74 protein-coding genes and 1 pseudogene are annotated in these 83,913 nt (G+C 69.2%); 31 read left to right on the top strand and 44 right to left on the bottom strand.

Features of this window, described 5'->3' with window-relative positions; all coding sequences use genetic code 11:
• Together VB080_RS11060 and VB080_RS11055 are read left to right on the top strand one after the other, a co-directional pair.
• On the top strand, positions 1–2,705 hold a 2,705-nt coding region (locus VB080_RS11060), incomplete at its 5' end, for a DHA2 family efflux MFS transporter permease subunit (protein ID WP_323418499.1).
• Positions 2,702–3,286 carry a TetR/AcrR family transcriptional regulator gene (locus VB080_RS11055; protein WP_323418498.1) on the top strand — a complete coding sequence of 195 codons (585 nt, stop codon included), beginning with the start codon at positions 2,702–2,704 and terminating at the stop codon, positions 3,284–3,286. The genes VB080_RS11060 and VB080_RS11055, both read left to right, overlap by 4 nt.
• Positions 3,287–3,347: 61 nt before the next feature.
• Here VB080_RS11055 and VB080_RS11050 read toward each other — a convergent pair whose 3' ends face one another.
• A complete protein-coding gene (locus VB080_RS11050) occupies positions 3,348–4,322 on the bottom strand; it encodes a TerC/Alx family metal homeostasis membrane protein (protein WP_323418497.1) in 975 nt (324 codons plus the stop codon).
• Positions 4,323–4,702: 380 nt separating this feature from the next.
• Between VB080_RS11050 and VB080_RS11045 the strand changes: the two genes are divergently transcribed.
• Positions 4,703–5,905, top strand: coding sequence for a DUF480 domain-containing protein (locus tag VB080_RS11045; protein WP_323418496.1), 1,203 nt, complete (start codon positions 4,703–4,705; stop codon positions 5,903–5,905).
• Positions 5,906–6,176: 271 nt separating this feature from the next.
• Here VB080_RS11045 and VB080_RS11040 read toward each other — a convergent pair whose 3' ends face one another.
• From VB080_RS11040 to VB080_RS11025, 4 genes are all read right to left on the bottom strand, one after another.
• A complete protein-coding gene (locus tag VB080_RS11040) occupies positions 6,177–6,653 on the bottom strand; it encodes a YbjN domain-containing protein (protein ID WP_323418495.1) in 477 nt (158 codons plus the stop codon).
• A gap of 219 nt (positions 6,654–6,872) precedes the next feature.
• On the bottom strand, positions 6,873–7,805 hold the full coding sequence (locus VB080_RS11035; RefSeq protein WP_323418494.1) for a folate-binding protein: 933 nt from the start codon (positions 7,803–7,805) through the stop codon (positions 6,873–6,875).
• On the bottom strand, positions 7,802–8,296 hold the full coding sequence (locus VB080_RS11030) for an FABP family protein (protein ID WP_323418493.1): 495 nt from the start codon (positions 8,294–8,296) through the stop codon (positions 7,802–7,804). The genes VB080_RS11035 and VB080_RS11030 overlap by 4 nt, the downstream gene beginning before the upstream one ends.
• A 226-nt stretch (positions 8,297–8,522) precedes the next feature.
• Entirely contained in the window at positions 8,523–9,176 is a 654-nt protein-coding gene (locus tag VB080_RS11025; RefSeq protein WP_323418492.1) for a phosphotransferase, read from the bottom strand.
• 61 nt (positions 9,177–9,237) lie between these two features.
• On the opposite strand from VB080_RS11025, the gene VB080_RS11020 reads away from it, so the two are divergent.
• Entirely contained in the window at positions 9,238–9,516 is a 279-nt protein-coding gene (locus VB080_RS11020) for a type II toxin-antitoxin system prevent-host-death family antitoxin (protein ID WP_323418491.1), read from the top strand.
• A 2-nt stretch (positions 9,517–9,518) separates the two neighbouring features.
• Positions 9,519–9,956, top strand: coding sequence for a type II toxin-antitoxin system VapC family toxin (locus tag VB080_RS11015; protein ID WP_323418503.1), 438 nt, complete (start codon positions 9,519–9,521; stop codon positions 9,954–9,956).
• Positions 9,957–9,963: 7 nt separating this feature from the next.
• Here the strand turns inward: VB080_RS11015 and VB080_RS11010 are convergent, their stop codons facing one another.
• Positions 9,964–12,177, bottom strand: a complete 2,214-nt coding sequence (locus tag VB080_RS11010; RefSeq protein WP_323418490.1) for an ABC transporter ATP-binding protein — start codon at positions 12,175–12,177, stop codon at positions 9,964–9,966.
• An 86-nt stretch (positions 12,178–12,263) separates the two neighbouring features.
• Between VB080_RS11010 and dtd the strand changes: the two genes are divergently transcribed.
• From dtd to VB080_RS10960, 10 genes are all read left to right on the top strand, one after another.
• On the top strand, positions 12,264–12,689 hold the full coding sequence (dtd, locus tag VB080_RS11005; RefSeq protein ID WP_323418489.1) for a D-aminoacyl-tRNA deacylase: 426 nt from the start codon (positions 12,264–12,266) through the stop codon (positions 12,687–12,689).
• Between the two features lie 116 nt (positions 12,690–12,805).
• Positions 12,806–13,480: a response regulator transcription factor gene (locus tag VB080_RS11000; RefSeq protein WP_323418488.1), complete on the top strand. Its 675-nt coding sequence runs from the start codon at positions 12,806–12,808 to the stop codon at positions 13,478–13,480.
• A gap of 73 nt (positions 13,481–13,553) precedes the next feature.
• On the top strand, positions 13,554–14,462 hold the full coding sequence (mshD, locus tag VB080_RS10995; protein ID WP_323418487.1) for a mycothiol synthase: 909 nt from the start codon (positions 13,554–13,556) through the stop codon (positions 14,460–14,462).
• Positions 14,459–16,582, top strand: coding sequence for an RNA degradosome polyphosphate kinase (locus VB080_RS10990; protein WP_323418486.1), 2,124 nt, complete (start codon positions 14,459–14,461; stop codon positions 16,580–16,582). Before mshD ends, VB080_RS10990 begins: the two co-directional genes overlap by 4 nt.
• A 1-nt stretch (position 16,583) precedes the next feature.
• Positions 16,584–17,489, top strand: a complete 906-nt coding sequence (locus tag VB080_RS10985) for an NUDIX hydrolase (protein ID WP_323418485.1) — start codon at positions 16,584–16,586, stop codon at positions 17,487–17,489.
• 285 nt (positions 17,490–17,774) lie between these two features.
• A complete protein-coding gene (locus tag VB080_RS10980; RefSeq protein WP_323418484.1) occupies positions 17,775–18,899 on the top strand; it encodes a phosphate ABC transporter substrate-binding protein PstS in 1,125 nt (374 codons plus the stop codon).
• 86 nt (positions 18,900–18,985) lie between these two features.
• Complete coding sequence (pstC, locus tag VB080_RS10975) at positions 18,986–19,972, top strand: phosphate ABC transporter permease subunit PstC (protein WP_323418483.1); 987 nt, start codon at positions 18,986–18,988, stop codon at positions 19,970–19,972.
• The gene (gene pstA, locus VB080_RS10970; protein ID WP_323418482.1) at positions 19,972–21,036 is read left to right on the top strand and encodes a phosphate ABC transporter permease PstA; all 1,065 of its coding nucleotides are present in this window, start codon (positions 19,972–19,974) and stop codon (positions 21,034–21,036) included. The genes pstC and pstA overlap by 1 nt, the downstream gene beginning before the upstream one ends.
• A 16-nt stretch (positions 21,037–21,052) precedes the next feature.
• A complete protein-coding gene (gene pstB, locus VB080_RS10965; RefSeq protein WP_323418481.1) occupies positions 21,053–21,832 on the top strand; it encodes a phosphate ABC transporter ATP-binding protein PstB in 780 nt (259 codons plus the stop codon).
• A gap of 198 nt (positions 21,833–22,030) precedes the next feature.
• Positions 22,031–22,900, top strand: a complete 870-nt coding sequence (locus VB080_RS10960; RefSeq protein ID WP_323418480.1) for a DUF2510 domain-containing protein — start codon at positions 22,031–22,033, stop codon at positions 22,898–22,900.
• 3 nt (positions 22,901–22,903) lie between these two features.
• Here the strand turns inward: VB080_RS10960 and VB080_RS10955 are convergent, their stop codons facing one another.
• The 5 genes from VB080_RS10955 to VB080_RS10935 form a co-directional block, all read right to left on the bottom strand.
• Positions 22,904–24,784 carry a CASTOR/POLLUX-related putative ion channel gene (locus VB080_RS10955; protein WP_323418479.1) on the bottom strand — a complete coding sequence of 627 codons (1,881 nt, stop codon included), beginning with the start codon at positions 24,782–24,784 and terminating at the stop codon, positions 22,904–22,906.
• Between the two features lie 179 nt (positions 24,785–24,963).
• Complete coding sequence (locus VB080_RS10950; RefSeq protein ID WP_323418478.1) at positions 24,964–26,079, bottom strand: ABC transporter permease; 1,116 nt, start codon at positions 26,077–26,079, stop codon at positions 24,964–24,966.
• On the bottom strand, positions 26,079–27,575 hold the full coding sequence (locus VB080_RS10945) for a sugar ABC transporter ATP-binding protein (RefSeq protein ID WP_323418477.1): 1,497 nt from the start codon (positions 27,573–27,575) through the stop codon (positions 26,079–26,081). Before VB080_RS10945 ends, VB080_RS10950 begins: the two co-directional genes overlap by 1 nt.
• Before the next feature lie 85 nt (positions 27,576–27,660).
• Positions 27,661–28,797: a sugar ABC transporter substrate-binding protein gene (locus VB080_RS10940; RefSeq protein ID WP_323418476.1), complete on the bottom strand. Its 1,137-nt coding sequence runs from the start codon at positions 28,795–28,797 to the stop codon at positions 27,661–27,663.
• Between the two features lie 117 nt (positions 28,798–28,914).
• Positions 28,915–29,970, bottom strand: coding sequence for a Gfo/Idh/MocA family oxidoreductase (locus tag VB080_RS10935; RefSeq protein WP_323418475.1), 1,056 nt, complete (start codon positions 29,968–29,970; stop codon positions 28,915–28,917).
• Positions 29,971–30,177: 207 nt separating this feature from the next.
• On the opposite strand from VB080_RS10935, the gene VB080_RS10930 reads away from it, so the two are divergent.
• On the top strand, positions 30,178–31,350 hold the full coding sequence (locus VB080_RS10930; protein WP_323418474.1) for an ROK family protein: 1,173 nt from the start codon (positions 30,178–30,180) through the stop codon (positions 31,348–31,350).
• Here the strand turns inward: VB080_RS10930 and VB080_RS10925 are convergent.
• The gene (locus tag VB080_RS10925; RefSeq protein WP_323418473.1) at positions 31,326–32,585 is read right to left on the bottom strand and encodes a glycoside hydrolase family 3 N-terminal domain-containing protein; all 1,260 of its coding nucleotides are present in this window, start codon (positions 32,583–32,585) and stop codon (positions 31,326–31,328) included. The genes VB080_RS10930 and VB080_RS10925 overlap by 25 nt on opposite strands.
• A complete protein-coding gene (locus VB080_RS10920; protein WP_323418472.1) occupies positions 32,582–33,973 on the bottom strand; it encodes a mycothione reductase in 1,392 nt (463 codons plus the stop codon). The genes VB080_RS10925 and VB080_RS10920 overlap by 4 nt, the downstream gene beginning before the upstream one ends.
• Before the next feature lie 344 nt (positions 33,974–34,317).
• Between VB080_RS10920 and VB080_RS10915 the strand changes: the two genes are divergently transcribed.
• On the top strand, positions 34,318–35,217 hold the full coding sequence (locus VB080_RS10915) for a Fic family protein (protein WP_323418471.1): 900 nt from the start codon (positions 34,318–34,320) through the stop codon (positions 35,215–35,217).
• 36 nt (positions 35,218–35,253) lie between these two features.
• On the opposite strand, the gene VB080_RS10910 is transcribed toward VB080_RS10915, so the two are convergent.
• The 15 genes from VB080_RS10910 to VB080_RS10840 all read right to left on the bottom strand — a co-directional run bounded on the left by VB080_RS10910 (position 35,254) and on the right by VB080_RS10840 (position 49,259).
• Positions 35,254–36,222 (bottom strand): DUF2332 domain-containing protein, encoded by a 969-nt coding sequence (locus VB080_RS10910; protein ID WP_323418470.1) that lies wholly within the window; start codon positions 36,220–36,222, stop codon positions 35,254–35,256.
• Positions 36,223–36,232: 10 nt separating this feature from the next.
• The gene (ccsB, locus tag VB080_RS10905; protein ID WP_323418469.1) at positions 36,233–37,237 is read right to left on the bottom strand and encodes a c-type cytochrome biogenesis protein CcsB; all 1,005 of its coding nucleotides are present in this window, start codon (positions 37,235–37,237) and stop codon (positions 36,233–36,235) included.
• Positions 37,237–39,138, bottom strand: coding sequence for a cytochrome c biogenesis protein ResB (resB, locus tag VB080_RS10900; RefSeq protein WP_323418468.1), 1,902 nt, complete (start codon positions 39,136–39,138; stop codon positions 37,237–37,239). Before resB ends, ccsB begins: the two co-directional genes overlap by 1 nt.
• A complete protein-coding gene (locus VB080_RS10895) occupies positions 39,138–39,902 on the bottom strand; it encodes a cytochrome c biogenesis CcdA family protein (RefSeq protein ID WP_416339634.1) in 765 nt (254 codons plus the stop codon). Before VB080_RS10895 ends, resB begins: the two co-directional genes overlap by 1 nt.
• A complete protein-coding gene (locus VB080_RS10890; protein WP_323418501.1) occupies positions 39,902–40,471 on the bottom strand; it encodes a TlpA disulfide reductase family protein in 570 nt (189 codons plus the stop codon). Before VB080_RS10890 ends, VB080_RS10895 begins: the two co-directional genes overlap by 1 nt.
• Positions 40,471–41,121 (bottom strand): histidine phosphatase family protein, encoded by a 651-nt coding sequence (locus VB080_RS10885; RefSeq protein ID WP_323418467.1) that lies wholly within the window; start codon positions 41,119–41,121, stop codon positions 40,471–40,473. Before VB080_RS10885 ends, VB080_RS10890 begins: the two co-directional genes overlap by 1 nt.
• Positions 41,122–41,557: 436 nt before the next feature.
• Entirely contained in the window at positions 41,558–41,815 is a 258-nt protein-coding gene (locus VB080_RS10880) for a glutaredoxin family protein (RefSeq protein ID WP_323418466.1), read from the bottom strand.
• A 21-nt stretch (positions 41,816–41,836) separates the two neighbouring features.
• The gene (locus VB080_RS10875; protein WP_084669282.1) at positions 41,837–41,938 is read right to left on the bottom strand and encodes a 30S ribosomal protein bS22; all 102 of its coding nucleotides are present in this window, start codon (positions 41,936–41,938) and stop codon (positions 41,837–41,839) included.
• Positions 41,939–42,244: 306 nt separating this feature from the next.
• A complete protein-coding gene (locus VB080_RS10870) occupies positions 42,245–42,445 on the bottom strand; it encodes a helix-turn-helix domain-containing protein (protein WP_323418465.1) in 201 nt (66 codons plus the stop codon).
• Between the two features lie 310 nt (positions 42,446–42,755).
• Entirely contained in the window at positions 42,756–44,042 is a 1,287-nt protein-coding gene (locus tag VB080_RS10865) for an MFS transporter (RefSeq protein ID WP_323418464.1), read from the bottom strand.
• 516 nt (positions 44,043–44,558) lie between these two features.
• Positions 44,559–45,410, bottom strand: coding sequence for a PfkB family carbohydrate kinase (locus VB080_RS10860; RefSeq protein ID WP_323418463.1), 852 nt, complete (start codon positions 45,408–45,410; stop codon positions 44,559–44,561).
• A gap of 25 nt (positions 45,411–45,435) precedes the next feature.
• On the bottom strand, positions 45,436–46,236 hold the full coding sequence (gene proC, locus VB080_RS10855) for a pyrroline-5-carboxylate reductase (protein ID WP_323418462.1): 801 nt from the start codon (positions 46,234–46,236) through the stop codon (positions 45,436–45,438).
• Positions 46,233–47,255, bottom strand: coding sequence for an aspartate-semialdehyde dehydrogenase (locus tag VB080_RS10850; protein ID WP_323418461.1), 1,023 nt, complete (start codon positions 47,253–47,255; stop codon positions 46,233–46,235). Before VB080_RS10850 ends, proC begins: the two co-directional genes overlap by 4 nt.
• A 235-nt stretch (positions 47,256–47,490) precedes the next feature.
• A complete protein-coding gene (locus VB080_RS10845; protein ID WP_323418460.1) occupies positions 47,491–48,381 on the bottom strand; it encodes a CPBP family intramembrane glutamic endopeptidase in 891 nt (296 codons plus the stop codon).
• A complete protein-coding gene (locus VB080_RS10840; protein ID WP_323418459.1) occupies positions 48,378–49,259 on the bottom strand; it encodes a sugar phosphate isomerase/epimerase in 882 nt (293 codons plus the stop codon). Before VB080_RS10840 ends, VB080_RS10845 begins: the two co-directional genes overlap by 4 nt.
• A 94-nt stretch (positions 49,260–49,353) precedes the next feature.
• Here VB080_RS10840 and VB080_RS10835 point away from each other — a divergent pair, with 94 nt between their 5' ends.
• The 3 genes from VB080_RS10835 (at position 49,354) to disA (ending at position 52,839) form a co-directional block, all read left to right on the top strand.
• Positions 49,354–49,989, top strand: coding sequence for a VOC family protein (locus VB080_RS10835; RefSeq protein WP_323418458.1), 636 nt, complete (start codon positions 49,354–49,356; stop codon positions 49,987–49,989).
• Between the two features lie 245 nt (positions 49,990–50,234).
• Positions 50,235–51,647 (top strand): DNA repair protein RadA, encoded by a 1,413-nt coding sequence (gene radA / locus VB080_RS10830; protein ID WP_323418457.1) that lies wholly within the window; start codon positions 50,235–50,237, stop codon positions 51,645–51,647.
• Between the two features lie 127 nt (positions 51,648–51,774).
• Positions 51,775–52,839, top strand: coding sequence for a DNA integrity scanning diadenylate cyclase DisA (gene disA, locus VB080_RS10825; RefSeq protein ID WP_323418456.1), 1,065 nt, complete (start codon positions 51,775–51,777; stop codon positions 52,837–52,839).
• A gap of 148 nt (positions 52,840–52,987) precedes the next feature.
• Here the strand turns inward: disA and VB080_RS10820 are convergent, their stop codons facing one another.
• Positions 52,988–53,653, bottom strand: coding sequence for a hypothetical protein (locus tag VB080_RS10820; RefSeq protein ID WP_323418455.1), 666 nt, complete (start codon positions 53,651–53,653; stop codon positions 52,988–52,990).
• 70 nt (positions 53,654–53,723) lie between these two features.
• Between VB080_RS10820 and VB080_RS10815 the strand changes: the two genes are divergently transcribed.
• Together VB080_RS10815 and VB080_RS10810 are read left to right on the top strand one after the other, a co-directional pair.
• Positions 53,724–54,593, top strand: a complete 870-nt coding sequence (locus tag VB080_RS10815; protein WP_323418454.1) for an A/G-specific adenine glycosylase — start codon at positions 53,724–53,726, stop codon at positions 54,591–54,593.
• A 111-nt stretch (positions 54,594–54,704) separates the two neighbouring features.
• Positions 54,705–55,322, top strand: a complete 618-nt coding sequence (locus tag VB080_RS10810; RefSeq protein WP_323418453.1) for a DUF4190 domain-containing protein — start codon at positions 54,705–54,707, stop codon at positions 55,320–55,322.
• An 87-nt stretch (positions 55,323–55,409) separates the two neighbouring features.
• Here VB080_RS10810 and VB080_RS10805 read toward each other — a convergent pair whose 3' ends face one another.
• From VB080_RS10805 to VB080_RS10795, 3 genes are all read right to left on the bottom strand, one after another.
• On the bottom strand, positions 55,410–57,908 hold the full coding sequence (locus VB080_RS10805) for an ATP-dependent Clp protease ATP-binding subunit (protein ID WP_323418452.1): 2,499 nt from the start codon (positions 57,906–57,908) through the stop codon (positions 55,410–55,412).
• Positions 57,909–58,112: 204 nt separating this feature from the next.
• Positions 58,113–58,439, bottom strand: a complete 327-nt coding sequence (locus tag VB080_RS10800; protein WP_323418451.1) for an Lsr2 family protein — start codon at positions 58,437–58,439, stop codon at positions 58,113–58,115.
• Positions 58,440–58,639: 200 nt separating this feature from the next.
• A complete protein-coding gene (locus VB080_RS10795) occupies positions 58,640–58,972 on the bottom strand; it encodes a hypothetical protein (RefSeq protein ID WP_323418450.1) in 333 nt (110 codons plus the stop codon).
• A gap of 39 nt (positions 58,973–59,011) precedes the next feature.
• On the opposite strand from VB080_RS10795, the gene VB080_RS10790 reads away from it, so the two are divergent.
• Entirely contained in the window at positions 59,012–59,233 is a 222-nt protein-coding gene (locus tag VB080_RS10790) for a hypothetical protein (RefSeq protein ID WP_323418449.1), read from the top strand.
• Positions 59,234–59,296: 63 nt separating this feature from the next.
• On the opposite strand, the gene VB080_RS10785 is transcribed toward VB080_RS10790, so the two are convergent.
• From VB080_RS10785 to folP, 4 genes are read right to left on the bottom strand one after another with little or no spacing between them, the layout of a single operon-like run.
• Positions 59,297–59,827 carry a DUF3180 domain-containing protein gene (locus tag VB080_RS10785; protein ID WP_323418448.1) on the bottom strand — a complete coding sequence of 177 codons (531 nt, stop codon included), beginning with the start codon at positions 59,825–59,827 and terminating at the stop codon, positions 59,297–59,299.
• A complete protein-coding gene (gene folK / locus VB080_RS10780) occupies positions 59,827–60,378 on the bottom strand; it encodes a 2-amino-4-hydroxy-6-hydroxymethyldihydropteridine diphosphokinase (protein ID WP_323418447.1) in 552 nt (183 codons plus the stop codon). Before folK ends, VB080_RS10785 begins: the two co-directional genes overlap by 1 nt.
• Positions 60,375–60,731 carry a dihydroneopterin aldolase gene (gene folB, locus VB080_RS10775; protein WP_323418446.1) on the bottom strand — a complete coding sequence of 119 codons (357 nt, stop codon included), beginning with the start codon at positions 60,729–60,731 and terminating at the stop codon, positions 60,375–60,377. The genes folK and folB overlap by 4 nt, the downstream gene beginning before the upstream one ends.
• 54 nt (positions 60,732–60,785) lie before the next feature.
• Positions 60,786–61,622 (bottom strand): dihydropteroate synthase, encoded by an 837-nt coding sequence (gene folP / locus VB080_RS10770; protein WP_416339633.1) that lies wholly within the window; start codon positions 61,620–61,622, stop codon positions 60,786–60,788.
• Positions 61,623–61,767: 145 nt separating this feature from the next.
• On the opposite strand from folP, the gene VB080_RS10765 reads away from it, so the two are divergent.
• The gene (locus VB080_RS10765) at positions 61,768–62,205 is read left to right on the top strand and encodes a hypothetical protein (RefSeq protein WP_323418445.1); all 438 of its coding nucleotides are present in this window, start codon (positions 61,768–61,770) and stop codon (positions 62,203–62,205) included.
• A gap of 198 nt (positions 62,206–62,403) precedes the next feature.
• Here VB080_RS10765 and folE read toward each other — a convergent pair whose 3' ends face one another.
• The 8 genes and pseudogenes from folE to dacB all read right to left on the bottom strand — a co-directional run bounded on the left by folE (position 62,404) and on the right by dacB (position 75,577).
• On the bottom strand, positions 62,404–62,964 hold the full coding sequence (gene folE, locus VB080_RS10760) for a GTP cyclohydrolase I FolE (protein ID WP_323418444.1): 561 nt from the start codon (positions 62,962–62,964) through the stop codon (positions 62,404–62,406).
• A gap of 183 nt (positions 62,965–63,147) precedes the next feature.
• Positions 63,148–65,283 (bottom strand): annotated as a pseudogene (gene ftsH / locus VB080_RS10755) (ATP-dependent zinc metalloprotease FtsH); the annotation flags it as partial.
• Between the two features lie 79 nt (positions 65,284–65,362).
• Positions 65,363–65,914: a hypoxanthine phosphoribosyltransferase gene (gene hpt / locus VB080_RS10750; RefSeq protein WP_323418443.1), complete on the bottom strand. Its 552-nt coding sequence runs from the start codon at positions 65,912–65,914 to the stop codon at positions 65,363–65,365.
• A gap of 97 nt (positions 65,915–66,011) precedes the next feature.
• Positions 66,012–69,173: an SdrD B-like domain-containing protein gene (locus VB080_RS10745; RefSeq protein ID WP_323418442.1), complete on the bottom strand. Its 3,162-nt coding sequence runs from the start codon at positions 69,171–69,173 to the stop codon at positions 66,012–66,014.
• 286 nt (positions 69,174–69,459) lie between these two features.
• On the bottom strand, positions 69,460–72,081 hold the full coding sequence (locus VB080_RS10740; protein WP_323418441.1) for a LuxR C-terminal-related transcriptional regulator: 2,622 nt from the start codon (positions 72,079–72,081) through the stop codon (positions 69,460–69,462).
• Positions 72,082–72,139: 58 nt separating this feature from the next.
• Positions 72,140–73,087: a tRNA lysidine(34) synthetase TilS gene (tilS, locus tag VB080_RS10735; RefSeq protein ID WP_323418440.1), complete on the bottom strand. Its 948-nt coding sequence runs from the start codon at positions 73,085–73,087 to the stop codon at positions 72,140–72,142.
• Positions 73,087–74,127: a zinc-dependent metalloprotease gene (locus VB080_RS10730; RefSeq protein ID WP_323418439.1), complete on the bottom strand. Its 1,041-nt coding sequence runs from the start codon at positions 74,125–74,127 to the stop codon at positions 73,087–73,089. The genes tilS and VB080_RS10730 overlap by 1 nt, the downstream gene beginning before the upstream one ends.
• A 109-nt stretch (positions 74,128–74,236) precedes the next feature.
• The gene (gene dacB, locus VB080_RS10725; protein ID WP_323418438.1) at positions 74,237–75,577 is read right to left on the bottom strand and encodes a D-alanyl-D-alanine carboxypeptidase/D-alanyl-D-alanine-endopeptidase; all 1,341 of its coding nucleotides are present in this window, start codon (positions 75,575–75,577) and stop codon (positions 74,237–74,239) included.
• Between the two features lie 325 nt (positions 75,578–75,902).
• On the opposite strand from dacB, the gene VB080_RS10720 reads away from it, so the two are divergent.
• From VB080_RS10720 to VB080_RS10690, 7 genes are all read left to right on the top strand, one after another.
• Positions 75,903–76,469 (top strand): inorganic diphosphatase, encoded by a 567-nt coding sequence (locus VB080_RS10720; RefSeq protein WP_323418437.1) that lies wholly within the window; start codon positions 75,903–75,905, stop codon positions 76,467–76,469.
• A 22-nt stretch (positions 76,470–76,491) separates the two neighbouring features.
• Entirely contained in the window at positions 76,492–76,989 is a 498-nt protein-coding gene (locus VB080_RS10715; protein WP_323418436.1) for a SixA phosphatase family protein, read from the top strand.
• 66 nt (positions 76,990–77,055) lie between these two features.
• Positions 77,056–77,931, top strand: coding sequence for a metallophosphoesterase (locus tag VB080_RS10710; protein WP_323418435.1), 876 nt, complete (start codon positions 77,056–77,058; stop codon positions 77,929–77,931).
• Between the two features lie 113 nt (positions 77,932–78,044).
• A complete protein-coding gene (locus VB080_RS10705) occupies positions 78,045–79,811 on the top strand; it encodes an FAD-binding oxidoreductase (protein ID WP_323418434.1) in 1,767 nt (588 codons plus the stop codon).
• 271 nt (positions 79,812–80,082) lie between these two features.
• Positions 80,083–80,928 (top strand): hypothetical protein, encoded by an 846-nt coding sequence (locus VB080_RS10700; protein ID WP_323418433.1) that lies wholly within the window; start codon positions 80,083–80,085, stop codon positions 80,926–80,928.
• Positions 80,925–83,171: an SDR family oxidoreductase gene (locus VB080_RS10695; RefSeq protein WP_323418432.1), complete on the top strand. Its 2,247-nt coding sequence runs from the start codon at positions 80,925–80,927 to the stop codon at positions 83,169–83,171. Before VB080_RS10700 ends, VB080_RS10695 begins: the two co-directional genes overlap by 4 nt.
• A partial coding sequence (locus tag VB080_RS10690; protein ID WP_323418431.1) for a ferritin-like domain-containing protein occupies positions 83,171–83,913 on the top strand: 743 nt, incomplete at its 3' end. The genes VB080_RS10695 and VB080_RS10690, both read left to right, overlap by 1 nt.

Raw genomic sequence — 83,913 nt, 5'->3', positions numbered from 1 at the left:
CCCTGATGGCGACAGCTATCGCAGAGCGTCCGGCAACCGACGCCGCCTCGTCCAACCCGCTGATGACCCACCGGCAGATCCTGTTCGTGATCTACGGGCTGATGGCCGGCATGTTCCTCTCCTCGCTCGGCCAGACCGTGTTCGGCACCGCGATCAAGACGATCGGTGACGACCTGCACGGCCTCGACCAGCAGGCCTGGGTGACCACCGCCTACCTGATCACCTCCACGATCACCACGCCGCTGTACGGCAAGCTCTCCGACATCTTCGGACGGCGGCCGCTGTTCATCATCGGTATCGGCATCTTCATCTCCGGCTCGTTCCTGTCGGCGTTCTCCACCTCGATGCTGATGCTGGCCGGCTTCCGCGCCTTCCAGGGCCTGGGCGCCGGCGCGCTGATGGCGCTGCCGCTGGCGATCATGGGCGACATGCTGGCCCCGCGCGAGCGGGCCAAGTACCAGGCATATTTCATGGCCACATTCGGCATCGCGTCGGTGATCGGACCGTTGATCGGCGGCATGTTCGCCGGCGCGGACACCATCCTCGGCGTCACCGGCTGGCGCTGGGTGTTCCTGATGAACGTCCCGCTCGGCCTGATCGCGCTGGCCGTGGTGGTGGTCTTCCTGCACCTGCCGCACATTCCGCACGGCCACGCCCGCATCGACTGGTGGGGAGCCGCCCTGGTGGTGGTCGCCCTGGTCCCGCTGCTGCTGGTCGCCGAACAGGGCCGGGAGTGGGGCTGGACGTCGGCCGCGGCGATCGCCTGCTACGCCACCGGTGCGCTCGGCACCGTCGGCTTCATCCTGGTCGAGCAGCGGATGGGGGACGCCGCAATCATCCCGCTGCGGTTGTTCAACGCGAAGTTCTCGGTCACCATCGTGCTCAGCGTCCTGATGGGCTTTGGCATGTTCGGCGCGATGATGACCATCCCGCTCTACCTGCAGATCGTCGAGGGCCTCAACCCGACCCAGTCGGGTCTGGCCACGCTGCCGATGGTGCTCGGCCTGATGATCGCCTCGATCACCAGCGGCCAGCTGATCGCCCGCACCGGCCGCTACGGGGTCTTCCTGGTCACCGGCGCCGCCACCACCCTGGCCGGTTTCGTCCTGCTCTCCACGGTGAACCTCGATCGTCCGTTCTGGTACCTGGAAGCCGTGATGTTCGTGGTCGGCCTGGGTCTGGGCCAGCTGATGCAGCCGCTGACGCTGTCCGCGCAGGCCTCCGTCCCGGCCACGGACATGGGCGTCGCGTCCAGTTCGGCCACCTTCTTCCGGCAGATCGGCGGAACCATGGGAACCGCCATCCTGCTGAGCGTGATGTTCACGGTGTTGCCGACCAACATCACCCACGCGATGTCGGACGAGGAGGTCACCAGGCAGGCCCTGGACGCCGCGCTCGACCCGGCTGTCGCGGGCGATCCGGCGAACGCTGCGATCATGGACACGATGTGGACGCCGATCGTCACCAAGGTCTCCGACCAGGTGGACGAGAACCTGGCCACCGCCACCGACCAGCTGAAGGAGAAGGTCGAGGCTGGCCTGCGGGAGAAGGTCTCCGAGGCCGCGCACAGCAAGGCCGCCGATGGCGCCGCGGCGCTGGCCAAGGGCCTGGACGGGCTCGGCACCGGGCTGGGCAAGCTCACCGACGGCACGTCCAGTTTCGTCAGCGGTGTTGGCAAGCTCGGGGACGGAGCGAGCGCCCTGGCCACCGGGACCAGCAAGGTCGCCGGCGGTGCCCACAAGCTGGCCGGCGGCGCGTCCCAGCTCTCCGGCGGACTGAGCAAGGTCAGCGCGGCCACCTCAGCCGCCGCCCACCAGTCGAAGCAGGCCACCGCCAACTTCGCCCGGGTGCAGGCGGCGCTCACCGTCCTGGGTGAGGACCAGGCCGCCTGTGCGGCCGGCGACAACGATGCCTGCGACGCGGCAACTGCCGACACCGCGCAGGTGACCACAACGATGAAGACCCTGGGCACCAGCGTCTACACCACCAGTGGCTACCTCAACGGCAGCGGCGGCAAGCCCGGCATCGCCGACGGCCTGACCGGCCTGGCCAAAGGCGCCAAAGGGCTCGCCACTGGCACCGACACCCTGGCCACCGGGTTGGACAAACTCGCCAGCGGCACCGGCAAGCTGGCCGACGGCGCGCACGTCGCGGCCAGCAAGGGCACAGCGATCCCGACCGGGATGACCAAGCTCGCCGACGGGAATGCGAAGATCGAGGACGGGGTGACCGGCCTGTCGACGATCGAGAAGACGATCGACGACAAGGTGCAGGAACTACTTCCCGACGCCATCGCCAAGGCGCTCGCCACCGCCGCGCAGGAGAAGAACCTCTCGGTGAAGGACGGCCGGCTGGTCGTCGACTGGGCAGACCCGACCCAGCGGTCGGCCATGGTCGACCAAATCGCGCCCACCCTGGTCCAGGCGATCAAGGACGGCAAGGCGTCCGACAGCAACGTCAATGCCGGTGGCGGCACCAGCGACACGTCCTTCCTGGCCGGAGCCGACCCGCGACTCACCAGGCCCTTCCTGACCGGCTTCAACGACTCGGTCGTCGTGGTCTACTGGGTGGCGATGGCGGTGATGGTGGCGGCCTTCGTGATCGCCTGCTTCTTCCGGGTGCCCGCCCTGCACACCCGTTCGGCGCTGCAGGAGCGCGCCGAACGGCAGGAGGCGGCCGCGCCGGGCGAGGTGGCGGCGGCATGACCACGAGCGCGGCCGGTTCGCTGCGAGAGCGGAAGAAGCTCGCCACTCGGCAGGCGATCCACGAGGTCGCCCTGCGGTTGATCAGCGAGCGCGGGCTGGAGCAGGTCACTGTGGAGGAGATCTGCGCCGAGGTGGGGGTGTCCCCACGCACCTTCTTCAACTACTACCCGACCAAGCTCGCCGCCGCCTTCGACCTGTTCATGGTGGAGATCGCTGAGGAGGCCGCCGAGCAGTTCCTGGCCGGCTCGGGTCCGCTGATGGCCGACCTCTGCGAGCTGGTCGCCGTGAGCGTCAACATCCCGTCCGACTACGCCCAGGTCAGGCAACTGGCGCGCTCCGACCCGGAACTGGGTCTGGCCTTCTGGCAGCAGCAGAACCTGCGCAAGCAGCCGATCATCGACCTGGTCGAGCGGCGCACCGGCGACCGGCAGACGGCAGTCCGGGCGTTCGCGATGCTTGCTGTCGGAATCATCGGCGGGATGCGAAATCCCGGCCTCAGCACCACCCCGGACGCGATCGCAGCCACCCTGCGTGAGCAGTTGCGGCAGCTCCGCTCGCTGCTGGACGGCATCCCCGACTGACGGGTCTGTCTCCAGCTCCTTCGCCCCGAGACCGACGAGTTCAGCGCGTCCACCCGGCGGCTCAGCCAACCGGTGCGCGTCTGCGTCGCCGGGTGGCGATCAGGCTGGTGGTGATCACCGTCGCCAGAATCGCGCCGATCACGATCAGGGACGTCTCGGTGGCCACCACCGGCACCCAGTGCCAGATCCCGTGCGCCCAGTGCAGCACCAGCTTGGCGCCGATGAACGCCAGGATCGCCGCCAGGCCGTAGCCCAGGTGCACCAACGAGCCGAGCGCCCCCGCCAGGACGAAGTAGAGCGCCCGCAGCCCCAGCAGCGCGAAGGCATTGGTGACGAACACCAGGTAGGGGTCGCCGGTGATCCCGTAGACCGCCGGCACCGAGTCGACAGCGAACACCACATCGGTGCCGAGGATGGCCAGCGTCGCCAGGGCGAGCGGGGTGACCGCACGCCGTCCGTCCTCGACGACGGTCATCCGCGGGCCCCGGTAGCCATCGGTGACCGGCCAGAACCGGCGGGCGAGCCGGACGATCCCGATCGAGCTGACGTCCACCTCGTGCTCGGCAGGATCCAGCGCATCCCGCAGTACCTTCACCGCAGTGACCATCAGGACGCCGCCGAACAGCAGGAAGGCCCAGGAGAAGGACGAGATCAGCACCGCGCCGAGCGCGATGAACACGCCCCGCAGGACAAGCGCCCCGGCGACCCCGATCAGCAGCACCCGCTGCTGGAGTTCCTTCGGCACCGCGAACGAACTCAGCAGCAGCATGAAGACGAACAGGTTGTCGACGCTCAGCGACTTCTCCACCAGGTAGCCGGCGTAGAACTCCAGGCCCCGGTCAGCACCGAACCCCTGCCAGACCCACACTCCGAAGAGCACCGGCAGCGCGATGTAGAACACCGACCAGCCGATGGCCTCCTTCAGTTTCACCTCGTGCGGTTTGTGGGTGATCGCGAAGTCGAGGCAGAACAGCGCCAGCACGGCGACGATGGTGATGACCCACAGGGTCGGCGAACCGAGGGTGATCTCGGGCAAGGCAACTCCTCACAGTGAACTGTGAGGTCTCCTTCGCCTGGCTCAGGCGCATCCGCGAGAGCACCTGACGTGCTCGTACTGACCGCGGATGACTTGGGAAGTACTCCCCTCGGCCAGACAGTGTACGGGTACCACGCCAGCAGAGGAAAACCCGACCGGTACGCACAGGTGCGCCGGGCTGGACCGGCCCGCGGCGGGAAGACCGCGGTCAGGGCATGAGGAGAAGCAGACGCTGCACGTGGCGGTTTCTGGCCGGGATGCAGGACGGAGGACTAGCCGGGTAGCAGCACGACACGGGCATAGCCGACGACACCGTCAGATGCCCGATCCAGAAAGCGACACGCAGTGGTCGTGTGCTGGCGGGCCTTTAGGCTTCGATCATGTCGTTGCCGGTGCTGACCACCGAGGAGCAACGGGTGCTGGGCTGCCTGCTGGAGAAGCAGCGGACGGTGCCCGCCAGCTACCCACTCACCCTGAACTCGCTGCGGTTGGCCTGCAACCAGACCTCGAGCCGCGACCCGGTGGTCGACTACTCCGAACGCACGATTCAGGATGTCGGCCGTGCCCTGAAGGACAAGAGCCTCGTCCGGCTGGTCTGGGCGGGCGCCGGATCACGGGTGATCAAGTACCACCAACTGCTGGACGAGGTGCTCGCTGTGGCCGAGGACGAGCGAGCGCTCATCACCGTCCTGCTGCTGCGCGGGCCACAGGCGCCCGGCGAACTGCGGACCCGCACCGAGCGGCTGCACCCGTTCGCCGATCGGGCTGCCGTCGAGACCTGTCTGGCGCGCCTGGCGGCCCGGGATGAGCCCCTGGTGCGCGAACTGCCGCTGCAGCGCGGGCAGCAGGACCGCCGCTGGATCCACCTGCTCGGCCCGGTGGACGGCGCCGACGCCCCAGCCACGGCCGAGCCCGCCGACCTCGAAGCGGTACTGGCCGAGGGTGCCCAGGCCCGCGATGCCCGGGTGCTGGCAGCGTACGAGGCCGCGGCCGGCGCCTACTCCGAGGCAGTGCTGGACGAGCTCACCGAGAAACCCTTCGACATCTGGCTGCTGGAGCGGATCGCGGCGGCGGCCGACGGCCCGGTGCTCGACCTCGGCTGCGGGCCCGGCCAAATCGCCGCCTTCCTGGCCGACCAGGGGGTCGAGACCCATGGGGTGGACGCATCACCGGCCATGGTCGAGCAGGCGCGGGCGAATTTTCCCGACCTGGACTTCGAGGTTGGCCGGTTCCACCAGGTACTGCGGCCGCGGACCGCTGCCGCGTGGGGGGCAATCGTGGCCTGGTACGCGTTCTCGCATCTTGCCCCCTCCGAACTGGTCCCTGTGCTGCGGACGGTGGGCGCCACCCTGCGCCCGGACGGGTTGCTGGCCGTGGCGCTGCAGGTGGGGGGACGGGTGGCGCACCTGGACGCGCTCTTCGGCATCCCCGTCGACCTCGACGTCGTGCAGCACGACCGCGACCGGGTGCTGGCGGCATTCAGCGCGGCAGGCCTGGTGGTCGATGAGTGGTACGTCCGCTCCCCCGTCCCGTCGGAGGAACAGACCGAACGGCTCTACGTCCTCGCCCGCCACCCCGGCTGAGCTCGCCGCCGAGTCCGCTCCGCTGCCCCAGCACCGCCGCCGGGGCCTCTCGCCGGCTCTGGCCGAGCTGTCGAGGGCCGGAGGCGTCGAGCAGGTGTCTGCCTTGCCCGCCGAAACCGGGGCGCTGGGGCCATCGGCGTGCATAGTGCACGCGTCTGACCTGGTTCGCCCGGATTCTGCCCGGGTTGACCCCACCCCGGCCCGTCACCACGGGTCGAGTGGCCGAGACTGCAGTGCCGGTACGGTCGCTGCTGGTTCGGTCGCGGCCGGCTCAGTCGCGCTCGAACTCGGCCCGGGCGATCGCCGCTTCGACGGCGAAGGTTTCGTTGAGTTGGTCGAAGAAGTTGCCGGTGGTGCCCAGAGCGCAGTTCAGGTGTTGCCCGAGCTGGGCATCGGTCAGGTCGTGCTCGTAGTCAACCGAGACCTCCGCGACGATCCGGACCTCTCCGTCGTCGACGCGGGCGTAGGCCTTCGGCCAGATCTTCTGCAGATTCCAGTCGTTGGTCGCCCGCAGCGCGGCGTCGTACTGGTCGTCGGAGAGCCGTCCCCACCAGGTTCCGCGCACCTGCAGGATCTCGTTGTACCGCCCCATCACGAAGAAGTAGAACAGGCAGCCGTCCCAGAAGCCGTACAGGTCGCCGTCCTCGTCCTCCAGGTAGTGGCTGCCCCGCGCGTCCAGCGCCGCAGCGACCCGCTCCTTGCTGAGTGGCTCCAGTCCGCCGCGCCTGCCCGGTTCACTCTCCGCCATGAATGACTCCTCATCTCGGTGCGACCACCGTACCCTGCCGGTGAACCGTGGAGCCGACACCACGACCCCGCCCGCAGCCTCGCCCTGCCGGACGTGCCGCCCCAACGCGTCCTGATCCTGCGTGACGCAATTCGTCTGCTCGATGCACGACGCCGGCCGATTCTGCCGGCTCGACGCAATCGACCTGCAGAATCACGTCAGGTCAAGCCTGGCCCCGGATCAGCGCCGGCCCAGGCCGGCGGCGGGCCGCCAGTGCAGTCCGGCCTCCGGGTCGACCAGCACCTGCTGCCCGGCGGCGATGCCGTCGACCACCAGGTCCGCGTCAGTGGGCAGCTGCCGCTTCACCAGAGCCAGTCCGATCGGGCCCAGTTCGTGGTGCCGTTCGGAGCTGCCCATCCGTCCGACCACCCGGTCGCCAGCCATCACGTCGGCACCGACAGCAGGCAGCCGTTCGGCGCTGCCGTCCAGGTGCAGCAGGGTGAGCCGACGGGGCGGACGGCCGAGGTTGTAGATCCGGGCAACGGTCTCCTGGCCGGGATAGCAGCCCTTCGCCAGGTGGGTGGCCGGGCCCAGCAGATTGTTCTCGGGGTTGGCCAGTTCGTTCGGGATCGTCTTCTCGTCGGTGTCGAGGAAGACGCGCGGCTGTCCGGCGGCGATCCGCAGTGCCTCCATCGCCCAGGTGCCTGCCCGGACCTCACCGAGGACCTCCTCGACAGCGGCGGCATCGACCACGACTGGGGCTGGCGCTCCGGCCGGCAGGACCAGCCGCTTGTCCGGCTGCTCGGCGATCTCGACCCGGGCGGCGAAGACCATCCGTTGCAGCCAGGCCAGCAGCGGCTCGGCGTGGCCGGGCTCGGTGTGCGCCCAGAGGGTCTCGCCGTCGTCCATCGCGCCGAACACGTGGGTGAGGTGGCCCTGCGCGTCCAGGATGTAAGCAGCGGTGGGCTGTCCGGGTGCCAGTGAGGCGAAATCCTGGGAGGAGATGTCGTTCAGCCAGCGGAGCCGATCGCGTCCGGTGATCGAGAAGACCGGACGGTGGGACAGGTCGACGCTCGCCTGGCCAGCGCCCAGCCGGCGCTGCTCGCGCAGCGGGTCGCCGTAGTGCCAGACAGCGCCGGCGTCCGGGCCCTCGGTGTGCCGCACCGCGGTCATCGGCGCTCCAGGGTTGCCCAGAGGTACGACTGCAGGTCGTGCTCGGTGGTGGCCCGGTCGAAGGAGAACATCAGCTTGCCGTCGACCAGCCCGTAGAGCCGGCGGCCAGCGGTGTAGGCCACGGCGGCCTGGTTGGTGCGGGCGACGGCGTCGGTGATCAGGTCGATCCGGCCCGGGGCGAGCTTGCCGAACCAGATCTCGGCGTACCCTTCCGGGCTGCACATCATGACGTCCACGCTGCCGTCGGCCAGCGGACGCCAGAACCCGGTCTCCATCGCCAGCGCCTTCACCGGCCGGCCCTCGTCGTCGGTCTCGAAGCTCTGCGAGAGGTAGTGCAGGTAGTCGCCGCCGTTGTCGGCGAAATCGATCTGAATCGCGTAGGAGGTCTTCGCCTCACCGGGCCACTGCCGGTAGCCAGTACCCTCCCAACGTCCCCGCAACCAGGCCAGCCCTACCAGCGCGGGGTTGAGGTCGGACGGGATCTCGAACATCTCACTCCTTCTTGCCGCGGACCAGCCGGACGATCCCGATCACCGCGGCCACCAGCACCAGCGCGCAGCCGATCACGACCACGATGACCGTCACTGAACTCCCCAACAGCACCCGGGCAGGATACCTTCCCCAACGATCCCTGAGCCTGTCGAAGGGCCAGCGCCCAGCCTTCGAGGCTGGACCCGGAAGCTCGTCGGCTGCTTCCCTGGATGTCTTGCCGGGGTATCAGCCGAACAGCCGTAGCACGTGTCTCCTGGGGGCCTCGCCCCAGTCGGCGGCCTCATCATCAGTCGCCTCGGCGAGCGCGCCCAACCAGGTTTCGGCCCGGTTGATCGGGTGCGTCAGTGCGGCCGCCCGCAGAAGTGCACGAGTCCCCGCCGGATCGACGAGATCGCCCCACCGATCGGCGTAGGCCTCGAACACCGGCTGCCACGCGAGGCCGTCCGATTCGAGAACTGCCTGGGGGATGCACAACACCTCGGCAGCCGGCGCCCACTGGGCGTCCCCGAAGTCGAACCGGCCCCGGTCGCAAGCGAAGACGTTGCCCGGATGCAGATCACCGTGCTGAAGCGTGTCGGGCAGGGCGGCGTCCACGAGCAGGTCGCCCGCCGCCGCCACGCTCCCCCGACGATCGGCCAGCAACGCGGCCTCCTCATCGGTCAGCCGGCTGGGGTGACCCACCGGCATGGTGCGCAGTCGCTCGTACACCGCGTCGAAGCGCTCAAGCACCGTGCCAGGTGCGCAGTCGGGGAGTCCGGTCGCCAGCATCGCGTCCCGGTGCCCGGCCACCGCTCGCTGCAGGTCGGCCGCCCGTTCCACGACGAGCCGCCAGTCGTCGAGGGTCGGCTCGTGGTCGGCGCCCAGCGTCCGCCCCCGCACCCGGCACGGTCACCGCAGCATGGCCATCGCCGACCGTGCCACCTGGTGCTACCCTGTGCTCATGGGTGCCCCGCAGGAGATCAGTCAACGTGATCTGCGGATGCGCTCGCGGGAGATCATGGACGCGGTGGAGCGTGGCGAGTCGTTCACGGTGACCCGCGACGGACGCCAGATCGGCGAGCTGATCCCGTTGCGCCGGCCGAAGCGCTTCGTCGGGCGAGCGGACTTCGTCCACGCCTCGCGGCAGCTACCCGTGATCGATGCCGACCGGTTCCGGGCGGACATTGACGCAGCCATCGACTCCGCCATCGACGATCCGTTCGAGCGAGCCGTCAGGTGAGCATGCGGCAGGGCATGCTGGACACCAACATCCTGATCCTGCGTGCCCTGATCGACGAATCCCTGCTACCGCAGGAGTGCGCCATCAGCGCGGTGGTCCTGGGTGAACTCGCCGCTGGTGTCCACCAAGTGCGACCGGATCTCCCGGACGCAGACCTGCTGCGTTCGGAGCGGCTGGTGCTGCTGCAGCAGGCGGAGGCTGAGTTCGATCCGATCCCCTACACTGCCGCAGCGGCACGGATGTACGGACGGATGGCGGCCGCCATCCTGGCGCTGGGCCGGGTGCCCCGCAGCCGGACATCGGACCTGATGATCGCGGCCACCGCCGCCACCGAACAGTTGCCGCTCTGTACCACCAACCCGGACGACTACCGCGGCCTCGAAAAGCTGGTCACCATCGTGGCCATCCCCCGGCCGCACCGGCCGGCGGCTCACACCTGACTACCGTTCACACCGGCATATCGGCCTTGGGTGGGCCCAGCCGGTGCTGCAGCCTCGTCCCATCGCAGAACAGCACCGCGTCGTCACAGCGGGCCTCGACAGTGCCGCCGCCGAACTGCTCCTCATACAGCCGGGCGTACAGGCCGCCCCTGGCGAGCAGTTCAGCGTGGGTGCCCTGCTCGATCAGTTCTCCGTCGGCGATGCCGAAGATCACGTCGGCGTTCATGATCGTCGAGAGCCGGTGCGCGATCGCGAAGGTGGTGCGGTCAGCCATCGCATTCTCCAGCGCCTCCTGCACCAGCCGCTCGGTGGCGGTGTCGAGAGCGGAGGTGGCCTCGTCCAGGATCAGGATGCGCGGATCCTTGATCAGCACCCGGGCGATCGCCAGCCGCTGTTTCTCGCCGCCGGAGAGCCTGAAACCACGTTCGCCGGTGATGGTCTCGTAGCCATCGGCGAAACTCATGATCCGGTCATGGATGTTGGCCGCCCGGCAGGCCTCGACAATCTCGGCGTCGGTGGCGTCCGGACGGGCGTAGCGCAGGTTCTCGGTGATGGTGCCGTGGAACAGGTAGGGCTCCTGGGTGACCATCCCGACTGCGTCCGCCAGCGAGTCGAGGGTGACATCGCGGACGTCGCGGCCGTCGATCAGCACCGCCCCCCTGGTCACCTCGTGCAGCCGCGGGATCAGGTAGGTCAGCGTGGTTTTGCCCGACCCGGACGGCCCGACGATCGCCGCCAGCTGCCCCGGTTCAACGGTGAGCGAGATCCCCGACAGCGCCCAGCGCTCGTCGTCGCTGATCCGGCCGTCACCGTCCAGATCCTCGCCGGGCCGGTTGTCCGGCGGCTCGTCCGCCGAGACCGGGGAATCGGGGATCGCCACCGCGGGCGCCAGCCCGAGGACGGACGCGCTGCGCACCACCAGCCCACCGGCTCCGTCGGCCAGACTGGTCATGGTCGGCACCTCGAGGGCGCGGTAGTCACGGCCGTAGCGGCTTGACCGGCGCTGCTTGCGGGCCTCCCGCCGGGCGGCCTCCTCGATCGCCTCGGGGCTCGCACCGGCCGGGGTGGCGAGCGTCCGGGGCTCCGGGTAGCGGAACCAGACGTCGCGCAGTTCAACCCGGCCGCGCACTTCGGCGAGTGGCCGGGCGTCCGGTGCGTCGGTGATCGACGGCTCCATGTCGAGGTACTCGAACAGCCGCCCGAACAGGGCGAACGAGGTCTGGACGTCCATCGTCACCCGCATCAGCCCGACCAGCGGCTGCTGCAGCCGGGCCTGCAGGGTGGTGTAGGCGATGATCGTGCCGGCCGTGAGCGCCTGGCCGCCGATCAGGGTCCCGCCATTGATCAGCAGGCCGGCGACCAGGTAGACGATCGCCGGGGTGAGCCCGAAGAAGGTCGAGACGATGGAGAAGAAGGCCTGCCCTGTCATCGCCTGCTTCAGCTGCAGCCGGGTTTGCCGACGATTGGCCCGGCGATACCGCGCCACTTCAAGTTCGGAGCGGCGGAACACCTTCGCCAGCAGCACTCCGGAGACACCCAGCGACTCCTCGGTGATCGCGGTCATCTCCGAGAGGTTCTCCTGGGTGCGCTTCTGCAGTTGCTTGCGCCGGGCCCCGACCCGGAGCTGGATCACCATGAAGACCGGCATCAGGATCAGGCTGATGATGGTCAACTGCCAACTCAGCAGGATCATCGAGACGAACGCGGCGATCACCGTCACCACGTTCTGCAGGATGGTGGAGGCTGTCGTGGTCAGGACGTTGCGCACCCCCGAGACGTCATTGGCCAGCCGCGACTGGATGTCGCCGGTCTTGGTGGAGGTGAAGAAGGCCAGCTCCATCTTCTCCAGGTGCTCGAACAGCGACACCCGCAGTTCGGCCATCGCCGCATTGCCCACCCGGTTGGTGAGGTAGGTCTGTCCGACCCCGATCAGGGCGCTGACCAGTGGGATCGCGATCAGTCCACCGACCAGCCAGGAGAGCAGGGTGAGATCGGGCTGGCCGGTACTGCCGTCAGGTTGAACCGGGAACAGCGCGTTGTCGAATACCGCGCGGGTGAGGAAGGGCGCCACCGAGCTCAGCGCCGCGGAGACGACCACCGTCACAGCCACCAGCAGCAGCCACCACCGGTAGGGGGCGAGCAGGCTGGCGATCCGCCGGAGCATCGACTGGTCCGGCGTCCCGGCGATCGGCCCGGTGCGCGGGGCCACCAGATCGGACATGGGAATCACTCTCCCACCGCCTCCGGCAGCGGCCAACCAACCGTCGCTGATGGTGAGATGACGTCCGGCGCCACTACGATCGCGGCGTGCGAGCGGTGGTGCAGCGGGTGTCGGAAGCGTCGGTCTCCGTCGACGGCGAGGTGGTCGGGCGGATCGACTCTCCCGGGCTGCTGGTGCTGCTCGGGATAACCCACGACGACACCGCCGAGGTGGCCGACAAGCTGGCCGGCAAGATCTGGACGCTGCGCATCCTGCCCGACGAGCAGAGCTGCGCCGATGCGAACGCACCACTGCTGGTGGTGAGCCAGTTCACCCTCTACGCCGACACCCGCAAGGGCCGCCGTCCTTCCTGGTCGGCGGCCGCGCCGCGTCCGGTCAGCGAACCGCTGGTCGATGCCTTCGTCGCCGCCCTCCGCTCCCGCGGCGCCCAGGTGGCGACCGGCCGGTTCGGCGCCCACATGGCAGTCGAACTGGTCAACGACGGCCCGGTCACCCTGGTCCTCGACGGCTGAGGGGACCAGAACACCGTCGCCTCAGCCCCCTTGCGCCATCCATCCCGGGCTTCCCGCACCCCGGCCCGGCCCGCGACCACTATTCTGACTGCCGAGGCGACACCGGGGAGGTGAGGATGGCGCAACTGCTGGTGGTCAGCAACGCCCTGGCCCAGGAGGGCTCCGCCGAACGATCTCTGCCGGTGCTCACGCTGCTCCCCCACGAGATCCACCTGATCGCCGCCGACACCCAGGCGCTCACCGAGTCAGCCAGGGTCGACCTGGTTGTGCTGGACGGCCGGGCCGATCTGGCCGGTGCCCGGATGATGGCCCGGCTGTTCGGCTCCAGCGGCAGCACCGTCCCGCTGCTGCTGCTGCTCGCCGAGAGCGGGCTGGCCGCGGTGAGTGCCGACTGGGGGCTGTCGGACGTGATCGTCGAGACCGCCGGGCTGTCGGAGTGGGAAGCCCGGATCCGGCTGCTGATGACCGCCGGCGGCAACGACGGCCTGATCTCCTCCGGCGGCATCGTGATCGACGACGCGGCCTACTCCGCGGTCAAGGACGGCGAGCCGCTCGACCTCACCTACACCGAGTTCGAGCTGCTGAAGTACCTGGTGCAGCATCCCGGCCGGGTGTTCAGCCGAGAGCACCTGCTGGCCGATGTCTGGGGCTACGACTACTACGGCGGCACCCGGACGGTGGACGTCCACATCCGGCGGCTGCGCGCCAAGCTCGGCCCCGAGCACGAGGCGCTGATCGGCACGGTTCGCAATGTCGGCTACCGGTTCTCCCCCGAGGGGACTCGGCGCTGAGCGCCGGCCGGTCCCGAGGGCGAGCGTGATCGGCCACCTCCCTCGGGCGAGCCGCGGGCGTTACCCTGCTCGCATGTGGAAGTCATCCCTCACCACTGACGAGGCTGCCGCCGTTGACGCGCTGGTCGACCGGGCGGCGGGCGTCGACGGCACTTCCGCCCTCAACGAGGACGCCCACCTCGCCCGCAACACTGGCTCCTACCGCCACCTGCTCCACCACGAGGACGGAGAGCTCGCCGGCTACCTCGCCTACAGCGCCGACCACGGCACCACCCAGCTCGTGGTCGACCCTGCCCAGCGGCGTCGCGGTATCGGACGCCGGCTGGTCGACCAGCTGGCCGAACTGGCCGCGCCGCGGCTGTGGGCCTTCGGTGATGCCCCGGCCGCGCGAGGGCTCGCGCACCACTTCGGCCTGGTCGAAGGACGTGCCCTGCTGGTGATGGAGAAGGTCTTCGAACACAAACCGGGCGATTTCGGGGACTCGCGTGGATTATCCACGCCAACCACCTCTACTGCCCGGTTTGTGCGCGCGGCCACCGGGATCGAACTGCGCGGGTACCTCCCTGGCGACGCCAAGGCGCTGCTGGCAGTGAACGCGGCCGCCTTCGCCCACCACCCCGAGCAGGGCGGGTTGGACGCCGCCGGTCTGGCATCCCGGATGGCCGAGGACTGGTTCGACCCCGAAGGCCTGATCGTCGCGGTGGAGGACGGCCGGCTGCTGGGCTTCCACTGGACCAAACGGGTCGGTGACGTCGGCGAGGTCTATGTGCTCGGCGTGGACCCGTCGGCACAGGGTCGGGGCCTGGGGCGGCGCCTGCTGGCCGCAGGTCTCGACCACCTGGCGAGCGCGGGTTGCCGGAGCGTGATCCTGTACGTCGACAAGGCCGATACAGTCGCGGTAGGACTGTACGAGTCAGCCGGATTCGCCGTCATCCACCGGGACGTGCTCTACGTCCCCCAAGGGGAGCAGGAGGGAGTATGAGCGACGCCGCGAACGCCCCGGGCGCCGAGGCTGCCGAGAGACTTCCCGACCTGCCCGGCGACCGGTTCAGCGACCGCGAGCTGTCCTGGCTGGCATTCAACGAGCGGGTGCTCGACCTCGCGCGCGACGCGGTGCGGGTGCCACTGCTGGAGCGCGCCCGTTTCCTGGCGATCTTCTCCTCCAACCTCGACGAGTTCTTCATGGTGCGGGTCGCCGGTCTGAAGCGCCGGATCGCCGCCGGGGTCGCCGTCCCCAGCGCCTCCGGCCTGCTGCCCCGCGAACTGCAGGACGTGATCCTGGCCCGGATCCGCGAACTGGTGGACGCCCAGTGCCGGGTGTTCACCGAGGAGATCCGGCCCGCCCTGGCCGAGCACGGCATCGAGATCCTGCGCTGGGACCAGCTCACCGCCGACGAGCGCGGCCAGATGACCGACCTGTTCGAGGCACGGATCTTCCCGGTCCTCACCCCGCTGGCGGTCGACCCGTCCCACCCCTTCCCGTACATCTCCGGGCTGAGCGTCAACCTGGCCGTGCTGCTGAAGAACCCGGTCACCGGCGCCCGGCAGTTCGCGCGGATCAAGGTGCCCACCATCCTGAGCCGGTTCATCCCGCTCGGCGGCGGCCGGTTCGTCCCGCTGGAGGACGTGATCGCCAGTCACCTCGGCGAGGTCTTCTCCGGCATGCAGGTGATCGGCCACAGCACCTTCCGGGTGACCCGCAACGAGGATCTCGAGGTCGAGGAGGACGACGCCGAGAACCTGCTCTACGCGCTGGAGAAGGAATTGCTGCGCCGCAAGGTCGGCCGTCCACCGGTCCGGCTCGAGGTCGAGGACGACATCGACGAGAAGATGCTGGCGCTGCTGAGCAGCGAACTCGACATCAGCGAGAAGGAGGTCTTCCGGCTGCCCGGCCCGCTCGACCTCACCGGGCTGTTCGCTCTGGCCGACCTCGACCGGGAGGCGCTCACCTACCCGGCCTTCCTGCCCAAGACCCATCCCGAGCTCGCCGAGGTCGAGACCGCCCGCCCGGCCGACCTGTTCGCCGCGCTCAAACGGCACGACGTGCTGCTGCACCACCCCTACGACTCGTTCGCGACCTCCGTCCAGCGGTTCATCGAGCAGGCGGCCGCCGACCCGTCCGTCCTGGCAATCAAGCAGACCCTCTACCGCACCTCCGGCGATTCACCGATCATCGATGCCCTGATCGAGGCCGCGCAGGCCGGCAAACAGGTGCTGGCGCTGGTGGAGATCAAGGCCCGGTTCGACGAGCAGGCCAACATCGAGTGGGCCCGCAAACTGGAGAAGGCCGGCTGCCATGTGGTCTACGGGATGCTCGGGCTGAAGACCCACTGCAAGCTCTCGCTGGTGGTCCGCGAGGAACCGCGCGGGCTGCGGCGGTACTGCCACATCGGTACCGGCAACTACAACCCCAAGACCGCCCGGCTGTACGAGGACATGGGGCTGCTGACCTCCAATCCGGTGATCACCGAGGACGTGGCCAGGCTGTTCAACCACCTCTCGGGGATGTCCCAGGAGACCGGCTACCGGCGGCTGCTGGTGGCACCGCACAGCACCCGCAAGGGGATCATCGCCGCCATCGACTCCGAGATCGCCAACCACCGCGACGGGATCCCGGCACGGGTGCGGATCAAGGTGAACTCGATCGTGGACGAGGCGATCACCGATGCGCTGTACCGGGCATCGCAGGCCGGCGTCCCGGTCGATCTGTGGGTACGGGGCATCTGCAGCGTCAAGGCCGGCATCCCCGGGCTGAGCGAGAACATCCGGGTCCGGTCCATCCTGGGCCGCTTCCTGGAACACAGCCGGTTGTTCTGGTTCGCCAACGGCGGCCATCCGCTGGTGGCGATCGGCTCGTCCGACCTGATGCACCGCAACCTGGACCGCCGCGTCGAAGTGCTGGTCGGGCTGACCAACCCCCGGCACATCGCCCAGATCGAGTCGCTGTTCGACCTGGCCTTCGACGACCGGACCGCGTCCTGGTGGCTCGAGGGTGACACCTGGACGCCGCGCACCCTGGACGCCGACGGCGCCCCGCTGCTCGACATCCAGGAGCACCTGATCAACGTCATGGGTCAGCGTCGCGCCGAAGTGGCCCGGTGAGATGAGCGACAGGCAGAACGCCACGAAACGGGGCGGCAAGCGGATCGCTGCCGCCGGGACGGTCGTCTTCCGTACCAAGAAGGGCGTGCAGCAGGTGCTGCTGGTGCACCGTCCGAAGTACGACGACTGGAGCCTGCCGAAGGGCAAGGTCAACCCCGACGAGTACCTCGCCGCCTGCGCGGTGCGGGAGACCCGGGAGGAGACCGGCGTCCGGGTGCGGCTGGGGGCGCCGGTGGGCCGGGTTCGCTACCCGGTCTCGTCCGGGCAGAAGTCGGTGGATTACTGGCACGGCCACGCGGTGCGCAATGGCAGGCACAAGCCGACCGCCGAGGTGGACGAGACCAGCTGGATACCGGTCGACCGGGCGCTGTCCATGCTCACCTACGGCGACGAGGTACCGGTGCTGGAACGGGCGCTCGCCCAGCCGGACACCGTCGCGGTGCTGGTGGTCCGGCACGCCAAGGCGATGCTGCGCAAGTACTGGACCGGACGCGACCAGGCCCGTCCACTGGACTCGCGCGGCCGCCGGCAGGCCGAGGCGCTGGTGCCGCTGCTACGGGCGTACGGGGTGTCACGGGTGGTGTCGTCCAGTTCGACACGCTGCGTGCAGACCCTGAAGCCCTACGGTAAGGCTGCCAAGATCGACGTCGAAGCCTGGACCACCTTCAGCGAGGAGCAGGCCACCCAGAACCTCAAAGCGGTGCCGTCGCTGATGAAACGCCTGGTCAGCGAGACGCTGGAGCGTGGCGAGCCACTGGCGATCTGCGGCCACCGCCCGGTGCTGCCGACCATGCTGGACGCCCTCGGCGTCCCGGTCCGCCCGCTGCAGCCGGGGGCGGTCCTGATCGCCCATCTCACCCCCGACGGCGCCACCGCGTCCATCGAGTTCCACAAACCCCGCGTCTGAGCCAGCTCCGGGTTCGTCCTTGAGTCAGGCTCCGGAAGGTCAGCTGACTCGAGTTGGAGCGGTCCCCAACCTGGGTCAGCAGCCGTCGGGATGGTGCGGCGGAACCGTCCCGTCGAACCGGGCGGTAGCGGGTGGTCTCGGACGGGTAACGATGCCGCGCAGAGCTTCCGCGGCAATTCACCGGTTGTTCACCATCGGGTTCCCCACCGGTCAACCGGCACTGGCAGTTTCAACGGTGAGCAATCCGCTCGACAGACAGGAACGTACCCATCCGAAGGGACGCGCGTGAAGATCACCCGCATTGCCGCCGCCGTCGTGGCGGTCACCACAGCCTTGAGCCTCGCAGCGTGCGCTGCCAACGAAGCGCCGGCCAGCTCGGCCGCGCCGGGCGGCGAGAACTCGGCTCCGACCACCTCCACCTCCGGCACCGCGCTGTCCGGCACCCTGCAGGGCATCGGCGCCAGCTCGACCAAAGCCGCGCAGGAGAAGTGGATCGCCGACTTCCAGACCGCCAACACCGGGGTCACCATCAACTACAAGCCGGACGGCTCCGGCGCAGGCCGGGAAGCCTTCATCGGTGGCGGCGCCGACTTCGCGGGCTCCGACCGGGCTTTCAAGGACGAGGAGCTGGGGGCGGGCAAGTTCGCCGGCTGCGCAGCCGACTCCAGCGCGCTCAACCTGCCGATCTACATCTCGCCGATCGCGATCGTGTTCAACGTCGAGGGGGTTACCGACCTCACTCTGGACGCCGCCACCACCGCCGGCATCTTCACCGGCCAGATCACCACGTGGAACGATCCCAAGATCGCCGCCACCAACTCCGGGGTGACACTGCCCGACGCCACGATCACCGCGGTGCACCGTGCGGACGGCTCCGGCACCACCAACAACTTCACCGACACCCTGAGCAAGCTGGCCGGTGAGGTCTGGACCTACGGTGCGGCCGACGACTGGCCCGAGGCGCTCAGCGGCGGCGAGAAGGCTACCGGCACCTCAGGCGTCATCGACGCGGTGAAGAACGGCAAGAACACCATCGGCTACGCCGACGCCTCCGCCGCCGGCGAGCTGGGCAAGGCCTCGCTCCTGGTGGCCGGCACCCCGCAGCAGCCGACTGCCGAGGCCGCTGCTGCGATCGTCGACCATTCCCCGCGGGTCGAGGGCCGTCCCGAGCACGATCTGGCGCTCAACCTCGATCGCGCCGCCGAAGGCGTCTACCCGGCCGTGCTGGTCTCCTACGCCCTGGTCTGCGAAACCTACCAGGACTCGGCCAAGGCCGAACTGGTGAAGGCCTACCTCGGCTACGTCGCCTCTGCCGAGGGTCAGGCGGCAGCCGCCTCCGCCGCAGGTTCCGCTCCGCTGTCGGCCGATCTGCAGGCCCAGGTCAAGGCGTCGCTCGACTCCGTCAAGTGACCGGACGCACTGTGGCGATGGTGGCCGCACGGCCTACCATCGCCACAGTGCGCGCCCGGTGACCAGGGTCAGACAAAGGGAAGGCCATGTCGACAACCAAACCAGTGACTCCGCCGGCGACCAGCCCGCCGGTCGCGACAGCGGACGCCCCGGCTGCTGATCGCCGCCCCATCGGAGACCCGGTCTTCCGCGGCTTGGCGGTCGGCTCCGGCATCACCATCCTGGTGATTCTCGCCCTGGTGGCAGCCTTTCTGCTGGCCCAGGGCGCGCCCGCACTGTTCGCTTCCTCGGAGGAACTGGAGTCGAGAGGTTACGGCGCCTTCTTCTCCTGGGTGGCGCCGTACGCCTTCGGCACCATCTGGGCGGCCGTACTCGCCCTGCTGATGGCGGTCCCGGTCTCGCTGGGCATCGCGCTGTTCATCTCGCACTACGCCAGCCGGCGGATCGCCCAGCCACTCGGCTACGTGATCGACCTGCTGGCGGCCGTCCCCTCGGTGGTCTTCGGCCTGTGGGGCGCCCGCACCCTGGCGGGAGCGGTCCAGGACCTCTATGTCTGGCTGGGCGCCAATCTGGGCTGGATCCCGCTGTTCTCCGGCCAGATCTCCGGCACCGGCCGCACCATCCTGACCGCCGCCATCGTGCTGGCGGTGATGGTGCTGCCGATCATCACCGGCCTGTGCCGGGAGATCTTCCTGCAGACCCCCACGCTGCACGAGGAGGCCGCGCTGGCACTGGGCGCCACCCGCTGGGAGATGATCAAGATGGCGGTGCTGCCGTTCGCCCGCCCCGGGATCGTCGCGGCTGTCATGCTCGGCCTGGGCCGTGCCCTCGGCGAGACCATGGCCGTGGCGATGGTGCTCTCCGGCGGTCGTACCATCACCTTCGAGTTGCTCACCTCCGACAACCCCAACACCATCGCGGCGACCATCGCCCAGAACTTCGGCGAGGCCTATGACCTCAAGCGCGCGCAGTTGATCGCCGCCGGCCTGGTGCTCTTCCTGATCACCCTGATCGTGAACATGATCGGCCGCTGGATCGTCGCCCGCCGCGCGGCCTACTCGGGAGCGAACTGATGACCACCACCGTCCGTCCGGTCTCCACCCGCCTCACCAGCGGACGGCTGCCCCGCTGGTTCCCCACCGTCGCGGCGCTGGTCGCGGTGGCGCTCGGGTTCGTCCTCAGCCAGATCGCCGCCGGCCAGGTGAACCTGGCAGCCGTCGCGGTGAGCGCCTTCGTCCTCTACCTGGTCATCGTCGAGGTGGCCGCCCGGGTCGTGGAGGGCGCCCGGCAGGCGTCCGACCGCCGCGCCCGGACGTTGATCTCGGCTGCCTTCGTGCTGGCGCTGGTGCCGCTGGTCTCGCTGCTGTGGGATGTCGTCACCCAGGGCATCCATCGTTTCGACCTGCAGTTCTTCACCTACTCGATGCGCAATGTGGTCGGGGAGGGGGGCGGTGCCGCCCACGCGATCGCCGGCACCCTGTGGGTGACCGGTTTCGCCGCGCTGATCTCCATCCCGATCGGCCTGATGACCGCCATCTACCTCTCCGAGTACGGCAACCGCGGCCGGCTGGCCAGCTCGATCACCTTCTTCGTGGACGTGATGACCGGCATCCCGTCCATCGTTGCCGGTCTGTTCGCCTATGCGCTGATGGCGATCGTGGTCGGCCCCGGGGCCTCCTTCGGATTCTCCGGCTCGGTCGCCCTGTCGGTGCTGATGATCCCGGTGGTGGTGCGGTCCTGCGAGGAGTTGCTGCGACTGGTGCCCAACGAGTTGCGCGAGGCCTCCTACGCGCTCGGGGTGCCGAAGTGGAAGACCATCCTGCGGATCGTGATCCCGACCTCCATCTCGGGACTGATCTCCGGCATCATCCTGGCGATCGCCCGGGTGATCGGCGAGACCGCGCCGCTGATGATCGCCGCCGGCTTCACCGCCAGCCTGAACAACAACCCCTTCGCCAACCCGATGATGACCCTGTCGGTGTTCGTCTACGACTCCTACAAGAACCCCGGGGTGGTCACCGAGCCGTACACCGATCGTGCCTGGACGGGCGCGCTCACCCTGATCCTGATCGTCATGCTGCTGAACCTGATCGGCCGCCTGATCGCCCGCCGCTTCGCGCCGAAGACCGGCCGCTGAACCCGAGGAGTATGCATTGTCCAAGCGCATCGACGTCACCGACCTGAACGTCTACTACGGCAAGTTCCGCGCCGTGGAGGGCGTCTCGATGACCATCGAGCCACGGTCCGTCACCGCTTTCATCGGCCCCTCCGGCTGCGGCAAGTCGACCTTTCTGCGGACGCTCAACCGGATGCACGAGGTGATCAACGGCGCCTACGTCGAGGGCGAGGTGCTGCTCGACGGCGAGAACCTGTACGGGCCCGGCGTCGACCCGGTGCGGGTGCGCCGGCAGATCGGCATGGTGTTCCAGCGTCCCAACCCGTTCCCGACGATGTCGATCAAGGAGAACGTGCTGGCCGGGATCACGCTCAACTCACGGCGGATGCCCGCCAGTGAGAAGGATGACCTGGTCGAGCGGGCGCTGCGCGGCGCCAACCTGTGGGAGGAGGTCAAGAACCGCCTCGGCCTGCCCGGCTCGGGGCTCTCCGGCGGTCAGCAGCAGCGGTTGTGCATCGCCCGGGCGATCGCCATGGCGCCCGAGGTGATCCTGATGGACGAGCCGTGTTCGGCCCTCGACCCGATCTCCACCCTCGCGATCGAGGATCTGATCCAGGAGCTGAAGAAGACCTACACGGTGGTCATCGTCACCCACAACATGCAGCAGGCGGCACGGGTGTCGGACACCACAGCCTTCTTCAACATCGCCGGCACCGGCTCCCCGGGGAAGCTGATCGAGGTCGGTGCGACCGAGAAGATCTTCTCCACCCCGGACGTCCAGGCCACCGAGGACTACATCTCCGGCCGCTTCGGCTGACCTGTGGGCCAGGGGACGGTTCCTGGGCCAGTCTGGGCCGGGGGACGGTTCCTCTGTCCGGTTGGGTGAGTCCCGGGAGGCGATTCCTGCGTCCCAGTCGGGGCCGGGCCGTAGAACCGTCCCCCGGTCCGCCGCTGATCCCACCGGCAGCCCGCGCCGGTTGCCGGACGACTTTTCCCCAGCCCCTACACTGCACTCGTGAGCGGCGCAGGATGGTATCCGGATCCGGGTGGCCAGCCCGGCATGTACCGGTACTGGACGGGGACCGAGTGGACCTCGGCGCTGACCGCGAATCCCGCGGTCACCCCGCCACCGACCAGTCCGCTGGCCCCACCCGACCTCGGCCCGCAGCGCCGCAACACCGTGTGGTGGATCAGCGGCGTCGCGGCGATCGTCGCGATCGGGGTGATCATCTGGTTCGTCACCCAGAGCATCAGCCGGGGCGGCATTCTGGGCACCGACCCGGTGGACCCGCAGGTGCCCAGCGGGGTGCCGTCGCAGAACGTCTGCCCCGCGCTCGATCCGACCCTGACCACCGAGCCGCCACCCCAGCACGGCGATGGCCGGGTGTACGGCGGCATGCTCTCCTACCCGATGCTGGGCAGCCCGTGGAGCGCCGTCCAGGGGGAGAACCGGGTACCGTTCGGCCGCGACGTGGCCGAACAGTCAGTCCTGGTCGAGGACAACTACGACGGCAACGGACACTCCTGGGTGGCCTCCGTCCTGGTCGCCGAGTTGGTCGCCGGCGACGGCTTCTTCAGCCCCGAACAGGGTGCCGAGATCGTCATGAAATGTGTGGTGGGCGTGTTCTACGGCGACGCTGTCGTGCAACGTGCCGACCAGGTCAACAAGGCCACCACCGTGGACGGCCACGACGCCTGGGTGATCGAGTCCCACCTGGGCTTCGACATCCCCGGCCTGCAGACCAAGGGTGAACTCGCAATCGTCGTGATCGTCGACACCGGCGTGGAGTCGGCCTCGCTGTACTACGCCTCGATCCCCGATACCGTCTCCGACCTGGTGCCCGACGCCCGCACCGCGATGGCAGGGCTGAAGGTCGACGCCTGACCGCTACCGTTCGTCGTCAGCCAGGACGATGAGGGAGTCGGCAGGCGCCAGCGTCAACCGATCCCGCTTGTCCGGGTTCACCGTCACCCCGTAGTTGTGGGCAGCGGAACGGGCATGGGCGCCCGTCCGGTAGCCGATCGCCGTCTCGCCGCGGGCCGCCGCAGCGCCGACGACGGTGTAGAAGTCGGTCTCCGCCCCCGGCCGCAGGTACAGCTCCACCGGACGCAGGTAGATCTCGCTGCCCTCGGCGCTGAACAGCTGGGCGAACACCTCCGCCAGCCGCTCGTTCTCGCTCACCTGGGCCAGCAGCAGGCCGACCAGCCGGTCGCTGACGATGAAGTCGTCGGCCCGGGTCACCTCGGCGAGCTCCCGGTTGCGGTCGTCCAGCATCTCGCTGACCACGTTCAGCCGGACGTCCGCGCGCTCGGCGATGTCGCGCAGGTGCAGCAGGGTCACCAGGGTGCGGGCGTCAGTGGCCTGGGCGCCGGGCTGGCCGCGGTCGGCCAGCACCAGGATGTGGTCGTAGCCTGCCACGTCCAGTTCCTCCAGCACCCCACGGCTGGTGACGTCGGCCTCCCGGAGTTCGACCGCGAGGCCCGGCACCACAGGAGCACCAGACGGCGGGGTGGCGGTCACCACGCACGCCGAGGAACCGGCCGGGACATACCCGGCCAACTCGCTGAGGATCTCCGGGACGCCGACGTTGTAGCCCAGGATCAGGGTACGTTCCGGCGCGGTGGACGGCGCCGAGCCGGGGACGATCACCGAGTTGTCGACCTCGCCCGGTGCCGCGGTCGCGATCGTGCTGTCGTCGTCGGCGATGACGATCAGCCGGTCCTCCGGCTGCACGGTGGTGTCTGCGGGCGGGTTGAGCAGGATCTCCTCGCCCCGGATCAGGCCGACCACCGTCGAGTCGGCGAAGGCGAACTGCGCATCGAGGTAGCTGCCGCCCGCCAGCTCGGGCTGCCCGGTGAAGTACAGCTCGCTGCCGGCGAAGTCCAGCAGCTCGGTGTAGACGGTGCTCAGCCCGCGCTGTCGGCAGGTCTGGGCGGTCAACCGGTGGATCAGGCTCCCGGTGAGCAGCCAGCGGACGTTCCCGTGGGAGACCAGCTGGGCGGCGTCCAGGTTGGCCGGATCCTGCAACTCGGCGACCACCTGCGGGCCGGCATCGTCCTCGGGAAGGGCGTGGGAGAGTGCCAGGACGGTCTTGATCGCGGCGGCGTCGGGGTCGGCGGCGTCCTCGCCGGTCAGCACGATCACGCTGCGGGCGGCCAGCGGGTTGCCGATCCGGATGTCGGCCGGCGACATCGGGTTACCGGTGCGGCAGATGATCTGGGTCCGTCCCGGATCCGCGACGTGCTCGCGGATCTCGTCCTCCATCTCGACCTTGTCGCGCTCGGCCAGCACCACGATCGCGGCCCGGCGGCGGGACGCGTTGGCCTCGACCAGTTCCTGCAGGATCAGCAGCAACTGCGGCGACCAGCCGAGGATCAGGGTGTGGTCGCGTTCGAGCACCAGACTGCGTCCCTTGCGCAACTGCTGCATCTTGTCGTCGAAACCGCCGGAGACGATGCCGATCAGGCCGGCGACGATGATCAGCCCACCGATGGTGACCACCAGCATCAGCAGCCGGAAGCCCCAGCCGAGGTCGGCGCCCATCGTCCCGGGGTCGAGGGTGCGCATCAGGTTGCCCCAGGCAATGTCCCAGAAGTCGCCGAAGTCGTTGTCGCCCGGATAGGCGCCAAGAACCACGACGACCATGGCCATCACCAGGACGAAGGCCACCGTCGCCAGCCCGAGCATGGCCATGATCGCGACGGTTCCGCGCGCCATCCAGTTGTCGAAGGCGTAGCGCACCCGCGCACGCCAGCCCGGCTGTGTCATCGTCCCTCCAGTTCGCCCGCGAGACGCCGCTGTCCCCGGCGTCCCTGCGCCTGCCAGCACCCTAGCGTCCAGGCTGCCGCTGCGGGCCGGGAGCGGGCGCACGCCAGACCGCCCCCGGCCCGCAGCACCTCGAACTCCAGGCACCTGTGATCAGGGCAGCAGACCTCCAGTGGGCGCCACTAGCCGGACGCCGGTTCAGTCGCCCTGGCCGTCGCTGCCGGGCGCCGGTGGCGTTGCCATTGCTGGAGTCTCTCGCGGATGGCAGGTCCGGCAGTCTGGACGAGGATGACCAGGATGAGGACGAGGCCCTGGAAGGTGTCCTGGATATCCGCGCTGAGCGCCGGGATGGAGACGATGATGAAGTCGATGGTGGCGTAGGACAGGACGCCGAACAGGACGCCGAGCATGTTGCCGCGACCGCCGGCCATCGCGATCCCGCCGAGGACGACGGCGGCGATGGCATACATCTCGTAGGCACGGCCCGACGAGGCCGGGGTGATGTTGCCGACCTTGCAGGCCTGGATGATGCTGGCAACCCCGACCAGCAGTCCGGTCACCATGAACACCGATGCCTGGATGCGCTGGGTGTTGACCCCGGACAGCCGGGCGGCCTTGGCGTTCGAGCCCACCGCGAAAACCGCCTTGCCGTACTTGGTGTTGTGGGCGATGAACACGAACAGCACCACGCAGCAGGCGAACAGCAGCGACACGAACGGGATCGAGAAGCCGGCAATCTGCAGCGATCCGGTGCCGAACTGCATCCGGAGGAAGTCGTAGGCGCCCGACCCGGGCTTCATGGCGAACTGACTGGACGAGGAACCACTCACCTCCGGCGGGATCTCCCGTACCGCCCACAGTGCCAGCGACCGGTAGATCAGCATGGTGCCGAGGGTGACGATGAACGGTGGGATCCGGGCATAGGCGACCAGGACTCCGTTCACCGTCCCCAGCAGCAGGCCCGTGCCCAGCGCAGCCAGCGCGGTCAGCAGGACGTTCTCGGTCGCATTGAACGCGATGACGGTGACGCCGGTGGTGAGCACCAGCGCCGAGCCGATCGACAGGTCAATCTGACCGGTGATGATCACCAGCGCCATGCCGATCGCCATCGTGCCCACGACCACCGTGTTCTGGCTGGACAGGATCGAGGAGACGTGCCCGGGGGTGAAGGCCCTGCCGTTCAGCTGGATCGTGATCGCGTAGACCACCAGGATCAGCAGGAACACGAAGATGTAGCTGTGGTTGTGCCACAGCGACGCCACCGCGCCCCCTGCGCTCCGGTTCTTCTTCTCTGCCATCATTCACCCTTTGTTACGTTGATCGCGTTGGTCGAATAGAGCATGACGTCGTGTTCGTTGATCTGGTCGTGCTCCAGGATGGCCACCACCGCGCCGGCATAGAGCACAACGCAACGATCCGAGACCTTCTGGATCTCGGGGATCTCCAAGGTGTTGATCACGATCGTCTTGCCCGCGGTGGCCAACTGCAGGATCAAGCCGTAGATCTCCTCTTTCGCGCCGACGTCGACACCTTGGGTGGGGTTGTCCAGCAGCAGGATCTCGGCATCGGTGTTGAGCCAGCGCGCCAGGAACAGTTTCTGCTGGTTGCCGCCGGACAGGCTCGTGATCGATCCGTGGGGGCTGTGGGCCTTGATACTGAGCGCCTGTCTCAGCGCCTCGTACTTCTCGATCTCCTGCTTGTTGTTGATCCACTGCCGGCGGGCGGACAGGCTGTGCTCGGCCAGATAGCCGTTCTCCAGCACGGTGGCGTCGGGGACTACCGAGTTCTCCTTCCGGTTCCCCGGCAGCATCCCGACCGAGCGGCGCATGAACCGCTGGATCGCGCCGGTGACCGATCTGCCCTCGACCTTGATCTCGCCGCTCTGGACGGGAAAGGCGCCGAACATCGCCTGCATCAACTCACTCGCACCCGAGCCGGCCAGGCCGGTCAACGCGACGATCTCTCCCCGCCGCAGGGTCAGGCTGACATCGGTGAAAGCCGTCGAGGTCAGATTGTCCAGTTCCAGCACGGGCTCGCCCAACCGACGCGGCTGGTACACGTCCTGATCGGCATACTTCTCGCCGACCATGTCCCGGGTGATGGCGAACGGCGTCGCATCGGCGATCGGCCCGGAGCTGATCAGCGCCCCGTTGCGGAACACGGTGTACGAGTCGGCGATCGCGAACACCTCCGGCATCTTGTGGGAGACGAAGATGAACGATCTGCCCTCGGCGCGCAACTTGTTCACGATCGAGAACAGGTGCTCGACCTCGTCGGTGCCGAGGGCGGTGGTCGGCTCGTCGAGGATCATCAGCGTGGCCTCGGCGTGCAGCGCCCGGCAGATCTCCAGCAGTTGCTTCTGGCTGGTCTTCAGCTCCGTGACCTTCAGCGTCGGATCCAGCTCGACGCCGAGTCGCTCGAACAGGGCACGGGAGGCCTCGATCATCTCCCGCCGGCGCAGGAAACCCAGGGGGTAGGTCAGTTCGTGGTTGAAGAAGATGTTCTCGCTCACCGTCAGGTCGTTGATGACGTTGAGCTCCTGGTGGACGAAGGCCACCCCCGCCTTCTCCATCTGCGTGATCGAGGGGTGCGGGTAGGGCTCGCCGTCGAACACGATCATGCCGCTGTCGGACGGCAGGACGCCGGCGAGGATGTTCAACAGGGTTGACTTGCCAGCTCCGTTCTCCCCCAGCAGGGCATGAACCTCGCCACGCTCGACGGAGAAGTCGACACCCTTCAGCACCTGGTTCTCATCGAACGACTTGTAGATCCCGGTCATCTCCAGCAGACTCACCGGCCACCCCCTTCCTCCCGCCAGCCTGTCGGCGGGCGCGCGACTTGCGCACCCGCCGACAGCACCGGACGCCCCAACGATTCGATCAGTGCCCGGTGAAACCTTCGAACTGGCTGACGTTGCTCTTGTCGACGATCCAGGTCGGCTCGTACTCGCCGTCGCCAGCCTTGAACGGCCAGTCAGTGCCATCCAGATACTGGAGCATGAAGTTGATCGCGGTGGTCATCATCTTCGGCGAGAACCACATGCTCATCAGGCCGTCGAAGTACTCGTCGGCGATCTTCGACTGCGAGGCCTTGCCCGCCATCACATCGTAGAGCTCCTGCATGCCACCGATGGCCGAGACGTAGACGTTCAGATCCTTCAGGTCCTGCTTTGCCGCATCGGTCAGGGTGTTGCCCTCCAGCAGGTTCATGAAGCCGAAGGTCATCTCATCGTCCATCGAGAAGATGTAGAGGTTGCCCCCGTTGGCCTTCGCGTCGGCGATGATGTCCGGGAGCTTCTGCTCCAGGTACTGGTAGGCCTTGTCAGCGCTCCAGTCACAGACCTCCTTGTAGGTGGCGGTCAGCGCGTTGACCTCGTCCTGTGTCCAGGCCTGGGTCGTCTTGCTGGTCTCCTTGGTCACATTGTCGGTGTACTCCCGGGTACCCAGCAGGAACTGCTCGAACCCCTCCTGGCGGCGCGAGCTGACGGTGCCGTTGTCGCCGATCAGGGTCACCAGGGTGTCACCGGGCTTCATGCCGTTCTTCTGCAGCCAGTAGCCGATGCCGGCGCCCACCGCCCAGTTGTCACCGGAGAAGTTCAGGACCGCCGACTTGTCCGGGCCCTCGATGATGCGGTCGAAGGAGATGAACGGGATGTTCGCCCCGATCAGGGCCTCCTGGCCCGACTTGGCCGAATCGTCCAGCGCGAAGAACACCACGCCCGCCGCATCGCCGTTGGCGATGATGGTCTGGACCAGGTCGTTCTGGGCCTCGCCGTCCGACGACGCCTGGTATTCGGCCTTGTACTTGCCTTCCTTGTTGATCTCGTCGACCCTGGCCTGGCCGTAGGTACCGGCCTGGGCCGTCCAGCCGTGGTCCGGGGTGGGGCCGAGAACGTAGACAGTCTTGCCGGCAGCCGCCCCCGGGGCGGCGGACTCGCCGCCACCAGTGGTGACACTGCAGGCGGCGGACGCGAGAACCATCGCGGCGCCGACCAGCGCGATCAATGCCTTCCTCATGGACTATTCCCTTTCTGTTCAACCCCCGGGTGCTTCCTCACACCCGTGGACTTAGTGGTTGTCGTTCACCATCGCCGCAGGACGCCCCGTCATCTGGTGACAAGGCGACCCGGCGGGTCATGGCAGCTCTTCTCCCTCGCCGATCCGGACGCTGCGGCGCAACTCGGAGGAGCGCTGGTTGGCGAAGATGACGTCCATGGCGTGCACGGCGGTGGCTCCTTCCGCGATGGAGGGCGAGTCGGTCAGGATCGAGGTGACGAAGGCATCGATCACACCGGTGGAGGTGCGGCCTCCGGTGGTCTGCTCCTTGTTCGAGGTCAGCTGATCGAGGGCGTAACGGTCGACCCGGTCGGGGGTCTCGACGATCAATGAGTACTCCGGGTCGTCATACAACCGCAGCACCCCACCGGTGCAGTAGATCCGGGTGGAGTTGTCCTCGGAGCCGTAGTCGGTCCAGCTGACGTTCATCGTGCCGATCGCCCCGTTCGCCATCGTGTAGATGGCGACGGCGTTGTCGTCCACGCTGACCGGAGAGCCGTCCGGCAGCTTCTTGTCCAGCGTGCCCAGCACCGCGGAGGTGGCCACCACTGGCTGACCGGTCAGGTAGTGGATCAGGTCGGTCTTGTGTACCCCGAGGTCGGCCATCACGCCGAAGGAGGCGACCCGGCGGTCGAAGAACCAGGAGTCGGCCCTTCCCGTCCAGCCTTCCGGGCCGGGGTGGCAGAAGTTGGTCCGAAAGGTGAGTACCTGGCCCAGCTCTGCGGAATCCAGGATCTCCTTCGCCCGGACATGTGCCCTGGCGAACCGCTGGTTGAGCCCGATCATCAGCCGCTTGCCGGCGCGCTCCGCAGCCGCCAGCATGTCCCGGCAGCCCTGCGGCGTGGTCGCCATCGGCTTCTCGCACAGCACGTGCGCGCCGGCGTCCAGGGCGGCGACGCTCACCTCGGCGTGCATGTTGTTGGCCACGCAGACACTCACTGCATCCACCCCGCTGGCCAGGAGTTCGGCGACGCTGTCACAGACCCGGCCACCGAACTGCCCGGCCAGGAGGGCCGAACGCTGCGGGTCGACGTCGTAGTACGCCGTGATCTCGCAGTCGGGATTCTCGTGGTATTCCGGAGCGTGTCGCACCTCGGCGATTTTCCCGCAGCCGATGATCCCGATTCTCAACACGCTGTACTCCCTCGGGTAACGTCACCATTGGCGTTCAAACTGAATGCATGCTTACGATAACCGCAGGTACTGAGTACCGTTAACGTCCTGAATAAAGTTGTTTTGAGCAAAAAAGATCGGTCGATGATGCCTTCTCAGCCGGACCTCCTCCCCCGGGCGCGCCTGCGTCCGCCCGAGTTGGCGCGGCTGACGGACAAGGCCACGACCATGAGCGTTCTGGCGCAACTGATCGCCTCGGGGGTGGCCGACACCAAACCGGCGCTGGCGGCCTCCACCGGCCTGGCCCGGTCCAGCATCGACGCCAGCCTGGGACGGCTGCGTTCACTGGGGCTGGTGCTGGCTGACATGCCTACCGCGCCGTCCGGGCGGGGCCGGCCACCCCAGGTGTTGCGGATCAACCCCGAGTCGGGCACGATCCTGGTCTTCGACCTCACCCCCCACCACGTCCGGGTGGCGGCTGCCCGGATGGACCAGCGGGTGCTCGGCATGCAGCGCGCCGAGTTCGCGCTGGATGCCGGCCCTGAGGCAACCCTCGACTTCGCCGTCGGTCAGGCCGAGCAGACCCTGACCGAACTCGGCCTGACCAGGCGGGACGTGGTCGCGACCGTGGTCTCGCTGCCCGGCCCGGTCGACACCCGGCGAGGGGTCCCGGTGCGCCCGCCGATCATGCCCGGCTGGGACGAGTTCGGGGTGGCCGACTACATGATGGCGGCCTTCCGGTGCCCCTGCGTGGTCGACAACGACGTCAACATCATCGCGATCGGGGAAGCCCGGGTGCTGCCTGCCGACCAGTGCCCGATGCTGGTGGTGAAGGTGGGCACCGGGATCGGCGGCGGTCTGGTGAGCGCGTCCGGCACACTGCACCGCGGCGCCGACGGCGCCGCCTGCGACATCGGGCACCTGCGGGTGCCGGGCGCGCAGGAGGTGATCTGTTCCTGCGGCAATGTCGGCTGCATCGAGGCGCTGGCCTCGGTCGAGGCGATCACCCGGCGCTACGCAGAGATGATCGGACGCCCTGACCTGCGGCGCGAAGACCTGCTGGACGCTGCGCGAACCGGCGATCCGATGGCGATCCGGCTGATTCGGGACGCCGCCGCCCTGCTGGGCGAGACCGTCGCCTCGCTGATCCACGTCTACAACCCGGCCCGGATCGTGCTGGCCGGACCGCTGACCTCGGTGACCGACGACCTGCTGGCCGGCGTCCGTTCGGTCGCCTACCGGCGGGCGCTACCGTTGGCGACCCGGAACCTCACCCTGGCCCACTCGGTGATCGGGGATCTGGCCGGCGTGGTGGGCGCGGTGGTGCTGGGTATCGAGAAGGTGCTCTCTCCCGAGGCGCTGGCCGAACGGGCAGCTCAGCGGCAGCTGATCAGGCCATAGGACTGTTTCAGGGCGAGGACACGGGCGGCGGCCGCGGTGAGCTGCCGGGCGAACCCGGCGTCGGAGCGGGCCCGCTCGACCAGCCCGGTGGCCATCGGGCCGGCCAGCGCGGTGTCGACGGTCACGGCCAGGTCCCCGCCAGCGGCCACGAACCGCACCGCGCGCTGCTTGGCCGGCACCGCGGACAGCGCCTTCGCAGCACCGAGGTCGTCGCTGATCACTACCTTGTCGAACCCCCAGTCACGCAGGATGCCGATCACCGCCGGGGAGAACATCGCCTGATGTTTGCCGTCGATCTTGGTGTAGACCGCCGACGAGACCATCACCGCGTCGGTCGGGCTGGAGGCCTGCACCGCGCCGCGGAAGGGGCCCAGCAGCGGGCTGTCGGCGGTGGTCGTACTGTCGACCACGCGGGTGGCGAAGTCGGTGTTGCCCTTCACCGCGCCCAGACCCGGAAAGTGCTTGACGGCTGTGCCCACGCCCCCGGCGTGCATCCCGGCGATGAAGGTCTCCACCTTCGCCGCTACCGCCTCGGGGTCGGTGCCGTAGCCGCGGCCCAGCTTGGCGATCGGCTCGTTGGTCTTGAGGTTGGCCTTGGGAACCACGTCAGCGACCGGGGCCAGGTTGAGCTGGACGCCGGCCTTCGCCAACTGCCCGCCCCACCGGGTGGCTTTGGCGAGAAGCTCGTCCCGGTCCAGCTTCGCCTGCTTGGCAGCGGACAAGATGGTGTCGAACCCCTGGCCCTTCAGCCGCTGCACCAGCCCGCCCTCCTGGTCGACCCCGATCAGGACGCCGGCAGGCACGTCGAGTTTCTGGAGCCGGGAGGTGAGCGTCGCGGTCTTGGCGACCCCGCGCTGGGAGGTGCCCATCAGGATCACCGCCCCCAGGTGGTACTTCGTGATGGCCTTGCGCTCAGTGGCGTCCAGATCGCCGCTGACCCCGACCATCACCAGCTGCCCGGCCTGCTCGGCCAGGCTCATCGCCTCGGCCTCGGCCAGGCAGACCTGCCCGTCGGTGGGGGTGGCGGTCGGTGTCGGGGTGGGGGTGGCGGATGGACTCGGCGGCGAGGCTGTCGCCGGTGTGGTGGCTGGTGCGCTGCCGCTCGCCCCGGACGCCGGGCTGGTGGAGGTGGGGACGGGAGGCGCCACCGTGCAGCCGGCCAGCACTGCGGCGAGAACACCAGCCGCCCAGGCCAGCGCCCGGCGGCGCGCCCTGACCGACCGGATACCGGTCACCGGCCCAGCCTCAGGTCGAGCAGCGCGTTCTCCACCACCTCGGCCAACGCGGGGTGGATCCAGTACTGGCCGCGGGCCATCGTCGGGGCGTCCAGGCCGAAGCTCATCGCCTGGATCAGCGGCTGGATCAGGTTGGAGGCTTCCGGCCCGATCAGGTGCGCGCCGAGCAGCAGGCCGGTGGCGGGGTCGGCCAGCACCTTCACGAAGTGCCCGGCGTCCTCCATCGCCCAGCCGTAGGCGACCGAGGAGTAGTCCCGGGTGGCGCTGACATACTCCCGGCCGGCGTCCTGCAGCTCCTGCTCGGTGAGCCCCACCCAGGCCACCTGGGGATGGGAGAACACCGCCTGCGGGACGTAGCGGTGGTCGGCCTCGACCAGGTCGTCGGGATGCAGCAGGTTGTGCTGCACCACCCGCATCTCGTGGTTGGCGACGTGTTTGAGGAAGACCGGGGTGCAGATGTCGCCCAGCGCCCAGATCCCGTCGGCGGTGGTGTGCTGGTAGGCGTCGACCACCACCCGTCCGTCCGGGTGGACGTCGACCCCGGCGGCGGGCAGGTTGAGCGTGTCGCCGTTCGGCACCCGGCCCACCGCCAGCAGCACCAGGTCGGCCTCGAAGGAGTACTCGACACCGTCGGCGTCCACCGTCCCCACCTCGAGCTGCCCGGACGGGGCGGCCTCCAGCGAGGCCAGTTCCTGCCCCAGGTGCAGGGTCACCCGATGGCTGAGTAGTTCGGTGAACCGCTCGCCGATCGCGGTGTCGGCACGGCGCAGCAGCCGGTTGCCGTGGTACAGCAGGGTGACCTCGACGCCGAGACCGGAGAAGATGTGCGCGAACTCGGTGGCCACACTGCCGCCACCGACGATCACCAGCCGGCGCGGCAGGTGCGGGATGCGCATGATCGTGTCGGAGGTGTGCACCCGCTCGGCGACCACCGGATCGTCCAGCCCGGCGATCTCCGGGACCCGCGGACGCGAGCCCGCCGCCAGCACGAAGGCGTCGGCACTGAGCTGCCGGTCGCCGACCTGCAACACCCTGGGACCGGCGAAGTGGGCCTTCTCGCGGAACAGGGTGACGTGCTCGCCCCGTTCGCGGTAGCTCAGTGCGGACGCGGCCTGGGCGTCCACCCGGTCGAAGATGCGGCGCTGGATGTCGCCCCAGCGCACCGACACCTCACCGGTGTCGACGCCCAGCCGGCCCGCTTCCCGGGCCAGGTCGGCGAGTTCGGCGGGGTAGGCCAGCATCTTGGTGGGGATGCAGCCGGCGTTCAGGCAGGTGCCGCCGAAACGCTCGGCGGCGTCCACGATCGCAACCTTCTGGTCGCGGAACCATCGGTTCACCAGCGAGTTGCCCGAGCCGGAGCCGATCACGCAGAGGTCGAAGTGTTCCACACCCCGATTCTGGCACGTGTCGGCGACACCACCACGGACGCACTGCCCGCCGGGTCAACGGCGGGACGCCGGGCGGCCAAGCAGAAGAGGGCATCCAGGTCAGTCCGCTCGTCGCCAGCCAGGGCCCGTGAGCCGCCGGCGCTGGGCCCAGCCGCCCCCAAGCAATCCTCACCACCTCGTGACGGAGGTGGGCGGAACCTGCCATGGGCGAACTGAGGTAATTGCGCGAGGCGTGCAGGTGCCGGCCGGACCGATGTCATCGGTACCCGGAAGTGCAACGAGAACGTGAATTGTACAATATTAGGCATACATTTCACTTATCCAGCACCGGAAACAGGCAGAGGATGACGAACCACAGAGCCACCGCGCAGGTCGACTCCCTGGCGAGCACCTACCGCAGGCTCGCCGTCGACCAGGACGGCGCACTGAACCAGATCGCGCTGGCCGAGGTGCCGGAGGCCGTGCAGCAGTCAAATGCGATCGAGAACTCCACCCTCACCCTGCAGGACACCGAGCGGATTCTTGCCGGACAGTTGCCGTCCGGCAGGCATGACCTGCGCGAGGTGTTGGAGGCCGCCAACCTGGCCCGGGTCACCTCCGATCTGCTGAGCACCGCGGAGCCGCTGACGATCGACCTGATCCTGCGCTGGCACGGCAATCTGCTCGCCGGGATCCGGGACGATGTCGCCGGGCGATTCCGGCGCGCGGGCGAGTGGGTGCGGGTCGGCAGCCACCTCGCCGCCAACCCGGAGTTCGTACCGTCCCTGATCGAGGATGCCCTGGCGCACTATGAAGCCAATGACTCAGACCATGTCCTCGACCGGATCGCCCGGTTCCACTGCGAGTTCGAGATCGTCCACCCGTTCGCGGACGGCAACGGCCGAATCGGCCGCGTCCTGATCAACAAGCAACTCAAGGATCTCGGCCTGCCGCCAGTGATCGTCCGATCCCGGAACCGGCAGGCCGATTACTACCCGCTGTTCGCGCGGTACGCGGTCGCCGACGATCACGCGGGCATGACCCGGCTTCTGGCGCTGCTGCTGCAGGAGGCGCTGCACAAGCGGATAGCCCTGCTCACCAGCCGGCGGATCGTCTCGCTCTCCGAGTGGGCCAGAACCACGGGGATCGCGGGGAACGCTGCGGCTAATCAAGCCCGGCGGCAGACCATCCCGGCCTTCCGGCTGCGGAACCGCTGGATGATCGCCGAGGAGTACCGCCCGGCAGGCTCACCTCACCGAGCCTGATGGCCCCAGACAACCGGTGAGCAGCGACCGCCGAACCTACGTCAACGCCTCATAGCTCTGACCGTGCGGGCCGGCCAGGGCGACCGCACGTCCGTCGACTGCCACGATGAAGCGTCCGGCCACCGGCCGATCGACCTGTTCCGTCACGGACGGGAGCACACCCGCACCTTCGTTGCTGATCCAGACGACGTCCTCCCGCGCCAGCATCAACTCGACGAACTGCTGGCGTTGCCCGGGCGGCAGACAGGCCAGCACCGCGCTGCGGAACACCACGATCTTCGTCCCGGCGGGCGCGCGCTCGATCAGCTCCGGCACCGCGGTCAGGATGTCGCCCCGGACGAGTCCTGGCGGATCCTCGGCCACCACCTTCGCCGCGGCGCGCAGCCGGTCCCGGCGGGCGTCATGCTCCGGCCAGATCAGCGTCTCCAGCCAGGCCAGTTGGTCGGAGTCTGTCGGGGCGATGGGGTTCAGGTCCGCACCGGCCCGCCAGGCCACGCGGGGCAGCCGGGTGGGGGCTTCGGTGGCCGTGAGGTCACAGGGGATCTCGACCGTGCCGGGCCCCGATTCCGGTGCGAGGGTCACCGTCTGGTCGTTGACGCGGTAGCGATAGCTGTAGCGGTCCGGATAGAGGCACAGGCCGGCCGGGGCTCCGGCCTCGATGAGGGCAAGGGGACCGTCCAGCGCGCTGAGAATCGGGAGCAGGACCGCGCACCGGGCCGCCTCGTTGGTCTGGGTCGCGCGAGCGAGCACGACCGGCACGACCACCGTCCAGTTCTCCACCAGCCAGGAACGGAACTGCCGGTACGGGCCCACCGGTGCACCACAATGCCGGGCCGCGGCGAACACCAGGTTGGGCTGAACCTTGGTCGTGGGGAGGGTCCCGATCAGCCCCGCGACCTCGGGATCGTCCGCCACCCCGCAGGCCCAGTCGAAGTACACCGGCGACGAGCGCTGCACCTCGACATCAGCGAAGTCCCGGTAGATCGCCGCCACCCGGTCGTTCACGGCGGCTCAACTAGATGCCGGCGTAGGAGTGCAGTCCGTTCAGCACCAGGTTGACGCCGACGAAATTCCACCAGAAGGCGATGATCCCGATCAGGGCGAGGACGGCGGCCCGCTTGCCCTTCCAGCCAGCGGTGGCCCGGGCGTGCAGGTAGGCGGCGTAGACGATCCAGGTGACCAGCGACCAGGTTTCCTTCGGATCCCAGCCCCAGAACCGTCCCCAGGCGTACTGGGCCCAGATCGCGCCGGCGGCGATGGCGAACGTCCACAGCGGGAAGGCGAAGGCGTGCAGCCGGTAGCTGATCCGGTCCAGCACGGCAGGCTCCGGCAGCCGTGCGAGGTAGCCGCGAGTGCGTCCCTTCTCCTGGGCGCGGACCTTCAGCAGGTAGAGCAGCGACGCGATCGCGCCAACGTTGAAGGCCGCCCCGGCCAGCGCCGCAGCGACGATGTGGATGACGAACCAGACCGAGTGCAGGGCGGGCATCAGCGGCGAGACGTTGACGTAGAACACCGTCACCGCCAGGCCCTGCCCGATCGAAGCCAGCAGGGTGAACGGCAGCCCGAACCCGCGCAACCGGAAGGCGAACACCCCGACCAGGTAGATCACCGCCGCCATCGCCATTGAGGAGGTGATGAACTCGTACATGTTGCCCCAGGGGGCGCGCTGGGCGGCGATCCCGCGCAGCACCACCGCGACGATGTGAACCAGCGCCGCCACCACGGTGACCGCCACGCCGATCCGGCCGAACCGGTCCTCACGAACGCTGCCACCCGCGTCGTCGGCGGACGGACCGGTGCGGGTCAGGGTGGCCACCCCGCCGGCCGAACCGGACGTCCCGGAGCCGCCGTAGGCCATGGTCGGCCAGGCCGTCTCCTGGGTGGCTGCCCCGGCCGGGGCGGCCGCACCGTCGACCTGCCGGGCGGAGGCCCACTCCAGGGCGTGGAAGACCAGGGCCAGCAGGTAGAGCACGGCAGAGGTCACCATTGCCAGGTTCGAGTAGTACGCGACCGCGTCCATCAGTTGCCCTCCCTGCCGTCGCTCGGGGTGTCGGACAGCGTAGCGCGCCCGTCCGGCCGTGACACCGGGGTGCTTCGCCCGTCAAGACGCGAGCCGTCCGGATCGATCCCGCAGGCCAGGGCCAGCGCGGCCACCGCCTCGGGCAGCCCGGGCCGTCCGTCCACCCGGTCGAGGCCAGCCACCTCGACGTCGCTGCCGCCGCCCTCCGCCGCGGGACGCACCCGGACGAACAGCCGCCGCGGCCGCATCAGCAGCGAGACGGTCAGCCCGGCGATCGCCACCAGGACACTGCCCAGCACCAGCCAGCCGCCCGGGTTGGCCGAGACCTGCAGCTTGGTCCAGCGCCGCAGGCCGTCGAAACTGATCGAGCCGCGGCCGTCCGGCAGGTCGAAGGAGGTACCCGGTTCCAGCCCGGCGCGCACCGGCTGGCCGTCCGACCTGACCAGCTGGGTGAGCCCGGTCTGGTCGAGGGTGTAGATGTTCTCGGGCACGCCGGTCTCATCTTTCGGCGGCCCCGCCCAGACGTTGATCAGCAGTTGCGGACGCAGGGCGTCCGGGAAAGCGGAACGCATGCCCTGGGCGTCGATCTGGGCGGTCGGCAGGAAGACGCCCTCGAAGGCCAGCCGCTCGGGGCGGGCGTCCGGCGCCTTGATCACCCCGTTAGAGGTGAAGTTGGTGTCCTGCGGCAGGAAGACCACCGGCCCGGAGTAGGCGATGTCGCCGTTGCCGTCGCGCACCGTGACCACCGGGGCGTAGCCGTGGCCGAGCAGGTGGACGTCGGCGCCGCCCAGCGAGAGCGGCGCGTTCACCTCCAGCTGCCGCTGCTCGGGCTGTCGTCCGGGCTCGGTGACGGTGACGTGGGCACGGAACAGCCGCGCCGCGCCGGTCTGGGTGGGGCCGGTCTCGAACTGCACCTCGAACCGGTCCAGGCCGATGGTGAAGGCCGGCAGTTGGCTGGGACGGAAACCCACTCCGGCGGAGAACTCGTCGAACTGGGTGAGGGTGTCGGAGAAGGCCTGTCCCTCGACGACGATCGCGGTGCCCTTGTAGCCGAACAGCGAGCTCCAGGCCAGGCCGACGAGCATGACCACCAGGGCGAGGTGGAAGACCAGGTTTCCGGCCTCGCGGAGGTAGCCGCGCTCGGCCGAGATGCCGAGCGGGGTGGACGATACCTCGGCAGGCTGGACCGGCGACTCGGGCGCGGCGACCTCGGGCACCGAATCAGGCTCGGCGACCTCGACCGGCAGGACGACCCGGCCCCTCTCACCGGGCTCGACCAGCGAGACGACCCGCTCGCCCTCGGCAGGCGCGGCCGGCGACTCGGGCGCGGCGGTCGCGTCCGCCGGAACTGCCACGTCGCGCGCGGTCGGCGGGGAGGTTTCGGCGGTCTCCCGGTGAACCCGGTAGCCGGCTTCTCGCAGATGGGCCTCGGCAGCGTCCAGGACGGCGGCGGCGGAGGTGTCCGTCCGTCCACTGGCGTGGTCGGGGAACCTGCTGAACCGGCGCGGCAGCGGGCCGGGCTGGGCGCGCAGGGCACGGTAGAACGCCGCACAGCGCGGAATGATGCAGCCGATCAGGGATCCGAACAGCAGCAGGTAGATCGCCGAGAACCACACCGAGCCGAAGACGTCGAAGAAGCCCAGCCGGTCAAGCCAGGGGCCGATGTCGGGATGGTCCTCCAGCCAGGTGGCAACACCGAAGGGGTTGGTGGGGCGCTGCGGCAGCAACGAGCCCGGGATCGACGCCAGACCGAGCAACAGCAGCAGGCCCAGCGCGGTGCGCATCGAGGTCAGGGTCGCCCACGCCCAGCGCAGCGTGCCCGAGCGCAGACCGCGGGCCCGGTTCATCCGCTCCCGGCCGCCGGGGGCATCCAGGACAGGTTCGAGTTCGGTGTCGGCCATCAGATCGGCACCTCGAAGGCGCTCGCCCACTGCCGCATGGTGCCGACCGCCGTGTCCCACCAGCCGGTGACCAGCAGCAGACCCACCAGGATCATCAGCACCCCACCGGTGCGCTGGACGGCCAGGTGATGGCGTTTCACCCAGCCGATCGTCCGGGCCAGCTTCTCCAGCGCCAGGCCGGCCACCACGAACGGGATGCCCAGCCCGAGCGCGTAGACCAGCGCCAGGATGCCGCCACGCAACGCGGTCGCCTCGTTGAGTGCGAGGTTCAGCACCACCCCGAGTGCCGGGCCGATGCACGGTGTCCAGCCCAGGCCGAACACGACGCCGAGCAGCGGTGCGGACGCCAGCCCGAACCGCGGCACGACGTTCAGCCGGGCCGAGCCCTGGGCGAACGGCAGCCAGCCGGTGAACACCAGGCCGAGCAGGATGGTCAGCACTCCGATCACGATGGTGATCGGACGCTGCCAGATCAGCAGCGCCCGTCCGAACGAGCCGGCCAGGACACCAGCGCTGACGAACACCACCGCGAAGCCGGCGACGAACAGTGCCGTGCCGGCGAGCAGCCGGCCGCGGTGGCCGCGGGCGGCTGTGATCTCGGTGGCGCCCAGGCCGGTGGCGAAGGAGAGATAGCCGGGCAGCAGCGGCAGCACGCAGGGTGAGAAGAAGGACACCAGCCCGGCCAGCGCCGCCACCGGCAGCGCCAGCAGCATCGAGCCGCCGATCGCCTCGCGGACCAGGGTGTCCAGTTCCAGCGGCAGCATCAGCGGCCCTCGGCAATGTCGTCGATCAGGCCGACCAGGGTGGTCTGGGTGGTGGCACCGACCACCCGGGCGGCGATCCGTCCCTCGCGGTCGACCAGCAGGGTGGTGGGGATTGCGCTCGGCGGCAGGTCACCGGCGAAGGCGAGCAGCAGCCGTCCGTCCGGGTCGAAGAGGCTGGGGTAGGTGATGCCGTGGTTGGCCACGAACCGGCTGGGTGCTGCCCGGTCGGCGTCGCGGGTGTTGAGCCCGATGAATACCGCGCGGTCGGCGGTCTGCTCGGCGGCCGCCTCCAGGTCGGGGGCCTCCGCCCGGCAGGGCGCGCACCACGAGCCCCAGACGTTGTAGACCAGCACCTTTCCGGCGGCCGTATCGCTCGACCAGGCCGTACCGTCGAGGGTCTCACCGGTGATGGTGGGTGCTGGCGTCCGCTGCTCGGCGGGCAGGACGGTGATGCTGCCGTCCCCCGTGACGAAGCCGCCGGTGCCGGTCTCGGGGGACGCGGAGCAGCCGGCCAGGACGAGCGCCGCTGCCACCGCGCCCAGCCTCCGCAACACCGCCCGAGAGGTCATCACGACCCGGGGCGGAACTTCTTCGAGGTCTTCACCGGTAGCAGGTCGCCAGCCGGTTCGGCATAGCTGACCGAGGCCAGTTCACCGTCGTCGAAGGTGAAGCTGGTGACGCTGGCCAGCCGGGCCTCGCGGTTGCGTGGGTCGTGCGGGAAGGGCTTGCCCTCCGCCGAACGCCGGGCCATCCAGATCGGCAACTCGTGGGCGACGATCACTGCCTCGGCTCCCTCGGCGTGCCCGGCGGCGTCACAGATCGCGTCCTGCATCCGGGTGGCGATCGAGGTATAGGCCTCACCCCAACTGGGCCGCAGCGGGTTGCGCACCGCCCACCAGGTGGACGGGCGGCGCCACACCGCCGGATCGCGGGTGAAGGCGGTGCCCTCGAAGTGGTTGGCAGCCTCGATCACCCGCTCGTCGAGGTGAACCTCCAGTTCGGGATGCCGGGCAGCGATCGGGGCCATAGTCTCCCGGGCCCGCTCCAGCGGGGAACTCACCAGCCAGACCAGATCGGCGTCCGCGAAGTACTCCCCCAGCCGCTCGGCCATCTGCCGGCCGAGTTCGGAGAGGTGGTAGTCGGGCAGGCGGCCGTACAGCACGCCGTCGGGGTTGTGAACCTGACCATGCCGCACCACATGGACGACGCTCGCCACCATCGCACTCCTCGGTCTGGCCGTTCGCCGGGCGCCGGAATCGACGGACCCTGACTGCTGCGGCTCAACAATACGTGGAGCCGCGCACTGCTGCGTTCTCGTCCCTGTTCCGCCCGCCCGCGAGCCAGCCTCTGCGGCGGCGTCCGCGGATGCTGCCGACTTGCCCTATCCCCCGCCCGCGAGCCAGCCCCCGACGGTCAGCTCTGGCTCGATCACCCACCGCCCTGTTCCGCCCGCCCGCGAGCCGGCCCCGGGTTACTGCCTCGGGAAAGCTCGCAGCCGCCCGGCCTCGCCAGCGCGATCGACGCTGACCGATGTCGTGATTCTGCGCCTCGATCGCTGTCACAGGCGAAACTGGCCCCTGCGGGCCATCGACCTGCAGAATCGCGTCACGATCTCGGCTCGACCGAGCCGTCGCACCAACGGGGGCAGCCGGCGGTCAGGCGTTCCGGGTCAGGGCCTGTTCCAGGTCGGTGGCGTCGACGAACCAGCGGGCATGCAAGACCCCGTCCACGAAGGTGACCGGGACGTGATCGGTGTAGTCGGCGCGCAGCGCAGAATCGCTGTCGATGTCGACGCTGCGCCAGGTCGCGCCCACCCGGGCGCAGACCCCCTCGATGACGCCCAGTGCCTCAGCGCAGAGGTGGCAGCCGTCCCTGACCAGGACGACCACACGCTCCGGGCCAGAAAGCACCACCAGCGGGCGGTGGGGCGGGGACTACCGGCCGGCGCGACGACGCTGGATGCGCGTCTTCTTCAGAAGCTTGCGGTGCTTCTTCTTCGCCATCCTCTTGCGGCGCTTCTTGATGACCGAACCCACTGGCAGACCTCTCGCGTGCCGGCCGGAGCCGGCAAGTTGAACAGTAAGGACTGCCTGGCAGCCCTACGAATGTTGACCGGAAAGCCCGGCCCAAGCACCAAATCCTAGTGCGGCGCGAACCGGTCGCGAAATCGAGGACGAGGGACGACGAGAACACCAGGTCTCGATCGGACCGAGGACGACGATCGTCGAGCGCAGCTTGATAGCAATCGGCGGTCCGATCCGGCCGGCAGGGCTTGACGATGGCGACGTCTCCGGCAGGCAGCCAGCCGGGTGGACGCAGGCCGGGCGGGCCTGGTCGGAAGCTCAGCCGACGTCGTAGAAGGAGTCGCGCAGGTAGACGCTGACGGCGTGCTCGGGGACCCGGAAGTTGCGCCCGAACTTGACCGCCTCCAGGTCACCGGCATGGATCAGTCGGTACACCGACATCTTCGACACCCGCAGCAACGCAGCCACCTCGCTCACCTTCAGGAACTTCACCGAGCCCAAGGGGGTGACATCATTCATTGTGCGGGCGCTCCTTCGGTGGTGGCTCAACGACGCGATCCCGCTACCCTAGCGGCACCCGGGCGCTGCTCGCGACGCAATCACCAGAGTCGTCAATCCGACACGCCGAAGGGGTGCGCATCTGGTCAGGTTTCGGTCGTCGCTTACCGACCGGGCGTCCACGAACCGCGACGGCACCGCGTGGTGCCGAACCCCGACGAAACCACCGACTACCGGTGGTCGACCCCGGCCGAGCCCTGGGTAAGCGATGTCTCGACCAGGTCGGCCGTCGCGGTCGTGCCGTGAACGGCACGCCCTTCGGCCAGGCGCCTCAGGCGGCCAGCGGCTGCGGATCGGGGTGGGCGGAGACGTGGAATCGGGCGGTCACCGCCAGGCCGAGCACCAGCAGGGCGGCCGTCAGGACGAAGGGCAGCGTCCGATCCATCCCCGACAGCCAGCCCCCGATCCAGCCGAAGGGTGCGGTGACAAGCATCACGAAGGTGCGCTGCAGCGCCATCACCCGTGAGCGTTCGTCGCGGTCGACCAGGAGTGCCACCAGCGATTCGGCCAGCATCCCGAGGATCGCGGCACCGAAGCCGTCGAAGGCCAGCGAGACTGCGAGCAGCAGGTAGGTGCTCCAGTCGGCCGCACCCTCAGGCGCCGGGATGGCGGCCAGGGTGACCTGTCCGATCAGGTAGATCCCGAAGCCGAGCAGGGTGGGGAGTTTCAGGTTGTGTGCCCGGGTCAGTCGTGGAATCACCGTGAAGAAGAACACAATCGACAGTGCCGAACGCAGCATCGGGAACAGCGGCAGCAGCGGATCGGGCACCAGTAGTTTCCGGCTGGCGATCACCTGCCAGAAGGTGCCGTTGACCAGCTGGACGGCCGCCACGATCGCCATGATCGCCAGCGAGTAGACGGTTCCCTTCGAACGCAGTGCCAGATGCAGGACACCGCGGTACTCGCGCAGCAACGACCAGAGGCTGCGGTCGCGGGTCTGCTCCATCCGCATCCGCCCGGTGGAGGTCTCGGTCGAGTACCGGTACAGGATGAACACCTTGATCGTCATGATCACGAAGGCGTTGAGGTACAGGATCCGTACCGCCGGCTCCAGGCCGACCTGTGAGACCAGCAACGCCGCGATCGGCATGAACAGCGCCGAAAGGTCACCGGCCACCCTGATCAAGGAATAGATGGTGGTCAACTGGGACGGCTCCGCGTCCTCGACGAGCAGGCAGTCCCAGGAGTTCTGGGTGACCTGCCAGGCGCCGTTGATCACCGACGCGACCAGGAAGAACCAGAAATTTTGTGCGAACGCCCACACCAGGCAGGGGACGCTCCAGGCGACCAGGTCCCACACCGCCGTGGTCCGGCGACGTCCGTACTTGTCGGTGATCACGCCGCCGAGCAGCCCGAAGACCATCTGGGACAGCATCGACACCGTTGCCAGGAAGCCGACCTGTTCGTCACCCAGCCCGAGCGCCAGCATGTACACCGACGCGTAGGGCAGCACCAGCATCATCGACATGCCCCACATGGGCTCGGTGTAGGTCGCCGCCCGGGCGTTGCCCCGCAACCCGATCAGGGCAGCGAGCAGCGAGTTGCGAGGTTGGGGCACCAGATCAGTAAACCACCAGCAGTTGGCTGCTGGCTCGCCTGCCGGCAGTTCCTGACCTGAGGTGGGAGAGATTCGGCGGGACGGTTCTGTCGAACCACCCCGTGGCGCCGGTGGGTGACTCCTACGCGAGTCGCCACAGGCCAACTGGTCGACCTGTCGTGGCTCAGGCGGGGATGACTCAGATGGGACGGTTTCTCCCCTGAGTCAGCGCGAGGGCTCGCCTGTGTTGGAGAACGCTGGGCGACCCGGTGCTCCGCCCAGAACGCGGAGCGGTCCGTCCATCCCTTCCCGACCAGAGCCGCGACCAGGCCGGGCCCGAGCGCGGGAGCAAACTGTGGCAGAGATTCCGTCCTCGGAACAGCAACCACATCCTGCGGCCGAAGCGACCAGCCCAAGCCCGGAGGTGGGAACAAACTGTGACAGAGATTCCGTCCTCGGAACAGCAACCACACCCTGCGGCCGAAGCGGCCGGCACCGGGCTGGGGAGTGACTCGAGTTGGCGTTCCCAGGTATCAGTCAGGGCTGGTCAAAACCGTGACGCAGGGCCTCGCGCCAGGCGAAGGGGCCTGCCTGGCACACCCGGCGGGAGGCAGCGGCGACGGCGAACTCCAGCGATTCCCGGCGGGACCTGCCCGTGGTCAGCGCGTAGCAGTAGGCACCGTGCAGGACGTCTCCGGCGCCCAGGGTGTCGACCACCGGGACGGACGGCGCCGGCACCTCACCGAAGGCGTGCGGCGTCCACCACATCACCGGGTCGGAGCCATGGCTGACCGCCACCAGGTGTGGCCCACGGGCGAGCAGTGCCGCAGGCCTTTCCCCGGACGGGTGGACGTAGTCGGCCGAGCAGATCACGTCGGTGAGCTGCGGCCAGAGCTCATCGAAAACCGACTTGTGCGAGCCCGCGTCCACCACCACCGGAAGCCCGGCGGCAGCCCGCCCGGCAGCGCGGGCGAGTTCGGGATGGTGACCGTCCAGCAGCACCACGTCGACGTCCCCGAGATCCAGCTCCGGGCACTGGACGGCATCCGGCTGGTGCCCGGAGCCGCTGACCACCGCGCGGTTCCCGTCGGTGCCGACCAGTGCCACCGAGGGTGCGATCCCGAACCCGGACGGCGCGGCGTCAACCACCTCGACCCCGGCCGTGGCCAGATCCGCCCGGACGACGTCGGCAGCAGCCCCCGTCCCGAGCACGGTCAACAGCCGAGCGTGGCCGCCCAGGGACGCGAATGCGATCGCCGCCACGGCCGCGGGCCCGCCGGCGGCCAGCCAGGACTCCCGTGCGGTGGTCTTCTGGTTGGCGGCGGGGACCGCGTCGACGAACTGGACGACGTCCAGGGTCGCAAGCCCGACGAACAATCCGGTTGGCATGGCTGACGAGACCTCGGAGGGCGACTCAGGACCTGGCCAGGCCCTGGCTGCGGTCGCGGGCGGCCTCCATCGCGGTGATGAAGGCAGCTTTGACCTTGTGGCTCTCCAGCTCCCGCAGGGCGGCCGCGGTGGTGCCGCCCGGCGAGGTCACCCGCTCCTTCAGCACAGTCGGGTGCAGCCCGCTCTCGGCCAGCAGTTTGGCCGAGCCGTACATGGTCTGCACCACCAGGGTGGTCGCGGTGTCACGCGGCAGGCCGAGCATCACGCCGGCGTCGATCATCGCCTCCACCACGAAGTACAGGTAGGCCGGTCCGGAACCGGAGATCGCGGTCACCGCGTCCTGGTACTTCTCCGGGACCGTGACCACCTTGCCGACCGCGCTCAGCAGGTCGGTGACGTGCGCCAGGTGCTCGGCGGTGGCGGTGTAACCGGCCGAGATGGCGGCCATCCCCTCGTCCACCTGGGCGGGGGTGTTCGGCATCACCCGGACGACCGGTGTGCCGTCGGGCAGGGCGGCCTCGATCGTGGCGGTGGTGATGCCCGCGCACAGCGAGACCACCAGGGCGCCCGGACGCAGCGCGCCGGCCACCTGCGGCAGCACCTCGCCGACATCCTGCGGTTTCACCACCAGCACGATGGTGTCGGCCCGCGCGGCCGCGCCGCTGGTGGTGTCGGCCCGGACGCCGTGCCGGGCCTCGATCTCCGCCAACCGGGGGGCGTGCCGGTCGGAGACGATGATGTCGGAGGGCGCCCAGCCGGCCCGCACCAGTCCGGAGATCAGGGTCTCGCCCATCACCCCGGCGCCGATCACCGCCAGCGTGGTCATCGGCGGGCCACCAGCTCGGCGATCTGGATGGCGTTCAGCGCGGCGCCCTTGCGCAGGTTGTCGTTGCTGACGAACAGCACCAGGCCGTGGCCCTCGGGGGCCGACTGGTCGGTGCGGATCCGTCCGACGAAGGACGCGTCCTTGCCTGCGGCGTAGCGCGGGTTGGGGACGTCGGCCAGTTCCACGCCGGGCGCGGTCCGCAGCAGGCCGGTGGCGCGGTGCGGGCTGATCTCCTCGGCGAACTCGGCGTGGATCGCCAGCGAGTGGCCGGTGAACACCGGCACCCGCACGCAGGTGCCGGCCACCAGCAGCTCGGGCAGGTGGAGAATCTTGCGCGACTCGTTGCGCAGCTTCTGCTCCTCGTCGGTCTCGCCGGAGTCGTCGTCGGTCAGCGATCCGGCCAGCGCCACCACGTTGTACGCGATCGGCTCGACGTACGGAGCAGGGTCGCCGGCGGGATAGGCCTGGCCGTCCAGCGCCAGCCGGGCAGGGTCGTCGATCGCGGCGGCCTGGTCGGCCAGCGCGCGCACCCCCTTGATGCCCGAGCCGGAGACGGCCTGGTAGGTGGCCACCACCAGGCGGGTCAGGCCGGCCGCGTCGTGCAGCGGCTTGAGGACGGGCATCGCCGCCATCGTGGTGCAGTTCGGGTTGGCGATGATCCCCTTCGGCGGATGGACCGCGTCCTCCGGGTTCACCTCGCTGACCACCAGCGGGACATCGGGGTCCTTGCGCCAGGCGGAGGAGTTGTCCACCACCACCGCACCCGCAGCGGCAACCTTCGGCGCGTACTCCCGCGACGTGCCGGCACCGGCGGAGAACAGCGCGATGTCCAGGCCGGCGAAGTCGGCGGTGGCGGTGTCCTCCACGACCACCTCGCCACCGCCCCAGGCCAGCGCCGTCCCAGCGGAACGGGCCGAGGAGAAGAACCGGATGTCGTCGACCGGGAAGCTCCGCTCGGCCAGCAACGTCCGCATCACGCCACCGACCTGACCGGTCGCCCCAAACACACCAACTCGCATGGACGCAAGCCTAACGCCGCCCACCCCCGTCCCCCCGCCCGCGAGACTGGCGCTCTCTCCCCCCTCTCCCCCGCCCACTCATCGAGCGCCTGCCTTCGCGCCGAGCGCCCGTCCCCCGGGTGTGGCGGTGGACGTGAAGGCAGGCGCTCGACGCAGGAAGGGTGGCGCTCAGCGAGTCAGGTGGCGTGATTCGATGGGGAGGTTCGGTCGACCCGGAGCGGGTCGCGGCGGCCGGCTACAGCCAGGGCACGAAAGCGGCCAGCAGGGCGGCGCCGACGAAGGAGAAGACGTCGAGCAGGGTGTGCGCGACCACCAGCGGTCCGACCCGCTTCCATCTCAGGTACAACCATCCGAAGGCCAATCCCATCAGCAGGTTGCCGACGAAACTGCCCCAGCCCTGGTAGAGGTGGTAACTGCCGCGGACCAGCGCGCTGACCACCACCGCCACCGCGATGTGCCAGCCCAACGCCCGGGCCCGGTTGAAGAAGAAGCCGAGCATGACGACCTCCTCCAGCACCCCGTTCATTGCGGCCAGCAACACGTAGGCGGGCACCGTCCACCACTGGGCGGCCAGGTTGGCCGGCGAGATCGCGGTGTTGAACCCGAACACCCAGGCGAGGTAGTACAACCCCAGCCCGGGGATACCGATCGCAGCCACCAGGGCGAAGCCCCGGCCCAGATCGAACCAGGGACGCCTGATGTCGAAGCCGATCTCGCGGCGCTGCCCGGCCAGGTGCAGCAGATAGAGCGCGAGCAGTGCGGGCACCACCGGGAAGACGATCCCGGCGATCTGGTAGAGCAGATCAAGCCAGGGACGGTCCGGGGTGACCGAGGAGTTCATCGGCGTGGTCTGCTGGTTCAGCGGCACCTGGTAGGTGAGCTTGTTGACCAGCGACAGGATCGAGTACACCGCCGACTGCCCGAGCGAGACGCCCAGTACCAGCAGCAGTTCGAGGCCGGGACGCTGCGGCGCCACCGTCCCCCGGACCGGCACCTCCGGCGCTGCCGACGACCCCGCGGCGGCGTTCTGCCCGCCGGCCGGGGACACGTCCGTCCCGGAGTCCACGCCCCCGAGCGGGGACTCCACGGCTTCCGGTCCGGGCGCCGGGACGGTCGAGCCGGTCATGAGGCGGCGTCCGTCCCCTCGTCCACGTCCAGGTGCTGCCGGAAGGCCGCCAGCCGCAGGGTCTGCTCCGCCGGCTCCTCGGGACCGACGAAATGGGCGCGAGTGAAGTCCAGCGCGCGGGCCAGCATCGAGACCCGCTCGGCCGGGTTCTCGGCCCCCTTGGTCTGCACCTCCAGGACGATCTGCCCCTGGTAGCGGTTCGCCGCCAGCAGGCCCAGCACCTCGTCCGCCCGCTGGTTGCCGTCGCCGGGCAGCAGGTGTTCGTCGACCGCACGGTCGGTGCCGTCGGTGAGGTGGACGTGGGCCAGCCGGTCCCCCCACTCCCTGACCATGTCCAGCGACTGCTGTCGGGCGGTGGCGGCGTGCGAGAGGTCGAGGGTAAGGTGGTCGACGTCCAACTCGGACGGGTCCGGACTCGGCGAGTAGGCCCGCAGATCGGCACCGCCAGGACCACGCCAGGGGTACATGTTCTCGATCGCGAACGTGACCCCGGTGGAGTGTTCGAGCCGCCGGATGCCGGCGGTGAAGGCTGCGGCGTAGCTGCGCTGCCACCGGAACGGCGGGTGCACCACCACCACCGAGGCGCCCAGCCGTCCGGCGGCGTCGCCGGAGCGGTTCAGTTTGTCCCACGGGTCGGTGCCCCAGGTGCGCTGGGTGAGCAGCAGGGTGGGGGCGTGCACCGAGCTGATCGGCATCTCGTAGTAGTCACGGAGCCGGAGCAGTTCGTCGACCTTGGCGGAGGTGCGGTCCATTCCGACCATCACCTCGACCGCGTCGTAGCCCAGTTCGCGGGCGATCGCGAACGCCCTGGCGGTTCCCTCGGGGTAGGTCGACGAGGTCGACAGCGCTATCAATGGCGTTCTCCCAGGGCGTGGCACTCGTCCATCGTAAATGCCCGGGACCAGAGTCCTGTCGCACGGTCAGGTTCGGCGCCGATTCGCACTCCGGGACGTGGATGGTCAGAATGGGGCCATGCATGTCGATCACGTAACCTTCGCGGTCGGGCCGGCTGGCCTCAAGGCCGAGGCTGCCCGGCTGGGTGAGCTGCTCGGCGAACGGCTCCGGGACGGCGGCTTCCATCCCCGGTTCGGCACCCGCAACCACATCCTCCCGCTGGCCAATGACCGCTACCTCGAGGTCGTCGAGGTGCTCGAGCATCCGGCCGCCGAGAAGGCGCCTTTCGGCCAGGCGGTTCGCGCCCGCTCCGAGATGGGCGGCGGTTGGCTCGGCTGGGTGGTCTCGGTTGACGACCTCAGCCCCTACGAGCAGCGCCTCGAACGCGAGGCTGTGCTCGGCTCGCGCTACTTCCCGGACGGTCGGCTGCTGGAATGGCAGCAGATCGGGGTCAAGGGCCTGCTGGCCGACCCCCAACTCCCCTTCTTCATCCACTGGCTGTCCAACCACGAGCTCCAGCCGAAGGCCCTCGGTGGCGACATCGAACTGGTGGAGATCGAGATCGCCGGAGACCGCGGCCGGGTCGAGGACTGGCTCGGCGAACCGGTCGACGAGACCTTCGACGGGGTGCACCTCAACTTCACCGCCCCGAACGGCCAGCCCGGCATCCAGTCGGTGACCTTCAAGACCGCTTCCGGGCTGGTCCGGATCTGAGTTCTTCCGGCGCCCGGCCGGAGAACCGGGCCGATCTCAGCGGTGCGCGATGGTCGACCCCCTGATGATCAGCCGCGGCGGGATCAGGCGGACGGTTCGATCCTGGCAGTCCCGTCGAACCAAGGTCGCTTCATCACCCGCCGGCAGCCGAGACACCGGTCAGGGTCGGGCGGCCCGCTGTCCCTGGGGTTCGGCTGCCCCGTCCGCCGACAGGACTGTCCGACGCGACGGCTAACGTGATCCGCATGGTCAGGAACTCGACGTCGTACCGCTGCACCGAGTGTGGCTGGCAGTCCGCTCGCTGGGTCGGGAGGTGCGGGGAGTGCCAGGCCTGGGGCAGTGTCGCGGAGGCCCAGGCACCCACGGCCTCGGTGGCTGCGGTCAGCCCGGCACGCAGCGCGGTCCCGATCTCCGATGTCGACTCCACCACCACCCAGGGCATCCCCACCGGCATCGGCGAACTCGACCGGGTGCTCGGCCAGGGGCTCACGCCCGGCGCGGTGCTGCTGCTGGCCGGAGAGCCCGGGGTGGGCAAGTCGACCCTGCTGCTCGAGGTAGCCGCCCGCTGGGCTGCTGCCGGTCGCGACACGCTCTACGTCACCGCCGAGGAGTCGGCTGCCCAGGTCCGGCAGCGGGCCGAGCGGACGGGTGCGGTCCAGCCGCGGCTCTATCTGGCCGCCGAGCCCGACCTGGCCACCGTTCTGGGTCACATCGAACAGCTCAAGCCGAAACTGCTGGTGCTCGACTCGATCCAGACCGTCAGCCTGCCCTCGGTGGACGGGGTGCCGGGCGGGGTGACGCAGGTGCGCGAGGCGACAGCGGCCCTGGTGCGGGTGGCCAAACAACGCGGGCTGCCGGTGGTGCTGGTCGGCCACGTCACCAAGGAGGGCTCGGTAGCCGGCCCGAAGACCCTGGAACACCTGGTGGACGTGGTGCTCTCCTTCGAGGGCGACCGGCACTCCGGGTTCCGGATGCTGCGCGCCTCGAAGAACCGCTACGGCCCGGCCGACGAGGTCGGCTGCTTCGAACTGATCGCCTCCGGCATTCGCGAGGTGACCGACCCGACCGGGCTGTTCGTCTCCCGGCACACCGAACCGGCCGCCGGCACCTGCCTGGGAATCACGCTGGAGGGCCGGCGTCCGTTGCTGGCCGAGGTACAGGCCCTGGTCGTGCCGACCGCGGCACCCGCACCGCGCCGGGTCACCCACGGAGTGGAGTTCGGCAGGGTGTCGATGATCCTGGCGGTGCTGCAACGCAAGGCAGGCGTGAAGCTGCACACCCGCGAGGTCTATGTGTCAACGGTCGGCGGCGCCAGCGTCGGCGACCCGGCGGCCGACTTGGCGATCGCCGTCGCCGTCGCCTCGGCAGCTGCCGAACACGCCTTCGACCGGCCGATCATCGCCCTGGGCGAGGTGGGGCTCTCCGGCGAACTGCGGCGCGTCCCGGGGCTGGACCGGCGGCTCGCCGAGGCAGGCAGGCTCGGCTTCGGCACTGCGCTGGTGCCGGCTGGCAGCGGTGTGCGGCAACCGGGGATGCGCGTTGTCGAGGCCGCCACCGTGTCCGACGCTCTCGGCATGCTCGGACTGCGGCGCCAGGCACGCAAACCCGGCCCAACCACCGATCCCGACCGGCCTCGGCTGGTGGCGGTCGAGAACTGAGCGGCACGGACCGCACACCGACCAGGGCGAGGACGGTCGACACCGCCGGGCGGGCCGACCCCGAGCCCGTCCCACGCCATACCGCGATCGCGCATAGAGTTGCCGCAACCGACCCGTGGAGGCACATATGGATGCCACGTTGCGTCACCGGCTGCGTGAGGGGCTTGCGCTGCTCAGCCCTGGCACCGAACTGCGCGACGGCCTGGACCGGATCGTCCACGGCCGTACCGGTGCGCTGATCGTCCTGGGCCACAACGACAGTGTGGACAGCCTGGTCACCGGCGGCTTCGGGGTCGACGTGCCACTCACCTCCACCGCCCTGCGCGAGCTGGCCAAACTGGACGGCGCCATCCTGCTGGACGCCGAACTCACCCGGATCATCCACGCCGGCGCCCACCTGATGCCGGAGGCGTCGCTGCCCACCACCGAGACCGGTACCCGGCACCGCACCGCCGACCGGGTTGCCCGCCAGACCGGACTGCCGGTTGTCACGGTGTCGGCGTCCATGTCCTCGATCGCTCTCTTCCTGGACGGCTACCGCTATCCGCTGCAGCGGCCCGAACAGCTGATGGCCCGGGCTGACCAGACCCTCGCCACCCTGGAGCGCTACCGCGACCGGCTCGCCGACGCCGCCAACCGGCTGACCGCGCTGGAGGTGCAGGACGCGGTCACAGTGGACGATGTCGCCGGGGTCGCCAAGCGGGTCGAACTGGTGCACCGGCTGGCCGAGGAGACCCGCGAGATCCTGGTCGAACTCGGCACCGACGGCCGGATGGTTGATCTCCAGCTCCAGGAACTGCTGGCCGGGCTTCCCGAGCTCGCCGACTCCCTCGCCCGCGACTACGGCACCGGTGACTCGCTGCTGCAACTGGCAGCGCTCGGCGACCTCGCCGCCGACGATCTGCTCGACCACAGCCAGGTGGCCCGCCGGATCCGGCTGGTACCCGGCACCCTCGACGCCCGGCTGCCGGTGCGCGGCTACCGGCAACTCGCCCTGATCGGACGGCTCCCGTCCGGAGTGGCAGAGAGCCTGGTGGAACACTTCGGCTCCCTGCAGTCCCTGCTGGGCGCCAGCACCAACGACCTGCTGGCGATCGAGGGGATCGACTACGCGGTAGTCCGCCAGTTGCGAGACGGCCTCGCCAGGCTCACCGAGACCACCTTCGCCGAACGCCTCGACCTCCCCGGCTGACGCCCGCACCCCCGGACTCACTTGGGGACGGTCGTGGTTCGACGGAACCGACGCTTCTCTGTTTGGTCAAGCGGTGGCTGGGTGTTGGAGGGCTCGAAAGGGCTGACGGGCGATGTAGCGTCCTCCGCTGGAGACCTGTTCGGTCCCCTCAGGTGACCAGCCGCATCACGTGTTTGGCGGTCTTGCCGGCGAACGTCGCTTTGGCGACGTAGGTGCCGGCCTTGAGCTGGTCCTTGGTGAGCTTGCAGTCCTTCTTCGACCGTTGCAGCGGCCAGGAGATCTCGAACTCGTAGGCGGTCTCGGGTTTCAGCGTGAGCTTCTTGGCCGGCACCCACTTCGCGCAGTGATCGGTGGTCCAGATCCGGTCCGAACCCGAGGTGACGGTCAGGCTGTAGTTCTTGGCGGTCAGGTCGAGGATGCAGGAGCTCTTGCCACTGTTGGCCACGGCCAGCGCGAAAACCTGCTTGCCGGAGACCTTGACCTTCTCAAAACCGGCCACCGACAGCTGGACGGAGCCGGGATCACAGGCCTGCGGAGCCGCCGGCGCCGTACTCGTCGGCGGCGAACTCGCCGGCACAGCAGGCGTGGAGGTAGCCGGGCTGCCACTCCCGGACGGGGCGGGCGCCGGCGTGTCGGAGGCCGGTGGCGTCGAACCGGACGCCGGTGGAACCGCGCTCACCGGCCCGGGCGTCTTCGGCCACAGCCACCACAGCAGAGCGGCCACGAGCGCCAGCGCCACCAGCAGCACGAGCGCCCGACGGTACCAGTAGACCCGTGCCTGCTCCGGGCCAACCGGGTGGAGCAGTGAACCCATGGCCGCAGGGTAGCCCGGCGAGCCGCCACTCCCCGGCAGCCCACGCCGCGCAGGCCCGTACAGTATCCGGGTGGATCGCAGCAGCCTCGCCCACGCGGTGACCGCCTGGTACGCCGCGCACGCCCGCGACCTGCCGTGGCGGGCGGCTGGGGTGTCGCCGTGGGGCGTGATGGTGAGCGAGTTCATGCTGCAGCAGACCCCGGTGTCCCGGGTCATCGAACCGTGGACGCAGTGGCTGGCCCGCTGGCCCACCCCCGCCGCGCTGGCAGCCGAGTCCACCGGGGAAGCCGTCCGGGCCTGGGGACGGCTGGGCTACCCGCGCCGCGCGCTCCGGCTGCACCAGGCCGCCACAGCCATCGTCGAGCGCCACGGTGGCGAGGTACCGTCCGATGTCGAGGTCCTCCGCCAACTCCCCGGGGTCGGCGAGTACACCGCCGCCGCGATCGCCGCCTTCGCCCACGGACGCCGTGCGCTCGTGCTGGACACCAACGTCCGGCGGGTGCTGGCCCGGCTCGATGCCGGGACACAGTCGCCACCGGCCTCGCTCACCCGGGACGAACGCGAGCGCGCCGCACGCTGGCTTCCGGAGTCCGACGATGAGGCTGCCCGCTGGTCGGTGGCGGCGATGGAACTCGGCGCCCAACTCTGTACCGCCACCAACCCCGCCTGCGGAAAGTGCCCGGTGTCCGGCGCCTGTCGCTGGCTGGCGCGCGGCCGTCCCGCCGACGGCCTCCGCCGGACGCCCCAGCCCTATGCCGGCACCGACCGGCAGGCGCGCGGCGCCCTGCTCGCCGCGTTGCGCCAGGCCGACAGTCCGCTCCCGCACGCCACTCTGCTGGCCCGGTGGATGGTGGACCGCGCCCAGGCTGAACGCGCCCTCGCCGGCCTGGTGGCCGACGGGCTGGTGCAGGTTGCCGAACCCGGGCACTACCGGCTCTGAGTGCGCGATCGAGCCACAGCGGTACGCCGCGGCTCGCCACCGGCCATCCCGAAAGCTCCGGACCGGTGACACGGTAGCGTGGAGGCCGACCAACAAGCAGGTGAGGTAAGCATGACCGACCCATGGGCCCGCCCCGAGGGCACCCCGCCCGATCCCGGGCAGACCCCCGACCAGGCCGAGACCGTCCCGCTGGTGCCGCAGGACGGCTATCCGCAGCGGGCACAGGGGGGCTGGCCGGAACCGGAGCCCACCACCGTGGATCCGTTCGCCCAGGCTGCTCCCTACACCAACCCCACCCCGAGCCGGCCGGCCGCGCAGCAGCAGGTCTTCCCGACCTACTCGCCGCCCCCGGCGTCGCCCTACCCGCCTGTCGAACCAAACGGCACCCCGGGGTACACGCCCTATGGCCAGCCATCGGGCTTCCAGGCCGGCCAGGTGGTGCCGGCCTATGGCAGTCCCTACGGCTACCCCGCCTCCCAACCGGAGCACCCCAACGCCGTCCCGGCACTCATCCTCGGGATCCTCGGCTTCTTCACCGCCATCACCTGGCCGATCGCCTGGTACCTGGGGGCCAAGGGAAGATCCGAGATGCGCCGGGAGCCGCAGCGCTGGCGATCCAGCGGGATGCTCACCGCGGGCTGGGTCATGGGCATCATCGGCACCATTCTGATGGCGCTGATCATCGGGGTCGTCATCCTCGTCGTCCTGCTCGCCATCGCGTCCGCCTGACCGACAGCCGTCGGCAGACAGCCGAAGGGCCCCGGCGTACTGCCAGGGCCCTTCGGCTGTAGAGCGGTTTCGGAGCGATCCCGGGGTTCAGCCGACCTGACCGACCTCGGCGGGGACATCCGGCAGCGGGGCCTTGGGAACACCGTTGAAGGTGAACGGGGTCTCCGCGCCCTCCTCGGCGACATCCACCACCACGATCTCGCCCGGGTGAATGTCGGCGAACAGGATCTTCTCCGCCAGGACGTCCTCGATGTCGCGCTGGATCGCCCGGCGCAACGGACGAGCACCCAGCACCGGGTCGAAGCCGCGCTTGGCGATCAGGGCCTTGGCCGCCGGGGTGAGCTCGATGCCCATGTCCCGATCCCGCAGCCGGGTCTCGATCTCGGCCACCATCAGGTCGACGATCCGCTCGATGTCTTCATTGGTCAACTGGTGGAAGACGACGATCTCGTCGACCCGGTTCAGGAACTCCGGACGGAAGTGCTGCTTGAGCTCGTCGGAGACCTTCGCCTTCATCTTCTCGTAGCTGCCAGCCTCGTCCGAGGACTGGCTGAAGCCCAGGTTGACCGACTTCGAGATGTCCCGGGTGCCCAGGTTGGTGGTCATCACGATCACGGTGTTCTTGAAGTCAACCACCCGGCCCTGGGCGTCGGTCAGCCGGCCTTCGTCCAGGATCTGCAGCAGCGAGTTGAAGATGTCCGGGTGGGCCTTCTCGATCTCGTCGAACAGCACCACGGAGAACGGCTTGCGGCGCACCTTCTCGGTGAGCTGGCCGCCCTCCTCGTAGCCGACGTAGCCGGGCGGCGAGCCGAACATCCGCGAGGCGGTGTGCTTCTCGGAGTACTCGCTCATGTCGAGGGTGATCAGCGCGTCCTCGTCCCCGAACAGGAACTCGGTCAGCGCCTTGGTCAGCTCGGTCTTGCCGACACCCGAGGGGCCGGCGAAGATGAACGAACCACTGGGCCGCTTCGGGTCCTTCAGACCGGCACGGGTGCGGCGGATCGACCGGGACAGCGCCTTGACCGCGTCGTGCTGGCCGATGTAGCGCTTGCCGATCTCGTCCTCCATCTTCAGCAGCCGGGCCGACTCCTCCTCGGTCAACTTGAAGACCGGGATGCCGGTGGCACTGGACAGCACCTCGGCGATCGCCTCCTCGTCCACCTCGGCCGGGACGTCCTGGTCGCCGATCTTCCAGGCCTCCTCCTTCTCGGAGCGGGCCAGCAGCAGCTTGCGCTCGTCGTCCCGCAGCCGGGCGGCGAGCTCGAAGTCCTGGGCGTCGATCGCGGCTTCCTTGTTCAGCCGGACGGAGGCGATCCGCTCGTCGAACTCGCGCAGGTCCGGCGGGGCCGTCATCCGGCGGATCCGCAGCCGGGCGCCGGCCTCGTCGATCAGGTCAATCGCCTTGTCGGGCAGGAAGCGGTCGGAGATGTACCGGTCAGCCAACTGGGCGGCCGCGGTCAGCGCACCGTCGGTGATGGTGATCCGGTGGTGTGCCTCGTAGCGGTCGCGCAGGCCGCGCAGGATGTCGATGGTCAGCGCGATGGACGGCTCGGCGACCTGGATCGGCTGGAACCGGCGCTCCAGCGCGGCGTCCTTCTCGATGTGCTTGCGGTACTCGTCCAGCGTGGTGGCGCCGATGGTCTGCAGTTCGCCGCGGGCCAGCATCGGCTTCAGGATGGACGCTGCGTCGATCGCGCCCTCGGCGGCACCCGCACCCACCAGGGTGTGGATCTCGTCGATGAACAGCACCACGTCGCCGCGGGTCTTGATCTCCTTCAGCACCTTCTTCAGGCGCTCCTCGAAGTCGCCACGGTAGCGGGAACCGGCCACCAACGCGCCCAGGTCGAGGGTGTAGATCTGCTTGTCGCGCAGCGTCTCGGGGACGTCGCCACGAACGATCGCCTGGGACAGGCCCTCGACCACGGCGGTCTTGCCGACACCGGGCTCGCCGATCAGCACCGGGTTGTTCTTGGTACGACGGCTGAGCACCGTCATCACCCGCTCGATTTCCTTCTCGCGCCCGATCACCGGGTCGAGTTTGTTCTCCCGGGCGGCCTGGGTCAGGTTGCGGCCGAACTGGTCGAGAATCGTCGCCGCTGACTGGGCCGGTCCGGCATCGGGAGCACCGGCGGTGGCGGCCTCCTTGCCCTGGTAGCCGCTGAGCAGTTGCAGGACGGTGTTGCGGACGCGGTTCAGGTCGGCGCCGAGCTTGATCAGCACCTGGGCGGCGACCCCCTCGCCCTCACGGATCAGGCCGAGCAGGATGTGCTCGGTGCCGATGTAGGGGTGGTTGATCTGGAGAGCCTCACGCATCGAGTACTCCAGCACCTTCTTGGCGCGTGGCGTGAACGGGATGTGCCCGGTCGGGGCCTGCTGACCCTGGCCGATGATCTCCTCGACCTGCTCACGCACGGCTTCGAGCGAGATGCCCATCGACTCCAGCGCTTTGGCCGCGACGCCCTCGCCCTCGTGGATCAGGCCGAGCAGCAGGTGCTCGGTACCGATGTAGTTGTGGTTGAGCATGCGGGCCTCGTCCTGGGCGAGCACGATGACTCGCCGGGCGCGGTCGGTAAAGCGATCAAACATCGCAGTGGAACTCCTCACTCCAGCGGTGGCTGGGTTGTCCCCGGGAATCCCTCCGACCCCTGGAGACCACCTCAGTGTAGTCAACGGCCGGACGGCTCCCGGGCTTCCCATGTTCGCCTCCGGCCAAATGAGGCAATCGGCCAGCACCACTGAAACAAGGGGGCCGGGCCCGTCACGGACCCGGCCCCCTTGCCTGCATCAAGCTCAGTGAGCGGCCTCGTAGGCCTCACGCACCTCGGCCGAGACCCGGCCGCGGCTGGACACGGTCATGCCCTGGTCGAGCGCCCAGGCGCGGATATCGGTCGCGGAAGCACCGGTCGACGCCTTACGGCGGCCGCCGGAGGCCCGCCGTCCCCCGGCCAGCTTGCGGGCGGCGGCAATATAGGGCGCAAGGGATTCCTGCAGGGCGGCGCGATTGGCGTCGGAAAGATCGATCTCATAGGTGGTGCCGTCATAGGCGAAGGTGACCGTGCTGTCAGCCTGACTGCCGTCAAGATCATCGGTCAGCACAATCTGCACCCGCTGTGCCATGGTTTTCCTCCTGGGGTTTGGTCGTCGCGGTCATATCCGTCGCCGTCGTTCAACAGCACATGGCAGCCTATACGGCAATTCCCCGAAAAGAAACACGCGGGACATCGACCGGGATTGGATTTCCTGATCGATTGTCCCGGTCATGGCCCTGACCGGGAGTTTTGACCCGATGCTGTGCCAGGGAATACCGCGGCCGGAGGTCAGGCCTGCGCGCGCAACTCGGAATCGGCAGCCGGCGCCGAATCGGAGAATGGTGCGGTGATGGCCTTCAGATCGACCACCGTCGGGAGATTCTCCTCGGTCCACAGGACTTCCTCCTGGGTGGACACCGAGCCGGCCGAGCGGCGCGGCAGACCCAGGATCTCGGCGGTCTGTACCTCGGTGAGGCGGGCTACCTCGGCCTGCAGGACGTTCTTGTCCGCCCGGAGTTCGGTGACGTCGAGTTTCAGGCTGGCATTGTCGCCCCGCAACGTGGCGACTTCGCTGCCGAGTTGGGCAGCCTCCGCCCTCGCCGCGACCAGCCTGCCTCGCAAATCCGAATTCCTGGCCTGAAGTACCTGCAACAAACGCATGTGCTGGGACCGTTCAGCGTGCAACTTCTGGCCATGGGCGTGCAACTCGGCGGCGGACTGGGCCAGGAATTGCCCACGCTGCCGCCGCACCTCACGCCAGGCGAACAGGCTGGACACCAATCCGCCGGCAAAGGCGATGACAGCACCGACACGGGTGAACCAGATATCACCGGTGAGCAGGGCCGCGGCAAGCAGAAGAGTGGCTGCAAGAGTCAGCCATGAATAGCGTCTGAGAACAGACGACCCGACTCGGCGGGTGGCTGGGGAAGCGCTCACGGCGCAAGGTTAACCCTCGGTGTCGTTGTCGTCGGGTAGCTCCCCCGGCGTGGCGCCCTTGTCATCGGGAGGTTCCCGCGGTATTTGACAGGCCCGCTCCAGCAGCCGTCCGGCCACCGCGAGAACGATCGAGGCCACCACCGCCAGACCGGCCGCCACCGCGCGCTCCCGCGGGAAGGCCGCGTCGAGGCGCGGCAGGGCCTGGAGGCCGATCGCCGCATAGCCGCCGACCAGGGCCGCTCCGGCCAGGAGGGTGGTCTTGCCCAGTGCCAGCAGCAGCACGGCCTGCTGCCCGGCCATGGTCCGGCGCCGGACGTGAATCGTGCGATAGGTGAGGTACGCCAGCCAGCCGACCACCACCGCCACCACGGCGATCGTGATCACGGCAGCGACCGGCAGGCGCATTTCGTGCTCCAGCCCGAAGACCTCCAGGCCGGCGAACAGGGCATAGCCGAACAGCGCGCCAATCAGGCCGGCGAGAATCACCGTCCGCCATGAGGTCAGCTGTACCGAGGGTTGCGGCCCGTCCGGTTCGGCCATCACAACTCGATGACCAGATCGTCCCGGCGACGCACCCCACTGGTGTCCAGCCCGGCGACCAGGTCGGCCACCCGGCCCCGGCCCACCAGGTGAGCGGCCGGGTCGAGTTCCAGCCACGGAACCAGGACGAACGCCCGCTGGTGTGCGCGCGGGTGCGGCAACGTGATGAACTCGTTGCCCAGCACCCGATCGCCGACCGCGATCAGGTCGATGTCGATGGTGCGCGGGCCGTTGACGACGGTACGCACTCGCTCCAGGCCGTCCTCGATCGCGTGGGCGCGCTCCAGCATCACGGTGGAGGCCAGGGTCGAGTCAGCCAGCACGACGATGTTCAGGAAGTCGGGCTGGTCGAGCAGTCCGACCGGGTCGGTCTCGTAGACCGACGACACCCCGGTGATCTTCAGCCCGGGGGTCATCCGCAGCAGGTTGACGGCGGTCTGCAAGTACTCCATCCGGTCACCCAGGTTCGAGCCGAGGGAGTAGGTGACCGGACGCAGCGGCGCCATCCCCGACAGGGTGTCGACGTCGAAATCGAGGGCGGGATTGGTCATGGTCTCCTCCTCGTCACGCTCACCGCGACATCGCGCACCGGCACCTGCATGGGCGCCTCGGGCTTGTGGACGGTCACCGTCACGCCGGTGATCACCGGATAGGCGAGACAGGCGGCTGCGATCCGCTCGGCGAGGGTCTCGATCAGATCCACCGACCGTTCCTGGATCACGTCGGCCACCCGCTGTGCCAGTTCGCCGTAGTCGACGGTGGTGTCCAGGTCGTCGGCGATCGCCGGGCGTTCCAGCACACAGTCGAGATCAACCACGAAGGGCTGATCGGTGAACTTCTCCTCGGTGAACACACCGTGCCGGCCCAGCACCTCGATGCCGGTCAGCTGGATGCGGTCAGTCACTCTCCCACCTCCTCGTACTGTGACCCTACCCGACCGTCACCGACCGCGCGGAGGTCATTGCCGATGCTCGGCCCGCAGCGCTTCCGCCACCGCGATCGCGTCCCGGTGGGCGGCAACGGTGTGTGTCCGTACCCCCCAGATCCCGCGGACGGCCAGCAGCGCGGTCAGGGCGGCAGTGGCATCGTCGCGCTGCTTCGGCGGCCGGGGCTCACCTCCGTCCGCGAGCAACTCGCCCAGGAAGCGCTTCCGGGAGGCTCCGATCAGGATCCGGTGACCGAGCGCCTCGAAGACCTCCAGGTGCCGCAGGATCTGCCAGTTGTGTGCCGGCGTCTTGGCGAACCCGAGACCCGGGTCGAGGATCAGCCGGTGCGGTGCGATCCCGGCGGCCAGCGCCGCGTCGCGGCGGTCGGCCAGCTCGGCGGCGACATCAGCGACCACGTCGTCGTAGTGGGTGAGCTGGTGCATGACGGTGGAGTGCCCCCGCCAGTGCATGGCAATGTAGCCAACCCCGAGCCCGGCGACGGTGCTCAGCATGTCCGGGTCCGACAGCCCCCCGGACACGTCGTTGACCAGGGCGGCGCCCGCCGCCACCGCTTCGGCGGCCACCTGCGAACGCATGGTGTCGACCGACACGGTGGCCCCGGCAGTCACCAGCTCACCGACGACCGGGATCACCCTGGCGAGTTCCACCTCGACTGCAGCCCGTTCGGCCCCCGGACGGGTGGACTCCCCGCCCACGTCGATGATGTCGGCGCCCTCGGCCAGCAGTCGGCGGCCATGCTCGACCGCCGACTCGAACCGCAGGTGCTCGCCGCCGTCCGAGAAGGAGTCGGGCGTGACATTGAGGATCCCCATCACCAAGGTGCGATCCAGCTGCGGGAGGCTCGGCACGGCAGAAGACTACCCAGCCGGCCCCGCGACTCGTAGCTGAGACCGGGCAGGATTCGAGAAGTCCCGGACGCCGCCGCCCCGTACCGTGGTCACAAGGGATCCCGGGCCGCGGGATCCCGGTTCCACCAAGACGAGGAGAAAACCGATGGCTGACAAGGGCGGTTTCGACCAGGCCGAACGGGAGGCAATGAAGCAGCGCGCCGCCGAACTGCGCGCCAGCAAGGGGCTCAAGGGTGCGGCCAAGCGGGAACGCGAGGCACAGGCCTGCGCGGAGGCGATCGCCGCGATGACCGGCACCGACCAGCAGACCGGCCGGCTGCTGGACGATCTGGTTACCGAGATCGCCCCCGATCTCGACCCGAAGACGATGTACGGCTTCCCCGCCTACGCCCGCGACGGCAAGGTGATCGTGTTCTTCCAGCCAGCCTCCAGGTGGGAGATGCGCTACGGCATGGTCGCCTTCCAGCAGGACGCAAAACTGGACGACGGCCCGATCTGGCCCACCTCGTACGCCGTGGTGGAGGTCAACGCCGAGGTGGAGAAGAAGTTGCGGGAGCTGATCACCAGGGCCGTAGCCTCGTGACGCAATTCTGCGGCTCGATACTGCGCGATCACCCAATTTGGCCTACCGGAGGCATCGACCTGCAGAATCACGTCACCCCCGACAGGGACGCGGTGACAGTTCCGCTGCCTCGGACCTCAGGAGCCTGGGACAGGCACCGTCCAGGGCACACAGGTTCTGGTGAAGCAGGACAGCGGAGCCATCCCTGTGTCCCACCCGTCAGCCGATGATCAGGCTCATCGCCTCGGCGCGGGTGGCGGGGTTGCGCATCGTGCCGCGGACGGCACTGGTGACCGTCTTCGAGCCGGGCTTGCGGACGCCCCGCATGGTCATGCAGAGGTGCTCGCACTCGATCACCACCATCACACCCTGCGGCCGGAGGTGCTCGACCAGAGCGTCGGCCACCTCGGAGGTGAGCCGCTCCTGCACCTGTGGGCGCTTGGCGTAGACGTCGACCAGCCGGGCCAGTTTCGACAGCCCGGTGATCTTCCCGCCCGCCGGAATGTAGGCCACGTGGGCCACTCCGGTGAACGGCAGCAGATGATGCTCGCAGGTGCTCCACACCTCGATGTCGCGCACCAGCACCATCTCGTCATGGCCGAGGTCGAAGGTGGTGGCCAGCACCTCGCCGGCGTTGGACTCGAGCCCGGTGAACATCTCCGCGTACGCCCTGGCCACCCGCGCCGGGGTATCCCGTAGACCATCCCGGTCGGGATCCTCGCCGATGCCGAGCAGGATCTCGCGAACGGCAGCGGCCACCCGCTCGTGGTCGATCGCCATTGTTCAGCCCTGCCTGGACTCGCCGCCGTCCGGCTGCTCACCCTGGCCGGTCCGGGGCTGACCGTTCGGAGGCTGGCTGGCCGGGGCCTGGCCAGCGGAGTCCGGTTGCTGGGGCTCACCCGCCGGCGGTGTGCCGTACGGCTGCGGTGCGTAGGGATCGCCGTACTGCCCGTAGGGCTGTTGTCCGAACGGCGGGTAGGGCTGCGGCGGGTACTGGTCGGGTTGGCCCGGCTGCTGCGGGTAAGGCTGCTGCGGATAACCCGGCTGGCCGTAGGGCTGACCGCCGTAGGGCTGCTGCGGGTAGCCGTAGCCACCGGGATAGCCACCCGGGCCGTACTGCTGGCCGTACTGGTCACCGCCCGTGGCACCCCATCCCGGCTGCGGGACGGGCACCGGCTCGGGCTGCGGCGCCGGGGGCGGCGGGTCGACCGGCGGGATCGAACTCGGTACGCGGCTGGCCGATCCCGTCCAGGCCGGTCGCTTCGGCCAGCGCTTGAGCGGCTCAAAGACCTTCGCCACCTGCTCCTTGTCGAGGGTCTCCTTCTCGAACAACTGGCGGACCAGTTCGTCGAGCACCTCGCGGTTGGTCTCCAGGACGTCGAAGGCCTCCTGGTGGGCGGTCGAGATCAGCCTGGACACTTCCGCGTCCACCTGCGCGGCCACGGCTTCGGAGTAGTCCCGGGTGTGCCCGAAGTCGCGGCCCAGGAAGGGCTCGGACTCCGAGGTGCCCAGCTGCACGGCACCCAGTGTCTCCGTCATGCCGTACTGGGTGACCATCGCGCGGGCGAGCTTAGTCGCCTTCTCGATGTCGTTGCTGGCGCCGGTGGTCGGGTCATGGAAGACCAGTTCCTCGGCCGCCCGCCCGCCCAGCATGTAGGCCAACTGGTCGAGCAACTCGCCGCGGGTCTGGGAGTACTTGTCGTCGTCCGGCATCACCATGGTGTAGCCCAGCGCCCGGCCACGCGGCAGGATCGTCACCTTCTGCACCGGATCGGTGCCCGGCATCGCCGCAGCGACCAGGGCGTGGCCGCCCTCGTGGTAGGCGGTGATCAGCAGTTCACGTTCGTTCATCACCCGGGTGCGCTTCTGCGGGCCGGCGATCACCCGGTCGATTGCCTCGTCGAGTTGACCTTTACCAATGAACCGCAGGTTCAGCCGGGCGGTCAGCAGCGCCGCCTCGTTCAGCACATTGGCCAGGTCAGCACCGGTGAAGCCAGGGGTGCGCCGGGCTACCGATGCCAGGTCGACGTCAGGGGCCAGCGGCTTGTTCTGCCCGTGGACGCGCAGGATCTGCAGCCGTCCCTTCATGTCCGGGGCCTCGACCGGGATCTGCCGGTCGAACCGGCCGGGACGCAGCAGCGCCGGGTCGAGCACGTCGGGACGGTTGGTCGCCGCGATCAGCACCACGCCGCCGTGGACGTCGAAGCCGTCCATCTCGACCAGCAACTGGTTCAGCGTCTGCTCGCGTTCGTCGTGGCCGCCGCCCATGCCGGCGCCGCGATGGCGTCCGACGGCGTCGATCTCGTCGATGAAGACGATCGCGGGCGCAGCTTCCTTCGCCTGCTCGAACAGGTCGCGGACGCGAGAGGCGCCGACGCCGACGAACATCTCGACGAAGTCCGAGCCGGAGATCGAGAAGAACGGGACGCCGGCCTCGCCGGCGACAGCCCGGGCGAGCAGCGTCTTGCCGGTGCCGGGCGGGCCGTAGAGCAGCACGCCCTTGGGGATCTTGGCGCCGACCGCCTGGAACTTGGCCGGTTCGGCGAGGAACTCGCGGATCTCCTGCAGTTCCTCGATCGCCTCCTCACAGCCGGCGACGTCGGCGAAGGTGGTCTTGGGGGTGTCCTTGCTGGCCAGCTTCGCCTTCGACTTGCCGAAGCCGAGCACCTTGTTCCCGCCACCTTGCAGGTTGGAGAACATCATGAAGAACAGCACGCCGATGATGATCAGCGGCAGCACGCTGAACAGGAAGGTGCTCCAGAAGCTGGGCTGCGGGTTCTCGCCACGCCACGAGTCGAGCGTTCCGGCGGCAACGCGCTGGTTCAGCCGTTCGATGATCTGCTGGCTCTGGTCGCCCACCCAGTTGGTGCTCATCTTGACCGGCGGGTTGCTCTTGGTCTCCACCCGGATGGTCTGCTCGCCGTCGACCAGCACGACCTCTTTCAGCGGGTCGTTGCCGTTGATCACGGCCAGCACCTCGGAGGTGGGCTTGTCGGTGTAGCCACCAGCGCTTCCCAGCGCATCGAAGACCAGCACGATCGCCAGGAAGGCGAGGATGATCCAGATGAACGGGGACCGCAGGAACCGATTGGTCTTCATTGCCTACCTTTGTCAGGCCGGGAAAGGTGGCCGGCTCCACCCAGACGATACCGAACGCGTCCAACCCCGCCCTGGTCGGTCAACTGTAGACGTGCGGGGCCAGGACGCCGACATCGGTGAGGTTGCGGTACCGCCCCGCGTAGTCGAGGCCGTAGCCGACCACGAACTGGTTGGGCAGGTCGAAACCGACATAGGCGACATCGATCTTCGCCTTCATGGCGTCCGGCTTGCGGAACATCGCCATGATCTCCAGGCTGGCCGGCTTGCGCGAGGCGAGGTTGCGCATCAGATAGGTGAGGGTCAGGCCGGTGTCGATGATGTCCTCCACGACCAGGACGCGGCGGCCCTCCAGGTCGGTGTTGAGGTCCTTCAGGATGCGCACCACCCCGGACGACTGGGTGCCCGAACCGTAGGACGAGATCGCCATCCAGTCCATCTCGCAGTCGATCTTCAGGGCGCGTGAGAGATCGGCCATCACCATGATCGCGCCATTGAGGACGCCGACCAGCAACGGATTGGAGTCGGCGTAGTCGCGATCGATCTCGGCAGCCACCTCGGCAATGCGCTGCTCGATCTGGGCCTGGGAGTACAGGACGGTGGTCAGATCGCCCTCGATGTCAGTGGCTCTCACGGATCGCAACCCTACCCGACCGGCAACCACCGGGCTCGCCGGGCCCACCGCCTCGGCGGCGGGCCCGGGGAGCCCGGTTCAGAGCACCGCACCGGCCTCAGTCGGTCTCCTCCGGTGTGGCGCGCCTGCGGCGGGCGACCAGCACCAGCGCACCTCCGCCGGCCAGCAGCATCAGGGCGCTCCCCACCAGGGCAGGCAGGGCGGTGGCACCGGTGTTGGCCAAGGCGTCATCGGCGTCATCGGCGTCATCGGAGTCGTCCGGATCGTCGGAATCGGGATCGGTGTCGTCGCCCGGATCGACCACAACCGGCGGCTTCAGCACCACGCCAGCGTCCCAGGTCGGATCGATGCCCTCCGAGGCCAGCACCTCCCGGTCGTAGTCGGTAGTCAGGGCGGTGTTGGAATCGTCCAGAACGAACGGAGCTGTCAGCCCGACCCGGCCGCCGGACTGGGCGATCGCGTCGGAGTCGTCGGCATCGGTGCGGCCGGAATCAGGCCCGGTGAAGCTGTACTTCTCGGCCTGCTCCTCGGTGAGGGTGAACCGGATCCGGTAGGTGCCGGCCACCAGTTCGTCGAACAGGTAGCGGCCCTGGCTGTCGGTGGTGGTGGTCGCAACCACCTTTCCGTCAGCGTCGAGCAGGTCGACCGTCACCCCGGGCAGCACCTCCTCGTCATCGTCCTGGATGCCGTCGGAGTCGGCGTCGATCCACACGTAGTCGCCCACCGCGTAGGAGACCGGGACGATCACCGCGCGGGTGGTGCCGATCTGGTTGACGATCGGGACGGTGGCCGACGGGTCGTCCACCCGCACCGCGAAGTAGGCCGCGATCGGCTCGCCGGCGTCCAGGACGGTCCCGTCCGCCTGCTGCAGGGTCACCACACCGGCGGCGTAGGTCGCCTCGATGTTGCCGCCGATGTCAACCGGTCCCGGTGTGGGGTCGGCAGCGGTGGCGGCATTGGCCTCGGTGACGAAACCGAGGAAGGTGAGCCCAGCGGGCAGCAGATCGCGGACGTCGGCGATCACGACCGCGTCGTAGCCACCGTGCGGGATGAACTCCACCCGGTAGGTGAACACCCCGCGGGCCAGCGTGCCGTCGGCGTTCCGCCTGGCCTTCAGGGTCTGCGTCCACTCCTCGGAGTCGGCGTTGTAGACGGTCTTGCGGACCTCGGCCTCGTCACCGTAGGAGGTGGCCTCGTTGCTGGCCTGCGACCAGTAGCGTGGCTCGCCGGTCTCGCCGAACAGCGTGGCCCGGTTGGTGATCGTCTTGGTCTGCTTGCCCTCGAAGGGGACGGTGGTCAGCGCGAGGGTGACCACCCAGCGCTTGTCGGCGCCGCGGGCATCCACGACAGCCTTCCCGGAGTCGCTCAACTCGATCACGAGATTCTGGTCGGCATCGGTGCTGGTGACGAAGTCGGCGGCGGTCAGCGCCTGCCCGTCGTAGCTGCCGGTGACCGCGACCGTGGCCGGGTCGTCCACGTCGAAGACCTCGTGGTCGAGGTAGTCGACGATCCGGCTGTCGCGGGCGTCGATCCCCTTGCCCGCCGCAACGGCGATCGTGTAGTGCACCGTCACCTGGTCGCCGGGATCGACAGTGGTGTCGTCGGCCGTCCCTTCCTTGGTGAAGACGCTGGAGTCGTTGATCCCGCCGGAGGTGTCCTCGGGCAGAGTGACGATCGTGGCGTCACGGGTGGCGGAGTACGGGCTGGTGTCGCGGTAGTAGTACTGCGCGGTGTTGCGCAACCGGTAGGCGCTGGCATCGGCGATCGTGGTGCCGTCCGGATGTGCGGGTAGGGCGGTGACGGTGTCGACCTGCGCCTTGACTGCCACCTGGACAGAGGTGCTCGCCTGCTTGCCGACGTTGACCAGCAGGGTCTGCCCCGCCACACACCAGGTGCCGACCTGGGCGTCGACGGCCATCTCCACTGCCGAGCAGGTAACCGTGTCGGCGGCGCGGGTGAGCGCAAGGTTGCCGGTGACGGTGAGGAAGTCGGCGTCGTCGGCCTGCCAGCTGGCCTGGGACGGGAGGACGTCGCTGATCACGACATTGCGGGTCAGGGTGAAGTTAGCGGTGCTGCCATCCCACTGCCCGAGGTTGGCGCTGAGGGTGTAGACGATCTCCTCGGGCGGAGCAAGGCTGCCGTCGGCGTTGGCCCGGAGCTCCTGGTAGGTCCAGTCGGAGGTCTTGCCGAAGGCACTGCCGGGGGTCGGGCCGGCCGCCGCCGGGATCGTGCCGGTGAGCCGCAGGTCCGCCGTGCGGGTCTCCGTACCGAAGGTGGCGGTGTTCTGCAGGGTGATCGAGAAGTTGCCGGGTTCGCCACGGTCGTCGGCAGCGGTCTGCAGCTGTGCCTCCAGGGCGGCGCGGGCCGCCTCATCCGGCACCGTGACGGCGTAGCTGATCACCAGGATCGAGTCGGCCGGCAGATCGACGCTGCTGGTGAAGGAGTTGCCGGAGATGGCCGGGGAGAAGGCGAAGTCCGCGGTGCTGCGGTTCAGCCCGTCCTCGTCCCAGGTGGTCAGCTTGGCCGAGAACGAGCCGGCCAGGTAGGCCAGATTGGCGGGCAACTGGTCGGCGATCGTGGACCCGTTCCTCGCCTCGGCGCTGGTCACACGCAGGGTGTAGGTGGTCAGGGTGGAGCCGATGACGGAGGGGTTGAGGGTGACAGTCCCGTCCGCAGCCACCGTCATGACGTTGGTGCGGTTGTCCGGAGAGAGGTTCTTGGACTGCCCGTTGGTGACGTCGGCGAACTCGTCGCCGGCGTTGCGGACGATCACGTCGCGGGAGGTCTGGTCGCCGTCGATCGACCAGGTGAGCTGGTCGTGCGCGCTGGCGTCCACCGGGTTGACCGTGAACTTCAGGTCGAAGACACCCTGGTTGACGTCGTCCGGCCAGGGGTCCTTGAAGGTGACCGCGACGCTGTTACCGGTCTGCACCACACTGGCGATCGCGGTGTTCCCGCTCGGCACCGAGGTGAGCGTGACGTTCGGCCCCAGGTCGAACACGACGGTCGAGCCCGGCTCGACATCGTCGGTGTACTGCACCTTCAGGGTCAGGACGTCCCCCTCGGTCACCACCGGCGTGCCGTCGTAGCTGGTTCCGTTCAGCTGCAGGGTCGCCGAGATGCCATTGGTTGCGGCGTGGGCAACCTGCGGGAGCCCGACCAGGCCGGCGAGTCCGACGAGCAGGGCGAGCAGGACACAGAGTGCTCGACGCAGGCGTGGGGTGGACGGGTGGTCGGCCGCATGGTCGATGTGGGGCAAGACGGTCTCCTGACGGATTCGGCCCTGCCGGTGTGTGCCGGTGACCAGTGATCGCCGGCGCACACCGGTCTCGGCGGGCCGTGGGGGTTGCACGACAGGCACCGATGCTGGCCCAGCCCACCGCGCCGAATCACCCTGTGGAAGGCCAATTCACCCCATTCACCCGAAATCTGGTACCGGGCTTAAACCGACGTGAGCCGGGCCGTCCCTCGACCCGCTACTGCCGCCGGTCACGCCCGTCGCGACCAGCCCATCGCCGGATTCGGGGGGAGGCCAGTGGTTCCGACTACTCGTCCGGCAACTCGGCGGCGCGACCGGAGGCGGACGGGCCGAGGAGGCCGAGTTCACGCGCCACCGCCAGCGCCGACTGCCGTGAGTTGACCCCGAGCTTGCGGTAGACGCTCTGCAGCTGTGTCTTGACGGTGTGCGGCGAGACAACCAGCGCCTCGGCGATCGCGCGGGTGCCGTCGTGCTCGGCGAGGGCGGCGAGCACAACGCGTTCGCGACTGGTCAGGTCGGTGACCGGCAACGCCGCCACCTGGCCGGTGACAGGCACCTCCAGGTACCGCACCAGGCCCGGGGAGGACTGCTGCCGGGCGAACTCTGTCAGCACCCGGCGATGCCGGGGGTCGAGCAGGGCGACATGGAGCCGAGGCCCGTAGTTCTCCCAGGCGACCGCCGCGGCATCCAGCCAGGAACGGGCAAGGGCGGTCTCGGCCTGGCCCAGGGCGGCCACCGCCGCGATGGTCTGGGTCTCGACGCGGGTGCGGATGGTGTGGCCGGGCAGGTCCACCAGCGCACGCGCCCGGCGCAGCGCCTCCCGGTCATGGCCCTGCACCAGCAGCGAGGTCAGCCGGGCCCAGGCCAGGTACGGGCTGTCGGGGTCGTGCGCAGCCAGCAGCCGGGCGGCGGAGCGGTGATCCCCGCAGGCCATCTGGGCCAGGGCAAGTGCAGCGTGCAGGTGCTCGGTGCCGATGTTGTCGCCGATACCCGGAGGCGCAGCGATGGCACCGAGTTCGCGGGTGACCCGTTCGGCCTCGGCCTGGGCCTGGCCCAGACCGTGCCGGGCGAGGACGCCGGCCGTGGCGAAGAACGGCCAGTACTCGTTGAGCGGCATGTACTCGCGGGCGTCCCGGAGGATGTCGACCGCCTCGGCGAAGGCGAGCCGGTCCAGGCAGGCGTAGGCCTCGGCGAGCAGGCCGAGGCCGTTCATCGAGGTGTGGCGCATCTCGGCCGGCCAGGTGTCGCCGTCGATGGCGGACACCAGGGCGTCGGCCTGCAGGGGCTCGCCGGCGAAGGCACGGATGCCTGCGACGTAGACCAGCGAGTAGGCGCGTGGTGCGGGACGGGTGCACAGCGCGACGGAGCGGCTCGCCGCCGCGATCGCCTCCTGGACCCGGCCGCCCTGCAGCAGCGAGTAGCTCAGCTGGCGCAGGATGGTCCCGACATGCTCCCCGAACTGGGCCAGGAGCTCCGGAGCAAGCTCGTCGACCTGGCGCACCACCACCCGGGTGGCCTCACAGGATTCCCGCCACGACAGTGCCAGGCGCTGGGCGATGGCTCGCATGGCGTTCAGCGAGAAGACGTCGATCGCCGGCTCGAGGTAGGCCGGCATGACCGGCGACTCAATGGCGATCCGGAAGATCCGGGGCGCCTGGGTCCGCTGGGCGGGGTTCGCCATCAGCGCCAGCCCCAGCCCGAAGGCGAGCATCGGATGGTCGGGCAGTACCGATTCGGGAATCTGCTGGAGGCTGGTCAGGAACCGGTCGGAGATGTAGCTGTCGGGATTGCTGATCACCACCGAGACGAAGACCCGGTCGGCCAGGGCCCAGTCGCCGCCGTCCACCGCGAACTGCAGCGCCTGGTCGACCACCTCCTCGTTGTCGAGCAGCCACTGCGCGGTGGTGACGCAGGACGTCCGGAACCGGTCGGGGCTGCCCAGCGCGCGCAGCCGGAAGCTGTCGCGAATCGTCTCGACGTACTGGAAGACCGGCCGGCCGCGGGCGTAGGGAATCCACCGGCCGAACCCATTGCGCTCCAGCATCTCCAGGAGCTGTCGCGCCTCGCCGTTCCCGCTCAGCCTGCCGGCCAGTTCCAGGTCGACATAGGGCGGCACGCTGGTGTCGGTCACGAAACCGATGACGTCGGGATCCTGCAGCAGCGACTCCAGCCGGGCGCCGACCACCGCATTCCACTCCACGGAGTCGAGCCGCGGGATCCGGCCGAGCTGGGCCAGTGCGAGCACCACCGCGCGCACGGTCAGGGGGAAGCCCCTGGTCGCTCGCGCCACCGAGGCTGTCAGGCGCTGGTCGCGGATCCCGGTCTGGCTCGCGATCAGCGCTCCCACCTCGTCGGTGGTGAGGGCGAGTTCGCTCAGCGTGATCACCCGGACGACCCCACCCGGCGGATCCAGGTCGACCAAGTCCGTCCGGCCCCGGGTGGTGACCACGACCCGGAGCCCGGGCACCGCGTACAGCAGCTGCGCGAGGTCCGCGTCGATCACGGGCATCAACGCACCGAGGTGCTCGTAGGCGTCCAGCACGATGACCACCGGACCGGCGTAGGCCAACAGTGTGGCGGCGATCCGCACCGGATCGACAGCCAGGTCGATCTGCTCCTCGACCCGCGCGGCAGTCTGCCGCGGCAGGTCGCCGTGTCTGGCAGCGATGCCCGCGACATGGCGCCAGAAGGCCCGCCGGGTGCCGATCCCCGGTCCGAGCGAGACCCAGACGATCTCCGCCGGGCCGGGTTGTTGGAGCGCCCAGCTCCGCACCAGGGTGGTCTTCCCAGCACCGCTGGGCCCCTGCGCTATGCACACCCGCACCAGCGAGGAGTCGAGCACCTGATGCAGCCGAGGACGTTCCACCACGCCCGCGATCGCCGCTGCCTGGCCGGGTTCGCTCGCCATGGACAAGTTGTATCAGGCTGCTTCCCGGGTCCGGCACCCCATGCCCAGCACGCGTGCGTCAGGCCGCCGGCTCGGCGCGCAGGGTATCGTGTCGGCGGCGGACGCGAAGGCCGGGCAGGTCGACCGGTCCCTGACCGTGCCAGTCGGTGACCAGGGCGTCGACCGTCCAGACGTGGGTCGCGGACAGGTCGCGGCCACCCTGGCCGGCGAGCCAGGACTTCACCACCCGGTGGCGCAGTGCGTCGGGCAGGTCTGCCAGCCAGCCGACGTCGAGCCGTTCCCCACCGCGGGCGGCGAACTCGGCGGCGGCCAGTCCGTCCAGCAGGTCGGCGTCGGCGCGGGCCAGCCGGGCGGTGCGGGCCAGCGCCTCGGCCACCCCCGGACCGAGTTCAGCCTCCATCTTCGGCATCACCTTGCGGCGCACCCGGACCCGGGCGTAGCGGTAGGCGAAGTTCTCCGGGTCGTCCCAGACCGTCAGGCCGAGCTCCTCACAGGCCTGCCGGGTGACCTCGGCACGCAGCCCGAGGAAGGGACGGACGAACCGTCCGCGCCGGGCCGGCATCCCGGCCAGCGACCGCGTCCCCGAACCGCGGGCCAGGCCCAGCAGTACGCTCTCGGCCTGGTCGTCGAGGGTGTGGCCGAGCAGCACGATCTCCTCGCCCCGGGCGGCGGCGGTCAACGCCTCGTAGCGGGCGGTGCGGGCGGCGGCCTCGATCCCGTCGCGGTTGCGGTCGACCACGACGCTCATCGCCAACGCCTCGATGCCCTGCTCCCCCAGCTGGCGAACCACGGTCTCGGCGATCTCCCGTGACCCTGGCTGCAGGCCGTGGTCGATCACCACCACCCGGACCGCCAGCCCCCGGCGCCGGGCGACGATGGACGCCGCCGCCGCCAGCGCCAACGAGTCGGCACCACCCGAGCAGCCCACCAGCATCGGGCCGCTGGCCACCGCCTCGACTGCCTGCACCACCGCCAGCGTGGCCGGCCCGAGAGCCCGTTTCGCCATCAGCGGGCCACCCGCGCCAGCCACTGCTGCGGATCGTGGATCTCGGCCAGGGTGGGCAGCATCGACGGCTGGCTGAAAGCCAGGTTCAGCACGTCCAGGCCGGCCCTGTCCAGCACCGCGTTGCAGAAGGCGGCGCCGTCGCGGTACTGGTCGCGTTTGAGGTCCATGCCGAGCAGCTTGCCCAGCAGGGCCGACCACCCACCGCGGTCACGGTGCCCCTCGAACGCCCGCCGGATCACCGGAAGGGTCGGCAGCAGCGGGGTACCGGCGCGGTCCATCATCACGTCCGCGTGGCCCTCCAGGAGCGACATGATCGCTGTCATCTGGTCGAAGGTGGCCCGCTGTTCGGGATCGATCACCAGGTCGGCGACGGAACGCTGGCGGTCGCCTGTCGCATCTGGCCGCTCCTTCGGCCCACCGACCCCGAGAGCAGCGGCCGCACCCGTCACGGCAGTGACGGTGTCCTGCAGTTCGCCCACCTCGAGGAGCTCCCGCATCATCCCCACCAGGTGTCCGGGAAGCCAGGGCGCGTAACCGAACTGGGCCTGGTGGGTCTGCTCGTGCAGGCAGATCCACAGCCGGAAATCGGTCGGGTTCACCCCCAGTTGGCGCTCCACCGACACCACGTTGGGCGCTACCAGCAACAGCCGCCGGGGTTGGACGAAGGGGTCGAACTGGCCCAGGATGCGCGGGGCCATGGCGGCGAACACCGCCCCCGCCTGCACACCGATCGTGCGGCCGCGTACCCGGTCGACGGGGTTCGACGGTGTTGTCCGGCCGCCGAGGCCGGCCAGGATGGACTCCGCGGAGCGTGCCATCGCGCGGATCCAGCCGGCTCGGTCGACAACCAGCGTCAGGGCGTCGGACGGGGTGCCCATCCCGGAGACCTCGGCCACGTGCACCGGCGCCTTCGTGGCCGCCGCACGCAATGCGTCCACCACCTCCGCGATGTGACCCGGGCTGAGCTCCGGCCCTGGATGGACGGCCTGCCGTCCGGTTCGCGCGGCCTGCTCGAAGTCGACGTAGGGCACCTGCTCCATAGGGGCAACTGTAGGTGCTGACTGCCGGATCGGCCTCCCGGCCCGCTCTCACCGAAGGTTCGATGCGGTTCGACACGACGGTCCCGTCGAACCACGGAACCGATGGTCGCTAGCGGCAGCCGCAGCCCGCCAGGACGGCGGCAGTCCGGTCGAGCCAGTTGTAGGCGGTGGTCTGGCCGACCGCCTGGTTGGCCATTGCGGCGAAGACCAGGACGGCACCGTCCTTGGTCTCCACATACCCGGCCAGGCTCGCCACCCCGGCCAGGGTTCCGGTCTTGGCGTGCACCCGTCCCCGTCCGGCGGCCTCCTGGGGGTCGTCGAACCGCTTCTTCAGCGTGCCGTTCTTCCCGGCCACCGGGAAGCCCTGCCCGACTCCCGCCAGCGAGGGCGTGATCAGCATTCCCGAGATCGCCTTGGCCAGGACCGACGGACTCACCTTCGACTGCTTGGACAGCCCGCTGCCGTCATCGATCACCATGCCGTCGGCCCACCAGCCGCGCTGCTTCAGCCAGCCGGCGACAGCCTTGCCCGCACCGGTGAAACTCGGGTCGGCACCGGAGCCGAGGGCCATCTGCCGGGCCAGGATGTCGGCACCGACGTTGTTGCTGTACCGCAGCACCGCGCCGATCACCTCGGTCAGCGGCGCGGACTGCACGGCGGCCACCGCCTCGGCCTTGCCCGCCGTGCGCGACGTGCCCAGCTTCACCGTCACGCCGACCGCCTTGAGCTGGTTGGCGAAGGCTTCGGCGGCGGCCTTGGGCGGGTTGGGGTGCGCCACGTACTGGCTCTTGCGTCCGTTGTTGACCGACAGCGCGGTCACCTTCGGGTACACCGCCTGCCAGGGCTTGGGCCAGTGCGGGTTCCAGCTCGGCCCGGTGAACAGCGTCGTGTCCCAGTCGAGCACCAGGCTGCCGCCGCGCTCGGGCAACGCTGCCGCGGTGGCTTCGGCGAGCTCCTGTAGCGAGGCCGCCTCGAAGGCCTTGGACGACTTCTTGTCGGTCAGGTACGGGTCACCGCCACCCACCAGCACCAGGTGGCCGTCCGAGGCGGTCACGACCCGGGTGGTGAACCGGTGGTCGGCGCCGAGGGTGTCGAGCACCGCCAGCGCGGTGAGCACCTTCATCGTCGACGCCGGCGTCATCGGGACGTCCCCGCGGCTGGTCAGCACCGTGGCGCTGGCCGGGTCCATCACCACGGTGCCGGTGGCGGCGATCCCCTTAGCCGAGACCTTGCCGAGGGCCGCCTTCAGCTTGGCGGGGGTCGGCAGCGGAGGGACGATCGGCGAGGGCTGCGGTGTCGCCGCCGTCCCGGACGGGCTGGGAGTGGCCGCAGCGGTGGTGGCGCGCGGGGAGGACGTCGCGCCCGGGCTGGCCGACGGGACGGTCAGCGAGCCGGCCGCCGGCGACTCCGGAGGGATGATCCCGCACCCCACCAGGCCGGTCAGCGCCACTGCGGCGAGCCCGCCGCTCAATGTCCGGCTGGGGCGCCGGCTGCCGCGCGGTGGCGGTGAACCGGCGGCCGTCGGTAGGTTCGCCCGGCGTCCAAGGACCGGGGATGGTCGCCGTGTGGCATGACCCTTCGGTTCTCGGCTGGCCTTCGCCACCAGACCGGCCGGCATCACCGCCGCCTCCTGAAAGTCACAACATCCGTCCGATCCGGTGCACAACGCCGCCTGCTTCTCCCACACCGGTGACCGGCATGAGCCACAACGCCGCGCCGGGGACTATCCTCGGCGCAGGCATATCCATGATGACAGAGAGCCCGAGGTGTCCCGGATGACCCACCCGTCTTTCGCCCTGCCGAAGATCCAGCCGAACCTGCACTTCGACGTGACCATTGAGATCCCCAAGGGGACCAAGAACAAGTACGAGATGGACCACCACACCGGTCGCATCCGGCTCGATCGCACCCTGTTCACCTCCACCCAGTACCCCAACGACTACGGCTTCATCGAGGGCACCCTGGGCCAGGACGGCGACCCGCTGGACGCCATGGTGCTCGTCCCCGAGCCGACCTTCCCCGGAGCCCTGATCGAGTGCCGGGCGATCGGGATGTTCCGGATGAAGGACGAGATGGGCGGTGACGACAAGGTGCTCTGCATCCCGGTCGCCGACCAGCGGCAGTCCAATATCAAGGAACTCACCGACCTGGCGAACCTGAGCCTGCTGGAGATCGAGCACTTCTTCACCGTCTACAAGGATCTGGAGCCCGGCAAGTCGGTCGAGGGCGCGGTCTGGGTCGGCCGATCGGAGGCCGAGATGGAGATCCGGGCCAGCTGGGAACGGGCCTCCGGCACCAGCTACGAGAACGAGTTCACCCGCACGAAGCCGGCCGGACGCTGAGACCGGCGGGGCACCGCCCGTCATGGCCTCCCCCCGTGGCCGTCGCCTCTACGTGATGCGACATGCCCAGGCGGCAGCGTTCGCCGCCTCCGGGGGCGGGGACAGCGATCGTCCGCTCACCGGCCACGGCCGCGAGCAGGCCCAGGCGGTGGGACGGCTGCTCGCCGGCGCCGGCATCGAGCGACTGCTGGTCTCCTCCGCCGCCCGGGCGCGGCAGACCGCCGCCGAACTCGGGCTGGCCGTCTCGCCGACGGTGATCGAGGCGCTCTACAACTGCCCGGCCGGCCGGATCGCCACCGAGGTCTCCCGTCTGCCCGAGTACGTCACCGCCGTCCTGGTGGTGGGCCACTACCCCGGCATTCCCGGGCTGGTGCACAGCCTGGCCGACCCGGCGTCCGACCGGGACGAACTCGGCGCGCTGGCCCGGCTGTTCCCGCCGGCCACCCTGGTCGAACTGGCGGTGGGCGACCCCTGGTCGCAGCTCCACCGCGCCCATCTGGTGGCCGTCCACCGGCCCTGATCCCAACCGGCCGGTTCAGCGCGGGACGCCGGCCGTGCCACCGTCCCGGCAACCAGAAGGAGTCCGATGCGCACCCCGGAGCACACCCGTCCCGACCATGTGCTGGCGCACCTCAGCGACACCCATCTGCGCCACCCGGACGACCCGCTGGTGGGTGGGGTGATCGACCCGCGGGTACCGCTGTCCGAGTTGCTCGCCGGCCTGCTGCTCAGCGGGCACGCCCCTGAGGCGCTGGTGGTGACCGGTGACCTTTCCGACGACGCCACCCCTCACTCCTACCGTGAACTGCGTGCCTTGGTCGACCCGATCGCCGAAGCGATCGGCGCCGGTGTGATCTGGCTGAACGGTAACCACGACTCGCGGACGGTGTTCCGCGCCGAGATTCTGGCGGAGCCGGAGAGCGGCGGCCCGGTCAACCAGGTGCACTGGCTCGGTGGCCTGCGGGTGCTCTGCCTGGACAGCACCGTCCCCGGCGAGGACTACGGCCGGGTGGCTCCGGAATCGTTGGACTGGCTGGCCGCCGAACTGGCCGATCCCGCGCCCGAGGGGACGATCCTGGCCATGCACCACGCCCCGCTGCCGGTGGTGCAGGACCTGGCGGCGGCCTGGGAACTGCTCGACCAGGCCCTGCTCGCGGAGGTGGTGACCGGCAGCGACGTCCGGACGATCCTCGCCGGGCACTTCCACCAGAGCAGCTTCGGGACCTTCGCCGGCGTCCCAGTGGCGGCGGCCACGTCCACCTGCCAGACCCAGGACCTGTTCACTGGACGGGCGATGCGCGGCCAGGCGTCCGGTCAGGGCTTCACCCTGGTGCACGTCCACCCCGACACCGTCCACCACGTGGTGGTGCCGATCGGGCGGGGAGACACGGTGATCCCGCTGACCACCGTCGAGGAGTCGCATACCCGGCTGGCACGGCGAGGGGTGGTCTTCCCGCAGTGACCCCTGACCCGATGCTGGTCAGCAGCGACGACCTGACGAACGTCGACTACGCTGCCTGAACCCAGCTGGCATCGGCTGCCAGATCTTCACGCTCTCAGGCAAGGACCGCACCTATGGCTGACAAATCCCTGAACCGCGACACCTCGACGCTCGATCCGACGCCGTGGGGGCACCGCTGGGGATACCGCGACACCAAACTGTTCGTTCACCCCGACCAGTCGGTTGAGATGACCGGCGAGCGCTACAACCTGTGCGGCTACCGCATGCCCTACCTGATCCCGTTCATCAACAACGAGCTGAACGTGACCATCGATTTCTCCAGCGCGCGTCCGGAGACAGCCCGGCCGAAGCTCACCCCGGTGAATCGCAACGAGGCCTTCCTGGCCGCGCTCGCCGGGGTGCTGCGGACCGACCAGTTCACCACCGACGACCCCGAGCGTCTGCTGCACAGCCACGGGCAGACCACCACCGAGGAGGTCTCGCGGGTGCTGTTCGACAACCTCGACCGCACCGTCGACCTGGTGGTCTGGCCGGAAGGCGACGAGGACTGCCAGGCGCTGGTCACCCTCGCCGGCGAGCACGGGGTGTGCCTGATCCCCTACGGTGGCGGGACGAACGTGAGCAGCGCGCTGCTGATCCCCGCGGGCGAGGACCGGATGGTCGTCTCGGTCGACACCAAGCGGATGAACGCGATCCTGTCCATCGACCGGGCCAACCTGACCGCCACCGTCCAGGCCGGCGTCCAGGGCAGCCGGCTAGAGGAACTGCTCGCCAAGGAGGGCCTCACCTGCGGGCACGAGCCCGACAGCGTCGAGCTGTCCACCCTGGGCGGCTGGATCGCCACCAACGCGTCCGGGATGAAGAAGAACCGCTACGGCAATATCGAGGACCTGGTCGAGAACATCACCCTGGTGACGCCGTCGGGGGTGATCGAGCAGCGCTACTCCTCGCCGCGGCAATCGCCCGGCATCCAGTTGCAGAAGGCGCTGTTCGGCAGCGAGGGCAACCTGGGGCTGATCACCAAGGCGGTGATCCACGTCCATCCGCTGCCCGAGGTGAAGAAGTACGGCTCGGTGATCTTCTCCGACTGGCAGACCGGCGTGGCCTTCATGGAGGCGTTGAACCGGACCGGGGTGAAGCCGGCCAGCATCCGGTTGGTCGACAACCTGCAGTTCCGGCTGGGGCAGTCGCTGAAGGCCGCCCCGACCGGGTCGAAGGTGCTGATGGGCAAGGTCGAGCAGATCTTCGTGACGAAGATCAAGGGCTTCGACCACCACACCATGGTGGCCGCGACCATCGTCTACGAGGGGTCGGCCGAGGAGGTCGCTCTGCAGGAGAAGGTGGTGGCCGCCACTGCCAAGCAGTTCGGTGGCGTGCAGGGCGGCTCGGGCAACGGCGAGCGGGGCTACATGCTGACCTACGCGATTGCCTACATCCGCGACTTCCTCGCCGACTACTACATCATCGGCGAGACCTACGAGACCACGGTGCCCTGGGACCGGATCCACGACGTCTGTGACGCCGTCGAGCGGGTTGCCAACTCCGAGCACCAGCGGCTGGGCTTCCCCGGCCGTCCGTTCACCTCGCCGCGGGTCACGCAGATGTACCACTCCGGGGTCTGCATCTACTTCACCCACGGTCTCTACCACCGCGGCACCGAGAACGGCGAGGAGAAGTTCGCCGAGATGGAGCGCACCATTCGCGCCGCGATCATGGACGCCGGCGGCTCGATCTCGCACCACCATGGCGTCGGCAAGCTCCGCAAGCCCTTCGTCGACCGGGTGGCCTCCCCCGAAACCGTCGAGGCGGTCAAGGCGCTGAAGCAGGCCGTCGACCCGAAGAACGTCTTCGGCGTCGGCAACAACGTCTTCGCCCGCTGACCCGTCGTCTTCGCCCGCTGGGTCGTCCTGCCCTGACCCGAATCGGAACCGTTCTGCTCGAGTTCCCATTCGGGGTCGCAGGCCCGATTCGAGTCGGAGAGAGCGACAGAGAGTGACAGAGTCATCACGGCATGAATATGGGTAGCTTTCCTCCGCTTGGCGGGCAGCGGCGGTTGCGTTCCGGTCCGCTGGTAGCGTGCCTCTCACCCGCTGGGGTAGGGCAGGCAACCCTTCCTCGTTGCGTATTGGCTGCACCTTCGGAGGAGACCGCATGACCCGGCACGGCGACTCGTCGGATTCGACGGGAATCGTCCCGGCAGCCGAGTTCGACGTGAGGCAATTCGCGCGCGAGGCGCACGGCAGCCACCGCGCCAGCCTGCAACTCGAACGCTACGAGCAGGCTCCACTCGACCCGGCCACCCTCGAGATCGTCGATCTGCTGGGACGGCTGGAGCGCAGTGCGCTGAGCTATCTGCGCAGCGTGCTGGTCACCCCCACCCACAAGGACGCGCGGCTGACCGCCTTCCTGGTCACCTGGGCCTACGAGAAGTACTGGGTGGCCGACGCCCTCGAGTTGGTCGTCGCGGCCCATCCGGGCTACGCACCGTCCGTCACCGGCGGGGTACCGCGGATCGCCCGGCTGCGGCACGGGTTCGGTGAGCGGATGGAGCCGATCCGGGAGTCGGTGGTGTCCAACCTGATCGGTGAGGACGTGATCGCCGTCCACACCCTCACCGGCGCGCTGGACGAGTGGATTACCCAGGCCGCCTATGAGTCGCTGCTGGCGGCGGGCGACAACGAGGAGTTCCAGCACACCCTGGAACTGTTGCTGCCGGTGAAGCGCCGGCACGGCGAGTATTTCGCCGCCGACGCCCGTGATCGGCTGGCCGCCTCACCGAAGGCGGCACCACTGGCCCGCCGCCGGCTGCGGCGGGCGGCCTTCCCGCTCGGCGCACCGGAGGAGCCGCCGGCGCTGCTCGCCCGTCTGCTCGGCGAGGTGATTCCCGCCCGTGAGTTGGCAGCGATCGACCTGCGGTTCAACGCGTTCGAAGGCCTCGCAGGACTCGATCTGGTGGCCGCCGCTGCTGGCCGCGCGGCGAAGGCGTCCGGGCGATGAGCGTCGACCTCGGGAACGCCAGGATCCTGCTCACCGGTGGCACCGGCTTCGTCGGACAGGCCATCCTGGAACGCTTGCTCAGCAGCCATCCCGACACCACGATCCTGGTTCTCGGCCGGCCGAAGGGGTCGCTCAGCGCCCAGCACCGGGTGGAGAACCTGCTTCGCAAGCCGGTCTTCTCCCGCTGGAAACAGGCCGTCGGCGCCGACGAGGCGGCCCGGCAGTTCGCCGCCCGGGTGTTCGTGGTCGAGGGCGGCCTGGGCACGCTCGGGCCCGAGCCGGAGAAGCTCGACCTGGTGCTGCACAGCGCCAGTTCGGTCAACTTCGACGACCCGATCGACCAGGCCTTCGCGACCAATGTCACCGGGGTCTCCCGGCTCTACCAGGGGCTGCTCGACGCCGGCGCCGACCCGCACGTCGTCCACGTCTCGACCGCCTACGTCAACGGCGCCCGCAAGGGGCTGGTGACCGAGGGCCCGGTGCAGCACGACGTCGACTGGCGGGCGGAGGAACAGGCAGCCCTGTCGGCCCGCTCCCGGGTGGACGTGCGCTCGCGCGCCCCCGAAGAGCTGAGCCGATTCCTGCGCGAGGCCCGGCAGCAGGTCGGCAAGGTGGGCCCGCAGGCTGTCGCCGAGGCCACCGAGTCCGCCCGCCGCGCCTGGGTGGACGAGCAGCTGGTCGAGTACGGCCGCGCCCGTGCCCAGAGCCTTGGCTGGACGGACGCCTACACGCTCACCAAGGCGCTGGCCGAACGGCTGGCCGAGGAACTGTGGCTGGGCAACCGACACCGACTGAGCGTGGTGCGCCCGTCCATCATCGAGAGCGCGCTGCGGCACCCCTATCCCGGCTGGATCGACGGTTTCAAGGTCGCCGATCCGCTGATCATGGCCTACGGCAAGGGGCAGCTGCCCGAGTTCCCCGGGCTGCCGGACAGCGTGCTGGACATCGTCCCGGTCGATTTCGTGGTCAACGCCGTGCTGGCCGCTGCCGCGACCGAGGGCCGCCGGGACCGCGCCCGGTACTTTCAGGTGGTCTCCGGCGCCAGCAACCCGCTCCCGATCCACCAGATGTACGAGAACATCCGCAGCTACTTCACCGCCAACCCCGTCCCGGGCGCGGATGGGCCGACCAGTGTTCCGGCCTGGCAGTTTCCGGGCGGTATCCAGTTCGAGAACGGCCTGAAGCGCAAGGAGTCGCGGGCGAAGTTCGCCGCCTCGGCGTTGTCCCGGTTGCCGGCCACCTCGCGCTCGCGAGCTCTGGTCGACTCACTCAACTCGACCCAGCAGAAGTTGCAGTTGCTGCGCCAGTTCTCCGAGCTGTACCAGGCCTACGTCCAGTCCGAGGTCGTCTTCGACGACGCCGCCACCCGCGAACTCGACCATCAGGTCAGCGACGGCCTAGGCGACACCGCCGGCTTCGACGTCACAGCGATTGACTGGAGCCGCTACCTGCAGGACGTCCACCTGCCCTCGATCACGTCGCTGACCCGCGCCTTCACCACCCGGGGCGGCCGTGCCGAACGGACCCAGAAGCCACTCGTCCCTGGGCCGGACGTGGTGGCGGTGTTCGACATGGAGGGCACCGTCCTGCACGCCAATCTGGTGCAGCAGTACCTGTGGCTGCGCAACTCCGAGCGAGACATGACGGCGGTGCCGCGCGAGGTCACCAAGATCCTCGCCCTGCTGCCGCGCTACCTGGCCGCCGAGCGACGCGACCGCAGCGAGTTCATCCGCAGTTTCCTGCGGCTGCACAAGGGCATGAAGGTGGCAGACATCCAGCGGTTCACCAGGGGCACGGTGGGCCGGCAGTTGCGTGCGCACCTCCTCTTTGATGCACTCGTCCGGGTGGCCGAGCACCGCGCCGCCGGGCACCATACCGTGCTGGTGACTGGCGGTGTCGACCTGCTTGCCGAGGTGGCCGCACCGTACTTCGACGAGGTGGTGGCCAGCGGCCTGCACGCCCGGGACGGGGTGCTCACCGGCTTCCTGGCGGCACCGCCGATCGTCGGAGAAGCTCGGGCGGCCTGGCTGCGCAGCTACGCGGACAGTCACGGCTTCGATCTGGCGAAGTCGTACGGTTATGGGGACAGCCAGGCGGACCGGTCGTGGTTGTCGCTGGTGGGCAATCCGGTGGCGGTGAATCCCGATCAGGGCCTCTATGGCTATGCCCGCAGCCGCCACTGGGACATCGTGGAGTGGAAGCGGACGGGTACGGTTGCCGTAACCGGGCAGGAAGGAAACTGATGGCATTCGACATCGATCAGTACGCGGAGACCTCCGAGGGTGTCACCTGGACGGACCTCGACTTCGATGCCTTCGACACCGCACCGCTGCCCGAGGACACCCTGCGCACCATCCGCTACATGTGCAATGTCGAGTACCACACGGTCTGCTACTTGCGTGACCTGCTGGTCACCCCGTCCCACAAGGAGCGCGATGTCAACGCGTTCATGACGATGTGGAACCGGGAGGAGTACTGGCACGGCGAGGCACTGGCCGCCGTCCTGGGCAAGCACGGCATCACCGTCGACTACGACGAGTTGAAGGCGGCGCGGGTGAAGCTGGAATGGAAGGACAAGTTGGCCCCGCTCAAGCAGTCCATTCTCGGCAACATTGTCGGCGAGGACTACATCGCCGTCCACATGAGCTGGGGGGCTGCCAACGAATGGAGCGCCACCGCCGCCTACCGCCGACTCGCCACTCTCGAGCAGCACCCGGCGCTGTCCCCGCTGCTGAAGCGGATCGGCCAACAGGAGACCCGGCACACCGCGTTCTATGCCACCCAGGCCCGCAAGCGGCTGGAGAAGTCGAAGGTCTCCCGGGCGCTGACCCGGCTGGCCCTGCAGAAGGCCTGGCGCCCGGTCGGTTCGTCCATCTCAGAACCCGAGGATCTCGACCATGTGATGAAGCACCTGTTCGACGGCGCCGACGGGTTGGCGGAGATCCGCCGAATCGACTCCAACATCGCCAAACTCCCCGGCATGGA

Source organism: Propionicimonas sp., assembly GCF_034927565.1.
GTDB lineage: Bacteria > Actinomycetota > Actinomycetes > Propionibacteriales > Propionibacteriaceae > Propionicimonas.
The sequence above is the reverse complement of the archived record's forward strand: the minus strand, read 5'-3'. Positions and strand labels throughout refer to the sequence as shown.

Coding starts and splice junctions, on each gene's coding strand:
- pstA (WP_323418482.1), top strand. CDS start 19,972: ATGACCACCACCGTCCGTCCGGTCTCCACCCGCCTCACCAGCGGACGG.
- VB080_RS10940 (WP_323418476.1), bottom strand. CDS start 28,797: ATGAGGAAGGCATTGATCGCGCTGGTCGGCGCCGCGATGGTTCTCGCG.
- VB080_RS10915 (WP_323418471.1), top strand. CDS start 34,318: ATGACGAACCACAGAGCCACCGCGCAGGTCGACTCCCTGGCGAGCACC.
- VB080_RS11040 (WP_323418495.1), bottom strand. CDS start 6,653: ATGGCGGAGAGTGAACCGGGCAGGCGCGGCGGACTGGAGCCACTCAGC.
- VB080_RS10820 (WP_323418455.1), bottom strand. CDS start 53,653: ATGGGTTCACTGCTCCACCCGGTTGGCCCGGAGCAGGCACGGGTCTAC.
- folK (WP_323418447.1), bottom strand. CDS start 60,378: ATGACCAATCCCGCCCTCGATTTCGACGTCGACACCCTGTCGGGGATG.
- VB080_RS11030 (WP_323418493.1), bottom strand. CDS start 8,296: ATGTTCGAGATCCCGTCCGACCTCAACCCCGCGCTGGTAGGGCTGGCC.
- VB080_RS10715 (WP_323418436.1), top strand. CDS start 76,492: ATGGCCTCCCCCCGTGGCCGTCGCCTCTACGTGATGCGACATGCCCAG.
- VB080_RS11000 (WP_323418488.1), top strand. CDS start 12,806: ATGGCGCAACTGCTGGTGGTCAGCAACGCCCTGGCCCAGGAGGGCTCC.
- VB080_RS10710 (WP_323418435.1), top strand. CDS start 77,056: ATGCGCACCCCGGAGCACACCCGTCCCGACCATGTGCTGGCGCACCTC.
- VB080_RS10895 (WP_416339634.1), bottom strand. CDS start 39,902: ATGCTGCCGCTGGAACTGGACACCCTGGTCCGCGAGGCGATCGGCGGC.
- VB080_RS10860 (WP_323418463.1), bottom strand. CDS start 45,410: ATGCCAACCGGATTGTTCGTCGGGCTTGCGACCCTGGACGTCGTCCAG.
- VB080_RS10705 (WP_323418434.1), top strand. CDS start 78,045: ATGGCTGACAAATCCCTGAACCGCGACACCTCGACGCTCGATCCGACG.
- VB080_RS10990 (WP_323418486.1), top strand. CDS start 14,459: ATGAGCGACGCCGCGAACGCCCCGGGCGCCGAGGCTGCCGAGAGACTT.
- folE (WP_323418444.1), bottom strand. CDS start 62,964: ATGGCGATCGACCACGAGCGGGTGGCCGCTGCCGTTCGCGAGATCCTG.
- VB080_RS10835 (WP_323418458.1), top strand. CDS start 49,354: ATGCATGTCGATCACGTAACCTTCGCGGTCGGGCCGGCTGGCCTCAAG.
- radA (WP_323418457.1), top strand. CDS start 50,235: ATGGTCAGGAACTCGACGTCGTACCGCTGCACCGAGTGTGGCTGGCAG.
- VB080_RS11020 (WP_323418491.1), top strand. CDS start 9,238: ATGGGTGCCCCGCAGGAGATCAGTCAACGTGATCTGCGGATGCGCTCG.
- VB080_RS10950 (WP_323418478.1), bottom strand. CDS start 26,079: ATGGCAGAGAAGAAGAACCGGAGCGCAGGGGGCGCGGTGGCGTCGCTG.
- disA (WP_323418456.1), top strand. CDS start 51,775: ATGGATGCCACGTTGCGTCACCGGCTGCGTGAGGGGCTTGCGCTGCTC.
- VB080_RS10885 (WP_323418467.1), bottom strand. CDS start 41,121: ATGGTGGCGAGCGTCGTCCATGTGGTGCGGCATGGTCAGGTTCACAAC.
- VB080_RS10700 (WP_323418433.1), top strand. CDS start 80,083: ATGACCCGGCACGGCGACTCGTCGGATTCGACGGGAATCGTCCCGGCA.
- resB (WP_323418468.1), bottom strand. CDS start 39,138: ATGGCCGACACCGAACTCGAACCTGTCCTGGATGCCCCCGGCGGCCGG.
- proC (WP_323418462.1), bottom strand. CDS start 46,236: ATGACCACGCTGGCGGTGATCGGCGCCGGGGTGATGGGCGAGACCCTG.
- VB080_RS10845 (WP_323418460.1), bottom strand. CDS start 48,381: ATGACCGGCTCGACCGTCCCGGCGCCCGGACCGGAAGCCGTGGAGTCC.
- VB080_RS10695 (WP_323418432.1), top strand. CDS start 80,925: ATGAGCGTCGACCTCGGGAACGCCAGGATCCTGCTCACCGGTGGCACC.
- mshD (WP_323418487.1), top strand. CDS start 13,554: ATGTGGAAGTCATCCCTCACCACTGACGAGGCTGCCGCCGTTGACGCG.
- VB080_RS10785 (WP_323418448.1), bottom strand. CDS start 59,827: ATGGCCGAACCGGACGGGCCGCAACCCTCGGTACAGCTGACCTCATGG.
- VB080_RS11045 (WP_323418496.1), top strand. CDS start 4,703: ATGTCGTTGCCGGTGCTGACCACCGAGGAGCAACGGGTGCTGGGCTGC.
- VB080_RS10850 (WP_323418461.1), bottom strand. CDS start 47,255: ATGCGAGTTGGTGTGTTTGGGGCGACCGGTCAGGTCGGTGGCGTGATG.
- VB080_RS10955 (WP_323418479.1), bottom strand. CDS start 24,784: ATGACACAGCCGGGCTGGCGTGCGCGGGTGCGCTACGCCTTCGACAAC.
- VB080_RS10730 (WP_323418439.1), bottom strand. CDS start 74,127: ATGGAGCAGGTGCCCTACGTCGACTTCGAGCAGGCCGCGCGAACCGGA.
- VB080_RS10765 (WP_323418445.1), top strand. CDS start 61,768: ATGGCTGACAAGGGCGGTTTCGACCAGGCCGAACGGGAGGCAATGAAG.
- VB080_RS10805 (WP_323418452.1), bottom strand. CDS start 57,908: ATGTTTGATCGCTTTACCGACCGCGCCCGGCGAGTCATCGTGCTCGCC.
- VB080_RS10810 (WP_323418453.1), top strand. CDS start 54,705: ATGACCGACCCATGGGCCCGCCCCGAGGGCACCCCGCCCGATCCCGGG.
- VB080_RS10740 (WP_323418441.1), bottom strand. CDS start 72,081: ATGGCGAGCGAACCCGGCCAGGCAGCGGCGATCGCGGGCGTGGTGGAA.
- VB080_RS11055 (WP_323418498.1), top strand. CDS start 2,702: ATGACCACGAGCGCGGCCGGTTCGCTGCGAGAGCGGAAGAAGCTCGCC.
- VB080_RS10870 (WP_323418465.1), bottom strand. CDS start 42,445: ATGAATGATGTCACCCCCTTGGGCTCGGTGAAGTTCCTGAAGGTGAGC.
- VB080_RS10930 (WP_323418474.1), top strand. CDS start 30,178: ATGAGCGTTCTGGCGCAACTGATCGCCTCGGGGGTGGCCGACACCAAA.
- VB080_RS11010 (WP_323418490.1), bottom strand. CDS start 12,177: ATGTCCGATCTGGTGGCCCCGCGCACCGGGCCGATCGCCGGGACGCCG.
- tilS (WP_323418440.1), bottom strand. CDS start 73,087: ATGGCGAAACGGGCTCTCGGGCCGGCCACGCTGGCGGTGGTGCAGGCA.
- pstC (WP_323418483.1), top strand. CDS start 18,986: ATGTCGACAACCAAACCAGTGACTCCGCCGGCGACCAGCCCGCCGGTC.
- ccsB (WP_323418469.1), bottom strand. CDS start 37,237: ATGGACGCGGTCGCGTACTACTCGAACCTGGCAATGGTGACCTCTGCC.
- VB080_RS11015 (WP_323418503.1), top strand. CDS start 9,519: ATGCGGCAGGGCATGCTGGACACCAACATCCTGATCCTGCGTGCCCTG.
- VB080_RS11035 (WP_323418494.1), bottom strand. CDS start 7,805: ATGACCGCGGTGCGGCACACCGAGGGCCCGGACGCCGGCGCTGTCTGG.
- VB080_RS10720 (WP_323418437.1), top strand. CDS start 75,903: ATGACCCACCCGTCTTTCGCCCTGCCGAAGATCCAGCCGAACCTGCAC.
- VB080_RS10985 (WP_323418485.1), top strand. CDS start 16,584: ATGAGCGACAGGCAGAACGCCACGAAACGGGGCGGCAAGCGGATCGCT.
- VB080_RS10890 (WP_323418501.1), bottom strand. CDS start 40,471: ATGACCTCTCGGGCGGTGTTGCGGAGGCTGGGCGCGGTGGCAGCGGCG.
- VB080_RS10800 (WP_323418451.1), bottom strand. CDS start 58,439: ATGGCACAGCGGGTGCAGATTGTGCTGACCGATGATCTTGACGGCAGT.